Origin of the sequence: Veillonella parvula (genome assembly GCF_002005185.1) — a bacterium.
GTDB lineage: Bacteria > Bacillota > Negativicutes > Veillonellales > Veillonellaceae > Veillonella > Veillonella parvula_M.
The window spans coordinates 1,806,371-1,921,713 of sequence record NZ_CP019721.1 but is presented as its reverse complement, the minus strand read 5'-3'; the positions used below and the strand labels follow the sequence as shown (position 1 = coordinate 1,921,713).

The 115,343-nt window shown below is 38.4% G+C and carries 117 protein-coding genes, 1 tRNA gene and 1 pseudogene (1 of these 119 cut by a window edge); 114 read left to right on the top strand and 5 right to left on the bottom strand.

All coding sequences use genetic code 11. The annotated features are described in order from the left end of the window. Positions 1-34 precede the first annotated feature (34 nt). From B1A77_RS08935 to B1A77_RS08880, 12 genes are all read left to right on the top strand, one after another. Positions 35-1,630: a WG repeat-containing protein gene (locus B1A77_RS08935; RefSeq protein ID WP_077708524.1), complete on the top strand. Its 1,596-nt coding sequence runs from the start codon at positions 35-37 to the stop codon at positions 1,628-1,630. A 407-nt stretch (positions 1,631-2,037) separates the two neighbouring features. After that, positions 2,038-2,532 carry a YajQ family cyclic di-GMP-binding protein gene (locus tag B1A77_RS08930; RefSeq protein ID WP_004696277.1) on the top strand — a complete coding sequence of 165 codons (495 nt, stop codon included), beginning with the start codon at positions 2,038-2,040 and terminating at the stop codon, positions 2,530-2,532. 70 nt (positions 2,533-2,602) lie between these two features. Next, on the top strand, positions 2,603-3,721 hold the full coding sequence (cbiD, locus tag B1A77_RS08925; RefSeq protein WP_077708523.1) for a cobalt-precorrin-5B (C(1))-methyltransferase CbiD: 1,119 nt from the start codon (positions 2,603-2,605) through the stop codon (positions 3,719-3,721). Then, positions 3,697-4,323: a precorrin-6y C5,15-methyltransferase (decarboxylating) subunit CbiE gene (gene cbiE, locus B1A77_RS08920; protein ID WP_012864531.1), complete on the top strand. Its 627-nt coding sequence runs from the start codon at positions 3,697-3,699 to the stop codon at positions 4,321-4,323. The genes cbiD and cbiE overlap by 25 nt, the downstream gene beginning before the upstream one ends. Next, positions 4,320-4,907 carry a precorrin-6Y C5,15-methyltransferase (decarboxylating) subunit CbiT gene (gene cbiT / locus B1A77_RS08915; RefSeq protein ID WP_004697307.1) on the top strand — a complete coding sequence of 196 codons (588 nt, stop codon included), beginning with the start codon at positions 4,320-4,322 and terminating at the stop codon, positions 4,905-4,907. The genes cbiE and cbiT overlap by 4 nt, the downstream gene beginning before the upstream one ends. 1 nt (position 4,908) lies before the next feature. Then, complete coding sequence (gene cobM / locus B1A77_RS08910) at positions 4,909-5,670, top strand: precorrin-4 C(11)-methyltransferase (protein WP_004696269.1); 762 nt, start codon at positions 4,909-4,911, stop codon at positions 5,668-5,670. Positions 5,671-5,674: 4 nt separating this feature from the next. Further along, complete coding sequence (locus tag B1A77_RS08905) at positions 5,675-6,820, top strand: cobalt-precorrin 5A hydrolase (RefSeq protein ID WP_004696267.1); 1,146 nt, start codon at positions 5,675-5,677, stop codon at positions 6,818-6,820. A 29-nt stretch (positions 6,821-6,849) separates the two neighbouring features. Continuing rightward, positions 6,850-7,539 carry a precorrin-3B C(17)-methyltransferase gene (cobJ, locus tag B1A77_RS08900; protein WP_004696265.1) on the top strand — a complete coding sequence of 230 codons (690 nt, stop codon included), beginning with the start codon at positions 6,850-6,852 and terminating at the stop codon, positions 7,537-7,539. Next, positions 7,536-8,324: a precorrin-6A reductase gene (cobK, locus tag B1A77_RS08895; protein WP_004696263.1), complete on the top strand. Its 789-nt coding sequence runs from the start codon at positions 7,536-7,538 to the stop codon at positions 8,322-8,324. Before cobJ ends, cobK begins: the two co-directional genes overlap by 4 nt. Next, complete coding sequence (locus B1A77_RS08890; RefSeq protein ID WP_004696261.1) at positions 8,311-8,976, top strand: precorrin-8X methylmutase; 666 nt, start codon at positions 8,311-8,313, stop codon at positions 8,974-8,976. Before cobK ends, B1A77_RS08890 begins: the two co-directional genes overlap by 14 nt. A gap of 152 nt (positions 8,977-9,128) precedes the next feature. Then, positions 9,129-10,124 (top strand): FecCD family ABC transporter permease, encoded by a 996-nt coding sequence (locus B1A77_RS08885; RefSeq protein WP_004696259.1) that lies wholly within the window; start codon positions 9,129-9,131, stop codon positions 10,122-10,124. After that, complete coding sequence (locus B1A77_RS08880) at positions 10,124-10,906, top strand: ABC transporter ATP-binding protein (RefSeq protein ID WP_004696257.1); 783 nt, start codon at positions 10,124-10,126, stop codon at positions 10,904-10,906. The genes B1A77_RS08885 and B1A77_RS08880 overlap by 1 nt, the downstream gene beginning before the upstream one ends. Before the next feature lie 67 nt (positions 10,907-10,973). Here B1A77_RS08880 and B1A77_RS08875 read toward each other — a convergent pair whose 3' ends face one another. Together B1A77_RS08875 and B1A77_RS08870 are read right to left on the bottom strand one after the other, a co-directional pair. Beyond that, positions 10,974-11,915: an ABC transporter substrate-binding protein gene (locus B1A77_RS08875; RefSeq protein ID WP_004696256.1), complete on the bottom strand. Its 942-nt coding sequence runs from the start codon at positions 11,913-11,915 to the stop codon at positions 10,974-10,976. A 51-nt stretch (positions 11,916-11,966) separates the two neighbouring features. Further along, positions 11,967-12,956, bottom strand: a complete 990-nt coding sequence (locus tag B1A77_RS08870; protein WP_004696254.1) for a sirohydrochlorin cobaltochelatase — start codon at positions 12,954-12,956, stop codon at positions 11,967-11,969. Positions 12,957-14,031: 1,075 nt separating this feature from the next. Here B1A77_RS08870 and B1A77_RS10170 point away from each other — a divergent pair. From B1A77_RS10170 to B1A77_RS08710, 31 genes are all read left to right on the top strand, one after another. Then, positions 14,032-14,406, top strand: coding sequence for a hypothetical protein (locus B1A77_RS10170; protein WP_077708522.1), 375 nt, complete (start codon positions 14,032-14,034; stop codon positions 14,404-14,406). 9 nt (positions 14,407-14,415) lie between these two features. Then, positions 14,416-15,060 carry a DUF805 domain-containing protein gene (locus tag B1A77_RS08855; RefSeq protein WP_077708521.1) on the top strand — a complete coding sequence of 215 codons (645 nt, stop codon included), beginning with the start codon at positions 14,416-14,418 and terminating at the stop codon, positions 15,058-15,060. Positions 15,061-15,117: 57 nt separating this feature from the next. Then, the gene (locus tag B1A77_RS10290; protein ID WP_187658820.1) at positions 15,118-15,435 is read left to right on the top strand and encodes a DUF805 domain-containing protein; all 318 of its coding nucleotides are present in this window, start codon (positions 15,118-15,120) and stop codon (positions 15,433-15,435) included. 97 nt (positions 15,436-15,532) lie between these two features. Further along, a complete protein-coding gene (locus tag B1A77_RS08845) occupies positions 15,533-16,414 on the top strand; it encodes a sirohydrochlorin cobaltochelatase (protein WP_008714159.1) in 882 nt (293 codons plus the stop codon). A 206-nt stretch (positions 16,415-16,620) separates the two neighbouring features. Then, a complete protein-coding gene (locus B1A77_RS08840; RefSeq protein ID WP_077708519.1) occupies positions 16,621-17,475 on the top strand; it encodes a sirohydrochlorin cobaltochelatase in 855 nt (284 codons plus the stop codon). Positions 17,476-17,561: 86 nt separating this feature from the next. Continuing rightward, complete coding sequence (gene cobI / locus B1A77_RS08835; RefSeq protein ID WP_077708518.1) at positions 17,562-18,269, top strand: precorrin-2 C(20)-methyltransferase; 708 nt, start codon at positions 17,562-17,564, stop codon at positions 18,267-18,269. A 29-nt stretch (positions 18,270-18,298) separates the two neighbouring features. After that, positions 18,299-19,675, top strand: a complete 1,377-nt coding sequence (locus B1A77_RS08830; RefSeq protein ID WP_077708517.1) for a cobyrinate a,c-diamide synthase — start codon at positions 18,299-18,301, stop codon at positions 19,673-19,675. A gap of 171 nt (positions 19,676-19,846) precedes the next feature. Continuing rightward, on the top strand, positions 19,847-20,389 hold the full coding sequence (cobO, locus tag B1A77_RS08825) for a cob(I)yrinic acid a,c-diamide adenosyltransferase (RefSeq protein ID WP_077708516.1): 543 nt from the start codon (positions 19,847-19,849) through the stop codon (positions 20,387-20,389). 139 nt (positions 20,390-20,528) lie between these two features. Further along, positions 20,529-20,918, top strand: a complete 390-nt coding sequence (locus B1A77_RS08820; RefSeq protein WP_004696242.1) for a class II SORL domain-containing protein — start codon at positions 20,529-20,531, stop codon at positions 20,916-20,918. Between the two features lie 319 nt (positions 20,919-21,237). Further along, complete coding sequence (locus B1A77_RS08815) at positions 21,238-22,467, top strand: aspartate kinase (protein WP_004696945.1); 1,230 nt, start codon at positions 21,238-21,240, stop codon at positions 22,465-22,467. A 7-nt stretch (positions 22,468-22,474) separates the two neighbouring features. Then, a complete protein-coding gene (locus B1A77_RS08810) occupies positions 22,475-22,792 on the top strand; it encodes a hypothetical protein (protein WP_004696238.1) in 318 nt (105 codons plus the stop codon). A gap of 140 nt (positions 22,793-22,932) precedes the next feature. After that, the gene (locus B1A77_RS08805) at positions 22,933-25,842 is read left to right on the top strand and encodes an insulinase family protein (protein WP_077708515.1); all 2,910 of its coding nucleotides are present in this window, start codon (positions 22,933-22,935) and stop codon (positions 25,840-25,842) included. 80 nt (positions 25,843-25,922) lie between these two features. Continuing rightward, positions 25,923-26,897 carry a tRNA glutamyl-Q(34) synthetase GluQRS gene (gluQRS, locus tag B1A77_RS08800; RefSeq protein WP_077708514.1) on the top strand — a complete coding sequence of 325 codons (975 nt, stop codon included), beginning with the start codon at positions 25,923-25,925 and terminating at the stop codon, positions 26,895-26,897. A gap of 132 nt (positions 26,898-27,029) precedes the next feature. After that, positions 27,030-27,404 (top strand): CoA-binding protein, encoded by a 375-nt coding sequence (locus tag B1A77_RS08795; RefSeq protein WP_077708513.1) that lies wholly within the window; start codon positions 27,030-27,032, stop codon positions 27,402-27,404. Between the two features lie 9 nt (positions 27,405-27,413). Further along, entirely contained in the window at positions 27,414-27,734 is a 321-nt protein-coding gene (gene trxA / locus B1A77_RS08790; RefSeq protein ID WP_004696229.1) for a thioredoxin, read from the top strand. Between the two features lie 402 nt (positions 27,735-28,136). Continuing rightward, positions 28,137-28,568 carry a division/cell wall cluster transcriptional repressor MraZ gene (gene mraZ, locus B1A77_RS08785; RefSeq protein ID WP_004696227.1) on the top strand — a complete coding sequence of 144 codons (432 nt, stop codon included), beginning with the start codon at positions 28,137-28,139 and terminating at the stop codon, positions 28,566-28,568. A gap of 9 nt (positions 28,569-28,577) precedes the next feature. Continuing rightward, positions 28,578-29,510, top strand: a complete 933-nt coding sequence (gene rsmH / locus B1A77_RS08780; RefSeq protein WP_039965005.1) for a 16S rRNA (cytosine(1402)-N(4))-methyltransferase RsmH — start codon at positions 28,578-28,580, stop codon at positions 29,508-29,510. 21 nt (positions 29,511-29,531) lie between these two features. Next, on the top strand, positions 29,532-29,936 hold the full coding sequence (gene ftsL, locus B1A77_RS08775) for a cell division protein FtsL (protein ID WP_008601237.1): 405 nt from the start codon (positions 29,532-29,534) through the stop codon (positions 29,934-29,936). Positions 29,937-29,991: 55 nt separating this feature from the next. Further along, a complete protein-coding gene (locus B1A77_RS08770) occupies positions 29,992-31,476 on the top strand; it encodes a UDP-N-acetylmuramoyl-L-alanyl-D-glutamate--2,6-diaminopimelate ligase (protein WP_039965004.1) in 1,485 nt (494 codons plus the stop codon). 1 nt (position 31,477) lies between these two features. Next, positions 31,478-32,836 (top strand): UDP-N-acetylmuramoyl-tripeptide--D-alanyl-D-alanine ligase, encoded by a 1,359-nt coding sequence (locus tag B1A77_RS08765; protein WP_077708512.1) that lies wholly within the window; start codon positions 31,478-31,480, stop codon positions 32,834-32,836. A 56-nt stretch (positions 32,837-32,892) separates the two neighbouring features. Next, positions 32,893-33,879, top strand: a complete 987-nt coding sequence (mraY, locus tag B1A77_RS08760; protein ID WP_008601232.1) for a phospho-N-acetylmuramoyl-pentapeptide-transferase — start codon at positions 32,893-32,895, stop codon at positions 33,877-33,879. An 83-nt stretch (positions 33,880-33,962) separates the two neighbouring features. Continuing rightward, positions 33,963-35,333 carry a UDP-N-acetylmuramoyl-L-alanine--D-glutamate ligase gene (gene murD / locus B1A77_RS08755; protein WP_004697412.1) on the top strand — a complete coding sequence of 457 codons (1,371 nt, stop codon included), beginning with the start codon at positions 33,963-33,965 and terminating at the stop codon, positions 35,331-35,333. Continuing rightward, the gene (gene murG, locus B1A77_RS08750; RefSeq protein WP_004696212.1) at positions 35,333-36,442 is read left to right on the top strand and encodes an undecaprenyldiphospho-muramoylpentapeptide beta-N-acetylglucosaminyltransferase; all 1,110 of its coding nucleotides are present in this window, start codon (positions 35,333-35,335) and stop codon (positions 36,440-36,442) included. Before murD ends, murG begins: the two co-directional genes overlap by 1 nt. Before the next feature lie 14 nt (positions 36,443-36,456). Next, the gene (gene murC / locus B1A77_RS08745) at positions 36,457-37,839 is read left to right on the top strand and encodes a UDP-N-acetylmuramate--L-alanine ligase (RefSeq protein ID WP_008601228.1); all 1,383 of its coding nucleotides are present in this window, start codon (positions 36,457-36,459) and stop codon (positions 37,837-37,839) included. Next, entirely contained in the window at positions 37,836-38,768 is a 933-nt protein-coding gene (locus tag B1A77_RS08740; protein WP_008601226.1) for a D-alanine--D-alanine ligase family protein, read from the top strand. Before murC ends, B1A77_RS08740 begins: the two co-directional genes overlap by 4 nt. Positions 38,769-38,796: 28 nt before the next feature. Beyond that, entirely contained in the window at positions 38,797-39,678 is an 882-nt protein-coding gene (locus B1A77_RS08735) for a cell division protein FtsQ/DivIB (RefSeq protein WP_008601224.1), read from the top strand. Then, complete coding sequence (locus B1A77_RS08730) at positions 39,679-40,374, top strand: DUF881 domain-containing protein (RefSeq protein ID WP_077708511.1); 696 nt, start codon at positions 39,679-39,681, stop codon at positions 40,372-40,374. After that, positions 40,371-40,715, top strand: a complete 345-nt coding sequence (locus tag B1A77_RS08725) for a small basic family protein (RefSeq protein ID WP_077708510.1) — start codon at positions 40,371-40,373, stop codon at positions 40,713-40,715. Before B1A77_RS08730 ends, B1A77_RS08725 begins: the two co-directional genes overlap by 4 nt. Positions 40,716-40,853: 138 nt before the next feature. After that, a complete protein-coding gene (gene ftsZ, locus B1A77_RS08720; protein ID WP_004697140.1) occupies positions 40,854-41,894 on the top strand; it encodes a cell division protein FtsZ in 1,041 nt (346 codons plus the stop codon). Positions 41,895-41,974: 80 nt separating this feature from the next. Further along, complete coding sequence (locus B1A77_RS08715; protein WP_004696198.1) at positions 41,975-42,544, top strand: outer membrane beta-barrel protein; 570 nt, start codon at positions 41,975-41,977, stop codon at positions 42,542-42,544. A 247-nt stretch (positions 42,545-42,791) separates the two neighbouring features. Next, positions 42,792-44,039 carry an aminotransferase class I/II-fold pyridoxal phosphate-dependent enzyme gene (locus B1A77_RS08710; protein WP_004696196.1) on the top strand — a complete coding sequence of 416 codons (1,248 nt, stop codon included), beginning with the start codon at positions 42,792-42,794 and terminating at the stop codon, positions 44,037-44,039. Positions 44,040-44,168: 129 nt separating this feature from the next. Here the strand turns inward: B1A77_RS08710 and B1A77_RS08705 are convergent, their stop codons facing one another. After that, entirely contained in the window at positions 44,169-44,438 is a 270-nt protein-coding gene (locus B1A77_RS08705; RefSeq protein ID WP_077708509.1) for a DUF896 domain-containing protein, read from the bottom strand. Positions 44,439-44,561: 123 nt separating this feature from the next. On the opposite strand from B1A77_RS08705, the gene nth reads away from it, so the two are divergent. From nth to B1A77_RS08500, 41 genes and pseudogenes are all read left to right on the top strand, one after another. Beyond that, positions 44,562-45,197: an endonuclease III gene (nth, locus tag B1A77_RS08700; RefSeq protein WP_077708508.1), complete on the top strand. Its 636-nt coding sequence runs from the start codon at positions 44,562-44,564 to the stop codon at positions 45,195-45,197. A 1-nt stretch (position 45,198) separates the two neighbouring features. Next, the gene (locus tag B1A77_RS08695) at positions 45,199-46,644 is read left to right on the top strand and encodes a hypothetical protein (RefSeq protein ID WP_077708507.1); all 1,446 of its coding nucleotides are present in this window, start codon (positions 45,199-45,201) and stop codon (positions 46,642-46,644) included. A 104-nt stretch (positions 46,645-46,748) separates the two neighbouring features. Next, on the top strand, positions 46,749-47,018 hold the full coding sequence (locus B1A77_RS08690) for a YdbC family protein (protein WP_004696187.1): 270 nt from the start codon (positions 46,749-46,751) through the stop codon (positions 47,016-47,018). 79 nt (positions 47,019-47,097) lie between these two features. After that, positions 47,098-47,295, top strand: a complete 198-nt coding sequence (gene rpmE, locus B1A77_RS08685; RefSeq protein WP_004696185.1) for a 50S ribosomal protein L31 — start codon at positions 47,098-47,100, stop codon at positions 47,293-47,295. A gap of 57 nt (positions 47,296-47,352) precedes the next feature. Then, positions 47,353-48,258: a DUF1385 domain-containing protein gene (locus tag B1A77_RS08680; protein WP_077708506.1), complete on the top strand. Its 906-nt coding sequence runs from the start codon at positions 47,353-47,355 to the stop codon at positions 48,256-48,258. Between the two features lie 2 nt (positions 48,259-48,260). Continuing rightward, the gene (gene prfA / locus B1A77_RS08675; RefSeq protein WP_004697261.1) at positions 48,261-49,343 is read left to right on the top strand and encodes a peptide chain release factor 1; all 1,083 of its coding nucleotides are present in this window, start codon (positions 48,261-48,263) and stop codon (positions 49,341-49,343) included. Next, positions 49,336-50,205 carry a peptide chain release factor N(5)-glutamine methyltransferase gene (gene prmC / locus B1A77_RS08670; protein WP_024061898.1) on the top strand — a complete coding sequence of 290 codons (870 nt, stop codon included), beginning with the start codon at positions 49,336-49,338 and terminating at the stop codon, positions 50,203-50,205. Before prfA ends, prmC begins: the two co-directional genes overlap by 8 nt. 1 nt (position 50,206) lies before the next feature. Further along, the gene (locus B1A77_RS08665; RefSeq protein WP_024061897.1) at positions 50,207-51,238 is read left to right on the top strand and encodes an L-threonylcarbamoyladenylate synthase; all 1,032 of its coding nucleotides are present in this window, start codon (positions 50,207-50,209) and stop codon (positions 51,236-51,238) included. A gap of 112 nt (positions 51,239-51,350) precedes the next feature. Further along, positions 51,351-51,797 carry a low molecular weight protein arginine phosphatase gene (locus B1A77_RS08660; RefSeq protein WP_024061896.1) on the top strand — a complete coding sequence of 149 codons (447 nt, stop codon included), beginning with the start codon at positions 51,351-51,353 and terminating at the stop codon, positions 51,795-51,797. Positions 51,798-51,808: 11 nt separating this feature from the next. Continuing rightward, on the top strand, positions 51,809-52,246 hold the full coding sequence (gene rpiB, locus B1A77_RS08655; RefSeq protein ID WP_024061895.1) for a ribose 5-phosphate isomerase B: 438 nt from the start codon (positions 51,809-51,811) through the stop codon (positions 52,244-52,246). Positions 52,247-52,292: 46 nt separating this feature from the next. Further along, the gene (locus B1A77_RS08650; protein WP_004697326.1) at positions 52,293-53,525 is read left to right on the top strand and encodes a serine hydroxymethyltransferase; all 1,233 of its coding nucleotides are present in this window, start codon (positions 52,293-52,295) and stop codon (positions 53,523-53,525) included. Between the two features lie 184 nt (positions 53,526-53,709). Beyond that, the gene (gene upp, locus B1A77_RS08645) at positions 53,710-54,336 is read left to right on the top strand and encodes a uracil phosphoribosyltransferase (RefSeq protein WP_008601199.1); all 627 of its coding nucleotides are present in this window, start codon (positions 53,710-53,712) and stop codon (positions 54,334-54,336) included. Positions 54,337-54,365: 29 nt separating this feature from the next. After that, on the top strand, positions 54,366-54,746 hold the full coding sequence (locus B1A77_RS08640; protein ID WP_024061894.1) for a zinc ribbon domain-containing protein: 381 nt from the start codon (positions 54,366-54,368) through the stop codon (positions 54,744-54,746). 250 nt (positions 54,747-54,996) lie between these two features. Then, positions 54,997-56,022, top strand: coding sequence for a sugar-binding transcriptional regulator (locus tag B1A77_RS08635; protein WP_024061893.1), 1,026 nt, complete (start codon positions 54,997-54,999; stop codon positions 56,020-56,022). Positions 56,023-56,089: 67 nt separating this feature from the next. Next, positions 56,090-57,100: a type I glyceraldehyde-3-phosphate dehydrogenase gene (gene gap, locus B1A77_RS08630; protein WP_004697289.1), complete on the top strand. Its 1,011-nt coding sequence runs from the start codon at positions 56,090-56,092 to the stop codon at positions 57,098-57,100. 13 nt (positions 57,101-57,113) lie between these two features. Continuing rightward, positions 57,114-58,292 (top strand): phosphoglycerate kinase, encoded by a 1,179-nt coding sequence (locus tag B1A77_RS08625; RefSeq protein WP_077708505.1) that lies wholly within the window; start codon positions 57,114-57,116, stop codon positions 58,290-58,292. Position 58,293: 1 nt separating this feature from the next. Continuing rightward, the gene (gene tpiA, locus B1A77_RS08620) at positions 58,294-59,064 is read left to right on the top strand and encodes a triose-phosphate isomerase (RefSeq protein WP_024061891.1); all 771 of its coding nucleotides are present in this window, start codon (positions 58,294-58,296) and stop codon (positions 59,062-59,064) included. A 13-nt stretch (positions 59,065-59,077) separates the two neighbouring features. After that, the gene (gene gpmI / locus B1A77_RS08615) at positions 59,078-60,604 is read left to right on the top strand and encodes a 2,3-bisphosphoglycerate-independent phosphoglycerate mutase (protein ID WP_077708504.1); all 1,527 of its coding nucleotides are present in this window, start codon (positions 59,078-59,080) and stop codon (positions 60,602-60,604) included. Positions 60,605-60,723: 119 nt separating this feature from the next. Beyond that, positions 60,724-62,007: a phosphopyruvate hydratase gene (eno, locus tag B1A77_RS08610; RefSeq protein WP_008601191.1), complete on the top strand. Its 1,284-nt coding sequence runs from the start codon at positions 60,724-60,726 to the stop codon at positions 62,005-62,007. A gap of 188 nt (positions 62,008-62,195) precedes the next feature. Beyond that, on the top strand, positions 62,196-63,206 hold the full coding sequence (locus B1A77_RS08605; protein ID WP_039964992.1) for a GspE/PulE family protein: 1,011 nt from the start codon (positions 62,196-62,198) through the stop codon (positions 63,204-63,206). Next, positions 63,190-64,209: a type IV pilus twitching motility protein PilT gene (locus B1A77_RS08600; RefSeq protein WP_008601186.1), complete on the top strand. Its 1,020-nt coding sequence runs from the start codon at positions 63,190-63,192 to the stop codon at positions 64,207-64,209. The genes B1A77_RS08605 and B1A77_RS08600 overlap by 17 nt, the downstream gene beginning before the upstream one ends. 8 nt (positions 64,210-64,217) lie before the next feature. Further along, a complete protein-coding gene (locus B1A77_RS08595; RefSeq protein ID WP_077708503.1) occupies positions 64,218-65,393 on the top strand; it encodes a type II secretion system F family protein in 1,176 nt (391 codons plus the stop codon). A 36-nt stretch (positions 65,394-65,429) separates the two neighbouring features. After that, positions 65,430-65,876 (top strand): competence type IV pilus major pilin ComGC, encoded by a 447-nt coding sequence (locus tag B1A77_RS08590; RefSeq protein ID WP_024061886.1) that lies wholly within the window; start codon positions 65,430-65,432, stop codon positions 65,874-65,876. A 53-nt stretch (positions 65,877-65,929) separates the two neighbouring features. Continuing rightward, complete coding sequence (locus B1A77_RS08585; RefSeq protein ID WP_008601179.1) at positions 65,930-66,472, top strand: prepilin peptidase; 543 nt, start codon at positions 65,930-65,932, stop codon at positions 66,470-66,472. After that, on the top strand, positions 66,451-66,912 hold the full coding sequence (locus tag B1A77_RS08580; RefSeq protein ID WP_024061885.1) for a hypothetical protein: 462 nt from the start codon (positions 66,451-66,453) through the stop codon (positions 66,910-66,912). The genes B1A77_RS08585 and B1A77_RS08580 overlap by 22 nt, the downstream gene beginning before the upstream one ends. Positions 66,913-66,919: 7 nt before the next feature. Beyond that, positions 66,920-67,276, top strand: a complete 357-nt coding sequence (locus tag B1A77_RS08575) for a hypothetical protein (protein WP_024061884.1) — start codon at positions 66,920-66,922, stop codon at positions 67,274-67,276. Continuing rightward, the gene (locus B1A77_RS08570) at positions 67,273-67,929 is read left to right on the top strand and encodes a hypothetical protein (RefSeq protein WP_077708502.1); all 657 of its coding nucleotides are present in this window, start codon (positions 67,273-67,275) and stop codon (positions 67,927-67,929) included. The genes B1A77_RS08575 and B1A77_RS08570 overlap by 4 nt, the downstream gene beginning before the upstream one ends. Continuing rightward, on the top strand, positions 67,910-68,317 hold the full coding sequence (locus tag B1A77_RS08565; RefSeq protein ID WP_024061882.1) for a hypothetical protein: 408 nt from the start codon (positions 67,910-67,912) through the stop codon (positions 68,315-68,317). Before B1A77_RS08570 ends, B1A77_RS08565 begins: the two co-directional genes overlap by 20 nt. Before the next feature lie 9 nt (positions 68,318-68,326). Then, positions 68,327-69,181, top strand: a complete 855-nt coding sequence (locus B1A77_RS08560) for a hypothetical protein (RefSeq protein ID WP_077708501.1) — start codon at positions 68,327-68,329, stop codon at positions 69,179-69,181. A 169-nt stretch (positions 69,182-69,350) separates the two neighbouring features. After that, positions 69,351-69,761: a fimbrial assembly protein gene (locus tag B1A77_RS08555; RefSeq protein WP_232197500.1), complete on the top strand. Its 411-nt coding sequence runs from the start codon at positions 69,351-69,353 to the stop codon at positions 69,759-69,761. Continuing rightward, the gene (locus B1A77_RS08550; protein WP_237301763.1) at positions 69,730-70,158 is read left to right on the top strand and encodes a hypothetical protein; all 429 of its coding nucleotides are present in this window, start codon (positions 69,730-69,732) and stop codon (positions 70,156-70,158) included. Before B1A77_RS08555 ends, B1A77_RS08550 begins: the two co-directional genes overlap by 32 nt. A gap of 119 nt (positions 70,159-70,277) precedes the next feature. Next, positions 70,278-71,120, top strand: a complete 843-nt coding sequence (locus tag B1A77_RS08545) for a shikimate kinase (protein ID WP_077708500.1) — start codon at positions 70,278-70,280, stop codon at positions 71,118-71,120. Then, entirely contained in the window at positions 71,092-72,006 is a 915-nt protein-coding gene (locus tag B1A77_RS08540) for an ATP-dependent 6-phosphofructokinase (protein WP_237301837.1), read from the top strand. The genes B1A77_RS08545 and B1A77_RS08540 overlap by 29 nt, the downstream gene beginning before the upstream one ends. Before the next feature lie 159 nt (positions 72,007-72,165). After that, positions 72,166-73,248: an efflux RND transporter periplasmic adaptor subunit gene (locus B1A77_RS08535; protein ID WP_021148251.1), complete on the top strand. Its 1,083-nt coding sequence runs from the start codon at positions 72,166-72,168 to the stop codon at positions 73,246-73,248. A gap of 12 nt (positions 73,249-73,260) precedes the next feature. Further along, positions 73,261-73,983 carry an ABC transporter ATP-binding protein gene (locus B1A77_RS08530; RefSeq protein ID WP_004696122.1) on the top strand — a complete coding sequence of 241 codons (723 nt, stop codon included), beginning with the start codon at positions 73,261-73,263 and terminating at the stop codon, positions 73,981-73,983. Further along, positions 73,976-75,186 (top strand): annotated as a pseudogene (locus tag B1A77_RS08525) (ABC transporter permease). Before B1A77_RS08530 ends, B1A77_RS08525 begins: the two are co-directional and overlap by 8 nt. Before the next feature lie 225 nt (positions 75,187-75,411). Continuing rightward, on the top strand, positions 75,412-75,876 hold the full coding sequence (locus B1A77_RS08520) for a PaaI family thioesterase (protein WP_077708498.1): 465 nt from the start codon (positions 75,412-75,414) through the stop codon (positions 75,874-75,876). A gap of 36 nt (positions 75,877-75,912) precedes the next feature. Then, positions 75,913-76,935, top strand: coding sequence for a phenylalanine--tRNA ligase subunit alpha (gene pheS / locus B1A77_RS08515; protein ID WP_012864477.1), 1,023 nt, complete (start codon positions 75,913-75,915; stop codon positions 76,933-76,935). Positions 76,936-76,944: 9 nt separating this feature from the next. After that, on the top strand, positions 76,945-79,389 hold the full coding sequence (gene pheT / locus B1A77_RS08510; protein WP_077708497.1) for a phenylalanine--tRNA ligase subunit beta: 2,445 nt from the start codon (positions 76,945-76,947) through the stop codon (positions 79,387-79,389). Between the two features lie 88 nt (positions 79,390-79,477). Continuing rightward, the gene (locus B1A77_RS08505) at positions 79,478-81,901 is read left to right on the top strand and encodes a U32 family peptidase (RefSeq protein ID WP_077708496.1); all 2,424 of its coding nucleotides are present in this window, start codon (positions 79,478-79,480) and stop codon (positions 81,899-81,901) included. A gap of 13 nt (positions 81,902-81,914) precedes the next feature. Further along, complete coding sequence (locus B1A77_RS08500) at positions 81,915-84,293, top strand: endonuclease MutS2 (RefSeq protein WP_077708655.1); 2,379 nt, start codon at positions 81,915-81,917, stop codon at positions 84,291-84,293. A gap of 153 nt (positions 84,294-84,446) precedes the next feature. On the opposite strand, the gene B1A77_RS08495 is transcribed toward B1A77_RS08500, so the two are convergent. Then, the gene (locus tag B1A77_RS08495; protein ID WP_077708495.1) at positions 84,447-86,537 is read right to left on the bottom strand and encodes a transglycosylase domain-containing protein; all 2,091 of its coding nucleotides are present in this window, start codon (positions 86,535-86,537) and stop codon (positions 84,447-84,449) included. Positions 86,538-86,694: 157 nt separating this feature from the next. Here B1A77_RS08495 and tyrS point away from each other — a divergent pair, with 157 nt between their 5' ends. The 6 genes from tyrS to B1A77_RS08465 all read left to right on the top strand — a co-directional run bounded on the left by tyrS (position 86,695) and on the right by B1A77_RS08465 (position 93,771). Next, a complete protein-coding gene (gene tyrS, locus B1A77_RS08490) occupies positions 86,695-87,903 on the top strand; it encodes a tyrosine--tRNA ligase (RefSeq protein ID WP_077708494.1) in 1,209 nt (402 codons plus the stop codon). Positions 87,904-88,124: 221 nt separating this feature from the next. Next, positions 88,125-88,766, top strand: coding sequence for an NUDIX hydrolase (locus B1A77_RS08485; RefSeq protein WP_077708493.1), 642 nt, complete (start codon positions 88,125-88,127; stop codon positions 88,764-88,766). Positions 88,767-88,843: 77 nt separating this feature from the next. Next, a complete protein-coding gene (gene ppsA, locus B1A77_RS08480; RefSeq protein WP_077708492.1) occupies positions 88,844-91,225 on the top strand; it encodes a phosphoenolpyruvate synthase in 2,382 nt (793 codons plus the stop codon). Positions 91,226-91,323: 98 nt separating this feature from the next. Further along, entirely contained in the window at positions 91,324-91,953 is a 630-nt protein-coding gene (locus B1A77_RS08475; protein ID WP_237301761.1) for a helix-turn-helix transcriptional regulator, read from the top strand. A 10-nt stretch (positions 91,954-91,963) separates the two neighbouring features. Continuing rightward, positions 91,964-92,785 carry a pyruvate, water dikinase regulatory protein gene (locus B1A77_RS08470; protein WP_008601139.1) on the top strand — a complete coding sequence of 274 codons (822 nt, stop codon included), beginning with the start codon at positions 91,964-91,966 and terminating at the stop codon, positions 92,783-92,785. After that, on the top strand, positions 92,782-93,771 hold the full coding sequence (locus tag B1A77_RS08465) for a deoxyguanosinetriphosphate triphosphohydrolase (protein ID WP_077708491.1): 990 nt from the start codon (positions 92,782-92,784) through the stop codon (positions 93,769-93,771). The genes B1A77_RS08470 and B1A77_RS08465 overlap by 4 nt, the downstream gene beginning before the upstream one ends. Before the next feature lie 84 nt (positions 93,772-93,855). Here the strand turns inward: B1A77_RS08465 and rpmB are convergent, their stop codons facing one another. Next, on the bottom strand, positions 93,856-94,044 hold the full coding sequence (gene rpmB, locus B1A77_RS08460; protein ID WP_008601135.1) for a 50S ribosomal protein L28: 189 nt from the start codon (positions 94,042-94,044) through the stop codon (positions 93,856-93,858). A 223-nt stretch (positions 94,045-94,267) separates the two neighbouring features. Between rpmB and recG the strand changes: the two genes are divergently transcribed. The 24 genes from recG to groL all read left to right on the top strand — a co-directional run. After that, positions 94,268-96,310, top strand: a complete 2,043-nt coding sequence (recG, locus tag B1A77_RS08455; protein WP_077708490.1) for an ATP-dependent DNA helicase RecG — start codon at positions 94,268-94,270, stop codon at positions 96,308-96,310. Between the two features lie 130 nt (positions 96,311-96,440). Continuing rightward, positions 96,441-96,626 carry a 4-oxalocrotonate tautomerase gene (locus B1A77_RS08450; protein WP_004696087.1) on the top strand — a complete coding sequence of 62 codons (186 nt, stop codon included), beginning with the start codon at positions 96,441-96,443 and terminating at the stop codon, positions 96,624-96,626. Between the two features lie 76 nt (positions 96,627-96,702). Then, entirely contained in the window at positions 96,703-98,157 is a 1,455-nt protein-coding gene (gene guaB / locus B1A77_RS08445) for an IMP dehydrogenase (RefSeq protein WP_004696085.1), read from the top strand. 15 nt (positions 98,158-98,172) lie between these two features. Beyond that, the gene (locus tag B1A77_RS08440; protein ID WP_077708489.1) at positions 98,173-98,895 is read left to right on the top strand and encodes a WecB/TagA/CpsF family glycosyltransferase; all 723 of its coding nucleotides are present in this window, start codon (positions 98,173-98,175) and stop codon (positions 98,893-98,895) included. 14 nt (positions 98,896-98,909) lie between these two features. Then, on the top strand, positions 98,910-99,551 hold the full coding sequence (locus tag B1A77_RS08435; RefSeq protein ID WP_004696080.1) for a phosphatidylserine decarboxylase family protein: 642 nt from the start codon (positions 98,910-98,912) through the stop codon (positions 99,549-99,551). Further along, positions 99,544-100,215, top strand: a complete 672-nt coding sequence (pssA, locus tag B1A77_RS08430; RefSeq protein ID WP_077708488.1) for a CDP-diacylglycerol--serine O-phosphatidyltransferase — start codon at positions 99,544-99,546, stop codon at positions 100,213-100,215. The genes B1A77_RS08435 and pssA overlap by 8 nt, the downstream gene beginning before the upstream one ends. A 19-nt stretch (positions 100,216-100,234) precedes the next feature. Further along, positions 100,235-101,497: a glycosyltransferase family 2 protein gene (locus B1A77_RS08425; protein ID WP_077708487.1), complete on the top strand. Its 1,263-nt coding sequence runs from the start codon at positions 100,235-100,237 to the stop codon at positions 101,495-101,497. A 17-nt stretch (positions 101,498-101,514) separates the two neighbouring features. Continuing rightward, on the top strand, positions 101,515-102,276 hold the full coding sequence (surE, locus tag B1A77_RS08420; protein WP_004697320.1) for a 5'/3'-nucleotidase SurE: 762 nt from the start codon (positions 101,515-101,517) through the stop codon (positions 102,274-102,276). Between the two features lie 54 nt (positions 102,277-102,330). Further along, positions 102,331-102,414: transfer RNA gene (locus B1A77_RS08415), tRNA-Leu, on the top strand. 94 nt (positions 102,415-102,508) lie between these two features. Next, positions 102,509-103,300 (top strand): hypothetical protein, encoded by a 792-nt coding sequence (locus B1A77_RS08410; protein ID WP_008601125.1) that lies wholly within the window; start codon positions 102,509-102,511, stop codon positions 103,298-103,300. A 68-nt stretch (positions 103,301-103,368) separates the two neighbouring features. Beyond that, positions 103,369-103,740, top strand: a complete 372-nt coding sequence (acpS, locus tag B1A77_RS08405) for a holo-ACP synthase (protein WP_077708486.1) — start codon at positions 103,369-103,371, stop codon at positions 103,738-103,740. A 1-nt stretch (position 103,741) separates the two neighbouring features. Beyond that, positions 103,742-105,319: a bifunctional ADP-dependent NAD(P)H-hydrate dehydratase/NAD(P)H-hydrate epimerase gene (locus tag B1A77_RS08400; RefSeq protein ID WP_077708485.1), complete on the top strand. Its 1,578-nt coding sequence runs from the start codon at positions 103,742-103,744 to the stop codon at positions 105,317-105,319. Then, positions 105,316-106,260, top strand: a complete 945-nt coding sequence (locus B1A77_RS08395; protein WP_077708484.1) for a ComEC/Rec2 family competence protein — start codon at positions 105,316-105,318, stop codon at positions 106,258-106,260. Before B1A77_RS08400 ends, B1A77_RS08395 begins: the two co-directional genes overlap by 4 nt. A gap of 245 nt (positions 106,261-106,505) precedes the next feature. Then, entirely contained in the window at positions 106,506-107,603 is a 1,098-nt protein-coding gene (locus tag B1A77_RS08390) for an N-acetylmuramoyl-L-alanine amidase family protein (RefSeq protein WP_077708483.1), read from the top strand. 3 nt (positions 107,604-107,606) lie between these two features. After that, the gene (locus tag B1A77_RS08385; protein ID WP_077708482.1) at positions 107,607-108,167 is read left to right on the top strand and encodes a GerMN domain-containing protein; all 561 of its coding nucleotides are present in this window, start codon (positions 107,607-107,609) and stop codon (positions 108,165-108,167) included. Positions 108,168-108,279: 112 nt separating this feature from the next. Beyond that, the gene (thiL, locus tag B1A77_RS08380) at positions 108,280-109,260 is read left to right on the top strand and encodes a thiamine-phosphate kinase (RefSeq protein WP_077708481.1); all 981 of its coding nucleotides are present in this window, start codon (positions 108,280-108,282) and stop codon (positions 109,258-109,260) included. Further along, positions 109,250-109,744: a tRNA (adenosine(37)-N6)-threonylcarbamoyltransferase complex ATPase subunit type 1 TsaE gene (gene tsaE, locus B1A77_RS08375; RefSeq protein WP_077708480.1), complete on the top strand. Its 495-nt coding sequence runs from the start codon at positions 109,250-109,252 to the stop codon at positions 109,742-109,744. The genes thiL and tsaE overlap by 11 nt, the downstream gene beginning before the upstream one ends. Beyond that, positions 109,728-110,486 (top strand): tRNA (adenosine(37)-N6)-threonylcarbamoyltransferase complex dimerization subunit type 1 TsaB, encoded by a 759-nt coding sequence (tsaB, locus tag B1A77_RS08370; RefSeq protein ID WP_077708479.1) that lies wholly within the window; start codon positions 109,728-109,730, stop codon positions 110,484-110,486. Before tsaE ends, tsaB begins: the two co-directional genes overlap by 17 nt. Then, positions 110,486-110,935 carry a ribosomal protein S18-alanine N-acetyltransferase gene (rimI, locus tag B1A77_RS08365; RefSeq protein ID WP_004696055.1) on the top strand — a complete coding sequence of 150 codons (450 nt, stop codon included), beginning with the start codon at positions 110,486-110,488 and terminating at the stop codon, positions 110,933-110,935. The genes tsaB and rimI overlap by 1 nt, the downstream gene beginning before the upstream one ends. Then, entirely contained in the window at positions 110,932-111,963 is a 1,032-nt protein-coding gene (gene tsaD, locus B1A77_RS08360) for a tRNA (adenosine(37)-N6)-threonylcarbamoyltransferase complex transferase subunit TsaD (protein WP_077708478.1), read from the top strand. The genes rimI and tsaD overlap by 4 nt, the downstream gene beginning before the upstream one ends. Before the next feature lie 2 nt (positions 111,964-111,965). Next, positions 111,966-113,357: a sensor histidine kinase gene (locus B1A77_RS08355; protein ID WP_077708477.1), complete on the top strand. Its 1,392-nt coding sequence runs from the start codon at positions 111,966-111,968 to the stop codon at positions 113,355-113,357. Beyond that, positions 113,358-113,936 carry an ANTAR domain-containing response regulator gene (locus B1A77_RS08350; RefSeq protein WP_077708476.1) on the top strand — a complete coding sequence of 193 codons (579 nt, stop codon included), beginning with the start codon at positions 113,358-113,360 and terminating at the stop codon, positions 113,934-113,936. It abuts the gene before it with no gap. A 131-nt stretch (positions 113,937-114,067) separates the two neighbouring features. After that, complete coding sequence (gene groES, locus B1A77_RS08345; RefSeq protein WP_077708475.1) at positions 114,068-114,349, top strand: co-chaperone GroES; 282 nt, start codon at positions 114,068-114,070, stop codon at positions 114,347-114,349. A gap of 112 nt (positions 114,350-114,461) precedes the next feature. After that, a protein-coding gene (gene groL / locus B1A77_RS08340) for a chaperonin GroEL (protein WP_077708474.1) crosses the window boundary here: on the top strand, positions 114,462-115,343 show its 5' portion. Its footprint extends 744 nt past the window's final position; 882 of the gene's 1,626 nt are visible here — the first part of the coding sequence; its start codon is at positions 114,462-114,464; its stop codon lies beyond the right edge, outside the window.

Below are 115,343 nucleotides of genomic sequence, written 5' to 3'. Positions count from 1 at the left end.
ATGGTTATAGCTTATTCTATAAAAGGAGAGGTTTATGAATATTAACAAGAAATCTGTATTAGTCGCATGTGTGTTAGCGGCTATGTCTACAACAACTTTTGCGGCATCTACTACAACATCTACTAGTAGCACAACGGTAACAAACCACGATACACCAACATCTACTAGTACACGTGTTACTCGTGAGCAACATACAACAACTACATCAACTTCTACTGTGCGTACAGAGAGCTCTAGCTCCACTAAAAGTACAAAAGCTAGTGTAGGCGTTATGACTCCTCAAAAAATTGAAGAGCGTAGTGCACTTTCTGGTTATATCGCAGCTGATGTGGCGAGCGCATTAAACCCTTATCGCAATGCACCTAAATCTTTAAAATCTGGTAAAGGCACTACTTTCAAAAATGACGAAGTCCTTGAACATGGTGTATTGGCAGCTATGAAACAAGGTGGTAAATGGGGTGTTATCCGTCCAGACGGTACCGTTGCTATTGAGCCTAAATATAAAGAAATTAAAGATGTTGATTATAAAACGGGCAATGTGTTAGCTCAAGTAGATAAGAAAACAGACACTTGGGTTACCCCTAAGGGTGTAGAAATCTCTGAAGAGGAAGCTTTAAAAGAACGTGTAAAACAAGAAGCAACTCAAGAGTATGCAAGTGATTCTTATGTAGAGTTTAAAGAAAAAGGTAAATATGGCTTTAAAACTACTGATGATAAAGTAGTGATTGCTCCACAATTCCGTCAAATCGTGACTGGATTTAGCGAAGACCGTGCTTTTGTTAAGAATGCTAAAGGTAAAATCGTAGCTATTGATGGTACTGGTAAAGAATTATTTAATGCTCCATCTAAAGAGGTATATAGATACCGTAATGGTCTGGCTGAATACCGCCGCTCCGTGAGTGGCTTTAATTTAGGTGGTCTTGTAGGGGGCTTCATCGTGGGCGGTATCCTTGGAGGTGCGCTTTTAGGTGGTCAACATTATCACGTAGGTGGTTTTGCCTATGATGGTGCAAAACGTGGCTATATCGATCGTTCTGGTAATATCGTAATCGACAGCAAAAAAGATAAAGTATGGCCTATCACAGCTTATGGTACGGTAATCAAAGATGCTGGTAACTTATACTTTGTGAACCGTAAAGGTGAAGTTGTTATTCAACCAGGCGATTACGATGCAGGTGAAATGGATAAATTAAATGGTCTATTAGCGTTAAGAGACAATAAGACTGAGAAATGGGGCATTTTCGATGTATCAACAGGTAAGCAAGTAGTAACCTTCAAATATGATTCTATTTCCTTTGCAGGGACTGATCGTTTAGTAGTTGTGAAAGATCATGTTAAAAACCTTATCGATATGAATAGTGGTAAATCCTTGTATTCTGCTCAAACAGAAGCAACTATTGAACCGTTCAACAATGATACTGTAACATGGGTTCATACTGGTAAAGAGGGCTATACAATCATAGATAATAATGGTCATATTTTATTTAGAGATACAAACAAAATTATTGAAGACGCTAAGTCCTTTAACCATGGTTTCAGTTCTGTTAAGTCTAAAGGCAAATGGGGAATTATGAACTCCAAAGGCGAATGGCTTGTACAACCTACATATGATGCGGTAAACGTTTTATAATATAATTGGTTGTAGAATTCCTTTAAATTTGTATTGTCTTTAGTTTTGGCTTAATTAGTATTTTAGTTATAGTTCTTAGCTATAAACTAAATACAACGTAATATCGTTATACAGAAACTAGCAATGTACATATATTATGTATGTTGCTAGTTTTTTTATTATTTGTCTTGTGTATTGCATAACCGTATTAGAGAACTTTTACTATACTTATAAAAACCTTATTAATACATAGCTAACAATTATAATTAAGAAAATCGATTTACCTAGAAAATAAGCGTATTTTAAGGTATAATTATAGAGATGTATTCCGATTTGGTGTAGTTTTACACTTTCACTTGGAATATGAGGATGATGAAAGTAATGCTATGAACCTTATGCCCAACAGGTTCAGGTGTAGGAGGTATAAAATGGCTAAAGATTGTTCCTTTGATGTTGTGTCTGAAGTGGATATGCAGGAAGTGGATAATGCGGTAAACCAAGCGAAAAAAGAGATTGGTACGCGCTATGATTTCCGTGGCTCTAAAGCAGAAATTAGTCTTGAAGGCGACACTATCAAAATCATCGGTGATGATGAATATAAATTGAATGCCATTATCGATGTTTTAAAAGGCAAGATGGTTAAACGTAACGTAGCAATTAAAAATCTTGACTACGGTAAAGTTGAACCAGCAGCAGGTGCAACAGTTCGCCAAATCATTACTATTAAAAAAGGCATTACTAAAGAAAATGCTAAAGAAGTAGTAAAAGCAATTAAAAACATGAAAATTAAGGTACAAGCATCTATCCAAGAGGATCAAGTGCGCGTATCTGGTAAGGATAAAGATGATTTGCAAGCAGTAATCCAAATGCTAAAACAATTGGATATCCCTGTAGAATTGCAATTCGTTAACTTCCGTTCTTAATACTATATGTCCATAGGATAGGTTAGTTAGACTCGTTTGAGTCTCTAATACTATCAGTGTAGGAGGCCTTATGAAAGTGGAGGACATGAAGGGTGGATATACCACAGGTTCATGTGCTACGGCAGGTATGAAAGCTGGTTTATTGGCCCTCTTAGATAAGAATATTGTGGACCAAGTGGTCATTGAGAACCCTCAAGGGCAGTACATTGAGGTTCCTATTAAAGCGGTAGAGATTATATCCGATACAGAGGCGAAGGTGACCGTCATGAAAGACGGCGGTGACGATCCTGATGTAACTCATGGCAATGATGTGGAAACGACAGTGACCCTTGATAATACTGGTGAACTGCGATTCCGAGCCGGCTTTGGTGTAGGTACTGTAACGAAACCAGGCCTTGCTATGCCACCAGGAGAACCGGCTATCAATCCAGGGCCCCGGGCAATGATGAAAATAGTTTTTGAAGAACATTGTGTCCATGGTCAAGGTGTGACGGTAACCGTTAGTGTTCCTAATGGTAAGGTATTAGCTAAGAAAACATTAAATCATACACTTGGTATCGAAGGTGGCATTTCCATTATTGGTACTACCGGTATTGTTAAGCCTATGAGTGAAGAAGGGTTTAAGAACTCGTTAGTGCCACAGTTGAAAGTTATGAAGGCTAACGGATGTGAAACAGCTGTTCTCGTACCGGGGCGTATCGGTCAAGATCTTGCAGAGCAAGTATTAGGTATTCATAAGAACCAAATGGCAGAAACGAGTAACTTTATCGGATTTATGCTAGAAAAGGCTGTACAGATTGGATTTAAGCGAATCCTAATCATCGGTCATATCGGTAAGTTAATCAAACTAGCTAGTGGTAGCTTCCATACTCATAATCGCATGAGTGATGGCCGTATGGAAAGCATCGTGGCCTATGCTGCTTTAGAAGGAGCATCCCAAGAGGTGTGTGAAGAGTTATTTAATTGCCAAACCACAGAGTCTACATTCCCTATCTTGGAGCGAGAAGGATTGACTGGTGTGTACCAACGTGTTGTAGATCGTGCATCTCTACGTAGTGAGCGCTATATTGCTAACGAAGCAGAGGTGGGCATCATTATTACGACCTTAAAGGGCGAAATCTTGGCAATGGATAAGCATGCAAAAGAGATAGGAGAACTTGAACATTGGCACATACCTTGTATATCGTAGGCATTGGTCCGGGTAATCCTGATTATGTGGTGCCTAGAGGCCTTAATTTAATTAAACATGCTACAGTATTGGTAGGCAGTGAACGTTCTTTAGAGGACTTTCAAGAGCCTGGCCAAACTACATATCCTGTAACAGGTAAGCTCAGCGTATTAGCGGAGCAAATTGAGCGTGAACTCAACGACCATGACGTTGTAGTTATGGTTAGTGGCGATACAGGCTATTATAGCTTATTGCCCTATTTAAAGAAAAAATTTACTGCTAACCCTATTGAGGTGGTGCCAGGCATTAGCTCTATGACCTTTGCCTTTGCCCGTCTTAATGAGGTATGGCATGATGCGGATTTAATGAGCTTTCACGGTCGTCAACCGGCGCCCGAAAAACTCGTATATGAAGCAGGTAAAAAGATGGGATTCTTAACTGACCCAGAATATAATCCAGCGCATATTGCGCGTATTTTAATAGATGCAGGTTGGCCAAAAGAAACGAGAGCGGCAGCCCTTGAGCGCTTGAGTTATGATGATGAAAAAATCGTAGACTCTACGCTAGAGGTGTTAACTGAGCTTGAAGGCTTTGGTCATTCTGTAATGGTGGTACTAGGATGAGACATTTTTTCGGAATTCCTGATGAGGAGTTTATCCGCGGCGATGTGCCGATGACGAAATGCGAAATTCGCAAAGCCGTTATGAATGAGGCACGCATCGAGGAGGATAGCATAGTCCTTGACGTAGGTGCTGGTACGGGCTCTATTTCTATTGAAGCAGCCTTGGCAGCTCCTAAAGGGCATGTATATGCAATTGAGCGCTTTGATAAAGGCATCGACCTTATCAATGAGAATATAAAGAAATTCAATGTAAATAATATGACCGTAATCAAATCCAAAGCTCCTGAAGGCATGGAAGAATTGCCTGAGCTTGATGCGGTTATCATCGGAGGTAGCGCTGGTGGTATGACAGGCATCATGGATGAAGCGCAACGTCTTTTAAAAGTAGGCGGCCGTCTAGTAGTAACTGCTGTAACGATGGAGACAGGTTATACAATCTTGAAAGAGTTGAAAGGTCGTCCTTTCACGTATGAAGGTTACCAAATGTCCATCAGCCGTTACCGCAAGGCTGGTCCCTATCATTTGTTAGACCCATTGAGTCCAATTTTCATTGTATCTGCAACGCGTATCGCAGAAGGAGAGTAATATGGTTGACGTACATATCGTAGGTGCAGGCCCTGGGGATCCTGAGTTAATTACTCGCAAAGGATATCGTTTAGTGCAAGAGGCAGACGTTGTTATTTACGCTGGCTCCTTGGTAAACCCTGCTATTTTAGAGGCTTGTAAACCAGGCTGTGAAATCCATAACAGTGCTACTATGAACCTTGATGAGGTTTTGGCTGTTATGAAAGCTGCCGTTGAGGCTGGTAAACGTGTAGTTCGCCTTCACACAGGTGACCCTGCTATTTACGGTGCTATTCAAGAGCAAATGGATGCATTGGCTGGCATGGGTATTTCTTATGAAGTCGTGCCAGGTGTAAGCTCTTTCCTTGCTACAGCAGCGGCTTTGAAACAAGAATATACATTGCCAAATGTATCTCAAACAGTTATTATTACGCGTATGGAAGGCCGTACGCCGATGCCTCCAAAGGAAAAATTGCGCATGTTAGCATCTCATGAAGCGACAATGTGTATTTTCCTTAGTGTTCAAATGTTAGATAAGGTTGTAGCTGAACTCATCGAGGGTGGTTATGACAAAACGACTCCAGTGGCTATCGTGGTAAAAGCTTCTTGGCCAGACCAACGCATTATTCGTGGCACATTGGAAACTATTGCGGATATTGTAGCTAAAGAAGGCGTATTGCGCCAAGCTATGATTGTAGTAAGTCATGTATTAGATAGTGAATACGAATTGTCTAAACTCTATGACAAAGGCTTTGCTCACATGTACCGCAGTGCTAAGGACTAGTAATATGAAAAATCTAGAAACTGTTGTGCCTACGACGGAAGCTAAGAAGAATAGAACGGCTATTCTTTCTGTTTCTGAACGAGGAGCAAAGCTGGGTCAACGCATCAAGTCTTTGGTGGCACCTCATGCGGATTGCTTTGAAAAAGAAAACCGTCCCTCTGGTGGTGAGGCTATTTATTTTGATTCCCTTAAAAATCATATTGGACAGATTTTCAAGGATTACGATCAAGTATTATGCATTATGGCGCTTGGCATCGTAGTGCGCATGATTGCACCATATATTGAGCATAAATCCAAGGATCCTGCGGTAGTCGTAATGGACGAAGTGGGGCACCATGTAATCAGTTTATTATCTGGACACCTTGGGGGCGCCAACGAATGGACGCAGTCCATTTCGCTGGCCATCGATGCGGACCCTGTTATTACAACCGCAACGGATGTAAACGGATTGCCTGCGCCTGACGTGTTGGCGCGCCACGAGCATTTGTTGGTAGATGATTTTCAAACCTTAATCAATGTGAACTCTGCCATCGTTGGGGGAGAGTGTATTGATTATTATATCGATGAAAGCTTACCGAATGCAGCACATTTAGAGCAAGCTGCGAAAGCTCATATTGGCGAACATGGATCGGTTCATGTTGTTTCTATGGAGCAACTTGGTGAAACACCATGTAAAAATGAAAGCGCTGAAGAGGATTCTTCTCGCGTAGTCATTACGGACAAAGTAATTACCGAATATGTTCATCAATTGATTTTGCGCCCTCGTACGTATACGATGGGTATTGGTTGTCGTCGAGGCACACCAAAGGAATTGATCCTTGACGCCATTCAACAATCGCTAGCAGTACATAAGCTTTCACCAAAGAGCCTCGTAACGGCTGCATCGGTCATCGTAAAACAAGATGAAGTAGGCCTTTTAGAGGCTATGCAAATTATGGGGTGGCCTATCGTGTTCTATACGCAGGACGATATGGCACCACTCATTGAAGAAGAAAAATTAGAAGAATCAAATTTTGTAAAAGGAACTATAGGAGTAGGAAACGTATGCGAGACAACGGCATTACTAGCGGCCAAGAGCCGAACACTAATACAGCACAAAACAATTTATCCCAAAACAACGGTAGCCATTGCACAGGTAACATCAAAGTAATCGGCATTGGCCCTGGCGATGAAGAGTTCATGACACCCCAAGCACGCGAAGCTATTTTGGCAGCTGACCGTGTTGTAGGTTATTTGACTTATCTTGACTTGATTAAAGACCTAATTGAAGGTAAAGAGACTGTAGGCACTGCCATGATGCAAGAAGTGGATCGTTGCCAACAAGCTGTTGATTTAGCAGTAGAAGGTCATCAAGTCGTAGTTGTGTCTTCTGGTGACTCTGGCGTATATGGTATGGCAGGTCTTGTGTTGGAACTTGCTAATAAAGTACCAGCAGAAAAACGTCCTTCCGTAGATATCGTACCTGGCCTTAGCGCTGTAAACGTAGCAGCATCTGTTTTAGGCGCACCTTTGATGCATGACTTTGCGGTCATTTCTCTTAGTGACTTGATGACTCCATGGGATTTAATTAAAAAACGTGCTGACCTTTGTGCGCAAGGTGACATGGTTATCTCCTTGTACAACCCACGCAGTAAAAAACGTGTTACACACTTAGACGAAGTTCGTGAAATCGTTCTTAAATACCGCGATCCTAAAACACCTGTTGGGATCGTGCAAAAAGCAGGTCGCCCAGGGCAACACATGGTAATTTCTGACCTTGAGAATTTCACAAACGAAGAAGTGGATATGCAAACACTTGTTATTATCGGTAATAGCCAAACCTATGTTGAAAATGGTCGCATGATTACACCTCGAGGCTACAAATTATGATTTGGGTCATCGCTGGTACCTTAGATGGTCGTACCTTAGCGGTAGATATTCAAGAACGGACAGGTGAAGAGGTTCTCGTTACTGTTGTGAGTCAGTATGGGGCAGAACTTGCTGCCCATAAGGGAATTACCGTTCATACTGGCCGCCTTGACCAAGAGGCTATGCAAAATTTGATTAAGGAACACAACATACGCTTATTAATCGATGCGAGCCATCCGTATGCTGCTATTGTTACAGCTACGGCTCAAGATGCAGCAAAAGCTAAAGGTATTCCTTTTGTTCGCTTTGAACGTAAAGAGGTACCATTACCAGATTATGATAAATTACATATCGTAGTGGATGAGGTAGAGGCCGCAAATTTAGCTGGCAAATTGGCAAAGGAAAATAACAAACATGTGTATTTGACCACAGGTAGTAAGACAATGCACATCTTTGCTAAATCTGATGCTTTACAAGATTGTGAAGTATGGACACGTATTTTGCCGACTGCAGAGGTGTTACAAATGATGGAAGACCTCAACGTGAGTCCTAAGCGCATTGTTGCTGTTCAAGGTCCATTTTCTTATGATATGAACCGCATCATGTTCCACGATACACAGGCAAGCGTTGTAGTTATGAAAAACTCTGGCCTTGTAGGTGGTGCTGATACAAAATTACAAGCTGCTATGGATCTTGGTATCCATGTTATTGTTATCGATCGTCCGCGTGTTAAACTTGAAAGTCACGTGGTATCATCAAATGATGAATTCTTTAAATTATGGGAGGACACTAATGGATTACGTTAAAAATCCTAAAGCTATTGAAGATAAAAGCATGGAAATCATTTACGATTATGTAAAGGATTTAGGCTTAACAGATGATGAAGTGCGCGTAGTATCTCGTACAGTACATGCGTCTGGTGATGTCGAATATGCTCAACTCGTAAAAATGAGCCCTGATGCTGTTCAAAAAGGTATTGAAGCATTGGATAATGGTGCAGACATTTATACAGATGTAGAAATGGTTCGCACAGGTATTTCTAAGCCAGCTCTTAAAATTCGCGGTAATGAAGTGCACTGCTTAATTAAAGATGAAAACGTAGCTAAAATGGCTAAAGAGTTAGGTGTAACTCGCTCCATTGCAGCTATGCGTACCTTTGGCAAACAATTAGAAGGACAAATTGTTGCTATCGGTAATGCTCCAACTGCATTGTATGAAGTGTTGCGCCTTGCTCTTGAAGAAGGCATTAAACCAGCTCTTATTATTGGTATCCCTGTAGGCTTTGTAGGTGCTGCAGAATCCAAAGATTATTTGATGGAAGTATCCCCAGTTCCTTACATCACTGTAAAAGGCAACAAAGGTGGTAGCCCAATCGCTGCTTCCGTATGTAATGCATTGCTTTACACAGACGTAAAACGCAATGACATGCTTTTTGTAGAAGGTAAAGAATCTAAATAATACAAAACCCGAATCGTGTTTTAGTAGTTTTGCGATTCGGGTTTTACTGTATATATTTTTCACAATAATTAGCTAAACATAAATTAGCTAAACACGATAATTATACTATAGTAAATTTCTTATAATATAGTTAATTTTGAGAGGGGGTTCATATGGCATCAAGTAATAAACGAAAATTATTTCGTGTATCAGTGATTTGTATCTTAATCATCGCCGTTATTATGAGCATGATTATATCTCTTATTTGGGGATCAACACCCGTATCATTAGCTGAGATTTGGCATACATTATGGTCTAGTGAACTAACTGATACATCTTCACAAATTATTTGGAATATTCGATTGCCTCGCAATATTGTAGCTGCGTTAGTGGGGGCTTGTCTAGCTGTATCTGGTGCAATTTTGCAAGCAGTTATGAAAAATCCCCTAGCAGATCCACAGATTGTAGGGGTATCCTCTGGTGCCGGATTAGCTGGTGTTATCATATTTATTTTATTTCCTGGGTATGATCATATAGTTCCTTTAGTGGCCTTTTTAGGTGCTATGGCTGCAGCACTCATGGTGTATGCATTAGCATGGAAAAATGGAGTGCGACCTAGTCGTATTATCTTAGCTGGTGTTGCGGTCGCAGCCTTTTTAGGATCAGGTATTTCAGCACTACTTGTATTCTTTGGTGATCGTGTACAAGGGGCATTGCTTTGGATGGTAGGAGGACTCGCTGCACGCAGTTGGCCTCAGGTAGAAGTGCTGTTTCCATATGCTATAGTTGGACTTATTTTTGCTTGTTTAGGAGCTAAACGACTTACCATTTTAAGTTTAGGTGACGAAACTGCAAAGGGACTAGGCCTTAAGGTAGAACAAACACGGTTTATTATGACTGCAGTGGCTGCTCTTTTAGCGGCTGGTGCTGTAAGTATAGCTGGGCTTATCGGATTTGTAGGTTTGGTTATTCCCCATATGTTACGTCTTATAATCGGTAACGACTATGCATATTTGCTGCCTGGATCCGCATTATTAGGCGCCTTAGTTCTTGTTGTCAGTGATACAATAGGACGTGTTATGTGGAGCCCTATAGAGGTACCAGTGGGTATTATTATGGCATTCTTTGGAGCTCCGTTCTTCTTGTATCTGTTGAGGAGGGATAACTAATGAATACCGCTATTGATGTAAAACAGTTATCCGTAACTCTTGGTAATCGTCATATTCTACATGACATTAATGTATCGGTCCCTATCGGTAAAATTACGACATTAATAGGGCCTAATGGTTGTGGTAAAAGTACGCTTTTACGATCTATGATCGGATATATCCATAGTCCTCATGAATGTATTACCATATTTGATAAACCGTTACAATCATATTCTCAAAATCATCTGGCACGGCAAATGGCATTTTTGCCACAAGTACCGAATATGCCAAAGGATATGACTGTAGAAGAATTGGTATATTGCGGACGGTATCCATACCAAACATGGTGGAAAAACACGGCTAAAGAAGATCGTGAAATCGTTGACTATGCGTTAGATATTACGAAAACGAATCATTTGAGAGAACAATTAATTCCATCCCTATCTGGTGGCGAACGGCAACGCGTTTGGATTGCTATGGCGCTAGCACAGCAACCAAAATTATTAGTATTAGACGAACCAACAACATATTTAGATATTAATCACCAGTTAGAAATTATGGAGTTATTGAAACGATTAAATAAGGAACAAGATTTAACCGTTCTCATGGTACTTCACGAACTTACACAGGCGGTTCAATATTCACATTATATGGCTGTTATAAAAGAAGGTCATTTAATAACGTCAGGAGAGACAAGTAAAATTATATCGGATGAGTTGTTTAGAGATGTATTCTCTGTAGATGTACAACTTGATACTTTTGATAATAAAAAATATGTGCGCGTAAAAGGACTAGTTGAGTAGTTTGATACTAATTGAAAAAGAGGGCATTCCCTTTTGGGGGATGCCCTCTTTCGTATGAAGTAATATATTAGAATGTAACATTAATACCGTATGCTTCTTTAACTAATCGTGCCATAGCTTCAGGTGTTTGTAGACCTGGGTTTAATAGGAATAGTTTGGATGGTAAGTATATTACGCGGTTATTTTGTACGGCTTTTAAATTGGCCCATGCAGGATTATCTGTCATAGCTTGTTTCATAGCTTTTGTAATTTCTTCTTCTTTACCCATTGTAACAACAAAGATAATATCAGGGTTATCTGCAGTCAATGTTTCAAGAGAGTAAGGGACCGTTTTGTCCTTCGTTGTACCATCTAGGTGAGAGGAGACAACATTTGTCATACCTAGTTCTTTTACCATTGATGCAGTAACTGCTTCATCAGTTTCGGCAGTTACACCCTTTCCTGTGGCACGTAACACGGCAACACGTGCAGGTTGTTGATTCTTAACTGCATCTTTTACCTTGGTAATATTGTTTTCATAGGTAGTAATAACAGACTTAGCCTTATCTTGATGATTAGTTAATTCGCCAAGAAATGTTAACATTGGTACATTATCTTTAATACCATCGTAATCAAAAAGTACGGTTGGAATATTATTAGCTTGTAATTGAGATTCATATTTTTTATGTTGATTTACTAAACCCAATACTACATCTGGCTTCAAGCCTAATAATTGTTCCATGTTGATATTTGCAGTTTGACCAAGAGCTGGTAGAGCTTCTAACTCTGGTGCTAGTTTATCCGTTGTATTGGCACGGCTAATAGCCTTACCATCGACAGCATAAAGCATAGATAAAACAGAATTAGATAATACAGCAATTTTTTGTGGATCCTTTGGTACAGTATAGGTTTGGCCATTAAAGGTCAATTCCTTCGTAGTAGCAGAAGAGCTGGATGTGGTTTTACCACACCCAGCTAGTGCTAGTACAATCATAACCAAAGCGATACTACCGAGTAGTAGTTTTTTCATGATGTACTCCTATGAATGTTATATATGCAATAACGATCTTAGTTATATTGATTATTTTTCTAATGCATCCCAAGCTTCGTTAGCACGTTCAACGAATAAGTTACGGATGTTTTGGTTTTCACCTAAACCATGGATGTAAGTGTCAACTTTGAAGCCTTCTTTTTCAAGAATGGATTTGTGGGAATCTGGTTCGTTACCAGCCATGTCGTTGTTTGCATGGTCACCAGCAACCATCATGAAAGGCATCAATGTAACATGTTTAATACCATGTAATTTCAATTGAGGGATAACTTGTTCAAGATTTGGTGTACCTTCTACTGTGTAGATGAATACATTTTTCATGCCAAGAGTATGGATACGGTCTTGAATTACAGAATAGTATGCATTGGAAGGATCTGGAGTACCATGAGCCATGATAAGAAGACCATCTTCTTTACCTAATTTAGGGAATTGGGATTGAACAGCTTTTAATGTTTCAATAACTTGGTCAGTTTGGTTTTCTTGACCCATCCAGTACATAAGAGAAGTACCGAGTGTCATTTTTTTGAAATCATTTTTGTATAAATTATATACTGCTGCATCGTAGTTATATTCCATACCAGGAATTACATCTAGAGATGCCAATGCAACGCGAGTGTAACCATCTTTTTTAAGTTCAGCTAAAGCTTCTTCAGGTGTAGGGTATGTAATGCCTTCTTTTTGTTGGATACGATCACGAATAATATGGCTTGTGAAAGCAGTTATCACTTTAGTATTTGGGTGTGCTGCCTTAATAGCATCTACAGTAGCATCGATTGTTTTCACACGAGTATCTTTATAAGTTGTACCAAAGCTCATAACAACCATAGCATCTTTGTTTGGCAAGTTTTGTAAAGCTTCTGTATTATGTGTACGAACACCAATTGCAGCGGCTTCTTTCAATGCTGGTGTAGGATCTTTTACTTCCTCATTTAATTGATATGCAGCATTAGATACAACTGGTGCACCAAAGGATACTGCAAGACCTAGAATAGCGGATGCTAAAGCTAATTGTTTTTTCATTTCTATACTCCTATCTATAACTATAACTACACTAATATGCAATCATTTACATAGTTCTATTATATGAAAACTATGGATTCATCGCATATATATAACCTTATTTCAATCGTAACAAAGCGGAAAACAGGTGTCAATAAACCCTATACCCCTAGAAGTATAAGGAATTTGAGAGATTATTAATAAATTAATGTGATGAATAAAGTATGATAGTACATTTTATAATTATATTCTTGTTGGTTATAAGGATATGAATATGTGAATATATGAGTAATTTTATTTTAAATATATTTTGATGGGGCCCAATAATATTACTACAACTACCTTAAAAATGACGACCTATACTTGTTTGCTCCTCGTTCCTGATGTCGCTGCACAAGTACAGGTCGCCATTTTTATTACTTTAGTCATATAGGTGTCCCATCAAAATATGCTATTATAAGAAATATAAAAAATATTTTAGTAAAATAAAATTACAGAAGTTGTAGTGGCTATGGAAGGCCCTTTTATCAGATTTATTATGCTTAAAAATATTACATATATTAATAAGAATTTTAAATTTTATGGGTGAGACATAATATATGATTTATAATCTATTAATTTGGGGAATCAGCATATGGTTAATATATGATATTTTTCTTATGCATAAAGCAAAGAATAAATCACAAGTCTTAATAGAGTCTATATTGCTTGTGATATTAATTGCTGGATACTTAATAAATCAATTATATGAAGCTAACTATTTTGTATCAGATACATATTTTTATTCAGGTATGGTATTAGCGGTTATCATGTATTTTTGTATATTATGGTTACATAGATATAAATATAAAAATAGTGATGATGAAAGAAAAAAGAAAAGTATAATTAATTCAATTCTAACAATTCATGCAATCATGTTTTTATATGGATTAGTGTTAGTTTGGATAGTATTCTTTTAGATTTTAATATGATTCTTAATTAAAAAATGGTGTTGTCCTCCTTTGAGTTCAACACCATTTTGTGTATCTTGAAGTAATAGTGTAATGTATATATTAAATAGATTATAGTACTATAGTTTTAAATTAGTAGGGTAGATATGTTTGAGAATACTGTAATTGGCCTCTTTGGCTTATTAATGGTGAATTATCACGTTATTATAGCTAGACAGCAAATAGTTAAAATTGTAATTGGTATCTTAGGGAATTGTTTCTTCGGACTTACATTATTTAGTGGTTATATTGCGTTGCCTAGTTATATGATAGATTTGAAGTATATTTTAATAATTATTCTTTGTATCGCTTGTGTATATGATTTATGGCGAAGTAATCGCAGTGGTACGATCACAGCTGGTGACAAGAGAATGTATGATATCATTGTAAGTCGAATTAGGTTCATCATTATCTTTTTTCTTGTTTTATATAGTATAGCAGTAGTTGGACTAATAAAGGTAATGGGAGAGATTATATTGTAGAAGAGGAGAATGGAAAATATAAAATTTTATTTGATCAAGGGTGGAAGGATATTACAAAATATGATCTTGAAAGATATTATAAGCGCAAAAGCAATTAAGGACGAGTTATTTTTGTTAAGAACTAACGTTAAATCTTTAATGTTATCATGGCGTATTACTCGTACTCCTTACTTACTTTCTATAATATTAGTATATTTTTCTTATATTGCTATGCCAGGACTAACATTTAATTCCTTACCAGAGTATGAAGAGAGTGTAGTGTCTTTAATTGGATATACTAATTTAGTAATATCGTTAGTAATTTTTTCTTTACTAGCAATTAGACGAGTTCTAGATGTTAATCAAAAATGGATTTCAGGATTTGTAATAGTAGCCGGTATATATACGTTGTACACTAATTATTTAAATTATTTACCACCTATATTAGAGGTAACATATACAGAGGATTCCTTGATTACAAATATGTCAGTTAATTTAAACATATTGGTAGTAGGGTTATTAATATTATCTTTGTTTCCTAGTAATGAATATAATAATGACTATGGCTTATCAAATTGTATTGAAAAGGTGGGGTCTAGCTTTATAAGAATTGACTATGGCGGGTTTGAACAATTTTTAGATGAATTTTCCTTATATAAAATCTTACCGATTTAAAAAAAAAGCTTATCGCTTGAGTTATTTAACTGGAAGGGCCGTATATCAAGAGGTGAATTGATATATTATTATATAGTATATCAATTCATGGTTCTATTACTTGTAATATTAATTTATTTAATAGGGACTATTTTACCTACAATATTATTAAAGAATATATTTTTATCATCTATTGTAGCTATTTTTTTGATTTGGTGTTTTATATATTTATTAAAAGTACTAATTCTGCGGTTACATGATTCTTATAGTAGTGCTTTTTGGTTATTTGGGGTGTTCATACCTTATGTAAATGTATATGTACTATATCTAATATTATTTAAAGGTTCATGGCGGTACATTGATGCCAGTGCAATTAGTGATAATATTTCTCATTGACTTTCGTAGTTCAATCATGTATTATTGACACATAGTAGTTGATAACAATTTTCAATTGTGAAAGTTGTTTCATGTATGAGTAATATGGAGGTCACATATGAAAGGCATAATTATTGCATCCTTTGGATCAATTTACCAAGATGCTGTGGAGAAATCCATTGGCAGTATAGAGAAAAAAGTACGTTCCATGTATAGCGATATGGAGGTACGCCGTGTATTCTTATCTGATGCATTAGTAGAGAAGTGGAATGAGAAGTACGAAGATAAGATTTCTTCTTTCACAGAGGCTATGCAAGATTTCGCTCGTATGGGTATCGATGAGGTGTACATTCAACCTATTACATTGGTGGCAGATCAGTGCTACCAACAAATGCGCAAACAAGCATTAAAATTTTTACATAGCAATGAATATGGTTTTAGTCAGGTTAATATTGGTAAACCATTGCTTACCTCTTTAGGTGTAAAAAATTATGCCGATGATTATGAAGCAACATTAGAAAGCATTGTTCGTCATGTTAATACAAAAGCACTTAATAAATCTGTTGTACTCATGGCGAATGGTCAAAATCAATTAGAGTTCAGTACTTTGCAATTAAAGGCTATGTATGGAGCAGCGCCAAACGTAGTAGTATTTACTACAAATGGTTTCCCTACCTTCAAACAAGCTCTTACTTTCTTGGATCGTATGGGGCATAAAGATTTGTTAGTTGTACCATTGGCTCTTATAGGTTCTACACATTTAATGGACTATCTTGGCGGTGAACGCTCCGATTCCATTTATGCTTTACTCGCTGAGGAAGGCTACAATGTAGATATCTGGAATGAAGGGCTTGGGGAAAACCCATATGTACAAGATTTGTTCTTGAAACATTTAGGTCAAGCTATCCGTATGTCTGATCGGAAGCGGCCCATGCCTAGAGAATCCGTAAAACCTGTCATGACAAATTCTCGCTTAGAAGCGCAAGGTTTGATTTCTTAATATTTGCTATTGCATAATTAGACATACATTACTCCATCCCTTTACATTAATAAAAATCCTCCTTGTTGGATATCCAATGAGGAGGATTTTTACTTTTACCATGAAAGATAAGAATAATTTCTATTTTATACGTACCACGGTATGCCCCTAAAGGATGGTCTATGGTATGATTAAGATACATTAATAGTTAATATAAGGAGACATTCATGAAACAAGCTATCTTAGTTGTTGCCTTTGGATCCACTGTGGACAGTGCTCGTGAACATAATATCGATTCCGTAGTAGAACATATTCGTAAATCGTATCCAGATTATACGGTGGAATTAGCTTTTTCGTCTCGTATCATCGTTAAGCGATTACGTGATCGTGGTATTGAGATTCCTACTGAACAAGGGGCGTTAGAAAAACTAATTCAAGAAGGTTATACACATGTATATGTGCAGCCACTCCATTTCACCGGTGGTGAGGAGTTCGATAAATTGAAAAATAATATTCTTGCTCATGAGGGTGAAGGACAACTTGAAGTGTTGCGTGTAGGTAGACCTCTCGTATACTACATGGGACAAGAAGAGCATCCAGATGATTATCAAATCTTGATTGACCGTTTCATTAAATCTCTTAATATTTCTAAGGATGACGGTTTGTTAATGGTTGGTCATGGAGGTCTTGGCTCTGGAAACTCCTCGTATGGTAATTTACAGTTCAAATTGATTCGTGCTGGTCTTACGAATGTACGTATCGCTGTGCTAGAGAATGCTCCTTATGTGGCCGACGTAGCAACACCTTGGGAGTGGCTCGATGGTAAGCGCCCAAATACGATTTATTTACATCCATTATTATTAGTCCTTGGTGATCATGCGCAAAATGATCTCTTTGGCGATGAAGAGGATAGTATAGTGAATGAACTCGCTGAAGCAGGTTATGAGGTTAAACCAATCAATGCTGGTTTAGGTGAGTACGAAGTAATTCAAGATATTTTCCGTCAGCATTTACAAGATTGTATCGATGATTTGTATGGCAAACGTAGTGCTCATCGTCCTACAATACCAAATATTAAATAGTGCCTTTGTATATATTGCATAAATTAGTTATAATAAAAGATATTGCAATTATAAATAGAGTGTAGCTATAAGAAGAGGAGATACCCATGAAAGGTAAATTATATGGTATTGGCGTAGGCCCTGGCGATTCTGAATTGATGACTGTGAAAGCTGCTCGCATCGTAGGTGAAGCAGATATTATTATCACACCTAAAACAGAAAAGAAAGATGGTTCCGTAGCCCTTGATATTGCATCCCCATATATACAAGAACATACAGAAATCGTTCCCGTTGTATTCCCAATGGTGTTGGATGATTCTACGCAAGAGGAAGGCTGGCAAGAGGCTAAACGCATTATCTTGTCTTACTTAGATGAAGGTAAAAGTGTTGTATTCTTAACATTGGGTGACCCGATGTTCTATAGTACATATATGTATGTATATCGTTTGATTGAAAATACAGGTCATGAAATTGAAACAATTCCTGGTGTGACTGCATTCTGTGCTATCGGATCTCACCTTGGCTATCCAATTGTAGAGAAGGAAGAGGTATTGGCCATCGTTCCAGCTACAGCGCCTAAAGAAAAAATCGATGCTGTATTAGCTGTTGCAGATGATGCAGTTATCATGAAGGTATATAAAAACTTTGATGAAGTACAAGAAACCTTGATTAAACATAATATGGCAGATGATGCGGTTATGATTAGCCGTGTAGGCTTGCCTGATGAGCAAGTATTTATAGGTTTAGATAATATGCCAAAAGATACTAAACTCAACTACTTATCTACAATTCTTGCAAAACGCAAGGATCGTTAACAAACACATCGTATTACGAGGTAATATCTATGAACACAGTACAGATTCCACGTGTTGTCATTGCTGGCACTAATTCTGGTGTTGGTAAAACAACTATCGTAGCGGGCTTATTGGCCGCTTATGCAAATGGTGGACGTACGGTGCAATCCTTTAAAGTGGGCCCGGATTATATTGATCCGGGCTTTCATAAAATTGCATCCGGCCGTGACAGTTATAATTTAGATACGTGGCTTGTGCCACCTCATAAATTAAATCCTTTCTTTGCTACTATGGCGCACGATGTAGACCTTGCCATTATTGAAGGTGTTATGGGCCTTTATGATGGTGGGCGAGAAGGTGTTAGCTCTACAGCTCAAATTGCTAAACAGTTAAATGCACCAGTGGTGCTCGTTATTGATTGCAAGGCTATGGGTGAAAGTGCGGCTGCTATTGCAAAAGGTTTCCGTGATTATGACCCAGAGGTAAACTTTGGCGGTGTCATCTTGAACCGCTTAGGCTCAGCTAATCATGAGCGTATGGTTCGTGAAGGGATGGATAAAATTGGCGTACCTGTTATTGGTGCCATTTATCGTGATGATCGTATGCATTCTCCAGAACGTCATTTAGGACTTACACCGGTTACTGAAATTGATCCAACAGAGGCGATTAATACGATTCGAGAAGCTGTTGAGAAAATGGTAAATCTCGATGCACTATTGGAAATTGCTACTAATGCACCAACTATCGAACTACCAGATGCTATAGATGTTAAAACCATTGAAAAACGTGTGAAAATCGGTGTAGCTTATGATGAGGCGTTCTCTTTTTACTATCCAGCTAGTCTTGCTGCGTTAGAGGAAAAAGGGGCTGAGCTTGTTTATTTTAGTCCGCTTAATGATTCGGTAATTCCTGATGTAGACGGACTTGTATTTGGGGGTGGCTTCCCAGAAATGTTTTTATTCCAGTTATCTAGCAATGAGTCTATGAAGGAATCCATTCGCCAAGCTAATGCACAAGGTATGCCTATTTATGCCGAATGTGGTGGCCTTATGTATCTTTGTGAAAGCATTCATGATTTTGAAGGTTTTGTATATAAAACTGTAGGTATTGTACCTGCCAATTGTGTGATGCAACAAAAGCTTCAAAAGGTGGGGTATGTTACAGCAACTGCAAAGAGAGATACTTTATTAGGCGCTATGAATACAGCTATTCGTGGTCATGAGTTCCATTTCTCTACAATGGAGCCAACTATAGATGACTTCCCATGGGCTTTTCATTTAGAAGGAGGCCGTAAACCTCAATCGTATGACGGCGGCTATGCAACAAAAAATGTATTAGCTTCTTACTTACATTTGAACTTTGCTGGCTCTGATGAAGGGGCACAACACTTTGTTGATACATGTGCTACTTATAAAGCTCAAAAGTAATTGATGTATTTAATCGGTTTATATCATTAAGTATTATCGCAATTACATTTATAAGTATTATCGTAAATACATTCATAAGTATTGTTGCGATTACATAGCTAAGTACTAGTGAGATGTTATTGATTGGGAATAGTTAGTTCTAAGGGGCAGGTTCGTATTAAAGGAGCTATTATGAATGAACGAGGTTTAATTCTAGTTAATACAGGCAATGGTAAAGGTAAAACAACAGCTGCTTTAGGTGTTGTTTTGCGTGCTGTTGGACAAGGTTTCAAGGTTCTTATATTACAATTTATTAAGAGCGGCAATGGCTATGGTGAATTGGCAGGTCTTGCTAAACTAGGTGATCAAGTTGAAATTCGCTCTATGGGAAAAGGCTTTATTTACTATAAACGGGATGAAGTTGGGGAAGCTGAGCTTTCTCGTCACAAAGAAGCAGCACAAGTCGCTTGGCGTACATTAGTAGAGGAAGTAAATTCCGACAAATGGGATCTAATTGTTATGGATGAAATAAATAATGCCATTAATTATGAGCTTATCGATGTGCACTCTGTAGTGGAAATGCTTAAAAATAAGCCAAAAAGACTTCATGTTGTTTTGACGGGGCGTTATGCTAAACCTGAAATCATTGATATGGCGGATACTGTAACAGAAATGAAGGTAGTAAAGCATGCTTATGAAAAGGGCATAAAAGCTGCTAAAGGAATAGAATTTTGATTTAATTCAAAAAAATCGAAAAAAATCGAAAAAGAACTTGCTAAAACTATATCGAAAATGTATAATATAGTCATAAGCACAGAGGTGCTCAATATTCTTGACATTAAGTATGTATATAAGACTAACCAGGAGGTTAACTATGGCTGTACATGATTACATTAAATCTGGCGATTTCGCTACTGAAAAACACGTTCCTGTTATCGAAACAGTTGACACTGTAAAAGCAGGTGAAACATTCCACGTTACTTTATCCGTAGGTAAAGACATTGCACATCCAAACACTGTAGAACATCACATTGATTGGATTAAATTGTACTTCGTAGCTGAAGGCACTCAATTACCATTCGAAGTTGGCGCTATCGAGTTCAACGTTCATGGTGACGGTGCAACTGCAAACGAAGGTCCTGTAGCAGCAGTTTCTGAAGGTACTTTAGCAGTAGCTTTGAAAAAATCTGGTAAATTGATCGCTGTTTCCTACTGCAATATCCACGGTTTGTGGGAATCCGAAAAAGATATCGTAGTTGCTTAATTAACTATTACAACTAATAAAGACCAGTCCTAGGGCTGGTCTTTTTGTATATCTATGTGTTCACATAGTTTAATAATGAGGCAAAGTTAAACTTTTAATAGTAGATATTTAATGGCATTATGGCTGATACATGTTAGGATTGTTTAATGCATATTCATAATATTATAGACATATTATTTGATTTTTAATGTCCGCATAAAAAGGAGTTTTGTATCACTCCAGTGGATTAATTGCTGTACATCCCTTTACAGTGCTATTTGTTTGTGGTAAAGTATATGCATATTGATATTTAGTAAACATAGTTAAATGAGGGATTATTGTGGCCTTAATCGTTAAAAAATTTGGTGGTAGTTCCGTAGCTACACCAGAAAAAATATTTAATATTGTTGATCGCGTTCTTCGTGAGAAGCAAGCTGACGATAAAATCGTTCTTGTTGTATCTGCTATGGGTGATACAACTGATGACTTGGTGGCCTTAGCTAAACAAGTTACATCCAAGCCGTATGGTCGCGAAATGGACCGCTTGTTGTCTACCGGTGAACAAGTAACAATTGCATTGATGGCAATGGCTTTTAACGAACGTGGTCAGGAATCTGTATCCTTAACAGGTGATCAAGCAGGTATTACAAGTAGTGATACGTTTAATAAAGGTCGCATTTTGGGCGTTGATCCTAATCGTGTGTTTGAAGCTTTGGATGAAGGTAAAATTGTAGTAGTTGCTGGTTTCCAAGGTATAACTGAATATGGTGATATGGTGACATTAGGCCGTGGTGGCTCTGATACAACAGCTGTTGCATTGGCAGGTGCTATGAAAGCGGATGTATGTGAGATTTTTACGGATGTAGACGGCGTATATTCTACAGATCCTCGCGTGGCGAAGGAAGCTTTCAAATTAGAAGAAGTAACGTATGGCGAAATGCTTGAAATGGCACGCCTTGGTGCAGGTGTAATGCAGCCGCGTGCCGTAGAAATGGGTTTCCGTTATGGTGTACCTATTCATGTACGTTCTACATTTAGTGATAAACCAGGTACTATTATTCGGGAGGATTATACTGTGGAAGCAAATAAACACGTAATTACTGGCGTAGCTGATGATACAAATACAGCAAAAGTAGCCCTTGTAGGCGTTGAAAATAAACCAGGCGTTGCAGCGACTGTATTCAAAGCATTAGCTGCTAGAAACGTTGACGTAGATATGATTGTTCAATCTATCCGTTCCGTAGGAGAACCAAAAACTGATCTTATCTTTACAGTAGCTATGGATGATGTGGTATTAGCTCGAGAAGTATTAGAAGAATTACAAAAAGCAGTAGATATTGAAGCTGTTAATATTGATGAAAAAATGGCTAAAGTTTCCATTATTGGTGCAGGTATGTTAGGACAGCCTGGTGTAGCTGCGCAAATGTTTGATATTTTGAGCCAAGAAGGTATCAATATTGAAATCATTTCTACTTCTGAAATTAGTATTTCTTGTCTTGTTGCTGAAGATCGCGTAAAAGATGCTGTTCGTGTAATTCATAATGGCTTATTGTTAGATCAACGAGGTTAATCATTGCATGGATAGTCTACGTAGTTTTATGGATGAAATGCTCAATGACCAAGGTCGTAAGGAAGGTTTCATTAGCGATCTACTAGGAAATCTAAAAAATCAGCCTATTCCAACATTGGAACAAGCTCAAACTGGTTACACAACAATGAGTAATTTACATGGTATCTTCTATGATTACGATAAGTCTGAGGTTACTATTACTTACAAGGTTGTACCAGATATGTATCAACCATATACATTGAGTTTTATACAATTCGAAGCCGTGTTAGAAGGCTTATTAACCTTGCGTCGCAATCAAAAGTGGCAGATGCAACATAATAAATAATATGAACCCCATGGGAATACTTGCCTATGGGGTTTTATAATTCGATAATTATTCTTAACATCTATATATAGAGTCATCGATATGATATAATAAATTATTCAGAGAGAAATCATTATATTAGTATAGAAAGAAGGGACAGCATGGAAATAAATAAGGTTTATTCTGGCTTTCGCCTTGACCGCATTGAGCGCATTGATGAGATCAATGGTACCGCTTATGAAATGAAACATGAAAAGTCTGGTGCTCGTTTAATTTATATTGATTCACCAGATTCTAATAAAGTATTCAATATCGCTTTTAGAACAACACCACATAATAGTACTGGTGTTGCACATATTATGGAACATTCCGTTTTATGTGGTTCTCGTAAGTTTCCTTTAAAAGAGCCATTTGTTGAGCTTGTTAAGGGATCTTTGAACACGTTCTTAAACGCTATGACTTACCCTGATAAAACAATGTATCCTGTAGCCAGCAAGAATGATAAAGATTTCCACAACTTGATGGACGTATATCTTGATGCTGTATTGTATCCACGCGTTCGTGAAGATGCAGAAATCGTAATGCAAGAAGGTTGGCATTATGAATTAGATAGTGCGGACGATGAACTTACCTATAAAGGTGTTGTATTTAATGAGATGAAGGGGGTTTATTCCTCTCCGGATTCCGTTCTAGAACGCCAAATGATGCGTGAACTTTTCCCAGATACCACTTATGGTGTTGATTCTGGTGGAGATCCTGACCATATTACAGACTTAACTTATGAAGAGTTCCAAGAGTTCTATCGAGTTCATTATCATCCGTCCAATAGTTATATCTTCCTTTATGGTGATATGAATATTGAAGAGCAATTGGCATTTTTGAATGATGAGTACTTAAGTCATTTTGATGCTATTGAGGTTAATACAGAGGTTGGTATACAAACGCCATTTACGGAAGGTAAAGTGGTAAGTTATCCATATAGCGTAGGTTCTGAAGAGCCAACAGACAACCGAACTTTACATTCCTTTGCCTATGTGTTACCTGATGTAACTCCTGAGCATAGCTTGGCTTTTGAGGTATTAACACATGCATTGTTGACATCTCCTGCGGCTCCTCTTAAACAGGCTTTGGTGAAAGCCGGTATCGGCTCTGATGTGAGTGGTTATTATCTTGATAGCATTCGTCAACCTTTGTGGACCGTGCAAGCAACTGGTTCTAATCTCGATAAACAAGCTGACTTGCAGCGTATTGTGGAATCTACATTGCAAGAACTTTGTGATAACGGTTTAGATAAAGAATTATTAGAAGCTTCCTTGAATAGCATTGAGTTTGCTCTTCGTGAAAGCGACTTTGGTGGTCGCCCAATTGGTCTTGCTTATGTTATCCGTATGATGGATAATTGGCTATATGACAATGACCCACTTGAGTTATTACACTACGAAGAAGCATTAGTGAATATTCGCAAGGGCTTATCCGGTACGTACTTTGAAGATTTAATTCGTCAATCTATCTTAAATAACAATCATAAAGTGCTTGTTTCTATTTATCCTGAACGTGGTCTTCAAGAGCGCAAGGATGCAGAGGTTAAAGAATATTTAGCTTCTGTAAAAGCTAAGATGACTCCAGAAGAAATCGAAGCGATTGTAGAGCAAACAAAACGACTTAAACTTCGTCAAGAGGCTCCAGATAGCGACGAAGCATTAGCGTCGATTCCATTGCTTGAATTATCAGATTTAAATCCTAATATTGAAGAAGTAGAACGTCGTGAAAGTAAAATTGGCAATACTACAGTACATTTTGTACCTACTTTCACAAAAGGCATCAACTATGTAGGTCTTTACTTTAATTTAAGTTGTCTTACAGAAGATGAGTTGTTCTATGCCGATATTCTAAGTGATATTATCGGTCGTATCAACACATCTGAACGTGGCTACGAAGCATTGGCGAAAGATATCAATATGAATCTTGGTGGTTTAAGCTCAGATATTACGGCTATTAGCAAAGATGGTAAGCGTGATGAATTTTCGCCTCTCATGATTGTTCGAGCTAAATCCTTGCATTCTAAATTACCTGACTTATGCCGTTTGATTAACGAAGTAGTACAAAAAGCAGATTATAGTGACCATAGACGCTTGACCGAACTTGTTCAAGAAAGCAAAGCTATTTGGGATAATGAAGCGTTTCGTCGTGGCAACTCCATTGTAAGTCAACGTGTTATGGCACAAGTATCTGCAGTTGGTAAATTTAGAGATAATGGTAACTTTGGTTACTATCAAAAGATTAGCGAATTGGCTTCTAATCCTGCGGCATTACCATTATTGCCGGAAAAATTAGCTGATGTGGCTCGTAAGATTTTCCGCGCTAATAATGTGGATATCATGTTCGTTGGTGAAGAAGGAGAATTAGAAGCCTTTGAAAATCTCATGAAACCATTGGTTGAAACCTGGGATACTACTGACTTAAGTAATGATACATTAAAAATTACACGTTTGTCTGGTAATGATGGTATCGTTACAGCTGGTAAGGTTCAATACGTAGCTCAAGGTGGTAACTTTATAGACCATGGGTATAAACACGTAGGACCAATGAGTGTATTGGAAACGATTTTACGTTATGAGTATCTTTGGATTCGTATTCGTGTACAAGGCGGTGCTTACGGTGCCTTCGCAAACTTCTATGACGATGGTAATATGATTTTCTGTAGCTATCGCGATCCAAACTTGGTAGAAACATTAAATGTATATAAAGAATTACCTCAATACCTTCGTGAGTTTACGTTGACTGATCGTGAGATGCGTAAATATATTATCGGTACTATGAGCTCCTTGGACTTGCCTATGACTCCTACGTTGCGTGGTCCACGTGCGATGGGGATGTATTTTAGCGGTGCTAAACTAGAGGATAAGGTAGAGTTTCGTAAACAAGTTATCGCTTGTAAGCCAGAGGATATCGTTGCTTTAGCAGATGTGGTTGAACCAGTGTTGAAGGACAATCATATTTGTACAATGGGGAACGAACAAAAAATTAAAGACGCTGGTAAGGTATTCGATAACATTATTTCTCTAGGATAATCGTTTTATATCATGTATAGTGGCATATTCTGTGTAAGTTTACGGGATATGCCACTTGTTTTGTACTGTAGGAGGGCATCATGAAAGGTCGATTTGCTCCAAGCCCCACAGGATATATCCATCTCGGAAATGTATGGATAGCCCTCTTATCTTATATTTCTACGAAGCAACAAAAAGGGCAGTATGTTGTGCGAATGGAGGATATAGACATCCAACGCTCTAAACGTGAGTTAGGGGAAGCTCTATTAGATGATTTAGAGTGGCTAGGATTTGAATGGGATGAAGGACCTCGCGTTGGTGGACCAGAATCAACATATTGGCAAAGTGAACGACAAACATATTATGGAGACGTATTAGAACATCTTGCATCAGAAAAACTAATTTATCCTTGCTTTTGTAATCGCACAAGATTGCATTCTATTGCTTCGGCGCCCCATGTAGGAGAGGTAGTACATCGATATGATGGTCATTGCCGTCATCTAGAGGATAAATTGATAAAAGAGTTTATGATGTCTAAGGAGCCATCTTTGCGTTTAGCCGTTAATTCCTGTGATATAGATTTCGTAGATCGTTGGCAAGGCTTTCAACATATTCATTTGGAAGATGAATTAGATGATTATGTATTGCGTCGTGGTGACGGTATGTATGCTTATAATTTAGCTGTCGTACTGGATGATATTGCTATGGGGATAACGGAGGTCATTCGTGGAGATGATTTACTAGAGACTACGGGGCAGCAAATATATTTATATAAAACATTACAAACCAGTTTCAAATCTAAAAATATACAACTACCTTCTTATGGGCATGCTCCATTATTAATTGATTCTGAAGGGCATAGATTATCTAAACGACAAAAGAGTATTACTATTCGTGAATTACGTGAAAATCAATGGTCTCCTAATAGGATTTTAGGTGAGCTGGCTATTGTAGGGGGCTTAGTTGAAACTCATACATTAAGTCGTAGAGAAATCAGTTTATCTGAATTAATTGAGATTGATTTAAATGTACCTAGTCTTAGTCAGAAAACGATTGAGATACAAATTAAAGAATAGAGTAATAAAATAGTATTGATTTATGTTATAGGATGTTTGCTAAAAGAGAATAATTCTTTAACTATATAATTCGATATAATATATTGACAATATTCGATATTTATTTATAATAGTATATAAGAGGTGGTCGAAATGACAATTCAACAAGCTTTAGATCAAAAAGTATGGGCCGTTATTGGAGCTACCCATAAAACCGAGAAGTTCGGTTATAAGATTTATAAATGTCTTAAAGATCACGGATATAAAGTATATCCAGTCAATCCTAATATTGCAGAAATAGATGGAGACACTTGTTACTCTAGTCTTTCTGCACTTCCCGTTGTGCCTGCTGTGGTAGATTTTGTTGTACCAGAAGCAGCGGGGTTAGCTGCACTTGATGAATGCAAAGAACTTGGCATTCCTGTTGTGTGGTTGCAACCAGGGGCGGATAAACCATCTGTTGTTGAAAAAGCACATGCTTTAGATCTGCATGTCATTCAAGATTGTGTATTAGTTCAATTACCGTAGGAGGGTACAATGAGCGAATTAAAAGATTTAAAAACTGCTGAATATCAAGATTTAGTAAACCAAGGTGGTGTTACTGTTGTTGACTTCTGGGCTCCATGGTGCGGTTATTGCGTACGTATGATGCCAATCATTGAAGAAATTGCAGGTGAGCTTGAAGGTAAAGCTAACTTTGTAAAAGTAAACGCTGATGAAGAACCAGAATTAGCACGTAACTTACAAGTTGAAGTATTGCCTACATTCGTTATTCTAAAAGATGGTGAAGTAGTAGACCGTAAAATTGGTTTCTTGCCTAAAGGCGATCTTCAAGCGGCTATCGAATCTAAATTCTAATACTATAATTAAAATCATATAAATAGAGGAAAACCTCATCAATGTATGTGTTGTACATTGATGAGGTTTTTTGCTTTTTTAATATAGACCTAAATATATATAACGTTTATGCGTTACTAAACATAATACATTGAGTTCCTAAACATAATACATCTAAAAGTGGGGTTTATGTCCATTTAAGGATTGGTATTATGCAATTGTGGTGGAGAGTGGTTTAAATTGTTTATTTTTGAATATTTAATCGAACATATGTATTGTAGAAAAGAGGAGAAAAATAGAGATTAAACAAGAAAAATATAAAAAAGTGGGATAAAAATAGATTTTTTATTGTGAAAGGTGGGGAATTGTGGTAGAATTTACCATATAGTGGTGGATAAGAAATAGTAAAGGGCGGTGATACATATGTTCATGGGCGAATATAATCACACCATTGATACAAAAGGGCGGATGATTATACCTGCTAAAATACGTGAACAACTAGGCGATTTGTGCATCGTTACAAAAGGCCTAGATAACTGCTTGGCTATTTACACCGAAGAGGCATGGAAAAAAATTTCTACAGCTTTACAATCACAATCCTCCACTAAAGCTAGCGTGCGTGCTTTAAAACGTTTTGTTTTTGGTAGTGCTGCTGAACTTGAATATGATAAACAAGGTCGTGTCCTCATTCCTGTACCATTACGTGAATATGCAAGCCTTGATAAACAGGCTGTTATTGTAGGTGCTGGAGACCACGTTGAAATTTGGAGCCGTGAAAAATACGATTTCTATGATGAGCAAGTGGCTGAAAGTATGGAAGAATTAGTTGAAGGGCTTGAAGGGATTATGTTATAGGAGGCTATGATGGAATTTAATCATACTAGCGTACTCTTACGTGAAACGGTGGACTCCGTCGTAACTAATCCAAAAGGCATTTATGTGGACTGTACCCTTGGTGGGGCAGGACATGCTCATGCAGTGGGCGAGATACTAGATCCAGAAGGCATGATTATAGGTTTAGATCAAGATGAAGATGCTTTGAGTGTAGCTCGACAGCGTTTATCTGATTTGAAATGTCAGGTGTTAACGATACCTACAAACTTTTCTAACTTAAAAGACGCTCTCCAAAATGCGGGCATTTATGAAGTCGATGGTTTTATATTTGATCTTGGTGTATCCAGCTATCAACTAGATACTCCTGAACGAGGTTTTTCATATATGAATGATGGACCTCTTGATATGCGAATGGATAAAGATGCACCTCTCACGGCAGAGGAAATTGTCAATGAATATGACAGTGAACAATTACTGCAAATTATCCGCGATTATGGGGAAGAACGATGGGCTAAACGAATTGTCGAGTTTATTGTTGAAGCACGTCAAGAAAAAAGAATTACTACTACTGGTGAGTTGGTTAGAATTATTAAGAATGCAATACCTGCAAAGGCGCGACAAGATGGACCTCATCCGGCAAAACGGACGTTTCAGGCCATACGTATTGAAGTAAATAGAGAATTAGCAATTTTGCATGATAGTTTTGTAGATGCTGTATCGATGTTAAAACCAAAGGGAAAGATTGGAGTTATTACATTCCACTCCTTGGAAGATCGAATTACAAAGCAAACTTTTAAAGAGTTAAGTACTGCATGTATATGTCCTCCACAATTGCCTGTGTGTGTTTGTAATCACAAGGCAGTTGTAAAGGCAAAGAATAAGGCTATAGAGCCAAGTATAGGGGAGATTGAAGTTAATCCGAGAGCTAGAAGCGCTAAATTGCGCGTAGCAGTAAAGTTGTAGATTTGGAAGGGGTTAAGTGTTATGTTAGCGAGAAAGGCTGTTGTGGGCCAAGTAAAAGGTGATATATTGGTTATTGCACAAGGGAGAAGACGTAGTGCAAACGTAGCTTTAGATTTAAGCCCTATGATGTGGCAAGTTGTATATGGTATTGCTGCATTAGTTGCATGCTTACTTATTATGATGGTTATGAATGCATACAGTACAAAGTTGGGCTATGAGGTAGTTAAAACACAGCAAGCTGTAGTACAATTAACAAAAGATAACGATGCATTGGACGTTGAAGTGGCTTCCTTGAAGTCTCCTGTACGTATCCAACAAATCGCAGAAGAACAACTAGGAATGGTTTTGCCTGATTCTTTTGTTTATAGCACAAAAAGCGCTGTTACTGAACGTAATGTACAAGAGAAACAGCAAATTATAGACTAGCAGGCGAAGCAGCTCGTATTGGGCTGCTTTCCTTTGCGTGTAAAGGAGATTGTATATGAAACACTTACAAGATATAGTAAAAACCTTACATGCACCGCATGTAGAAGGTAATACAGCTGTTGAAATTTTAGATGTTACCGCTGATTCTCGTGCTGTAAAAGAAGGTAGTTTATTTATTGCTTTAGATGGTGCTACTGTCGATGGACATGATTATGTTAATAAAGCTGTTGAGGCTGGGGCAGTAGCTGTATTAGTATCTAAACCTGTTGAGATAAGTAGTGACGTTTGTGTTATCACTGTTGAAGATACACGTGCGGCTATGATGGCCTGTGTGCCATACTTTTTTGATTATCCAGCCAATTCCATGCGCATGATTGGTGTCACTGGTACTAATGGTAAAACGACTACAACTCATATGATTCGTCATATTTTGAAAGCACAAGGTCATAAAGTAGGAGTTATTGGCACCGTTCATATCATGATTGGTGATACATCATATCCGATTCATAATACGACTCCTGACGTAGTAGATTTACAACATATTTTGCATCAAATGGTAGAAGAGGGTGTTACACATTGTGTAATGGAAGTATCTTCTCATGCGTTGGCTTTAGGACGCGTATCTGGTGTTGAGTATGATACGGCTGTATTTACAAATCTTACACAAGATCATTTAGACTTTCACAAAACATTTGAAAATTACTTGGCAGCTAAATGTAAACTATTTGAACAGGTTAGCAAACCAAACCAAGTAAAATCTGGTAAGGGTGCTGTCATCAATATTGATGATGCCTATGGACATCGGGTTGTTGAAAAAACTACAGCCCCTATCATTACCTATAGTATTGATGGTAGCGGCACATTGAATGCTCATGACGTTGATATGACGCCAAAGTCTAGCCGTTACACGGTATCTTATGATGGTCATGACTATACAGTTGCAATGAATACGACTGGCTTGTTTAATGTGTATAATACATTAGCAGCTATTGGTGCCTGCCTATTAGAAGGTATTTCCATGGAAGACATCGATAAAGCGTTGAAAACATTTAGTGCTGTACCTGGTCGTTTTGAATTGATTGAAGAAGGTCAACCATTTGCTGTTGTTGTAGACTATGCACATACACCAGATGGGTTAGAAAATATTTTACAAACAGCAAAGGCTATTCAAGAAAATCGTATTATTGTAGTCTTTGGTTGTGGCGGTGACCGAGATGCAACCAAACGTCCTATTATGGGACGCATTGCGGCACAATACGGTGATGTTGTGTATGTTACATCTGATAATCCGCGTACAGAGGATCCTGTACAAATTGTTAAAGATGTGGAAGTAGGCGTTAAAGACGGTCTTCGAGAAGGAACTCACTATGAAGTTATCGTTGATCGTCGAGAAGCGATTCAACATGCAATACAACATGCAAAATCTGGGGATATTGTACTCATTGCAGGTAAGGGGCATGAGGATTACCAAATCTTAAAGGATAAAACGATCCATTTTGATGATCGTGAAGAGGCGCGAGCAGCCCTCAAGGAGATCTAATATGGCAGAATTTACATTGTCTCAAGTACTGGAGGCCACAAAGGGGACGAGTGCACATACCGATAATATTAAGTTTTTAGATGTGTCTACTGATACAAGAACTATTGAATCAGGCTTTTTATTTGTAGCCTTAAAAGGTGATACCTTTGATGGCCATGATTTTATCAATGCGGCTATCGAAAAAGGTGCTACAGGGGCTATCGTTGAAAAAGGACGTTCTGTAGAAGGTATTGCTTGCATCGAGGTAGACAATACTTTGGTAGCATATCAAAACTTAGCACGATATCATCGTCGCCGCTTTGATATTCCTGTAGTTGCTATTACTGGTTCCTCTGGTAAGACTACGACAAAGGAAATGGTGGCAGCCGTACTTGGCACAGAATTTAATGTATTAAAAACTGAGAAAAATTTTAATAATGAAATTGGCTTGCCAAAAACCTTGTTACGTTTGACCGCTGAGCATGAAGCCTGTGTTGTTGAAATGGGTATGCGTGGGCTCGGACAAATTGAAGAACTGGCCTTGATTGCAGAACCAACGATGGGGATTATTACTAATGTTGGTACTAGTCATATCGAGCTTTTAGGTTCTCGAGAAGCCATTGCCGAAGCGAAAGGTGAATTGATTCGTTGCTTGCCTGAAAACAGCGTGGCTATCCTTAATGAAGATGATCCATATGTAAAAGCTATGGATCGTTTAGCTAAGGGTAAAACAATTACCTATGGTATTGAACGGAATGCTACTTGTATTGGTAGCCATCTGCGCTATAAAAAAGACGGTATTAAGTTCACTTGTAAGTGTTATGATGAAGTTTTTGATATCTTCTTGCCTATGATTGGTGAACACAATGTATATGATGCATTGGCGGCTATTGTTGCAGGTCGAGTGCTAGGCATTAAATGTAACACAATTCGCAAAGGTTTGAGTGAATTTAGTGGAACTCCAATGCGTCAAGAAATCGTCCCATTTGAAGATATTGTTATCTTAAATGATGCTTATAATGCAAACCCTTCATCCATGGCAGAAGCTATTAAAGCACTTGGTCAATTAGAAGGTAAGCGTAAAATTGCGATGCTAGGCGATATGCTCGAGCTCGGCGACTTCTCTGAAGAAGCACATCGTGAAATCGGCCATTTGCTTGCTGAAGAGGGGTATAGTGTTGTATTCACCTTTGGTGATGCTGCTGCCTTCATTGCAAAGGAAGCAAAAAAAGCGGGTTTAACTACATTCCGTTGTAACAGCCATTTAGAAATGGCCAACGCATATAGTGATATTCGTGAAAAAGGGGATGTTATCCTTGTGAAAGGTTCTCGTGGTTTACGAATGGAGCGCGTTGTTGAAGAATTAAAGGATCGAGAATAATAGGTAACGGCTAGTTATATCTAGCCGTCCTATTTATTAATAAGTAGAGGATTCATATGATAAATCACATTCTATTAGCCTTCGTAGCGACTTTCATCATTACGGTAGTGCTAGGTAAAATTGCTATTCCTATGTTGCGTTCTTTGCACGCACAACAAAGTATTCGTGAAGAAGGCCCTGAAAGTCATCAAGCAAAAGCCGGTACGCCAACAATGGGTGGTGCTTTCATGATGGTGGCCCTTATTATTGGCGTGGCATTGTTTGCACCATGGAATGTGGGCACAGGAATGTTATTATTTTTAACACTGGGTCATTGTTTATTAGGTTTTTTTGATGATTTTGTAAAAGCTGTAAAAAAACGCAATCTTGGTTTAACAGCGAAGCAAAAATTACTTGGACAATTTATATTGGCTGCCGTATTCTGTTATTGCATTACTGAGATTATGGTTGTTCCTACCACATTATGGATTCCTGTTGTAGATACACAATTACAATTGGGATGGGGTTATTATGTATTGGCATTTTTGATTATTGTAGGAGCTACAAATGCAGTAAATTTAACCGATGGTCTTGATGGTCTTGCTGGTGGTACATCAGCAGTGGCGGCGATAGCATTCTCTGTTATTGGTCTGATGGCTGCATCGATGACAAATTCTATTGGTGCTGAAAGTGTTGCGTACTTCGGCGCTATAATAGCAGCTGTATGTCTTGGCTTTTTGGTATATAATGTGAACCCTGCAAAAGTATTCATGGGGGATACAGGCTCTTTGGCATTAGGTGGTGCCTTTGCAGCAATGGCTATTTTAACTAAAACAGAATTGCTACTTGTGGTGATTGGTGGCATTTTTGTTATGGAAGCATTATCTGTTATTATTCAAGTTATTTCTTTCAAAACACGTGGTGTGCGTGTTTTTAAGATGAGTCCTATTCATCACCATTTTGAACTTTCCGGATGGGCAGAACAAACAGTTGTTAATCGCTTCTGGTTTGGTGGAGCTGTTTTAGCCATTATTGGTGTACTTTTAGCGACTATAACTTTATAAGATAATACTTAACGGAAGTTGTAAATAATGGTATGCTTATTAGATAGGATACATTAATTTTATAAATAGTTTAGGTGATATAGATGGAATATGGAGATAAACATATACTTGTTCTTGGAGCTGGAGCCAGCGGTATAGGTGCATCTTGGGTATTAGCCCAAGTGGGTGCGCATGTTGTGTTAAATGATTATAAGCCTATGACACTGCCTACGGCTGAGGAGAAACGACTCGTTGCGGCAGGGGTAAATATTATTACAGGACGTCAAGATGAATCCTTGCTAGATGGCGTGGATCGTATCGTTATTTCTCCAGGTATTTCTTTAGACATTCCGATTGTAAAAGCAGCACATGCCCGTGGTATTGACGTGGTCAGTGAAGTAGAATTAGCTTATGAAGTATCTAAATCACCTATCGTAGCTGTTACTGGTACAAATGGTAAGACTACGACAACAACCTTATTAACTAAAGTACTAGAAGGCTCTGGAAAACCAGTTCACGTCGGTGGAAATATTGGGGATTCCCTTAGTGAAGTGGCGTATTCTATGCCTGCAGGCGGTTTTTTGGTAGCTGAATTATCTAGTTATCAATTAGAGACAATCAAGTATTTTAGGCCTATTGGGGCTATTATGCTCAATATTACTCCAGATCACTTAGCTCGTCATAAGACGATGGAAAACTATATTGCTGCGAAGGAACGCATCTTTGAAAATCAATTAAGTACAGATTATTTAGTGTTGAATATAGATGATCCCGTTGTAGCTGATATGGAACATCGTTCGCCTAGTCATATTCTAAAAATTAGTCAAAAAAAAGCCGTAGAGAATGGCGCTTATTATGCTGATGGGCAATGTTATATTGCTAAAGATGGGGTAGCAAAATTTGTTATTGGAAATGAAGATATTCATATTCCAGGCAGTCATAATATTGAAAACATATTGACCGTTATTGCTTTATCTCATGCATTGGGCGTACCTGTAGAAACAATTCATCGTATTATTAGTGAGTTCCATGGCGTTGAACATCGTTTAGAACGCGTTAAGACGATTGATGGTATTACATTTTATAATGATTCTAAAGCGACTAATGTAGATTCTGTGGTTAAAGCATTAGAATCCTTTGATCAACAAGTTATTCTATTAGCTGGTGGTCATGATAAAATGACGCCTTTAGAAGACTTCATGGAGTTAGTTAAGGAGAAGACTAAAGCTGTTATTTTCATGGGGGAAGCAGCAGATCGTTTTGAGACGGCTGCAAAAGAGGCTGGTGTGAAGCCGATTTATCGTGCTTTATCCATGAAAGAAGCCGTAGAACAAGGCTATAAATTGGCAGAGACTGGCGATATTGTGCTATTATCTCCGGCTTGCTCAAGCTTTGATTGGTACAGCTGTTTTGAAGAGCGTGGAGATGACTTTAAACGTTGTGTTCATATGTTGCAAGAGGGAGGACACCATTAATGAAACGTGTTATTATTTCAGGTGGTGGCACTGGTGGACATATATATCCAGCAATAACTATATATAAGGAAATTATGAAACAAAATCCTGATGCAAAGGTGTTATATGTTGGTACCAAGCAAGGTCTCGAGGCTACATTAGTTCCTAAAGAGGGGATAGAGTTTACTACGATTCCTGTGCAAGGCTTGCAGCGTCAATTATCGTTAGGTACATTAGTTACATTAGGTAAAACTGCTTTAGGCATTGTAAAAGCTAATGCCATAGTTTGTAAGTTTAAACCTGATGTGGTTATTGGTACTGGTGGTTATGTATGTGGGCCTGTTCTCTTGGCTGCAGCATTACATAATATTCCTACTATAATTCAAGAACAGAATGTCATAGCAGGTATTACTAATAAAATTCTGAGCCGTTTTGTTGATGTGGTAGCCCTAGGCTATAAGGATGCAGAAGCATCGTTTTCTAAAGCAAAGCGCGTAGTCTATACAGGGAATCCTGTTCGTCCAGATGTGCTAGTTGATTCGAGAACAGAGGGACGTAACTATTTCAACTTAAGTGATGATACTTTTACAGTACTCATAGCTGGAGGTTCTCGAGGGGCGAGAACTATTAACAATGCTATGATAGATGTACATAAACACTTCCAAGGTGTGAAAGGTATTAAATTAATCCATATTACGGGAAACGGAGAATATGAATCTGTTTTATCCCAATTGGGTATTACCGATGGGGATGGTTTAGGTAGTTCATCTTTGATTTTGCCGTATTTACATGATATGCCAAAAGCACTAGCAGCAGCCGATTTAGCAGTATTTAGATCTGGTGCTATAGGTCTAGCAGAATTAGCAGTTCGCGGTATTCCATCCGTATTGATACCGTATCCATACGCAGCGGAAGATCATCAAACCTATAATGCACGTATCTTTGTACAAGAAGGGGCGGCTCATATGATTGTAGATAAAATGTTGAGTGCTCACGATTTAATAGGGGAAATCGAGATGTTTATGGCCAACCGTGATTTGTTGGCACAAATGGGAGACCGAGCATTGCAATTGGGGAAACCGAATGCGGCTCATGATATTGCAAAATTAGCTTTATCTATTGCAAAGTAACAAGGAGAGGTTTTATGTTAGACGGTATTCACAAAATTCACCTTATCGGTATTGGTGGATCTGGTATGCGTGCGATAGCGAATATTTTGATTCAAAAAGGTTATGATGTATCTGGTTCAGATATTGCTGAATCTGCAGTGATTTCTAAGTTTAGAGATATGGGTGCCACGGTGCATATCGGTCATAATAAAGAATATGTAAATGGTGTTGATGCCATAGTTCGTTCTACAGCGATTCGTGAAGACAATCCTGAAATTGTTGCCGCTAAAGAGCAAGGGATTACCATTTTACATCGTTCTGATATTGTAAAGGCTGTATTAGATGTAACAGATGGTATCGCAGTAGCTGGTGCGCATGGTAAAACATCTACAACTTCAATGATTGGACAAATTTTAGTGGAGGCTAATGCGGACCCTACGGTAATTATCGGTGGCGAAGTAGATTATCTCAAGGGTAGCAGTTGCCTTGGGAAAGGCCATTTTTCAGTTGTGGAAGCGGATGAGAGCGATGGTTCATTTTTAAAATTGCATCCACATACTATCGTTATAACTAATATTGAAGATGATCATATGGATCATTATAAGACTATGGATAACTTGTTAAACGCTTTCTGTGAGTTCGTCGAAACGTTACCAGAAGCGGGCAAGGCTATCGTATGTGGTGATAATGAAAATATTCGTTATGTTATGAGCCGCGTAAAACGTACTTTTATTACATATGGCTTAGAGGATAATAATGATTATGTAGCAAAAAATATTCATTATGTGGACTCTTCCTTGGTATATGATGTATATCATAAAGGCATTAATATAAGCCGTATCAGCTTGCGCGTGCCTGGAGAACATAATGTATTAAACTCATTGGCAGCCTTTATTGTGGCTCATGAATGTTGCGGTGTAGAGAATCGGTTTATTACAAAAGCGTTAGGTAAATTTATCGGTGCAAAACGACGTTTTGAAACAAAAGGTCATGTTGCTGGCGTCTGGGTTGTCGATGATTATGCACATCATCCAACAGAAATTAAAGCGACCTTAAGAGCAGCAAAAGAACTTGAAAAACATCGCGTTATTTGTGTGTTTCAACCGCATCGGTATACACGTACAAGCTTGTTGAAAGATGAATTTGCCACTGCTTTTACAAGTGCTGATGAAATATATATGACAGATATTTACAGTTCTGGTGAAGATCCGATTGCAGGTATCGATGGACGTACTATTCCTGACGCTGTTGAAGCTGCTACAAATAAGGTTGTACATTATGTACCATCTGTTGATGATATACCGGCTGTATTGGCAAAAATTGTGCGACCTAACGATCTGGTTATCACAATGGGTGCCGGTTCTATTAATCAATATGGACCTAAATTATTAGCTATATTGGAGGAAGGCTTACAATGAAAGATAGAAAAATAATCGTATTGATGGGTGGCCCTTCCAAAGAGGCTGAAGTATCTCGCCGTACTGGCGCTGCTATTGCGGAAGCACTTGAAAGTAAAGGGTATAATGCCCAAACATTAGAACTTAATCCTCGTACTGTTTTAAAAGACATTGAATCCTTAGATGGAGAGATTGTATTTAATGCAATTCACGGTCGTTATGGTGAAGATGGTGCATTACAAGGCTTACTTGAAATGGCAGAAATTCCATATACTGGATCGGGCATCATGGCTCATGCGGTAGGAATGAATAAAAAAGTAAGCAAAGATGTTTTCAAAGGGGCTAATATTCCAACAGCTACTTCTGAATCCTTTAATGGTAATTTAGAATCTGCAGAAGCTATTATAGGACATATTCGTAAACAATTTACGATTCCTGTAGTGGTGAAATCTGCTACTCAAGGCTCTAGTATTGGCGTTACCATCGTTCGTGATGAGGCACAATTGGAGGCTGCTGTTACAGAAGCGCTAAAATATGATCCGATTCTTGTAGTAGAGCAATTTCTTGATGGTCGCGAATTTACAGTATCCGTTCTTGACGGAAAGGCATTGTCAGTAATTGAAATCCGTCCACATTCTGGGGAGTATGACTATACCAGTAAATATACTGTAGGTGCTACAGAATATTTAGTACCTGCGCCTATTAGTGAAGAAATGACTGCTGAAATGCAACGCATAGGGGAACTTGTGTATCGCGAAGTACAAGGCAGTGGGGTTATTCGTGTTGATATTATGACAGATCATGCAGATAATATGTATGTTCTAGAATACAATACTGTGCCAGGTATGACGGCAACGTCTTTAGTACCAAAGGCAGCTAAAGAAATGGGAATTGACTTTCCAACATTATGTGAAAAGATTCTATTAACAGCTAGTATAGGGAAATTTTAAGGGCTGAATAGAACATAAGGAGTTATCTATGGATGATAAGCAATACCATCCATCCAACTCTGGGGAGATGCAGTCTTCTACACCTGTTCATGATGAACGGGCTGTATTTAGAAAACGAGTGTTAAAAATCGGTGGTGCAGTTACTCTCGTGTTGGTGGGATTGTTTACACTACCTATTCCTTTTGGATCCTTAAAAATTGTAGGATCGGATAAGGTAACTGTACAAGATGTAATGGTAGCAGGGGATATTCATGAACCTGTAAATATATTGCAAATTAGTACAGAGAAATTAAAAACTAGATTGGCGAAAGACTTACGGGTTGAAGAGGCCCAAATTAGTTATCAATTGCCATTTACAATGGTTGTACGTGTCATAGAACGCAAGGCTGTTGCAGTTGTACCAGCTCAGTTTGGTTATTTAACACTTGACAGCAAAGGTCAAGTGATTGCATCAGAGCCTGCAATACAAGATACGTCGGTACCGATGATATCAGGCGTTAAGGCGGGAAATATTTTGTTAGGTGATACCGTTGTGGATAAGCCCATTTTGGCGGCTCTTGAATACTTGAACTCTCTTGATGAGAGCACCTTCAAGAATATTGCAGAAGTCAATATAGGAGATCCTGATGCAATAATGGCTTATACCGTATCGGGGGTGCAAATTAGATTAGGGGATAGTAAAGATTTACCTAAAAAAGCCGAGTTAACTCAGTCCATGTTACAAGATATTAAGACAACACATAGCAATGTGCAATATATAGATGTTAATGTTTCATCGCCATATATAAAAACTGATGTAATACCGGAAGTTAAAAAGCATCAGCCTGGAACAAAGAATACAGAAGATTCATCTACTAAGAGGGATGATAAAAAACAAGATAAGCAAGGTCATGTTGAAGATAAAAGGTAGATGATTGTCGTGAGACACGAACGGTGGGCAATAGCCTTAGTCAGTTGTATATTGGGTTTCATGGTTGTCACCCAATATAAGATGACTCAAGATAATATAGAAGAAAATATCCGTTTACAACGAGCTGGTGATTTAGCTGTACAATTGCGAGAGGCCCAAAGTGAACGTGATGCATTGTTAAAACAAATAGAAGAGCTTAAACAGTCTGGTGCTACTAGCAATGTTAAAGCAGACGAACAGTTGATGATGAAAGCTGCTTTAACTAATGTTAAAGGTACGGGTGTTAGTGTATTAATCGAGGATAGCTTAAAGCCAATTCAAAGTGGTGAAAATCCTAATTTATATGTAATTCATGATGAAGATATTTTACGTATTGTTAATGAATTGCGAGCTGGTGGGGCTGAGGCGATAGCTATCAATGATCAACGTCTCATAGGGACTTCTGAAATACGATGCTCTGGTCCAACTATTACTGTGAATGGTAAGGTTTTTGGGGCTCCTTTTACAGTTAAAGCGATTGGGGATCCAAAAACATTAAATTCTGCGCTCACCATGCGAGGCGGTGTGGTAGACTCCTTGAAACACTGGGGCATAAAGGTAACCATAAAGGAAGAAAATGAATTAGCTATTCCAGCTTTTACAGGAACCTTTAGAGAAGAGCATATAAAGCCTAATGAAACAGGAGGTAAAGAATGAATATTTATATCTTTGCCATTGTTGGTTTAATTGTAGGTACTACATTAGGGTGGCTTTCACCATTTCATATACCTATAAGTTATGCAAATTACACATCGGTCGCTGTTCTGGCTGCACTAGATGCTGTATTTGGTGGTAGCCGGGCTGCATTGGAACGAACCTTTGATCTTAGTAATTTTGTACTTGGGTTCTTTTCAAATGTTGTGTTAGCTGTTATTCTTGTATATATAGGTGACCTTATAGGAATTAACCTATATTACGTAGCTCTTATTGGCTTTGGATTGCATGTATTTATTAATGTAGGCGCTATACGAAAGATTATTATGACTAAGCGATTCTAATAAATCACATTCTATATAGTGGAAAGTTTTTAAATTTTAGTGTAAAATAAATGTAATTGTTATAAGATTGTCAGTATATAAATCGATACATTGGGACGTATATTGATACGATAGATAACGATAAGAGGAGGAAGTTCAATGTCTGATTTTGCAAATATTAAAGTTATCGGTGTTGGTGGCGGCGGTAATAACGCTGTTAATCGCATGGTAGATAGCGATCTTAAAGGTGTTCAATTTTTATCCGCTAATACTGAAAGCCAAGTGCTTGAATTATCTAAAGCGGATGTAACGATTCAAATTGGCGAGAAGGTTACAAAAGGTCTTGGTGCAGGCGCAAATCCACAAATCGGTGAAGAGGCTGCTCAAGAAAGTCGCGAAGAAATTATAAAAGCTCTTGAAGGTGCTGATATGGTATTCGTAACTGCTGGTATGGGTGGTGGTACTGGTACAGGTGCTGCTCCTATCGTTGCAGAATGTGCTAAAGAAATCGGTGCCTTGACAGTAGGCGTCGTTACTAAACCGTTCGCTTTTGAAGGTAAACGCCGTCGTGCACAAGCGGAAAAAGGCATTGAATTCTTGACTCAAAAAGTAGATACTATTATCGTTATTCCTAATGATAAATTGTTGCAAGTTGTAGATAAAAAATGTTCCTTAAGCGATGCATTCCGTACAGCTGATGATGTACTTCGCCAAGGTATCAAGGGCATTTCAGACTTGATTCAAGTTCCTGGCTTGATCAATCTTGACTTTGCAGATGTTAAAACTATCATGACTGAACAAGGCGAAGCATTGATGGGGATTGGCGTTGGCGAAGGTGAAAACCGCGCTGCTGACGCAGCTAAAATGGCTATTAATAGCCCATTGTTGGAAACATCTATCGATGGTGCAAAAGGCATCTTACTCAATATCTCCGGTAGTGCTAACTTAAGCTTGTTTGAAATTAATGAAGCTGCCGAAATTATTTCTGAAGCGGCGGATCCTGATGCAAATATTATTTTTGGTTCTGTTATCGATGAAAGCTTAGGCGATACAGTTCAAATTACTGTTGTGGCAACTGGTTTTAATTCAAATACTAAGAATGTACCTGAATTCGGTAAAACAACAACTACATCCCGTCCGGCATCCACTACAAATACTAACAGTGGTATCCCTGATATCCCTGTATTCATGAAACGCTAATTTATAGATTGTATAATTATTATACCTATCAATTAGTAACTTATTAAGACATACCATTGGTATGTGTATAGGAGGTAAAAATGAAGAAATTAGTATTATTAACTTTAGCAGCTACAGTTGTAGCCGGCAGTGCATTTGCTGCAGCTCCTGTAACAAAAATTAGTGATGGATCCACCAAGGTACAAGCTGATTATGCTTTTAAACAACACGTATCTAACGGTGGTGGCAATAGCAATGATGGTTTCGGTGTTTCTTTACAACACGACCTTTCCAATAAAGCTGCATTACAATACTCTTACGATAAATTAAATGCAAAAAATGGCGATATTAAAGATCATCAATTAGCATTGGTTTATAAGGTACATCCAAATGTAAATCTATATGGTGCAGGTACTGCGATTCGTACAAATGATACTGAACTTGGTTTCCAAGCTGGTGTTATCGGTCATGTACCTTTGACTAATAAAGTAAACGGCTTTGCTAAGGCTGGTTGGGGTAATGATATTAAGCAAACTTATCAAGTAGGTGCTCAATATGAAGTACGCCCTGATGTAGATTTGAATGTATACTATGGCTATGATAAATATAGCGTAGATAGCAATGATAAAACTGCAAAAGGTTTACACGCTGGTGTAGGCTACTCCTTCTAAGGATGATAAGGACCACTCTTTTGAGTGGTCTTTTTTTATATATTTACTGTTTTATTGTATATTTGTTAACTATTTTTCCTAAATAAGGTACTTAATTATTATATATATATTTAATAAGTGTTGAATTACTAATAGTTAGTTAAATCTTCTATGTATACAATATATTTACTGAATATACGTTGTATATTTAAATCAGTTTAGGTATGATAAATGTGTAATATTCATTTCAGATAGGATGGTGCAAGTTATGACAAGTGTTGCTGCAAAGCATGCAAAAGGAAAAAAATTAAAAGACGTAATCTTCGTAACTGCTGGTCAAGCTCAAGCTGATGCTAAAGAAAATGGCCGTGAGAATGTTGTGAATGGTACGTTGGGTGCTATTCATGATGAAGAGGGAAACTTAGTTTTTCTTAAGACCGTTAAAGAAGAATATTTGAGTCTTTCGGATTCTGAACATGTTGGTTATGCACCAATTGCGGGTATTCCAGATTTTTTGTGTGCTGCTGAAAAAGAATGTTTTGGTAATTTCCGTCCAGAAGGTCATATTCGTAGCATTGCTACCGCAGGTGGCACTGGTGGCATTCATCATTTGATTCATAACTATACAGAGCCTGGTGATGAAGTATTAACAGCGGATTGGTACTGGGGTGCATACCGTGTTATTTGTAGTGATACTGGACGTACACTAGTTACGTATTCCTTATTTGATGAACATAATAACTTTAATCATGAAGCATTCCAAAATCGTGTAAACGAATTGGCGGCTAAACAAACAAATGTGGTTGTTATCTTTAACACACCAGGTAATAACCCAACCGGCTACTCTATTGAGGATAAAGATTGGGATTCTATCCTTAATTTCTTGAAGGATTTAGTTGCTATTGGTCGAAATAATGTGATTATTGGTATTGATGTAGCATATCTTGATTACTCTGGTGAAAAAGATGAGGTACGTGCGTTCTTCAATAAATTTAGTCATTTACCAAAAGAAATTCTCACCTGTGTGTGTTATAGCTTATCTAAAGGATTTACTATGTATGGTCAGCGCGTTGGTGCGATGATTGGGATCTCTGATGATGAAGAAATAGCTGATGAGTTTTTCGAAGTTAACAAATCTACAAGTCGTGCCACATGGTCCAATATTTGTCGTCCCGCAATGCGTACAATGGCTAATATTGTGGCTGATCCAGCTAAGTTTAAGGAATATGAAGCTGAACGCAATTGCTATTATCAATTAATTCGCGATCGTGCTGATATCTTTAAACAAGAAGCAGCACAAGTAGGACTTCCTATGTTACCTTACCGCGGTGGCTTCTTTATTACAATTCCTACAGACTCTGCGAATGCTATCTGTGAAGAATTGAAAAAAGAGCACATCTATGTGATTGCATTAGCAAATGGTATTCGTATAGCAGCATGTGGTATTCCTAAATGTCAAATGACAGGTCTAGCTGAAAAAATTTATAATGCCATGAAACGTCTTGGTAAATTATAATACATAAGTAAATTATACTAAAAACCACTTGATACATGTATCAAGTGGTTTTTAGTATGTAGATATAAATTTGATTGAATAAATATAAAAGGATATTAGTAATGTAATCAATTTTGTTTATTTGTTACATTAGTGAATATCTTTATGCTCTTTAATGTCTTTAGCAGCTTCTTTTGCCAAGTTTCCAAGCGCTCGTTTAGGAGCGGTTCTTTCACCTGTTTCTGGGTCTATAAATTCAACGCGGTCCAAGGTGCTTGTAATTTGACCACGAATGAAGCTTAAGTAGATTTCGTATAATTCTTTTTTTTCTGCTAATTCCTCTGGTGTTAATTCTTGCCCAGATTTTTTCTTTGCAGCTAGTTCATTTATTCGTTTTAATGTATCGTTAATATGACTCATATGCGCCTCCTGTATTCTATATTAGAATAGCATGTTTTATTATAACATAGAACTTAATGAATACGTATGGTAAGATATAAGTTGTACGCGTCTGTACTTTCACAGGTGAGAAAGGAGAACTGTATGCGTGTAACAAAAGCGATAAAGGCAGAGCAGTTGAAACTGTTACAAGAGCATTATTTTGATGCAAAACCTGCCCTTGAGTATACAAATGAATTTGAATTATTAGTTGCTGTAGTTTTGTCTGCACAATGTACGGATGAACGAGTTAATATTGTTACTAAACGATTGTTCCCAGAACTTAATCATCCTGCAAAGATGCTTGCAATCGGAGTTGCTAAGTTAGAGACTCTCATTAAAGATTGCGGCCTTTATAAGTCCAAGGCAAAAAACTTAATTGCTACTTGTCAAATTTTAGTTGAACAATATCATGGAGAGGTGCCTCGTGAGTTTGATCAACTCGTTGAATTGCCTGGTGTGGGGCGTAAAACAGCAAATGTTGTGGTATCCGTTTTATTTGGTACACCAGCCATTGCGGTAGATACACATGTATTTCGCGTGTCTAACCGATTAAAATTAGGTATTGCTAAGACGCCAGAAGAGATGGAACAAAAGTTACAAAAGGCAATTCCAAAAAAGGACTGGGCTGCTGCACACCACTGGTTAATCTATCATGGCCGTAGATTGTGTAAGGCTCGTAAGCCTTTGTGTAATGAATGTTTTTTAAATCATCTATGTCCTTCTGCAGGAAAGGTTTAATATGAAAGTAAACAATGAAGAATTTATTACCCTTTGTGCCGCACATGGTATTGAGGGAATTGATATTGTAAATGAGTTAATGCGTTTTAAAGTGCTAGATCAATTGATTTCTAGTAATGCTAGCTCCCGTGAGTGGGGTGTAACGGCAGATGATTTATATGCGTTAGCAGAAAAATCCACAGTAGAATCCTTTGGTCCTGTACCATATGATTTGAATACATTCCAAGCTCTTTATGGACCATCCTTTAGAGTGGAATTGTTTGATTTTATTAGTGACACAGGCATTTTAGAAGGTCTAGATGTAGGCACTATTTGGGAAACTCCTGTTCGTGAAAGTATCGAAGCTCATAGTAAAACGGGAGAATTGGTTCTGTATGCTTATGTAGAAGAATATGCAGGCATGGTTGAAGAGATTCTTCAATCTTATGAAGATAAAAAAGTCGTTCTGTATACGGCATCTCCCGTGTGTTATAGCATTTTGACACGTTTATATCCGATGGCTCAAATCATTAATCAATGGCCTCATCGTAGCTATTTTGACCATATCTTTACAGGCACAGTTGGTATGTTCCAATCCTCTGAAGATATTGTAGAAGAGGTCGCTAACGGATTACATAACTTGGTTCCAGAAGGGACTGCTCAATTATTCTTACCTGCTACAATGGCACAAAATCAATTGGGCTTAAATAATATGGCGTTGCAATTTTTCTTGAACCAAAAACGAGTAGAAGCTATACGGGAATGGACTCCATTAGGGGCTTATGAAATCGTATATGGTAAATACGATGTAAAAAAAATGCGTGTTGGTCTTCGTGAACGTGTAGGGGATGAGTGGAAAACAATTAATTATATTCCATTACCTCATGGCGTATTTGCGCAATTGCCAGTATTTACGGTATTAAATTATGGCTTGTCCTTGCGTTCTATTTTGTTGCCCGGCAGTCAAACGGACGTAGCCTTAGGTCAAGATGGTATTTATTGCATTGATAGCCGTGTATCTGAATTAGGTCGCACTACTCTTATTGAAAGTGGAGCTTATTTTCTTACTTTTAAACGTCATACTGATCATATTGATGTAGATATTACGACAGAAGCGCCTGTAGATGATATGTACTGGATGTTCCCAGATGCTGAATTAGCATATATGTGGTATGCCTATTTCTGCAGCACTACGGGTCAAACATTGATTCAAGAAATCTCCATGCTCGTTCAAACAGATGGATCCTTTGGCTATATGCTTAGTAGCGTACGTCGTCGCGTATTAGATGTAAAGGATGAGACCCAACTAATTGAATCTGTACAGGCTGCTGACGAGGCATATATTAAGGCTGTTACGGAGGCTACAACGAGTTGGAAAGAGACCGTAGATTCATTAGGTGCACAAGTTATGCCACCTACAGCTTCTATTGATATTGAAGATTATAGTGACTATAAAAAAGAATTGTAAATCATATAATTTTGGTTTAAAATATATCGTATCCTAAAAAATATAAACTACTAAATATAGTAGATACGAAACATAGCATATGAATATGTAAGAAAGGAGGACCTATGGCAGTTATTAATTTTGAAATCTTCAAGGTTATTGGTACTTTATCTGAAGATAAAGATGGTTGGAAAAAACAATTAACATGTACTAGTTGGGGAAAATACAATCCTAAGTTTGATCTTCGTGCTTGGGATAGTGAATATACAAGCATGAAAAAAGGTATTACCCTTTCTTTAGAGGAGCTTATTGCATTGCGTGACATCCTCAACGAAAGCGACTTGGAAGCTATTTTAGCTGAGGCTATTGAAGAAAAGCAAGCATCCAAGGAATAGTATTGGTTACTTGCATTTGTGCAGGTGTCATGCTATAATCTATAAGAATAATATTGATTGCTGGAAAGAGGTGTATAGAATGAAACAAGGTATTCATCCAGACTATAAAGAAGCTACAGTAACTTGCGGTTGTGGCAACACATTCAAAACTGGCTCTGTAAAAGAAGACCTTCGTGTAGACGTTTGCTCCAAATGCCATCCGTTCTTCACTGGTCAACAACGTGCGGCTCAAGCTCGTGGTCGTATTGAACAATTTAACAAACGTTACGGCAAATAATTTGTATTGTAATGTAACATGTATTGGCAGGGCTGTTGGCTCTGCCTATATTTGTTTATGAGAGGAGATCTTGTGAACAGAGAACGTATAAAAAAGTTTGTCGGAGGACAGGCTGTAATTGAAGGTGTCATGATGAGAGGCCCTGGCTATACGGCAACTGCCGTACGTGAGCCTGCGGGAACTATTGTAGTTCAAAAAGAGGCTACAAAGTCTATTGCTGACATATATCCAATATTGAAAAAACCATTTCTTCGTGGCTGTGTAGCTCTCTATGAATCTCTAGTGATAGGCATGAAGGCTTTATCCTTCTCTGCTAAGGCTGCTGGCGATGAAGAGGAAGAAATGTCTAATAGTGAAATCGCCATTACCATGGTCATTTCCACACTGTTTGCGATAGCTGTGTTTTTGGCATTGCCTACATTTATCGTAAAATTTATTCCTGGTGTACAGGATAATCATATAGTATTAAATCTCATTGAAGGTGTCATTCGTTTAGTACTTTTCTTACTTTATATTTGGGGGATTGGTCTTACGAAGGATATTCAACGAGTTTTCCAATATCATGGGGCAGAGCATAAAACGATTCATACTTATGAATTAGATTTGCCTTTAACTGTAGAAAACGTTCGCCAACAAAGTCGCTTGCATGCGCGATGTGGTACAAACTTCTTACTTATTGTTATGGTAGTTAGTATCTTTGTATTTGCTTTCTTGGGTTGGCCCAATTTGTTGGAACGTATCGTGAGCCGCGTACTCCTTATGCCCATAGTAGCTGGTATTGCGTACGAGGTGATTCGTCTTGCTGGACGTAGCGATCATTCTTTTGTGAAAGCTCTTATTAAACCAGGTCTTGCGTTACAATATATGACAACGCGTGAACCAGAAGATGATCAAATTGAAGTTGCTATACGAGCTTTAGAAGAGGTCCGTCCGCCTGAGAGTGACGCATATGAAGAGGAATAAACATGTTAGTTGATAAATTACAAGTTATTGAAGATAAATTTATGGATCTTGAGCAGCGCATTAGTGACCCAGAGGTCATTGCTCGCCAAGATGAATGGCGTAAATTGACCCGTCAACATGCTCAATTATCTGAAACCGTTGAAACGTTCCGTACTTACAAAAAAGTTTTATCTGGTATTGATGAAGCTATGGAAGTTATTGAAGATAAATCCATGGACGAAGAATTCCGAGAAATGGCTCAAGAGGAATTGAAAGAGTTAAAACCTCAAAAAGAGGAATTGGAAGAAAAGTTGCAAGTTCTATTATTGCCTAAGGATCCTAATGATGATAAAAATATTATCATTGAGATTCGCGGGGGCGCTGGCGGTGATGAAGCTGCATTATTTGCAGGCGACTTGTTCCGCATGTACACAAAATATGCGGAAAGCCAAGGCTGGCGTTGTGAGATTATCGATGCTAATGAACCAGAGCTTGGTGGATTTAAAGAGGTTATTTTCTCTGTGGATGGTGAAAATGTATACTCTAAGATGAAATTTGAATCTGGTGTACATCGTGTACAACGTGTACCGGCTACAGAAACACAAGGCCGTGTACATACATCTACAGTTACAGTAGCCGTATTGCCAGAGATGGAAGATGTTGATATTGAAGTTAATGAAAAAGATTTAAAAATTGATACATATCGTGCGAGTGGTGCCGGTGGTCAGCATATCAATAAAACTGAGTCTGCTGTTCGTATTACACACTTACCATCTGGTATCGTTGTAGCGTGTCAAGATCAACGATCTCAATTACAAAACCGTGAAAAAGCTATGCGTGTATTGCGTGCTAAGTTACAGGATCAAGCTGAACAAGAGGCCATTTCTAGTATGGCTGCAGATCGTAAGAGTCAAGTTGGTACCGGTGATCGTAGTGAACGTATTCGCACCTATAACTACCCACAAGGTCGCGTCACAGATCATCGTATTAATTTAACATTATATAAATTAGACGCTATTTTAAATGGCGATCTTGATGAAATTATTCAAGCCTTAAATGCTGCAGATCAAGCGGCAAAAATGCAGGAGGCTAATACAAATGCATAAGGAGATTTGGACAATCGGTCGTATTCTCCAGTGGACAGAGCAGTACTTTCAAAGCAAGGAGATGGATACACCTCGACTTGATGGGGAAGTACTGCTTTCTCACGTTTTAGGTAAAGATCGGATTTATCTATATACCCATTATGACCAACCGCTTATTCAAGACGAGCTCGATGCCTTTAGGCCTCTCGTTCAACAACGAGCTAAGGGGCATTGTGTAGCGGCTATCATTGGGGAAAAGGACTTTATGGGGTTGACTTTTAAGGTGAATGATAAGGTATTGATTCCACGACCTGATACGGAAACCTTGATTGAGCATGTACTAGGTACTTATCCAAAAGATAGTAATGTGCGTATTCTTGATGTATGTACAGGTCCTGGGACAATATTACTAAGTCTATTACATTATTTGCCAAATGCTAGTGGTGTTGGTTTAGATATCTCCACAGATGCTTTACCGGTGGCACGCGAAAATGGTGAGTCCTTTAATTTAGCTGACCGAGTACAATTTATGGAATCAGATATGTTCTCCACTTTATATGGAAAAGAGGAGAAATTTGATCTTATTGTTTCTAATCCTCCATACATTCGAACTGGTGATTTAAAGATGTTGTCTCCAGATGTATTAAATGAGCCGCATATTGCCTTGTTTGGTGGTGAAGATGGTTTAGAATTCTATCGTATTTTAGCTAAAGAATGTAGAAATTATTTAAACGCTAATGGCCGTGTGGTGTTTGAAGTAGGCTTTGACCAAGCAGAAGAGGTAGGTGCTTTATTGCAAGAAACAGGTCAATATTCGAATATTCAATTTATAGCTGACCTCGGTGGTCATAACCGCGTAGTGACAGCTGTATATGAGGGCTAATATGGATACTAAAATCATTACAAATCCATCAGAACAAGATATAGATACTTTAGCCCGTGCTTTGCGCAATGGTGAATTGGTATCTATACCAACCGAAACTGTATACGGTTTAGGTGCTAATGGTCTAGATCCAGAGGCGATGGATAAAATCTATGCTGCCAAAGGACGGCCTTCTGATAATCCACTCATTTTGCATGTTCCTAATAGTGAAAGCATAAAACCTTTAGTAACAGAAATTTCTGCTACGGCGCAAGCCTTAATGGATACATTCTGGCCAGGGCCATTAACGATTACATTGCCTAAATCTGATTTAGTGCCAGATCGTGCAACAGGTGGTTTATCTCGTGTGGCGCTTCGGTGTCCTGATCATGAGGCATGTCGAGTATTACTAGAGCGTGCAGGCATACCTATAGCGGCACCTAGTGCCAATATTTCAGGGCGCCCAAGTCCAACTACTGCAGAAGATGTATATAATGATATGAATGGTCGCATTTCCTATATCTTAGATGCTGGTCCATGTACGATTGGTGTAGAGTCTACTGTTGTAGAAGTCCATGATGATAAGGTCATTATATTAAGACCTGGTGGAATTACAAAAGCACAGCTTGAATGTGTGGTGTCTACTGTTGAGTATGATACTGCTTTAGTTAATGCAACCACTACGCCAAAGGCTCCTGGCATGAAGTATACGCATTATGCGCCTGATGCACCTATGACGGTTGTTGTAGGTAGTCCAGAAGGTGTAGCACACACTTTCAAAGAGCTTTCAGAAGGCATAGAAGGTCCCATAGGGTGTTTGGTAAGTCATGAAACGTATAACTTGATTAAAGAGGATGGACGATTTATGTGCCATTGTTTTGGCCATCATGGAGATGCGTTAGCATTGGGGCACGACTTTTATAAAAGTCTATTACATTTTAATGAAAATCATGTTACGCTAATCCTAGCAGAAGGTGTTGATGATGATGGTTTTGGTGTTGCCATTATGAATCGAATGGAAAAAGCATCGAGTCATCATATCATTTATAAGTAAATTTACTAGCATAAAGATGTCCACTGATAATAGAAAAATGTCTTTACATATTGGATAGATTTGCTATAATGTATAAAGTAATCACAAAATGTGATTGAGTAAGGATGTTATTATGAATATTTTATTTGTATGTACCGGCAACACTTGCCGCAGCCCTATGGCTGAAGGTATTACACGGGCCCTTGCAGCGGAGAAACATAAGGATGTTACAACTGTATCGGCTGGTTTATTTGCCGCTTATGGAGCAAAACCAACTGAACAAGCCGTAGTAGCTGTCCGTTCCATTGCAGATATTTCCAACCATGAATCGAGACCATTGACGATGGAACTCGTGAATGCAGCAGATCTTATTATTGGTATGACGAAAGATCACAAATCTGTACTACTTCGCCAATTCCCCTTTGAGGAAGATAAAATTAAAACAATTTCCGAGTGGGGTGGTCAAGATGGTGATGTTACGGACCCATATGGATCTGACCAAACCGTATATAATCAATGTGCGGAACAAATTTATCACTTAGTAGAGGCTGGTCTTACATCAGTGCCTCAGAAGGCGTAGGAGATGAAATTATGAAAGTTGCAATCGGTTGTGATCATGGCGGATTAAATCTGAAGGAATCTGTTAAAGAAGTATTGAGTGCATTGGGACATGAAGTAGAGGATTTTGGTTGTTATTCAGCTGGGTCTTGCGACTATCCTGATATTGCAGTACCTGTAGCAAATGCAGTTGTATCTGGTCAAGCAGATCGCGGTATTTTGATTTGTGGTACTGGTATCGGTATCGGTATTGCAGCAAATAAGATAGCGGGAATTCGCGCTGCTCTTTGTCATGATACATTTTCTGCTCACGCATGTCGTGAACATAATGATGCGAACATCCTTACTATGGGTGAACGCGTTATTGGACCAGGCCTTGCTAACGATATTGTAACCATTTTTATGGAAACTGAGTTTGAAGGTGGACGTCATGCACGTCGTGTAGAGAAAATAAAAGCATTAGAGAAATAATACATCATTACTTTATAGATAGTTGTTCTATATGAGGAGGATACTCATGAGTTTCTTAGAAAAACAAGACCCTAATATTCAAGCTGTTATCAACCAAGAGTTAGCACGCCAACGCGATAAATTAGAAATGATTGCTTCTGAAAATTTTGTTTCTCAAGCTGTAATGGAAGCTCAAGGTAGCGTATTGACTAACAAATATGCAGAAGGGTATCCTGGCAAACGCTATTATGGCGGTTGTGAAAATGTTGATGTTATTGAAACATTGGCTATCGAACGTGCAAAACGCCTGTTCGGTGCAGAACATGCTAATGTACAACCTCACTCTGGTTCTCAAGCAAACTTTGGCGTGTATTTTGCATTATTACAACCAGGTGATACTATTGTGGGTATGAACTTGTCCCACGGCGGTCATTTGACTCATGGTTCTCCAGTTAACGTATCTGGTACATATTTCAATGTAGTACCTTATGGTGTAGATGCTGAAACACAACAAATCGACTACGATGAGTTCCGTAAAATTGTATTAGAAGCAAAACCTAAGTTGATTATCGCTGGTGGTAGTGCTTATAGCCGTCAAATCGACTTTAAGAAAATGGCTGAAGTGGCACACGAAGTAGATGCTATTTTCATGGTAGATATGGCTCACTTTGCTGGACTTGTAGCAGCTGGTTTACATCCAAACCCTGTGGAATATGCAGATATCGTTACTACAACAACTCATAAAACATTGCGTGGCCCTCGTGGTGGTATGATTCTTTGCAAAGAAAAGTATGCTAAAGCAATCGATAAAGCCATCTTCCCTGGCATCCAAGGTGGTCCTTTGATGCATGTTATCGCTGCTAAAGCTGTAGCATTTGGTGAAGCTTTACAACCTGAGTTCAAAGTATATGCACAACAAGTCATCGACAATGCAAAAGCGTTGGCTGCAGCATTACAAGAAAAGGGCTTAACAATTGTTTCTGGCGGTACAGATACTCATGTTATGCTTGTAGATGTTCGTAATACTGGTTTAACTGGTAAAGAAGCTGAACACTTACTCGATGAAGTAGGTATTACATGTAATAAAAATACAATTCCATTTGATCCAGCTAGCCCATTTGTAACAAGCGGTATTCGTCTTGGTACGCCAGCTCTTACAACACGTGGTTTGCAAGTGAAAGATATGGAAGAAATTGCCGATATTATTGCAGTGGTTCTTAAAAATCCTGAGGATAAATCGGTCCATGAAGAAGCTAGTAAACGTGTTGCTGCACTTTGTGAAGCGTATCCATTGTACTAATCGATTGTATTAATATTAAATATATATTTATAGTCCTATAAGTTTATAGGTAGTGTAAAAGGGGTGTGCCATCGGCACATCCCTTTCAATATTTTTATGGCATGATTTTCTAATCTGTGATAGAGTAAATATGATAGTTAATCGCTAGAATGGGATATGTATATTGTTTTATAGGAGGACAGTCATGAAAGTTAATGTTATGACACATCCATTGATTCAACACAAAGTTACATTGATGCGTGACGTACAAACAGGCTCTAAAGATTTCAGAGAACTACTTGATGAAATTACTATGTTGATGGGGTATGAAATTACACGCAACTTACCACTTGAGGATGTGGAGGTAGAAACACCACTAACTAAAATGACTGGCAAACGAATTGCAGGTAAAAAATTGGGTATTATTCCAATTCTTCGCGCTGGTCTAGGTATGGTAAATGGTATGCTTAGTTTAATTCCAACTGCAAAAGTTGGTCATATTGGTTTGTACCGTGATCCTGAAACTTTGAAACCAGTAGAATACTACTGTAAACTACCATCTGACGTAGGGGAACGCGACTTCATCGTAACTGATCCAATGCTTGCTACTGGTGGTAGTGCAGCCGCAGCGATTACATTGCTAAAAGAAAAAGGTGCTAAACATATTAAATTAATGTGCTTAGTAGCTGCTCCCGAAGGTGTAGAGGCTGTAAATAAAGAACATCCTGATGTTCCTATTTATGTAGCGGCCCTCGACGAAAAACTTAATGATCATGGTTACATCTTACCTGGCTTAGGGGATGCTGGTGACCGTATCTTCGGTACAAAATAAGGGGAATTTTGTAGGGGGGAAGTATTAAAATGATCATTATAAAATCTATATTTGGGTTTATTATTTCTTGTTTAGTTGTTGATGGTTATATGGATTTTGTCTATGATCCAATATGGACAAAACCTATGTCAATGATTCCAGTGATTGCTGCTTTATTTTTAATACCAGCAATTATTGCAAATAAAAAAGGACGTTCCTTCTTCTTGTGGCTGATTTATAGTAATTTATTGTGGATTGTTGCTTTAGTTCATGCTATTTCACTTAAGGATAATGATAGTGTTAAGGTTAAAGATGATAATCTTAAGAAATGCCCATATTGTGGGGAATTTATTCGTAATGAAGCTATTAAGTGTCGATACTGTCAATCTGATTTATCAGAATTTTCATCTGAACATAACACTGAAACATAACACTGATGAGATCAATGGAGAATATGAACTAACCTCAATGGAATTAAAACCTTTTGAAGATAGTACCAATCAGTCTAAATAATAATTTATCTAGAAAACGCCCTAATTGGGCGTTTTTTTGCTTGAATAAAATTCACACAGGGTATACAATACAAATATAGAGTTTATTTTTTACTTTAGGTGGGACGGATTTTGTTCACATGGGACGAAAAACGATTCATATAATCCCAACGGGTAAAGGAGGGACCCGATGAACGAATTTCTAATGATATGTGAACGTATTGTTCCTGAAATTGTTAGCGTATTGAAGGAGCGATACAAAATACTAAACCACCTTGTTTATGAAGAGCCTATAGGCCGTAGGACATTAGCTACCGCAACGGATCTTCCAGAGCGAACCGTACGAAGTCATATTGAGTTAATGCGTGCTAATGGTCTTGTAGACATTTATAAACCAGGGATTTTTCTCACTGATGAGGGTCATGCAATTGTTCCAAAGTTACGAAATTTTTTAAATGAGCTAGATCGTATTAACGAGCTAGAATATCGATTGACTGAAGCACTTCATATCGATAGAGTTGTTATTACACCTACAGAAGGAACCTTGATGGTTAAAAAGTTAGGTTTTACAGCGGCAAAGTTATTGCAAGACCTATTGAAACCTAATGCAGTAGTAGCCATCAGTGGCGGTAGTACCATGGCAGCAATAGCTGAAGAAATGCCTATCTTACCTTTCAATCCTACTGTGGTACCAGCCCGTGGTGGCGTTGGTGAAGTAGTGGAATACCAAGCTAATGTAATTGCTTCGGTGCTTGCCGAACGACTAAGTGGTTCCTATAAGATGCTCCATTTACCTGATGGACTTTCACAAGACTCATTACATATGCTCATGACTTGTGAACCACAAATTAAAGAAATTGGAGACCTCATTAGTAGGACTGACGTACTATTATTTGGTATTGGTACTGCAATGCGCATGGCGGATCAGCGCCATATTGCCGATGATGTGCGTAAGCAGTTGGTAGATAATCATGCGGTAGGTGAAGCACTTGGCCAATATTGTGACATTGAGGGTAAGTTAATTTATTCTACCAATAATATTGGTTTATCACTTCCCGATGTAGTAAAGGTTCCCAATGTTATTGCTGTAGCTGGTGGACAAGAAAAAGCGAGCGCTATTATAGGTGTGATGCGAGCTTGCCAGAAAGGGATACTTATCATTGATGAGCAAGCAGCCGAAGGTATGCGTCAATTGTTACAAATTTCTGCCTTATAGGCGAATTAGTAGTTATAAATTTTAGTTTGAATTTGGTTAGAATTTTTGTTATTAGGAGGATCTAACAATGGCAGTAAAAGTTGGTATTAACGGTTTTGGTCGTATCGGTAAATGTGTAGTTCGCGCAGCGATTAATAATCCTGATGTGGATGTAGTGGCAATTAATGCAACTGGTGATAATGAAGGTACTGCATTATTGTTAAAATACGATTCCGTACACGGTACAATTCCTAATGAAGTAACATTTGATGAAGAAAATATCTACGTTGATGGTAAAAAAATCCGTGTATTCCATGACCGCGACGCTTCTAAATTACCTTGGTCTGAAGAAGGCGTAGAAATTGTTATGGAATGTACTGGTAAATACCGTGATGCAGAGGAAGCAAAGGTTCATTTGAATCAACCTACTGTAAAAAAAGTATTAATCTCTGCACCTGGTAAAAACGAAGACTTAACTATGGTTATGGGCGTTAACCAAGATATGTATGATCCTGCAAAACATCACATTATCTCTAATGCATCTTGTACAACAAATTGCCTAGCTCCATTTGCTAAAGTATTATGTGATGAATTCGGTATCAAACGCGGTATGATGACTACAATTCATTCCTACACAAATGACCAAAAAATTCTTGATGCACGTCATAAAGACCCTCGCCGTGCTCGTGCTGCAGCAATGTCTATCATTCCTACAACAACTGGTGCAGCGAAAGCTGTTGCTAAAGTATTGCCTCAATTAAAAGGTAAATTAGATGGTTTTGCATTGCGCGTTCCTACTCCAGACGTATCTGCTACAGATCTTGTTTGCGAACTTGAAAAACCGGCTACTAAAGAAGAAATTAACGAAGCATTCCGCAAAGCAGCAGCCGGTGAATTAAAAGGTATTCTTGGTGTATCTGATGTACCATTGGTATCCTGTGATTTCAGCTCTGATCCTCGTAGCTCCATTGTTGATGCTGATTTGACAATGGTTATGGATGGCAACATGGTAAAAGTTGTTTCTTGGTATGACAACGAATGGGGTTACTCCGAACGTCTTATCGACATGGCCGCATTTGTAGCAAGCAAAGGCTTATAATCAGGAGGCTTTGATGAAACAAACAATTGAAGGTTTACAAGTAGCTAATAAAACAGTATTTGTTCGTGTTGATTTCAATGTTCCTATGAAAGACGGTGTCATCACTGATGACACTCGTATTCGTAGTGCATTACCTACTATCAATTACTTAATCGAAAAAGGGGCAAAGGTTATCCTTGCTTCTCACTTTGGTCGTCCTAAGGGAGAACGCAAACCAGAAATGTCTTTGGCACCATGTGCTAAGCATTTATCTGACCTTATCAACAAGCCTGTAGTATTCGTAGATGACTGCATTGGTCCTAAAGTTGAAGAAGCTGTAAAAGCATTACAATCTGGTGATGTATTGATGCTTGAAAATTTGCGTTACCACAATGAAGAAACTAAAAATGACCCTGAGTTTGCTAAGCAATTGGCATCTCTTGCAGATGTTGCTATCAATGATGCGTTTGGTGTATCTCACCGTAATGCGGCATCTGTAGTCGGTATTGCTGATTATATCCCTATGGCAGCAGGTTTCTTGCTCAAAAAAGAAATTGACGCATTAAGTGCAGCTATAGTACATCCCAAAACACCTATGGCAGCTATTATTGGTGGCGCGAAAGTTACAGATAAAATCTCCGTTATTTCTAACTTATTGCCTAAAGTTGATGTAATGATCATCGGCGGTGGTATGGCTAATGCGTTCATTAAAGCGCAAGGTTGCAATATTGGTAGCTCCTTATTTGAAGAAGGTCAAGAAGTTATCGCTACAGACCTTGTTATGGAAGCTCGTGTAGCAGGTGCTAAATTACTAACACCTATTGATGCTGTAGTAGCAGATGCTTTCAGCAACGATGCTAATACTAAAATCGTTGATGTTGATCAAATCGAAGATGGCTGGATGATATTAGATATTGGGCCTAAAACCCGCGAACTTTATGTAGAAGCATTGGCGCCAATGAAGACTATTATTTGGAATGGTCCTATGGGCGTATTTGAAATGGAAAACTTTGCAGCTGGTACAAATGCAGTAGCGAAAGCTGTAGCTGAATCTGATGCGATGACTATCGTTGGTGGTGGCGACTCTGTAGCAGCCATTGAAAAAAGTGGTTTAGCAGATAAAATTAGCCACATCTCCACAGGTGGCGGTGCATCTTTAGAATTCTTAGAAGGCAAAATCCTACCGGGTATTGCTGCATTGTCCGAGGCATAATATGAGAAAACCCATTATTGCAGGGAATTGGAAAATGAATGGCACCATTGCATCTGGATCAATTCTGATCGAAGCGTTTAACAGCGTGTTACAAGATATGGAATTGTCCTGTGATGTAGTTGTATGTCCGCCTTTTACAGCTATCGAACGTGCTGTAGTATTGACGAAAAATACAGCTATTGAAGTAGGTGCACAAACTATGGATTATCATGATGCTGGTGCGTTTACTGGTGAGATTTCACCACTTATGCTTACAGAAGTAGGCGTTAATTATGTAATCATCGGTCACTCTGAGCGCCGTGAATATTATGGCGAAACAGATGAGACCGTTAATGCAAAAATTAAAAGTGCATTTCATCATAATTTGAATCCTATTGTCTGTGTTGGTGAAAGTTTAGAACATCGTGAAACGGGTCATACACTTGATTGGATTACGTCTCAACTAAAAGGGGCTTTGGCTGATATTCCGAAAGAACAAGTCAGTCAATTAATCATTGCGTACGAACCAATTTGGGCTATCGGTACGGGCAAGACAGCAACGGCTGATCAAGCTGAAGAGGTATGCAAAGAAATCCGCAATTACATTCGATCTTTATATGATAATGAAACTGCCGATGCAGTACGCATCCAGTATGGTGGTAGCGTTAAATCAGAAAATGCACTAGAAATCCTTGGAGAGCCTAATATTGACGGTGCTCTCGTAGGTGGTGCATCACTTGTGGTCGATGAATTTATTGATATTATTAAAGCTGCAAACCAAGTAAGCGCTTAATATGAGGTTACAAATGGCTAAATTAGAGGCTCCCGTAATGCTAGTCATCCTAGATGGCTTTGGCTTGGGGGATAAATCAGACACAACCAATGCTGTAGTACAGGCGAAGCCGCTCTGTTTTAATCGATTATGGGATATGTATCCACATACAACATTAGAAGCATCAGGGCTTGCGGTAGGTCTTCCAGAAGGTCAAATGGGAAATTCTGAAGTTGGCCATTTAAATCTTGGCTCTGGTCGCATAGTGTATCAAGATTTGACTCGTATTACTAAAGATGTCGAGTCTGGTGAGTTTTATAATCGCCCTGTTATGAAGGAACTATACGAAGTAGCTAAGAAGCAAAGCTTACATCTTATAGGCCTAGTTTCAGATGGCAATGTGCATTGCTCCTTAGACCATATTAAGGCAGTCATCAAGGGGGCTCATGATAATGGAATCGAGCATGTGTATGTTCATGCTTTGCTCGATGGTCGTGATGTAGCTCCACAATGTGCACAAGGCTATTTAAAGGACTTAGAAACGTATATGGCTGATTTAAATTGTGGCAAAATTGCTACAGTTAGTGGTCGCTATTATGCAATGGACCGCGATAATCGTTGGGACCGCGTTGAATTGGCATATAATGCCATTGTGCATGGTCAAGGGGAAATAGCTACATCTGCATGTGAAGCGGTGCAACAGTCCTATGATAGAGATGCGACAGACGAGTTTGTACTTCCTACGGTGATTGATGCTGCAGGGACTATCAAAGAAGGAGATGCGGTTATATTCTGTAATTTCCGCCCAGACCGTGGTCGTGAACTTACAAAGGCACTAGTGTTACCTGATTTTGATGGCTTTAAACGGGAGCCACTATCTATATATATGGCAACTATGACAAAATACGAGGATGGTTTGCCCGTACATATTGTGTATGAAAAGGATACATTATCTGAAACATTAGGTGAAGTTCTAAGTGCAGGTGGTTATCGCCAATTGCGCATCGCAGAAACAGAAAAGTATGCTCATGTTACATATTTCTTCAATGGCGGTGAAGAGGAACCCTTTGAAGGTGAGGATCGCATTCTCGTAAAATCCCCTCAAGTGGCGACCTATGATTTACAACCAGAAATGAGTGCTTATGAAGTGACCGATAAGGTTGTACAAGCGATACAAGATGAAACATATGACATGATTATCTTGAATTTTGCAAATCCAGATATGGTTGGTCATACTGGTAGCTTTGAAGCTGCCGTTAAAGCGGTTCAAGCAGTAGATACTTGTTTAGGTCGTATCGTGGAGGCTATTCGTAGCAAGAAAGGTCATCTGTTAGTTACAGCAGATCATGGTAATGCAGAGCTTATGGTTAATCATGAAACAGGTAAGGTACATACGGCACATACAACGAACTTGGTTCCTTTAATTTTAATGAGCGACAGTTTAAAAACAGCTACATTAGAAGCTGGTAAATTATGTGACATTGCTCCTACATTATTAGACTTAGCTGGGATAAAACAACCAAAAGCTATGACAGGTCATAGCTTGGTACATAAAGCATAATATGGAGCTTTCACTATATTAGTAGTTAATTAGAGTTATAAGCCTATAAGGTTTAGCTCAATATATATATAATGGCTGTCAGATGGCAGTTATTCCATTAGATTATATGAGGTGAAGAAATGGCAGTAATTGAACAAGTCATTGCAAGAGAGATTTTAGATTCCCGCGGTAATCCAACAGTTGAAGTTGAAGTATGTTTAGAAGATGGCACTATTGCTACAGCAGCTGTTCCATCTGGTGCATCCACAGGTATGTTTGAAGCCGTAGAATTACGGGATGGAGATAAATCCCGTTATTCCGGTAAAGGTGTTTTAAAAGCTATCGATAATGTAAATGCTAAAATCGGTCCTGCACTTATCGGTTATGATGCGACAGAACAAGTGGCAATCGATAACTTAATGTTGCAATTGGATGGTACCGATAATAAATCTAACCTTGGTGCAAATGCAATCCTTGGTGTATCCATGGCAGTAGCTCGTGCGGCGGCTGAATCTTTGGACTTGCCATTATTTGTATACCTTGGTGGCTTTAATGCAAAAGAGTTGCCAGTTCCTATGATGAACATCTTGAACGGTGGCGCACATGCTGATAATAACGTAGACATTCAAGAATTTATGATCATGCCTGTAGGCGCTAAATCTTTTGCAGAAGCTCTTCGTAGCTGTGCAGAAGTATACCATACTTTGAAATCCGTACTTCACAATAAAGGCCTTAGTACTGCAGTAGGTGATGAAGGTGGTTTCGCACCTAACTTATCATCTAATGAAGAAGCATTAGAAGTAATCTGTGAAGCTATTAAAGCTGCTGGTTATGAACCAGGAAAAGATTTCAAATTGGCACTTGATTCTGCATCTTCTGAATTCTACGAAGGTGGTAAATATAACCTTGCTGGGGAAGGTAAAGTTAAAACAGCAGCTGAAATGGTAGATTTTTACGAATACCTAGTAGGCAAATATCCAATCATATCCATCGAAGATGGCCTTGCAGAAGAAGATTGGGAAGGCTGGAAATTGTTGACAGACCGCCTTGGTGACCGCGTACAACTTGTTGGTGATGATTTATTTGTAACTAACACAAAACGTTTGGCTCGTGGTATTGAGCTTGGTGTAGGTAATTCCATTCTTGTAAAAGTTAACCAAATCGGTACTCTCACTGAAGCTTTCGATGCTATGGAACTTGCTAAACGTGCTGGTTACACTTGCGTAGTATCTCACCGCTCTGGTGAAACTGAAGATACATTCATTGCTGATATTGCTGTAGCTGTAAATGCTGGTCAAATTAAGACTGGTGCACCGGCTCGTTCTGAACGTGTAGCAAAATATAATCAATTACTTCGCATTGAAGAAATGTTATACGAAACAGCTCAATATAAAGGTAATGACGTTTTTTATAACTTAAAATAAGATACGTTATATCTAATAGTCCAATAAGGGCGCCCTTTGGGGCGCCTTTTTTGTATGTCTAAAAAAAGAAAAGTTTTCGCTTCGTGGATTTTTAAAAATAAAAGAGGGATTTAGAGGCTGATGTCGAAACCTATAACGCCATACGCTAGTGTGAGGTAAAAACATACCGCAAGGTATTGGAGGTGACCATGTATGTAGACGTAACATTAGACGATATTATCTTGTATGCTTTAGAACACCATGTAAGTGATATCCACTTTGATCCCGTTGAAAGTGGTGCTCATGTTCGGTTGCGACAAGATGGACTGCTGCAACATTACATGACTGTATCATTTGAAGAAGCTGAACTCATTATCAACCGTATTAAGGTTTGTAGCTCTCTAGATATTAGCGAGAAGCGTTTACCACAAGATGGGCGTTGGTCTTGGAGTCATAAAAATAAGTCTGTAACGATGCGTGTATCTACATTGCCTAGCCTATACGGAGAAACCTTAGTATGTCGCCTTATGGGAAATGAAGGGAGTCATAAAGACTTAAAAGAATTAGGCATGCAGCTGGATATCTTTGAGCACATTGAACAATTATTAAAACGTCCTTATGGATTATTACTTATCTGTGGACCTACAGGCAGTGGTAAGACAGCTACTTTATATGCCATGCTTCGCATGTTAAATTTAGACGAAACTAAGCTTATCTGTCTTGAAGATCCTGTAGAAGCTGAAATCAAAGGGGCTATACAAATTGGTATTAATGAAAAGATTGGATTTACCTTTGCCAAAGGTCTTCGCTCTGTATTACGGCAAGATCCAGATACGATTATGATTGGTGAAATTAGGGATAAGGAGACCGCAGAGTTAGCCGTTAAGTCTGCTTTAACGGGGCATCGCGTATTATCTACTATACATACCAATACAGCTATAGGCGTTGTAACGCGACTCATGGATATGGGCGTAGAGCCGTACTTAATACGGGCTACTTTAATGGGGGCTATTGCACAACGGCTAGTACGAAAATTTGATGGTACATCATATCAGGGACGGACTGCTCTATTTGAATACTTAGAAATACCAGCTAATTCGGTTCATTGGGACGAATTGGAAACACATTTATTATTGTCATTAGAAGAGTCTGCTCGTAAGGCCGTATCTCAGCATGTTACATCTATAGAGGAGGTGCATCGTTGTGGACTCATGCTGTAAACGTGAAAGTTTAGAAACTATTGTAGAAAATGCAATACAACTATCATCAACAGATATTCATCTACAATGTGGTCAGCCTATCTATTTGCGACATGGTGATGGATTAAAGGCTACTTCATTTATGTGTACTACAGAATTAATCGAGGATATATTGCGCCGTTGCGGTATAGCATCCTATGAATGGCAGTCTCTTGATGAGGCTTGTTCCTGTTGTGGTGTGCGTATTCGTGTTCATCTATATCGAGCTAATCAGACCATATGTGGTACATTGCGATTGCTCTGTCATCAACAACTCAAATTAGATGATAACAGTGAAGGTCAGTTATTACAAAAGCTATGCGAAGCACATGATGGTCTATTGCTTGTTTGTGGTCCTACTGGCAGTGGTAAAAGTTTTACCTTAGCTTGTTGTATTGATTATATTAATCAGACTATGGAGCGCCACATTATTACCTTAGAGGACCCCATTGAATTTGAGTTTGCACCTAAGAAGTCTTTGATCCATCAACGACAATTAGGTGCTGATATTAATACTATGTCAGATGGTATTCGAGATGCTTTACGAGAGGATCCGGATGTCATTATGGTAGGCGAACTTCGAGATCGAGAAACCCTTGAAGCGGCACTTCATGCGGCAGAGACTGGTCACCTTGTAATGGCAACTATGCATACACAGCGTGCAGTGATGGCGGTTCACCGCATGATTTCTCTATTTCCTGGGGAGCAACAAGAAGAGATACGCAATCAAATATCTCAAGTGTTACGGGCCGTTATATGTCAGCGTTTACTTCGATGGAATAAAAAGTTCATTACTATTCGTGATATTTTGCTAAATACCCATGCAGTAGCAAATTTGATACGGACCCGTAAGGAACCACAAATCATATCTATTCAAGAAACGCAACTACCGATGAAAACATTAGAAATGGCTGTGCGAGATGTAAAGGCACAATATGGAGCCCAACAACAATTGCATACCTTGCTTGATCAACAATTATCGTAGGTGAATATATGGAGGCTTATGAATATGTCGTAAAAAATAATCAAAATGAAACAGAAAAAGGTTTGATGTGGGGGGATTCAGAACAAGAAATTGCAATACGGTTAAAACGAGATGGTTATAGAATTTATAGAATATCGTTGCAGGATGAAAGAAAGAAACATAAATGGAATCATACTATGGTGGTAGATGTGACTTATCAATTAGGTCTACTCATTGAATCTGGTGTTCCATTACGGCGAGCCTTACAGTTGCTCTGCCAGGGGAAACGAGTACTACTCTATACAGCTTTATATGAATCTATAGAGCGTGGTCAGACTTTATCACAGGCTTTACGAAGTGAAGGATGTCCTCCTATTGCTTTGGCTTTACTAGAAAGTGGTGAAGCAGCGGGCACTTTGGGTGAGAGTTTACAATATATATCCCGCCACTATGATTGGGAGAGGCAGCTGAAACAAAAGGTTATGAGTGCTATTTCTTACCCTTTATTTCTTCTTTTAATGATGAATATATTTTTTCTAGTTACCATTTTGTTTATTATTCCTTCGTTTGAAAAGGTATTTACCACTATGCATATTACATTACCTTTGATGACGCGAGCTCTTTTTGCATTAGGACAAGGGTTAAAATCGCATCCTCTAATGGTAATAGCTATTCATTGTGTTGTAATAGGTTCCTTAGCATTTGCTTATAAACAGCATAGTATAAAGTGTAAAGTACATCGTTGGCTTTGGCTGTTGGCTCACCGATACCAATGGAGTACTTGTGTGTATTATACAAGTATGTTAAAAGTTTGGGCTCTCTTACTAGATTCTGGTATTTCTATCATTCAAACCATGAATATCACTCGCCCTTTGTGGGGGAATATATATGGTGTTGAATGTAGTAAACAAGTGGAAGCAAGATTATTATCAGGACATTCACTGGAAGAAAGTTTACGTAGTGGTCAGATAGGAAACGCTTTTATATGGCAAATGGTGTCCATTGGAGAAGAGAGTGGTGAATTAGTAAAAATGTTAAACCACTGTAGCTACTACTATGAATCTATACTTTCAAAATATATTGCTCGTTTAGAACGATTATTGGAACCGATTTTACTAACCATAATGGGAATCGGTGTAGCCGTATTAGTTGTATCTGTTATGTATCCCTTATTTACGTCTATTGCCAACTTAGGAGGGCAATAGACAATGTTATTACTTAACTATTAAAAGGAGAATATTATGAAGTCTGTTATGCATATGATTCATGGAGTGAATCATCGATTAGAAATGTGCGGTCAATGGGTCGTAGATCGATTACATATTTCTCGTGTTCGAGAAGGATTTAAAAAATCGAGAAAAGGCGGATTTACTCTCGTTGAATTAATGGTTGTAGTAGCGGTTATCGCTATATTAGCGGCTATTGCGATGCCACAATTCTTATCTGCAGCGGATAAAGCTAGAAATGCTAAAGAAACAGCAGATATTCAAATTATAAAAAATGCTACTCAATTGTATATGATTGATAAGAATGTCGATACACCTCCAACAGTAGAAAATCTATATAAGGAAGGATATCTTACTGAACATGTTAAGACTGCAAAAGGAAAAGAATACACTATTACTTATGAAGCTGTCAGTGGTGGGACTTCAAAATCTGTTGTTGTTAAAGCACCTAATGAGCCTTAATTAACTTGTATAGATTATGAATTATATACATTAGTTATATGAAAGGATAAGGTATGAAAGGGACTAATTATGTAATAGGACTTTTTGTATATATAGCATCTATATTGTTACCTATTATAGTTTCATCAAAAGCAATATCTTATACTCACATTGCTTTGTATGCTGTGTTTTCACTCATCATCATAGCAGGTGCTACCATCGATATGCATTACTATATATTGCCTGATGAAGGGGCATTGGCTCTTGTAATAGGTGGCATTATATATAGCTATATAAATGATCAATCTATGTTAGTAACCTTATTAAGTGTTATCAGCGTAGGTACTATTACATATGGACTTCGTTTGATTAGCCATAAAGGCTTTGGCATAGGCGATATTAAATGGTTTTCTGCTATTGCAATATGGCTTACTCCATGGGAAATTATATGTTTCTTTTACGTAACTTTTTGTGTTGGTTCTCTCTATCTCTTACTCACCGGTTATCGTAATCGATATATCCCATTTGGTCCCTTTCTATGCTTTGGCGGATGGTGTGCCTTACATGGTGGTTCCTATATGGAGGTGCTTTATCAATGGTTAAGGTGCAACTTATAAATCGTCAAAGTGGATCTTTATTGGCGGAATGGATTATTACTATTGGTTTAATCTTATTGCTCATTTCTATTGCCTTACCTATTGTGACAACACCTAGTCGTTATACTTTAAATGGTGCTACGCAAGAGGTGGCGTATATGCTCAAGAAAGTTCAACTGTGGTCTATGTTAGGGCATAAATCTAATGGTAAAGGGAGAATGCTTTTTATTTTAAATAAGGACAGTTATACCTTAGAGGAAGATGTTAATCATCATACGGTAAACATATCATTACCGCAAAATATTGAGAATGAACGGTCTATGACAATTATTTCTTTTTCGGCCTTAGGCTTACCCTATGATGGGACAGAAATTATTTTGAAAGATCGTGAAAGTGGTGAGAAAAATCGTATATGGATATCTGTACAAACAGGGCGAATTAGGTGGGAAGAAGTGCACTGAAGGATTTATGTATGGTGACGCTTTAATATCAGCCGCTATAATCATGTTCATTTTACCGATTGTATTATCTATATTTTGGATGGCTACTCTTACGGTATATAAGGCGTATTATTGGGATCATATATTGCAAGATACCATAACGTATTTAGAAGTGGCTAAAGCTTCTTATTATAAGAATGGAACAATAGAAGCCGGTGTATATAATTCTCAATTTACAATGAGTCCTAGTGAAAAAATTATCTATAAAACACATATAAAGCCTGTAGTGATAGAAGGTGTATCTTTACAACGATTAACAGTAGATGCCATCGACAATCAATCTGTTGTCTATTCTCTATCAGTTGATTTGGAGGGGATACATTGAAGGGCGAGGATATAGAAACGGTAATTGGGAAGAATAAAGAATACAAGCAGAATCCCATAACAGATAGAAATAAAAATAAGAATAAAAATAGAAATGATCTGGGTTTTATTTTGTATTCTACGCTTATTAGTATGATGATTTCTATTATAGTTCTTACCTTATTGTTAGGCATCGTATTCTATGCAGTTATGTGGGATGCTAAATTACTTGATAGTGTAGCTATGATGGAGGATGGTCGATATACACGGCGTATGGTTGTGGCTCAAATGATATGGAATCCTGTGAAGGCTACTGTAGAAGATCATAATACAAGTTTATATATTCACGATACAAAGCGCATAACCTTAACTGTACAACGTCATGCACTCTATAGAAAATTAACAGATGGTAGCTTGCAACCTGTCAGTGGTAGTCGCATCGTGGGGATGACCGATAAACGAAATGTGGGCTATACCCAGGAATATCCTTTTAGTGTTGATACTAATGGGACCGTGTATTTACGTTGGTATATTAATAATCGTTTTGTTAATGATAGAAAATATACAAGTGGTTATGGAGGATTATCCATATATGAGGTCTCTATTGGACAGAGTGCTATTTATGATTGGTATACAAGTAAAGAGGAGACAGATTATGAACGTAGGAGCCCATAACGCGGGCTTTATTACATATATAGCGATACTTACGATGTCCTTTTTATTACTATTAGCTTTTATGGGGCTGCGTATAGGACAAATATGTGAAAGTAATGTGGTAGATGAATTGCATTTGGAAGAAGCTCATTACGCGGCACAAAGAGGTGCTCATTGGTTTGTGGGCTATTGTAAATTAGGAAATGTATGGGACTTTCAAAATAAACTTGTTGTGATAGATGATGAAAATGTAGAGATTACTATTGAAGCGGATAGCTCAACAGAAAATCCGCGTCATATTATGAGTTATGGAAAACTAAAGAATAGTGAAATCGTGAGTCGTGTACATATGTATGTGACTGTAGATAAAGAAAAACATATGCATGTTATAAAGGTAAAACCTTATTGAGGTGATTCTATGAAACGAAAAAAGAAAATACATTCTGGAGTATGTATAACTGATGAACATATTGTATGTGTTACAGCCCATATAGAAAATAAAACAATGGTCATTACTGATGCGTTAGAAATGAAGCGTACAGGACCTATTGATGAAGATGTTACAAAATTTATAGAAACTTATGATTTAGATGAAGGGGCCTATAGTATTGTTGCTAATATTGATACACAAATGCATGTGGCACCCTATGACCCTCACGATTTTGATATGAAGGAGTTTATAAAGTGGAATATAGAGGACTACTTTAGTTTTGAGGGTGATAGTTTCCAAATGGATGCTTGTCGCCGGGAATATCCACGACACAATTATCATATGTTTATGGTGGCTGTAGATCGACATTCTCTAGAACTTTTGAAGCAAGGTATACGAGATACGTATGCACCTGTTGATGTTATTGATTTTTGGCCTATTCCTATTTGTTATTGCTTGATGCGGCGCAGCGGTACTGTAACAGGTGTTGTAGAAGAAGGCGCCATGCATTTATGGCTTTGGTGGAATGATATATGCCTTCAAGAGTGTATTGTACCTATTACTGGTAGCGATGTAGCTGAAGCCATGGATAAGTTAGAAGTGAGATTACAAGACTTTGGTATAGATGAGATACAGGGGATTCGGATGTATGGGTTAGAATCTATAACAAATGAAGAACGGACAGATATGGAAGGTATAATTTCCATATATGGAGAAACTGAATATATTCCATTATTATTCTTAGGTCGTGGTCGTAATCGTTGCAAGCAAGGACAATTAGATTGGGACATGGCTATTGGCATGGCAGCAAGGGGGCTGAAATGGATTGGATTGGGCTGGTAAGAATAGATGTATTAATTTAATGACACGATCCTTACGATGGCATAGTTTATGGCATACCTATCGATACTTTCTTTACGGGATAAGTTTTATATACGTTATAGTAGGGTTTGTTACCCTATATAGTTGTTGGTCAAGTTATCGTAGCTATGAAAATCGAAAGATAGACTTTGTGCGATTGCAAGCAAATGCTCAGTATCAAGAAATACATCAACAATATGGTGAATTAATGGAAATAAGAAATAAAATAATAAAGAATAAAATCCTTAAGAATCAAACAGATATATTACCCAATACAATGGTCGTATATATTCTTGATGCCGCTATGGCAGAACATATTAGTTTACAGCATCTTAGCGTTAAGGAAGGCCGTATCAGTATGGATGGTATAGGCATGAGTGACGAAGTATGTCGTAAATTTATTGCTATTCTCCAACAAAAATTACTAGGGATTGAGTGTCATGGAACAGTTAAAGCAGATAAAGGTGTTTATACATTCCATATGGACGGATCTAAAAGAGAGCACAACGTATCAGGTCAAGAGAATATTAGTGAGCCTAGTGTTGTGGGCGATGCTCATTAGCCTTTCTATGTATGGGCATATCTATTTTGAAGAAAAAAATAATAGCTTAAAAAATCAACAAGAAAATTATATTATACAAATGAATGCTGAGTCAGATTATATAGAGTCTAATGAAGCAAAACTATTAGAATCTTTTACACGGAACAAGACATCTAATACGAGTTCTAATACAAATATTTTTGATTCCTTGCAAGGAGAACCATTAATGATTGTCAGTACTGATGAGCATGAAGGTATACTAGAATTAACAGTATTAGGTAGTACAGAGCGTATGATTAACTGGATAAATACTGTTGAAGAAAAGGATCCTTCACGCCGTATAGAAATAGAAGATATAGAACGTAAAGGTAATGTAGTTTATGTGCATTGTGCAATTAAATCGATTATAAAACCTTAATGAAAATCGGATGTACTGTATAGAGACAGATTATAGATTTTATGTCTATAGTCTGTCTTTGTTTTTGGACCATTTTATAGTACAATGAAGGATATGTAATGATAAGGGGCACATAATAGATGATAATAAAACGGAATATTATGCTCATCGGTTCTATGGGAAGTGGCAAAAGTCACTTTGGACGGAACCTTGCAGAACGCAAGGGTTGGCAATTTGTAGATACCGATCGTGTATTAGAAAGTCGTTTTGGGTTGCCCATTGCTGAGATTTTTAAAAAGATAGGAGAAAAAGCATTCCGCCGCGCCGAAATGGATGTACTAAAAAAGGTTTGCTTATACCATGAAGCAGTGATTTCTGTGGGTGGGAATTTTCCTATTGAACATCGCACCTTAAAGGTATTAAAAAAATATTCCTATATTATTGGTATCCGAGCTGCACAATTCCGTATTGTCAGTCGCGTGAATCGCCGTGTTGGGAAACGGCCTACCATGGACTATAGTAATGTGAATGCCTTTGTACATGCTATGATACAATCGTGGAAGCCCGTGTATAAGCAGTGCGATTTTGTACTAGATACAACAAATGGCCGGACCTATGATTTTATACAGCGTATTGAGGATGAATTAGATGCCTCAGATGTGCAATTTAAAGCAAGACGTCAACCCAATGATACAAACGATGTAGATGATAAAGAAGCATCTGAAGATATACAATTGAATAATCACCAAAGTAGGAAAAAAGAGATTTTTGAAACAGTATCAAAAAGAGCAATGTCTAATAAAATTCGTTATGATAAAAGGTATAAACAAAAGACTTCTAATCAAACGAATAAAGAACGTAAGGCACATAGTATATCCAAACAACGTACACCACAAGGGGGTAATGGATATGAGAAGAATCGCAATACTAACAAGCGGCGGAGACGCACCTGGAATGAACGCCGCCATAAGAGCGCTAACTAGAAAAGCTATACATGAAGGTTTTGAAGTATTTGGTATTGAACGTGGCTATTTAGGTATCATTGAGGAAAAGATATTTCCATTATCGAATCGAGACGTTGGTGGCATCATAACACAAGGTGGTACGATGCTGAAAACAGCACGTTTTCCAGAATTTCAAAATGAAGAGATTCAACGCAAAGCTTATAATATTTTGAAAGCTTATGACATTGACCATCTGGTTGTTATCGGTGGTGATGGCTCCATGCGTGGTGCTACAAGTTTATCTAAACTTGGTATGTCTACTATGACCATTCCATGTACGATAGATAATGACATGGGTGGTACACAATATACGATAGGCTATGATACGGCTCTTAATACGGTAGTTGATGCGGTTGGACGTATTCGTGATACATCAAATTCCCATGAACGTGTAGCTATTGTGGAGGTCATGGGGCGCAAAGCTGGACATATTGCATTAAAGGCAGGACTAGCTTGTGGGGCAGAAATAGTTTTGGTTCCGGAAAATCCAATGTCATTACATGCGGTTTGTCGTCATTTAAAGGAAACACAAATTCGTGGCAAAGAATATAGTGTCATCCTCGTTGCAGAAGGTGCCTATAACAGCGGTGAGGTGAAAGCTTTCATCAAGGAGCATACGGAATTTGATCCTAGCTTAACCGTGTTAGGATACTTACAACGTGGTGGTGGTCCATCGGCATTTGATGCTATTTTAGCGGCTCGTATGAGCGAAGCCTGCCTTAATCTATTAATGAGTGGTGTCGATAACCGATTAGTAGGTTATATAGATGGTCATATCCGCGCCCTATCTTATGAAGAGGCAGAACGTCTTGAATTTCCAATTGATGAAAAGGATTATAGACTATTATCAATATTGAGTAGTTAATGGCCCGTAAGGGCCATTTTTTATATATCATAATTTATTCATTAATGAAATTATATTGCGTAAAAGCAATTGGTGCTGTATAATTTAAAAATACTATATGTGTTGATATAGAATAAATGTCTTTTTAATATATCTTCATCTTAAAAAAAGGAGATCATAATGAAAGAGTTCTTACAAAAGCATCGTAAACGTATAGTAACAGGTGCTGTTGTTCTTTGTGTTCTTGGTGGCGGCACATATTACTACATGGATAGTCTAAATGCAAATCAAGCACAAACGTTATACACTACTGGCAAGGTTGAAAAGGGTGATGTAAAAACTAGTATCAGTGCCACAGGTACTATTAACCCTGTAAATTATGTAGATGTTTCTACAAATGTTGCTGGTAAACTTGAAAAAGTTTTAGTTAAAGAGAATGATCAAGTTACGGCCGGTCAAGTTATTGCTTATATTGATACACGTCAATTACAAGCATCTGTTGATGATGCTCGTGCAGCGTTAGCCAAAGCAGAACTTGATATGAATCGTTATAAATCCTTGGCGGCTCAAGATGCTATTGCACAACAAACATATGATGATTCTGTAACAACTTATGAACGTGCTAAATCTACTTATGAACGTGCGGCCGCAGATTTAAGTGATGCTACTATTACAGCTCCAATGTCTGGTACTGTTGTTGGTACACCGCTAAAAGCCGGTCAAACTATTAGTACTGGAATTTCCACACAAATGATCATTGCTACCATTGCAGATTTAAAAAATTTAGAGATTTATCTTACTGTAGACGAAACCGATATTGGCAATATTAAACAAGGTGCTAAGGTAGAGTTTACTGTAGATTCTAAGCCAGGTGAAACTTTCACAGGTTACGTTTCTGAAATTGCAAAAGGTACAAAGGGTAATATGGGCACTACAAGTACAAGTGTAGTGTACTATACGGTTAAAGTTCAAATTCCTGAAAATATTTCAGGTAATTTCTTACCATCTATGACAGCTCGTGCCACAATCTTTGGTGAAGATATTAAAAATACATTGGTAGTTCCTCTTACTGCTGTACGTACGGATAAACAAGGTGAGTATGTATATGTAATAAAAGATGGTCAACCAGTACGTACCGCTGTTTCTACGGGTGTAACTGGGGATACTAATGTTCAAATCTTAAAAGGTTTATCTGAAGGTGATGAAATTATCGTAAGCGGTGATGTGAATGCACCAAAGAATAATGTAGCTGGACCATTCTAAGGGTAGGTGCTTATGAACCAAACAGTAATTGACATACAAGGGATTACAAAAACCTATGTGAATGGCAAATTATCAGTACCTGTTCTGCATGGCATTGATTTAGTTGTCAATAAGGGTGAATTTGTATCCATTATGGGGCCATCTGGATCTGGTAAATCAACCTTTATGAATATTCTCGGATGTTTGGACCGACCTACAACTGGTTCTTATCGACTCAATGGAGACGAGGTTGCTACCTTATCTGATGATGAACTTGCGTATGTACGTAACAAACAGATCGGTTTTGTATTTCAAAGCTTTAATTTGTTGACAAAATTGACAGCCCTAGAAAATGTAGCGCTTCCTATGATTTATGCCGGTGTAAATAAAAAGATGCGCATTGAACGGGCCACTCAATTATTACAGTCTGTCGGCTTGGGCGAGCGTATGGACCATTTGCCATCCGAGTTGTCTGGTGGGCAACGTCAACGCGTGGCGATTGCTCGTGCATTGGCAAATAATCCTGCTATTATCATGGCTGATGAACCGACAGGGAATCTTGACTCCAAGTCAACCATTGACGTTATGAACATCTTTCGAGGCCTTCATGATGAAGGCCGTACGATTCTTCTAGTTACACATGAACCGGATATTGCTACGTACGCGAGTCGTAATGTAGTCTTGAAAGATGGGATAATCGTAGAGGATTCGATCAATTCTAATATGACTCCTATAAAGGAGGTGCCTAATGTATAAAGAAAGTTTTCTAATGGCATGGGCTTCCTTGATTGCTAATAAATTGCGCTCCCTTTTGACCATGTTAGGTATCATTATCGGTGTAGCAGCTGTTATTGCCTTGGTATCTATCGGTAATGGGGTGAAGCAAGATATTGAGGATTCTATTTCTAGCTTAGGCTCTAACTTGTTGGTAGTTCTGCCAGGGGCACCGCGGACGCCAGGTGCTAGATCTTCGCAGGGGTCCATGAAATCGTTGAAAATATCTGACTATGAAGCTATTGCTAAGTTAGAAGGTGTAAAAGCCGCCAGTCCTATGACAAATGGCTCTTATGTGGTGATTTATCAAAATAAAAACTGGACTACATCTGTTGCGGGGGTTAATTCTAACTTTCAGGACGTAAATAATTGGACTATGACATCTGGTCGATTTTTCTCCGATAAAAATGTTCAGAACCGAGAACGTGTAGCGGTTGTGGGACAAACGGTAGTAAAAAATTTGTTTGCTGATGAAGATCCTGTAGGCAAGGAAATCCGTGTTAAAAATATTCCATTCCGTGTCATTGGTGTTCTCAAAAGTAAAGGGAACGGAACCATGGGTAATGACCAAGACGATACGGTGTTAATTCCATATACAACATCAATGGAGCGCGTAGAGGGCATTGACTATCTTCGCAGGGTGTATGTTGTGGCTAAGGATGATGGGGGCATTGATCGTTTGCAGGCAGATATAGAGAATTTGTTGCGTGTTCGTCATAATATAAAAGATACAAATTTGGATGATTTTAATATTCAAAATATGAAATCTATTATGGAAACAGTGGCTCAGACGACGGGAACATTTACGTTATTCCTAGGGGCTGTAGCTGCGATTTCACTCGTTGTAGGTGGTATTGGTATTATGAACATCATGCTTGTATCTGTAACGGAACGGACTCGAGAAATTGGCGTGCGTAAAGCTTTGGGGGCTACGTATAGCGTAATTGTTACACAATTCTTAATAGAAGCTGTTGTAATCAGTTTGATGGGGGCTTTATTGGTATTGCTTTCGGTATAGGAGCCTCAAAAGTAATCGGAATGGTATCTGGAATGAGTACAATTGTATCTGTTCCAACAATCATAATGTCCTTTGCCTTTTCTATGGCTATTGGTTTGATTTTTGGTATATACCCAGCCCGTAAAGCGGCTAAGCTCAATCCAATCGATGCATTGCATTATGAATAGTTTTGAATTTATAAATGTGTTTTCTTAAGAACATACCATATAATTAGATAGAGTTATTCGCATATGGTGCGTTGCATGATACAATATGTATGATGTAACGCACCATTTTTATATGTTTGTATTGAATTTTTACATTTAACTATAAAGATTTTCATACAGGTAATGTAATAGACTTAGTATTCAGATTAGTTAATCTATGAGTATGTATATAGAATGGAGAACCTTATGGCTACAACATTGTTAGAATATTTCAACGAATTACGAGATCAAAACCCATTTTCTTGGGTAAAAGATTCTGCGATTACAGCAGTGGAACCAGGTCATGCGGAAATGACATTGCAAACAAATGAAACAGATTACTGCAATTTTAGAGGGGATTTGCATGGTGCCGTATGTATTGGCTTAGCAGATAGTGTGATGGGGACTGCTTGTTTTACATTGGGAAAATCTGTTAGCACCATTGATCTTAATGGTAACTATGTGAAAGCTGTTAAGGGCGGTGCTGTATTGCGTGGTGTAGCCAATGTAGAGCACAATGGTAAAACTACTATGGTTGCTACCGCTCGTATTTATAATGAATTAGGTGAACTTGTTCACTTGGCACGGGGTACATTTTTTGTACTAGAAGAGAAGCCATTACCTGATTTACCATGGCGTTTTATTGAAGAAGATAACCCTGATTTGGTATAATATAAGTTAGACTTTTACAAATAGGAGGATGCTTGAATGGAACAAGAATTACAACGTATTAAGGCAGAAGCCCTTGATGCCATCAAAGGCGCTGCTGATCAACAAGCGTTGCAAGATATACGTGTTAAATATTTAGGTAAAAAAGGCGAGGTAACGGCTTTATTAAAAGGTCTTGGTAAATTATCTCCAGAAGAACGTCCTAAAGCGGGGGCCCTTGTTAATGCTGTTCGTGAAGCGTTAGAGGCTGAAATTGATACGGTTAAAGCTCGTATGGAAACTGCAGAGTTAAATGCTCGTTTAGAAAAAGAGCGCATCGATATTACATTACCTGGCCGTGCACAAAAAGCTGGTCATATCCATCCATTAACAAAGGTTAATGAAATGATTGAGGACTTCTTCATGAAAATGGGGTATACCGTTGAAGAAGGTCCAGAAGTAGAGCAAGATTACTACAACTTTGAATGCTTAAACTTGCCTAAAGATCATCCTGCACGTGATATGCAAGATTCCTTCTATATTACAGAAAACTTCTTATTACGCACGCATACATCTCCAGTACAAGCTCGTACAATGCAACGTCATGAACCTAATAGCCCAATCCGTATGATTGCGCCTGGTAAGGTTTACCGTTGGGACTATGATGCGACTCATTCCCCTGTATTCCATCAAGTGGAAGGTCTCATCATCGATGAGCATATTACATTTGCTGACTTAAAAGGCACATTAGAGTCCTTCTTACGTCACATGTATGGTGATGACACAAAGGTACGTTTCCGTACAAGCTTCTTCCCATTCACAGAGCCATCTGCAGAGGTAGATATTTCTTGTGTAATGTGTGGTGGTGAAGGTTGCCGTGTATGTTCTCATACAGGCTGGCTTGAAATTTTGGGCTGCGGTATGGTTCATCCCGATGTATTACGTATTAATGGGTACGATCCTGAAAAGGTTAAAGGCTTCGCCTTTGGCATGGGCGTAGAACGTATTGCTATGCTTTTATATGGCATTAACGATTTACGTCTATTCTTTGAAGATGATGTACGATTCTTGGAACAATTTTAGGAGGAACTCATGAAAGCAAGTTTACAGTGGATGAACGAATACGTGCCTGTGGATATGAATCGTCCTGCTCAAGAATTGGCCGATGAATTAACACAAGCTGGTATTCCTGTAGAAGATGTCATTGCTATGGATAATGGCATTAAGAAAATTTATACTGGTAAAATCGTGGAGATTACAAAACATCCAGATGCAGATAAATTACAAGTATGCCAAGTTGAATGCCTTACAGAAGAAGGCGAACCTGTTACAAAACAAATCGTAACGGCTGCTACTAATGTTGCAGTAGGTCAAATCGTGCCTGTAGCGTATCATAAATCTCGCTTAGCAGATGGTACAGAAATTAAAAAAGGTAAATTGCGTGGCGTTGTTTCTGAAGGCATGTTCTGTTCCGTTGCAGAATTTGGTATCTCTAGCGACTTAGTATTGCCAGAAGAAGCTCAAGGAATTTACATTTTCCCTGAAGGAACACCAATTGGTCTTGATGTAAAAGATGTTTTAGGCTTAAATGATACAGTATATGAATTTGAACTCACCGCTAACAGAGCTGATTGCTTCTCAATGGTTGGTTTGTCCCGTGAATTTGGAGTCATGACAAATCAAAAAGCTTTATTCCCTGTTATTATGGTTAACGAGAATGGCGAATCCATTGAAGGCAAAGCATCTGTATCTATCGAAGCTGATGACCTTTGTACGCGTTTTACAGCTCGTGTAGTAACTGATGTTAAGGTTGAGCCATCCCCATTGTGGATGCAAAACCGTTTACGTAATAGCGGCATTCGTCCTATTAATAATGTAGTAGACGTAACAAATTATGTTATGTTAGAACTTGGTCAACCTATGCATGCCTATGATTATGATCATGTAAAAGGTCATAAATTAGTGGCGAGACGTGCTAAAAATGGTGAAGTGCTTGTTACACTTGATGGTTCTGAACGCGAATTGAATGACTCCATGCTTATCATTGCTGATGCTGAACGTCCAGTAGGTGTAGCAGGTATCATGGGTGGCTTTGATAGTGAAGTGACAAACGAAACGACCACAGTTATGTTTGAAGCTGCTGTATTTAATGGTCCATCTATTCGACGCACTGCTAAAGCTCTTGGCATGCGCTCTGAAGCATCTGGCCGTTTTGAACGTGGTGTAAATCATAAATACACCGCCTATGCTATCGACAGAGCGGCGCAATTATTGCAACAAATTTGCCCTACTTGTAAAGTTGATGTAGGCGTTATCGATGTATATAAAAATCCTGTAGAACAACATACAGTTACTTTCACAGCAGCACAAATCAATGATTACTTGGGTACAAACATTGAAAAAGACGAAATGGTTCGTATTTTGACAGCCCTTGAGTTCGTTGTAACCGAAGAGGGCGACAAGTTGTCTGCCCTTGTTCCAACATGGCGCGGTGATGTAACCGTGATGCCTGATATCGCTGAAGAAATAGCTCGTATTTACAACTACGATAATATTGCGCCTACAATTCCGGTAGCCGTATTGTCCTCTGGTGGTATGACACCTAAAAAAGCGCTTACTAAAGAGGTAACTCATGCATTAGCTAAATTGGGTATGACTCAAATCATTACCTTTAGCTTCATGCATAAAGATGGCCTTACTAATATGATGCTTTCTGAAGGGGATAGTCGTTATATAGCCATTCCAATCTTAAACCCTATTTCTGAAGAATTCCCTTATATGCGTACAACATTGGTGCCGGCTGTTATCGAAGCAGCAAAACGCAATATTGCACAACAAAATAAGGATCTTTGGTTATTTGAAACAGCTAATGTGTATGAACCAAAAGATTTACCTTTAACAGAAGTACCTCATGAACGCCCTATGGCTTGTGGTATATTGATGGGCAAGGCAAACCAAGCTGGTTGGAATCAAGCAGAACGCACTACAGATTTCTATGATGTAAAAGGTATTGTAGATGCGTTGTTAGCTGAGCTAGGCATTACAAGCTATGAAATTAATCGTGGCACTGAGCCATACTTCCACCCAGGTGTAAGCGCACAATACGTAGTCGATGGTAAAATGATTGCTCAATATGGTGAATTACATCCACAAGTGAGCAAAAACTTTGATTTACCTGGCAAAGTATATATGTTTGAAATCGATTTAGAAGCCGTATTATCCTTAACGATTCCACCGTTCCGTTATACATCCTTCAGTAAATTCCCAGGCACTAGCCGTGACCTTGCCATCGTTGCACCTGTGTCCGTATCTAGTGGTGAAATTTTATCCATCATTAAAGAACATGGTGGAGAATATTTAGAAAGTGCGTCTATCTTTGATGTTTATGAAGGTGAACATATCGAAGCAGGTTACCGCAGTCTCGCATACAACTTACAATTCCGCTCTATGGAAGGTACGTTGAATGATGAGGATATTGACGGTAATATTCAAGCTATTATTGATGCATTAGCAGAAATTAACTGCAAATTACGTTAATTTTAAGCAGTATATTGAAAGGGTTTACCATATGGTAAACCCTTTTAGTACTATAGTTATGCCTTTAGTTAGGTAGAAAGGACTGTCCATGGAATTATTGGCTCCTGCCGGTACGATGGAAAACTTTATAGCCGCTTTAGAATCTGGAGCAGATGCCATTTATCTTGGTGGCAAAGGTTTTAATGCCCGAGCTCATGCAGCAAACTTTGGAATTGAGGAATTAACCGAGGCTATTCGCTTGGCCCATATTCTAGATGTGTCTGTATATGTAACGGTAAATATCCTCATAGGTGACTCCGAATTATCTGCTCTTGAGGCATATTTAAAGGACTTAGAGCGCATCGGCGTGGATGCTATCATCGTTCAAGATTTAGCAGTGGCTAAATTGGCGCAGCGAGTGGCTCCTAAATTACACTTACATGGCAGTACACAAATGACTGCAGCTACGCTCGATGCGGTTCGTTTTTATGAAAGTCTCGGTTTTACACGTGTCGTTTTAGCTCGTGAATTGAGCCTCGCTGAAATTGAACATATTTGCAAGAACTGTACAGCTGAAATCGAAGTCTTTGTACACGGTGCGTTGTGTGTATGTTATTCTGGTCAATGCTTAATGAGTTCTTTCATCGGTGGTCGCAGTGGTAACCGTGGTGCTTGTGCACAGCCTTGTCGGTTGCCTTATGAGCTATTGGATTCTTTAGGTACTAGCTTGTTGCCAAAACACGAAGCCTATCTATTAAGTCCAAAGGATCTTAACTATAGTGAATATATGAATGAACTTGTGGCGGCCGGTGTTACGTCCTTTAAGGTAGAAGGGCGTATGAAAAAGGTTTCCTACGTGCGTCAAGTTATTGGAACCTATCGTCATATTTTAGATACGGCTCATATAGATTCTACTGATGCCGATGCATTAGCTTCTGGATTTAATCGTGGATTTTCTACGGATTATTTAACAGACCATGTAGGAAAATCAATGATGACCGTGGTGGCCCCAAATAATCAAGGGAAATTGATTGGCAAAGCAGAGGTCAAAAAGGGTCAAGTTCATTTATTCCTAACAGAACCAATTGAAAAAGGATCACTCTTAAAGGTCATGCAACGTTCTGGTAGTATTACGTACTATCAAATCGATCAGAACTGGTCTCTAGTGGATGAAAAGCATATTGTAGGTAAACCGGATGAAGGCTTTGCTGCGGGGCAAGTATTCCTTACATCAGGCCCTAAAGCTCAAAAGCAACGGGGACTACAAGATTTTACTGCTAAATTAGAGGTACATGGTTATCTATCTATTAATAATGAACGAGAAATACCTTGTACAGAACTAACCTTTGTATTGAATGATGGTCGTACTGTGACAGTATCTAACGAGTTTGAACCTGTTTATGCTAACAATAAACCGACTACATTAGAGAAGGTTAGAGATCAAGTAGGTAGATTAGGGAATACATTCTTCACACTAGGCTCTATGGCTATTCCTGATGGACCGTATATGTGGCCTGCTAGTGTTTTAAATGCATTGCGTCGCGATGCTGTGGAGGCGCTAGAAAACTTGTTGATTAAAGACCATGAAACAGCTTGGGCAGAACGTGCTGTAGAACCCCGAAATATGTCATCGTTAGTAGCTAAAAGTAAGGTTCAATACACAGAGCCTATGGTGAGTGCTCGCGTTGATGAACTTGATGGTGTAAAAGCAGCGATCGAAGGGGGCGCTAAGAAGATTATCTTCGGTGGTGACCGTTTGCAACGTAAGCCTTATAAAATTAGCATCTACGAGCAGGTAGCCAAACTTTGTAAAGAGCATAATGTGCTTTGTGTATTTGCTACGCCTCGCGTCGTTAAAGATGATGAGGTAGACGCGTACATGAATACGCTTAAGGCCATAGTTGAGTCTAAACCAGATAGCATTTCTATTCATATGCCACAAGCTCTATTATGGCTTCGTGAGTTAGGGTATTCAGGTGCTATTGAAGCTGATACAGGTCTTAACATATTCAATGGCTCTGCACTACAAGTATGGCAAGCTTTTAATATGAGTAGTATAGCTCCATCCTTAGAGTTGACCTTGGCACAATTAGTAAACTTACAAAAATCTGCTCATTTGCCATTAGAGGTAATGGTACACGGTTATACAGAAATGATGATTTCTGAGTATTGTGCCATCGCTAGTTTTGTGGGCACTGGCAAAAAGGAAAACTGTCCTATGCCATGTGTAACAGAGGACTATGCATTGAAGGACCGTAAAGGGGAAGTGTTCCCATTGCGTACCGATCCTTATTGCCGCATGCATATCATGAATAGTCATGAAATGGATATGCGTGCTTACGTGCCCGAGTTACATCGTAAAGGTCTACATATCTTGCGCATCGATGGGCGTCATATGGATCCACATCGATTGCGTAACATTGTAGTAGATTATGTATCTATTCAAAATGGAACAAAAGAGGCTCCTCCTAAGAGCGTAGGCAAGGATGATACGCCTATTACAAGGGGCCACTATTTTAGAGGTATTTTATAAAAGAGGTAGTACATTGTTTAACGAAGATGTATTAGACTTTCACCATATAAAAGAACAATTACAACAACATTGTAGTTCTACCATCGCTAAAGAATTAGCGATGCACATTGAACCGATGACAGATGCCAAGACCATTCAAGAAAACCTTAATGAGACGGCAGAAGCCATGCGTTCTTTGCAAACAGAGGTAGAACAGCCGTTAGGCGGTACACGCGATATTCGTGAATCTTGCAAGAAGAGTCGCAAAGACTTTGTTCTTACACGTGAAGCCTTGTGGGACATTTATTTGACCATTGGTGCTTATAAGCGCATGACAAAGTTCTTTAGAACGAAATATATGGATTATCCATTGCTATCCCTATGGGTACAGGATATGCCGAATACAGATCGCATTGAAAACCGTTTTAAACGCGTCTTTGATGAAAAGGGGGAATTGCTTGATACAGCGTCTCCTAAATTGGCGAGCCTTAGAAATACGATTATCAAGACTCGTGAAAAGATTAAAAATGATATTCAAGCTATCCTGCATGATAAAGATAATCAAAAGTATTTCCAAGAAACCATCATTACGCAGCGTAATAATCGTTACGTAATTCCTGTAAAACAAGAGTATCGCCAATACTTTGATGGCCTTATTCACGACCGTTCTGCAACGGGTCAAACACTTTACATTGAACCGATGCGTTTGGTGAATCTAAATAATGAATTACAAGAGGCTTTGATTGGTGAAGAGCAAGAGGTCTTGCGTATTTACCGCGAGTTATCGGCTCTTGTCAAACAACATAGCAATGATTTGATGGATGCTTGTGAAAAGGTATCCCATATCGAATTTGTATATGGTAAGGCAAGTCTTGCTATTTCTTATAAAGGTGTACCAGCTATCTTGAGTACTGACAGAACTGTTAGTCTCATGAGAGCTCGTCATCCATTAATTCCAACAAATATGGTAGTGCCTACGAATATTCAATTAGGTACATCATATCGTATCCTATTAATCACAGGCTCTAACACAGGTGGTAAAACAGTATCCCTTAAAACATTAGGCCTGTTGAGCTTGATGAATCAATGTGGTCTATTTATCCCTGCCGATCACGGATCTATGTTACCAGTATTCCATAATATCTTTGCCGACATTGGAGACGAGCAAAGTATTGAGGCCAGCCTTAGTACGTTCTCTGCTCATATGACACAAGTTATTTCCATCATCAAACATTGTGGTCCTAACGACTTAGTTTTACTGGATGAACTTGGGTCTGGTACTGATCCAGAAGAAGGTAGTGCCTTAGCTGTATCTATTCTTGAATTCTTCCGTAAAAAAGGTGCCCTTATGATGGTGAGTACCCATTATAATGAGCTTAAAAATTATGCATACCATACAGAAGGTATTGAAAATGGCCACGTAGAGTTTGATGAGCGTACCTTAAAACCTACATATCGACTCCATATCGGCGTAGCCGGCAGTAGCCATGCTTTAAGCATAGCTGCACGTTTAGGCTTACCAAAAGACATTGTAGAACGCGCAACAGAGTATAAATCTCAATTTGGTAGTCATGAAATGGAAGAAGTTCTTTCCGACTTAAACGAACAACTCCGTAAAGCCTCTGAACGTGAAAGAGCGTTAAAGAAAGAACTTGATGAAACACGTCGTATGCGTGGCCAACTAGAGAAGGAAAAGAAACAGTTTAATGAAAAACGTAAACAAATCTTAGCCAAAGCTCAGGCCGATGCAGAATCCATGAAACGTAGTTTACGCGTTGAAGGGGAAGCGATTATCAAGCAATTGAAAGCGCAATTCTCTGAAACAAATAAGGATAAGCGTCAATCGGCTATTAATGCAGCACGTAAGAGGATTTCTAGTGTTCATGTACCAGAAGCTCCAGTGGATGATGATCGTAAGTCGTTAACCGCAGATGCTATTAAGGTTGGCCAAGCTGTTTATGTTACGTCCTTGCGTTCGTTGGGTACTGTGTTATCTATCAATGGTAACCGTGTAAATGTTGATATTAATGGACTAACAGCTACCGTTAAGGTTAGTGAATTACAATCAACTACACGTGAAGAAGGCAATAAACTAGCACGTGAACAAAAAGAAGCCATGCCTAAAACAAGAAAACGTATGGGTGGCTCCGCCGTACAACGTCAAAAAGAGGTTCGTACTGAAATCAACATTCTTGGCCAAACAGTAGATGAAGCGACCGTTTCTGTAGGTAGATTTATTGACCAAGCTTTGCTTGGTGGTGTTAATCAAGTGCGTATTATTCATGGTAAGGGTACAGGTGTATTACGTGAAGGCGTTCACCAATATTTACGTACCTTGCCTCATGTAGCGCACTTTGAAACAGCCGGTTATGATGAAGGTGGTGCAGGGGCTACGAATGTAGTTCTTAAATAAAAATATAATTTTCAAAATATTGTATATGGAAATAAAAAGGTAGTAAGCTCCTAGGGCTTGCTACCTTTTTGTATAGATAATATTTGGATAGTAAATATGTATAAAAGAAAGGGCGGAACACTGAGTTCCGCCCTTTTAGAAACTACTGTTGAATTAGCGTTCCTTTTTGGACTTTTTATTTTTCGATGAATTTGATTTTTGTTCTGTAACCTCTTCTTTTTGAGGCTTGTCATTACTTTTTATCTTTTCATCTGTTGTTTTGCCTGTATCGTCTTTCTTATCTGCTTTTTCGTCCTTTTTATCTTCTTTTTTAGGTTGTGCCTTTGCAGGATTGACGTAACCTTCAGAGATTGCTGATTGTGCGCTAGCTGGGACAGGGAAGTCAGAGGCTGGAGTATTGGCAAGAGCATTGGACATGAATTGCCCCCACATAACAGCAGGTGTGCTACCACCTGTAATACCGTGTAATGTTTCGGTGCCGTAGTCATCACCAATCCAAACGGCAGCTACTAAATCTGGAGTGTAACCTATGAACCAAGCATCTTTGGAATCATCAGTAGTACCTGTTTTACCTGCTGCAGGACGACCGATGGCTGCATTACCGCCAGTACCGCCATTTATAACAGATTCTAGCATATTAGTCATGATGGCCGCATCTTTTTCATCAATAACACGTTTTTCTTGGATAGAGTTTTCTTCTACAACTTGGCCGTTGCGATCTACAATTTTAAGGATAGCTGTAGGTTGAACCTTGATACCGCCATTAGCAAGTACACCGTAAGCCTGTACCATATCAAGAGGTGTAACACCATGAGTTAAACCGCCAAGTGCTGTCGATAAGTTGTAATCTTGATCAGTTAGAGTAGAGATACCCATTTCTTTAGCAAGATTAATAACTTTAGTCATACCTACTTCATCGGCAACTTTTACAGCTGCTACGTTGCGAGAATGTTGTAATGCGTAGCGGTATGTAATATTACCTTCGTAGTCGTTTTCATAGTTTTTAGGACTCCAATTACCGAAAGTAACAGGACTATCATCAACTATAGAACCAGGAGTTTTACCTGATTGAATAGCCGCTAAGTAAACGAAAGGTTTCATAGTGGAACCAGGTTGACGTTCTGCTTGTGTAGCGCGGTTGAAAGCGTCATCACCGCGTCCACCGACCATGGCTACAATGTAACCATTGTGAGGGTTCATAGCTACTATAGCACCTTGTGGTTGAGATAATCCATTTTTATCAGTGTAGTAATTAGGCAAGTTTTGCATTGCTGCAACTGCAGCATTTTGTGCATCCATATCGAGAGTAGTATAGATTTTTAATCCATCTTTATAGATGGCATCATCGCCGTACTTTTCAGAAATTTGAGAAATAACATAGTTAATGAAGTAAGATGCATTAGATTTCTCATGAGCTTGTTCTTGTTTAGCTATCAAACCTAAATCTGCTTGGCGAGCTTCGTCAGCTTGCTCTTGTGTAATATAACCATATTTTACCATTTGGCCCAATACGACGGCTTGACGTTTTTTACTAGCCTCCAAATCATTAAATGGGGAGTAATAGTTAGGGCTTTGTGGTAAACCAGCAATAAGTGCCGCTTGTGCAAGTGTTAACTCACTAGCATCCTTACCAAAATATACATGAGATGCAGATTGTACACCGTAAGCACCTTGACCAAAGTAGATTTGGTTCATATACATTTCAAGGATTTCATCCTTGGTGTAATGTTGTTCAATTTTAAGGGCTAATAAAGCTTCGGAAATTTTACGTTTTAATGTTCTATCTTGAGATAAGAATGCATTACGAGCTAACTGTTGAGTAATTGTGGAACCACCTTCAGATACGCCGCTATGGACAATGTTTACCCATACGGCACGTAAAATACCAATTGGGTCAATACCATGATGCGTATAGAACCGAGAATCTTCGGTAGCTACAAAGGCATTCTGTAAATCTTTTGGTACATCCTTTAGAGGTACTGGTAATCTATTTTCTGTGGAGTGAACCGTAGTAATGAGATTGCCGTGCACGTCATAAATCTGAGACGATGCAGAAGGACGTACATTGGATACATCCGGTAGATTTGATAATGTGGCACTTATGAAACCACAGCCACCACCGGCTACGATGAGTATAAAGAGAAGTGTACAAATCCAAAATAGACGCTTAGGATTTGTTTTCTTCGGTGTAGAACCATTACCATTTGAGCGGCGATTGGCTCTCGTATTTGAGTTACTACTCATAGAGTCACCTCTTTTTTCTTTTAGTAAATATAACGTAAATTCTATTACGCAGTTATAAATATTATATCATAAATGGTTTAAATCCAATACTATATATAATTGTGAAAGTTTTTAGATAATGGTATACTTAAACAATAGTATTTCTAGGAGGATTATCATGATTAGTGCTCAAGAACAAGTGCGCCAAATTAAACATGGTGTAGCGGATTTAATTAACGAACAAGATCTTGTAAAAAAAATAGAGAAATCCATTAAGGAAAATAAACCACTAGTTGTAAAACTAGGTTTGGATCCAACGGCTCCAGATATTCATTTGGGACATACTGTTCCTCTTCGCAAGCTGCGTTTATTCCAAGAATTTGGTCATCAAGTAGTGATCGTCATCGGTGGCTTCACTGCTCGTATTGGTGATCCTACTGGTAAAAGTGTTACTCGTCCACCATTAACAAAAGAAGAAGTATTGAAAAATGCTGAAACTTATAAGACACAAATCTTCAAGGTATTAGACCCAGAAAAAACAATCGTTCGTGACAATAGCGAATGGTTAGAATCTATGAACTTTGCTGACGTACTTCGTTTGGCTAGCTCCTATACAGTTGCACGTATGATGGAACGCGATGATTTCAGCAAACGCTTTAAAGAAGGTCGTCCTATTGGCGTGCATGAGTTCATGTACCCATTGATGCAAGGTCACGATTCTGTTGCATTACATGCAGACGTTGAATTTGGTGGCACAGACCAAACATTCAACCTGTTGATGGGGCGTCATTTACAAGAGTTAGAAGGTCAAGAGCCACAAGTTGTTATTACAATGCCATTGCTTGAAGGACTTGACGGCATTCAAAAAATGAGTAAATCTTTGGGCAATTACATCGGTATTGATGAAGAACCTAAAGAAATGTATGGTAAAGCAATGTCCATTCCTGATGAATTGATGATGCGTTATTTCATGCTCGTTACAGATATGTCTATTGAAGAGCAAGAGGACATGACAAAACGTCTAGAATCCGGAGAGTTACATCCACGTGATGCCAAAATGCAATTGGCTCGTACCATTGTTCGCTTGTACCATGGTGAAGAAGCTGCTCTCGAAGCAGAAGAAGAATTTAAACGCGTGTTCCAACAACGCGCCATGCCTACAGATGTTCCTGAATACGCTATGGATGCACCAACAGAACCAATCTTTGTACCACAATTCTGTACAGATGCTGGTTTAACCGCATCCAATGGTGAAGCACGTCGATCCATTAAAGCAGGTGCTTTCAAAGTAAACGGTGAAAAATATACGGAAGAAAACCTTAAGCTAGAAGATGGCATGATTGTTCAAGTTGGGAAACGTAAATTTGTAAAAATTAAATTTAACTAATATAAAACTGTGATGAGGTTTAGATTTCCCATCACAGTTTTTTCTGTCTATTTTGTCTATAAGATTATCTATCTACTGAATCTGTTGTTTGTGAAGTAAGAAATTGACTTATAAGTTAATGTATAATGAATATAAACAATAAATATAAAATACAAATTTGATACATAAAAGACTTGAATAGATATTATATAAATTTACTATAACTTGTAAGAGGATTATATATGGACAAAGAACTAAGCAACTTTTTAGAACAACGAGAACATACTGTTCTTACAGATATTGATGTTATCACGGCGGCAGTAGCCGTGCCTCTATTAGAAATCGATGGAGAAGATCATGTGGTGTTTACTGTGCGTAGTAATACATTGCGACGTCAACCCGGTGAAATCAGTTTCCCTGGTGGGCACTGTGAACCTAATGATAAAAGTGGTGCTCATACAGCCATGCGTGAATGCTTTGAGGAACTTGGTATAGACTTAGATCAAATTGAACTACTAGGAAATTTAGACTGTTTAGTATCTGCTATTGGTGTAAAACTATATGCGGTCGTCGTGCGCCTACATACAAGTGATTTAAAACCAAATTCCGATGAAGTAGGCGAGGTATTTACAGTTCCCTTACAATATCTATTAGATATGGAACCGACCGTAGGTCACCTAGACATTGGAACTAAGCCGTTAAAAGATTTTCCATTCCATCTATTAGAAGGATATAATATCGACTGGAAAATTAGACAAAACTATTCCGTCTATTTCTATCCTTATAAACAATACACCATATGGGGATTAACAGGACGAGTGTTGAAGAATTTTTTAGATATATATAGGGAAGTTCATTTACATAATAATGCCTATAAAAATTGACAGATTGTAAATTAAGGTATACTATTTATGTGTAAAAGGTTTAATGTGTTGCACTAATTAATCTAGGAGGTTCTCACATGAATCGCGAAACAGCATACGTACTTTGGTTTGATGAATTACAACGTGAAGATGTTAATTTAGTAGGTGGCAAGTCTTCTTCATTAGGGGAATTGACATCCTCCACTAATGTACCTGTACCTTATGGCTTTGCAACAACTGCTCATGGTTATCGTGAGTTTATGAAAGCTACAGGTTTGGAAGATAAAATCCGGGCTGAACTTGATGCTTTAGATGATGTAGAAAATTCTGCATTATTGCGCGAAGTGTGTGCTAAGATTCGCCGCATGATTTGTCAGGAAGAAATGCCAAAAGACTTGGCAGATGCTATCCGTCATGCTTATGAAGAACTTGGTAAAAAAGTGAACGAAGAAAATCCATTTGTGGCTGTTCGTTCTAGTGCAACAGCAGAAGATTTGCCAGATGCAAGTTTCGCAGGTCAACAAGATACGTATTTAAATGTACGCGGTGCGGACGTAATTATCGAAAAAGTAAAAGAATGCTACGCATCTACATTCACAGATCGTGCCACATATTACCGTGTAAAACAAGGCTTTGATCATATGACAGTAGCATTGAGTGCTGCGGTTCAAATGATGGTGTTTTCTAAAGCAGCTGGCGTAATGTTTACTGTTGATCTTGTAACAGGCAATGATAACAATATTCTTATTGAAGGCTCTTGGGGTCTTGGTGAATATGTTGTACAAGGTACGGTTACACCAGATAATTTCCGTGTGGATAAAGAAAAGATGGAAATTACGGACCGTATGATTAATGATAAACATGTCCGCCTTGTTCGTAAAGCCGATGGTGACTGTGTTGAAGAAGTGGTTCCAGCTGACGAAGCAAAACAACAAGTTATTACAGATGCTCAAGTTTTGGAACTTGCAGAATATGCAAAAGCAATTGAAAAACATTATGGTTGCTACATGGATATGGAATGGGGCGTAGATGAACGCAATGACAAGATTTGGATCTTGCAAGCTCGTCCAGAAACAGTTTGGTCCCGCAAAGAAAAATCAGAAACATCCGAAAAAACTAGCACATTAGATGCAGGTAATCGCGATATTATTGTAAAAGGTTTGCCAGCATCCCCTGGTAATGCAGCAGGTAAAGCTCACGTTATCATCAATCCTGAGGATATCGATGAGTTCAAAGAAGGCGAAATTCTTGTTACAGCTATGACAGCTCCTGACTGGGTGCCAGCCATGAAAAAGGCAAAAGCAATTGTTACTGACGCTGGTGGTATGACTTGTCATGCGTCTATCGTTAGCCGTGAGCTTGGTATTCCTTGTATCGTAGGTACTAAGAGCCGTAGTCATGAAGCGACTACCTTTATTAAAGATGGTCAAATGATTACCGTTGATGCTACAAATGGTATCGTATATGATGGCGTATTAGAAGATATCGTTAAAAAGCCTGAAGCTCAAGTTTCTACAGGGGCAGCAGCTGAATATGTACCTGTAACAGGCACTAAGATTTATATGAACTTAGGTGATCCTGATTTGGCCCAAAAATATGGTGTACTACCATGTGATGGCATCGGTCTCATGCGTGAAGAGTTCATTTGGACAACCTTTATTCATGAACATCCATTGCACCTTATCGAAACAGGGCGCAGTGACTTTGCTGTAAATACATTGGCGGAAGGTATGCGTAAAGTATGCCAAGCATTAGCTCCTCGACAAGTAGTAGTTCGTTTGAGCGACTTCAAATCTAGTGAATACCGTGACCTTAAAGGTGGCGATAAATATGAACCACATGAATCCAGTGCATTACTTGGCTGGCGTGGCGCATCTCGCTACTATGATCCTAAGTACACACCTGCTTTCAAATTAGAATTAGAAGCAATCAAAAAAGTACGTAACGAATTTGGTTTCAAAAATCTACAAGTTATGATTCCATTCTGCCGTACTGTGGAAGAAGCTGAATTAGTAACTAACTTAATGGCTCAAGAAGGTCTTGCACGCAGCAAAGACTTTAAAGTATGGCTCATGGCTGAGATCCCATCCAATATTATCTTAGCTGATCAATTTAATAAATACGTAGATGGTTATTCTATCGGTTCTAACGATTTGACTATGCTTGTACTCGGTTGTGACCGCGATAACGAAACAGTTCAACATATCTATGATGAACGTAATTTAGCAGTTCGCAGAGCAATTCGTCACCTTATTGAGGTGGCCCATAAAGATGGTAAAACTGTATCTATCTGTGGCCAAGCGCCAAGCGTATACCCTGAACTTTGCGAATTCCTTGTGAAGAGCGGTATCGACTCCATTTCTGTTAACCCAGATGCAGTGGTTAATACTAAGAAAATGGTGGCTCAAATCGAACAACGAATTATGCTCGATGCTATGACTGGTCGTGGTCGTCAAGAATCTGACGAACTAATTTGGTAATAATATAGTTATAGTGAAAGAGGAGGCCTGTGGGTCTCCTCTTTTTCTGAATGGTAACTTAGGATATAATACAAACAGAGATGAAAGGGGGTTACCGTGTGAAACTGTCGAAACGACAAGAACAAATTGCTCAAATCGTTCGTGAAGAAGGTCCTGTAACAGGTAGTGCTATTGCTGAACATTTAGAAGTCACAAGATCTGCGTTGCGCTCAGATTTATCTGTATTGACCATGTTAGGTGTGTTAGATGCACGTCCAAACGTAGGCTATTACTATGTAGGACTTTCAAAAGAAACACAAACGGCTGAGCGATTAAAGTCATTTCTGGTAAGTGATGTATTATCTCAAGCAGTTGTGGTCAATGGGGATACGAGTTTGTATGATACAATTGTCACATTATTTACAGAGGATGTAGGTACCATATTAGTGTGTGATGGTTCATACCTAGTAGGTGTGGTATCTAGAAAAGATTTACTACGCGCCTCTATGGGACAAACAGATTCGCATACCATGCCTATATCTATGATTATGACCCCTGTAAGCAAGGTTATAGCGGTGGAGCCTACCGATACTTTGGTAGAGGCTGCACAGAAAATGATAGATTATGAAGTAGATTGTTTACCTGTCGTCGTTCGTGAGGATATAGGTAACAAGAAACGTTTAAAGGTTGTGGGCCGTGTATCAAAAACGACGGTAGCAAAAGTATTTTTAGAATGTAGCATACACTGAGGTTGATAGAATGGCAGAAAAAATTATTTATGCAATATCGGATTCCCTGGGGGAAACTGCTGAGGCTGTAGCGAGAGCTACGGCGAGTCAATATGATAAGGAGCAAATTGAAATTGTCCGTGTTCCTTATATTGATAGTGAAAGCCAAATTGATGAGGTCATAGACGACGCAAAACGTGGGAATCATGTTATTTGCCATACCATTGTGTCTGCGTCTTTACGTAAGTATTTGCATGAGAAGGTGGCTGAATATAATATTCCGGCTGTGGATATCATGGGGCCTGTTCTCGATGCAGTTGGTACTATCGCGACTACTAAACCGCGTATGACAGCAGGTATGGTTCATAAGCTCGACCAAGAGTATTTTAAAAAGGTTGAAGCTATTGAGTTTGCCGTGAAATATGACGATGGTAAAAATCCATCTGGTTTTGAAAAGGCCGACATAGTTATTATTGGTGTATCTAGAACTAGTAAGACACCATTGTCCATGTTCTTGGCGTACAAAAAGATTAAAGCCGCAAATTTGCCACTAGTGCCAGAGGTACCGTTGCCAGAGGAATTATTCAAAATTCCGGCAAAAAAAATCGTGGGCCTTATTATAGATCCATACAAATTAAATAATATTCGTAGTGAACGTTTACGCGCTATTGGTCTTGAAGACGAAGCAAATTATGCATCTATTGAGCGTATTCAATCTGAATTGGATTATGCAAAGGCTATTATGCGTCGTTTGCACTGCCAAGTGTTAGATGTTTCTAATAAATCCATTGAAGAAACAGCTTCTCTTGTCATGCAATTGATTGATAAAAATCGCGCGTCGGAGGGTAAATGAATATACGTGAACAAATAGAGGAGAGGGAGGTTTTGTTTCTGTCTCCCTATGCTGCTAAAAGCCGCGATGCAATCCGTGATATAGAAGAAAAGCCTGATCCACTTAGAACCGCGTTTCAACGCGATCGGGATCGCATCATTCATAGTAAATGTTTTAGACGGTTAAAGCATAAGACACAGGTATATATTGCGCCAGGTGACCATTATCGGACACGCATGACTCATACCCTTGAGGTAGGTCAAATCGGTCGTACTGTGGCTCGTGCATTACGTTTAAATGAAGACCTTGTGGAAGCTATTGCCATGGGTCATGATGTGGGACATACACCATTTGGTCATGTAGGTGAATATGCATTGCGAGATATGGTGGGGCACTTTAATCATAATGAGCAAAGTTTACGCATGGTTGAGGTATTAGAAAGACATGGTGATCATCAAGGACTCAATTTAACCACCGCTGTTCGAGATGGCATCGTAGGTCACACAGGAGCTACAATTCCTGTGACCTTGGAAGGTCAAATTATTCGTATTGTAGACCGTATTGCGTATTTGTGCCATGATTTTGATGATGCACAGCGAGCAGGTATGTTGACGGCAGAGGCGTTGCCTTTTGAAGTGCGCGAACATTTTGGTATGACTCCATCCAGTATGATTACTGCAATGGTAGAGGATATGGTACGGGAATCCTTGGATAAGCCAGCTATATCTATGTCTGCTGATGTGGAAATGACGATGAATCTATTCCGTCAATTTATGTTTAAACATGTATATTTGGCACCAGCTTTAATTCCGGATCGCAAAAAGGCATCCCATGTGGTGAAAAATCTATTTACTCACTTCATGGAACACCCTGATGATATGGAAGGCTGTGAAACAGGTAAAGCGTTTTACTCTACACGTGATGTAGTTGATTATGTAGCAGGCTTAACAGATCAATATGCTATTAAGTTATTTAAGCAATATTATATTCCAAATATTACATTATAAATAACAAAAAAAGCAGTTAGTTCAAAATGAACTAACTGCTTTTTTGGGGCTCTAGAACCCCAAAGAGTACATGTACTTTTTATTTTACGCGCGTGTAACTTTATTAGAACGAAGGCAGCGAGTGCATACGTTTACTTTTTTTGTAGCACCGTCTACAACCGCCCGTACTCTTTGAATGTTCGGTTTCCAAGTTTTTCTTGTGCGAATGTGAGAATGACTCACGTTCATACCGCTAGATGTGGATTTACCACATACTTCGCAAAGGTTTGCCATAGTTTCCACCTCCAAGCTTAATCTATAACATAACAAAAGTATATTATCATAAAGAATAGCTTAAAGCAAGTATTTTTGTCGTACATATTGCTCTTTTTATGAAATATACTACAATATAAGGTATACTATATATCATATTCTAAGATATAAATGGACTTTTACACAAGGATATACAAAAATTGGATATATCTCATGTGTTTATCGTATATTTAAAGGAGTTCTTATGGATGAACGATTGACGACTATAAAGGGAATTGGTCCTGGTCGTGAGAAACAATTGCATAAATTGGGAATTACCAATGTTACATCCTTATTGACTTACTTTCCCAGAACCTATGAAGACCGGCGTACGATTTATAGAATTGGTGATTTAAAATCAGGTATGACAGGTGGTATCGTAGGTACTGTTATTGCTGTACAAGAGAAACGCCCTCGCCCTCGATTGTCTATTTTAGAGGTGGTCATTGCAGATGGCACAGGTCCTTTGAAGATTGTTTTGTTTAATCAAGGGTATAAAAAAAACTTTTACAAAAAAGGACAACGTATATATGCATATGGTAAGGCTGAGTTTCAATATGGTTCCATGCAAATGAATACACCGCAAATGGAAAACTTAGGAGACGGTGGTGAACCAGATCGAGGTATCGTTCCTATTTACGCGCTTGCTGATGGGGTATCTCAGTTTGTGGTTCGTTCAACTGTACGTAATTGGTTCGCAGCTAACCATGAATTACCAGAGATTTTACCTGTGGAGGTTCGTGATGATCATCATTATATGAGTCGCTATGATGCTTTTAAGATGATGCATTTCCCAGACTCCTCAGAGCTCTATGAAAAGGCTCGTTATCAATTGGCCTATGAAGAGTTGTTCGTCATGCAAGCTGGTTTAGCTTTGTTGCGAAATAAAGAACAATGCCACAGAGGGCCTAAAATGGGACCAAATGGGGAACTAATGGCTCAGTGTATAGAGAATTTACCGTTTTCCTTAACAGGTGATCAACAACGAGCATTAGAGGATATTCGTATCGATATGGAAGACGAACGACCTATGCAAAGGTTGTTGCAAGGTGATGTAGGCTCTGGTAAAACCGTTGTGGCTACCCTGAGTTTATTAAAAGCCATCGAAAATGGGTATCAGGGGGCAATTATGGCTCCTACGGAGATTTTAGCGGCTCAACATTATGAAGGGATACAAACTGTATGTGCTAATTTAGGTATTACTATAGAACTATTAACTGGATCCTCCACGAAAAAGGAAAAAGAACGCATCTATGAAGGCTTAGCTGATGGAACAATTCATATGATTATTGGAACCCATGCTCTTATTCAAGAGGGGGTTAATTTTCATAATCTAGGCCTTGTTATCGTCGATGAGCAACATCGCTTTGGCGTAGATCAACGGGCGAGATTGCAACAGAAGGGAACATATCCTCATGTACTTATCATGACGGCTACACCAATCCCTCGTACCATGACATTATCCGTATATGGAGATTTAGCAGTATCTTTAATTAAAGAAATGCCACCAGGGCGAAAACCTGTTAAAACATATGCTGTAGATAGTTCTTATAAAGAGAGATTACGCACTTTCTTTTGTAAGGAAATGGCAGAGGGGCGTCAGGTCTACGTGGTGTGCCCTCTTGTAGAAGAATCCGAAAAATTAGACTTGCAAGCCGCTGAGGAATTGTATCTAGAATTAAAAGAGTACTTTTATAAGGCCTATGAAGTGGGCCTCGTTCACGGTCGTATGAAGCCGAGTGAAAAAGATGAAGTGATGAATGCCTTCTATAGGGGTGAAATTTCATTACTTGTTTCTACAACAGTTATCGAAGTGGGGGTTAATGTGCCAAATGCGACCATTATGTGCGTTGAAGGGGCAGAGCGATTTGGTCTATCTCAGCTACATCAGCTGCGGGGCCGTGTAGGTCGTGGCGCTCATCAGTCCTATTGCATTCTTGTTAGTGATTCTAAAAATGATGTAAGTCAAGAGCGCTTAAAGTTGATGGAACAAATCCAGGATGGATTTGAGCTTGCAGAGCAAGATTTATTGCTTCGCGGATCTGGTCAATTATTTGGATTAGCTCAATCGGGGCTGCCAGATTTACGCGTTGCTAATATTATCAAAGATATTGAAATTTTAGTAGAGGCTCGCAAGGATGTACTAGATTTTGCAAATCAATTCGGAATAGAAAAATTAGAATCTATCATGAAAGAAGAATTAGAAAAAAGATTTGGTGAAAAATTTCTAAGAATATTGTATAATTAAGAGGTAGGATTAATAAGTATATAAGCATCGATAATATTAGATTTTATCTGGCTTTTTCCTTGTCTATATGTCCTTCATACCGTATAATAGAACAAACAATTTATTTCATTTTTCATCTATGGAGGTTAATATGCCAATTATTCATGTAGAGCTCGTCGAAGGGCGTACAAAAGAACAAAAGAAACAATTAGGTGAAGCAATTACAAAGGCTGCGGTTGATATCGTAAATGTTCCTGCTGATGCAGTAAAAGTTATCTTCGTAGATATGAAAAAAGACGATTATATGGAAGGCGGCATTTTGCGGTCTGAACGCTAAGGCTACGACTGACCGCCTAGTCCATAGGGACTAGGCGGGTCGTAGTTTTGTTTTATTATACGGAAAGGAAAGAAATATGAGAGACGATAAATTCGGTATGCGTGGACTAACTTTTGATGATGTATTATTAATACCAGCAGCTTCTGATATACTGCCTAATCAAGTAGAGTTAAAAACTCAATTAACTCGTGACATTACATTAAATATTCCTATGATTAGTTCTGGGATGGATACGGTTACTGAATCACGGATGGCGATTGCTATGGCTCGTGAAGGAGGTCTTGGCGTTATCCACAAAAATATGTCTATTGAAGAGCAAGCTCATGAAGTTGACAAGGTAAAACGCTCTGAACACGGTGTTATCGTTGATCCTATTTTCTTAAGCCCTCAAAATTTACTATCCGATGCAGCAGAACTTATGGAAAAATATAAAATTTCTGGTGTACCTATCACAGAACATGGTAAACTAGTAGGGATCATTACAAATCGCGATATGCGTTTTGAAACTGATTTAAGCCGACAAATTGGGGAATGTATGACAAAAGATTCCCTAGTTACTGCACCGGAAGGTACATCTCTTGAAGCGGCGAAAGCTATCTTAAGCGAACATCGTATTGAAAAATTACCTCTTGTAGATGGCGACGGTAACTTAAAAGGCTTAATTACGATTAAAGATATTGAAAAAGCGACTAAATATCCAAATGCAGCAAAGGATGGTAGTGGCCGATTATTAGTTGGTGCTGCAGTAGGTGTTTCTCAAGATTTGTATGATAGACTTGATGCGCTTGTATCTGCTAAAGCTGACGTAATTATTGTTGATACTGCCCATGGGCATTCTGCAGGTGTTCTTCGTACGTTGAAGGACATTAAACAAGCGTATCCTCACATTCCTGTAATTGCAGGTAATGTGGCAACTGCAGCAGGCACTGAGGCTCTTATCGAAGCTGGAGCTGATGCAGTTAAGGTTGGTATAGGACCTGGGTCTATTTGTACAACTCGTGTCATTGCTGGCATTGGGGTACCTCAAATCACAGCAGTCTATGAGTCTGCTCAAGTGGGGCGTCGCTATGGAGTTCCTATCATTGCTGATGGGGGGATTAAATATTCTGGAGATATTGCTAAAGCTATTGCGGCTGGTGCTAATGTAGTTATGATGGGTAATATTTTAGCGGGTACTGATGAAAGCCCTGGAGAAACAGTGATTTATCAAGGCCGTTCTTATAAAGTATATCGAGGCATGGGTAGTCTAGGGGCTATGAAACTCGGTAGTAAAGATCGATATTTCCAAACAGAAGCTAAGAAATTAGTTCCTGAAGGTATAGAAGGTCGTGTACCATATAAAGGTATGTTGGCCGATACAATTTTCCAAATGGTTGGTGGTTTGCGTGCAAGTATGGGGTATTGTGGATGTCATAACATCCAAGAAATGATTGAAAACACTCAATTCATTCAAATTACAGCGGCTGGTTTGAAAGAAAGTCATCCGCATGATGTAAGCATTACCGTTGAAGCACCAAATTATAGTGGTTGATAATGGAGTATTACATTGAATAAACGTATTTCTGTTTTATCTGTGCCTATCGATTGCGTCACAATGGATGAGGCAGTCCAACGTATTTTGCAATTAACTGAACAGCCGGGGCTACATTTAGTAGCAACGGCTAATGCAGAAATGGTTATGTTGGCTAATGAAAATCCTACATTGCACTCCATATTGAATAATGCTAGTCTCGTCGTTCCCGATGGGGCTGGCATTTTGTGGGCTGCAGAGCGTCAAGGAGAACATGTGCCTGAACGCGTAACAGGTGTAGACGTAACTATGGAATTGTTTAAAGTTGCGGCGACTCATCAAATTCCTGTATACTGCTTGGGGGCGGCACCTGGTGTTGCTCAACGAGCGATTGATAATGTATCTGCTCAGGTAGGTGTATTAAATATAGCAGGAATTCATGACGGATTCTTTGATAGTGCAGAGGAACAAGAAATCATTAAATCTATAGCTGAATCTAAGGCAAAATTAGTATTTGTTGCCTTAGGTGTGCCAAAGCAAGAACAATGGATTGCAGAAAAGTTGAGTCACCTCAATGGCGTAGTTGCCATCGGAATTGGTGGTTCCTTTGATGTCTTGGCAGGTAATATTCCTCGGGCCCCAGAATGGATGCAACAAAATCGACTTGAATGGTTGTATCGATTATATTTAGAACCTCAACGGATTGGCCGCATGTTGGCTATTCCAAAGTTTATGTGGACCGTTATTAGAAATAAATAGAGGAGTGTTGAATCGTGCCTACAGGACCAATAATTAAGGAAGGGTTTCCTCTGATAGGAGCTATGCTCATTATCACTGTGGTGTTAGGATATTTAGGACATTATGTAATTGCGATTATTTCATTTATTCTGGCATTATTTTTCGTCAATTTCTTTAGAAATCCTAAACGTGTAATCCCTCAAGATCCAGATTTGATTTTATCCCCAGCGGACGGTAAAATCATGGATATTTCTGATGTATACGAAGATATTTACTTACATAAAGAGTGTAAAAAAGTAACTATTTTCTTATCTGTTTTTGACGTACATGCTAATCGTGCGCCTATTGATGGTAAAATTACGTACCGTCACTATACGATGGGTAGTTTCCTACCAGCATTCAAAGATGATGTAGGTTTTGAAAATGAACGTCATACTATTTGTATTGAAAATGATCGTACTTCCGTATTAGTAACGCAAATTGCGGGCCTTTTAGCAAGACGTATCGTATCTTGGACAGACCTAGATAGTGTACTTGAACGTGGTCAGTTGTACGGGATGATTAAGTTCGGTTCCTGTACTGAGCTCTATATGGATAAGGATGTAGAGTTGTTCGTGGAAAAAGGTCAACATATTACAGGTGGTGATACTGTTATCGGGAGGTTACGACATGAATAAATCTATTATTCCAAATTTATTTACTAGTGCAAACTTAGCATTTGGTGTTCTTGGTATTACATTGTCTGCTACTAATAATACATTCTGCGCAGCCATATGTATATTATTGTCTTTAGTAGCAGATGGGTTAGATGGGCGTGTAGCAAGAGCTTTAGGAGTTGCAGGACCAATGGGCCGGGAACTTGATTCTCTGTCTGATGTAGTGGGATTTGGTGTAGCGCCTGCCTATATGCTTTATATGAAAGAATTATATGGTTTAGGATGGATTGCATATGTGCCACTATTAGCTTTTGCAGTGCTTGGTGCATTTCGTTTAGCGCGATTTAATATTAAAACTGACGAAGTTCATGGCTATTTTGAAGGTTTACCAATTCCAGCCGCTGGATGTTTAGCAGCGACCTACGTATTGTGTGGCGTATCGGTACCTCAATTTGTGTTGGTAGTTTGTATGATTGGTATAGGTCTCCTTATGGTTAGTGAAGTTAAATATCCCGATTTTAAAGGTAAAAGTGAGATTTATATCAATAAGCTTTCTATTGTACTCACAGCCATATTTGTTGTAGCTTGTCTCGTGTATGATTGGCATACATGGGCCGTTATGATTTTTGCTGGCTATGTAATGTTTGGGCTTATTAACGGGGCTTTAAATATAGTGCGTAAATAGATGTGTGGAGGAGAATAGTATGAATTACCTACTGGATCTATTACTGATTCCTATGCAGGTAATAATCGTAATTTATACGGTTTATTATTTTATACTCGCTGTCGTAGGTATGTGGCGATCGCGAGTACATAAAAATTATACCCCTAAAAATTCCTTTGCCATCGTTGTATGCGCTCATAATGAGGAAGCTGTTGTTGGTGAGTTAGTTAAAAACTTACGTGGCCTAGATTATCCAGATGATCTGTACGATATTTTTGTAGTTGCCGATAACTGTACAGATAAGACTGCGGAAGTAGCAAGTGCTGCTGGCGGTAATGTACATGTACGTGAAAATAAACAAGAAATAGGTAAAGGTTATGCCATGGGGTGGATGTTTGATCGGGTAGAACAAATGGATCGGAAATATGATGCATTTCTGATTTTTGATGCCGATAATTTAGTACATCCTCAATTTATGTTAGAAATGAATGATCATCTTGAAAAAGGTGAGTCTGTAATTCAAGGTTACTTGAACTCTAAAAATCCAACTGACTCTTGGGTAGCCGGTACGTTCTCTATCGCCTTTTGGATGGTTAACCATATGTGGCATTTAGCAAAATATCGTCTTGGATTATCTACGGCCTTAGGTGGTACAGGCATGTGTATTCGTACATCTATTATTCGCGAATACGGTTGGGATTGCAATAGCTTAACCGAAGATATGGAATTTTCCATGAAACTATTGACTCATGGTATCCGTACTTGTTGGGGGCATGATGCTATCGTATATGATGAAAAGGTTACGACTATGATGGCTTCTTGCAGACAGCGTTTACGATGGGCTCAGGGGCAATTTGACTGTGCGGGTCGATATATTCCTAAATTATTTGCTATTGGTATCAAAACAGGGAATATTATGATTTTGGATGGTATATTCCAAGTGAGTCAACCTTATTTCTTATTGTTGACAACCGTATACTTGGTGTTATCCTACATCAATGCGTATACTCCAATTTATACAAATATTTTGTATCAAATTATGCCTATGTCTGTATGGACAATTATAGGTGTTGGTCAATATCTATTCCCATTAATTGTATTGTTGAAAATCAAGGTACCACCAAAGATTTGGTTCTACTATTTACTATATCCATTATTTGTTTACTCTTGGATTCCAGTAAATATTTTAGGGTGGTTCCGCCGTCATAATAAGGTATGGTCTCATACAGTCCATACGAGAGCTGTGGGCTTAGATGATGTTAAATTAACACGTATGGGCAATATGAATAAGAATGAAAAATAGAATCTGTAGGAGTGACTATGCATATTTTAATGTGTAATGACGATGGCATTTTAGCAGATGGTTTACGTCATCTTGCATCGTATTTAAGTCAATATTATAGAATTACCGTTGTAGCACCTGCTAATGAGCAAAGTGCTAAATCTCATGCATTGACGACCGAGGTTCCATTGAAATTAGATGCTTGCAATGGCGAGGATGAAAATCCTCGCCTTTATGCTCTAACGGGAACGCCGTCCGATTGCATGAAGTTCGGTCTCAGTTATTTATTGACTGATGATATGCCAGATCTTGTAATTTCTGGAATTAATCATGGATTTAATTTAGGCTCTGATGTATTGTATTCCGGCACTGTTTCGGCAGCTATGGAAAGTGGTTTTTACGGTATTCCCGGTTTAGCATTATCTGTTGAGAGATATTCTGTTGAACGGGGAGACGAGATGCATCCATTTATACATGAATTGATTGAGAAAATTTATGTGGCGGGCCAGTTTAGCGGTTTACTAAATGTGAACTTCCCATTACGTGGCACATGTGATTGGGATCATTTTAAAATGGTGAGCCAAGGCTTACAAACCTACAGTAATATTATCGAAGCTCGTATTAATTCAAGAGGACAGGATTATTATTGGTTAGCTGGCGAGCTAGACTATGGTGCTGAAAGTGTTCCTACGGATGTAGAATTTGCCCGTAAAGGCTATATTACAGGTGTCGCACTCACATGGAAACAACAATGTGATACGGATATGAAAAGGGTTCAAAATATTTTAGATGAAATATAAAAAATATGTTGACATTGCTTAGGGATGTCTGTATAATAACAAATGTTCCGATACGCCGGAGTGGCGGAATGGCAGACGCACTTGACTCAAAATCAAGCGGGTAACACCGTGTGGGTTCAAGTCCCACCTCCGGCACCAACATTAGGCGGTAAGACTTTTGTCTTACCGCCTATTTTTATATTTATGAATTTATATACTATAATATACATTATTAATTTCATGAGGTGACAGTATGGATCAAGGTGTAATTGATTATATTACAAATATCTTTGATATTCCTAAACTTACTCAACAGGTTAGCGCTGTACAGATGCCATTGCCATTATCTCGCTTGGCAGAAATACCATTAGATGGATCTGTAAATCAGTGCCAAGGATTTTGTTATAATTCCAAAAAAGACGTTTTTGCTTTAGCTTGTATTAATTCAGATAATACGAAGCAAATTATTTATGAAATTAATCCAAAAACTTTTACTGTTGTTGCAAAATATGAGTATAGTTATAAAAGTTTATTAGGTCATATGAATACCTTAACTTATAATTCTGTTAATAATCGTTACTATACAACAAATGCTGTTGTAAATGGATATAACCTTACTCCTATTGAAGCGGATAGCATGATTGTTGAAGCACCGATTAAACTAAAAGAGAAAGTTTTTAATTTTGCATATGATAAAGTACGCAATGAATATGTATCAATTGTGCCTTTAACAAACTCTGAACGGACAATTAATTATTACGACTCCAATTTTAATCGTATTCGTTCTTATAAAATTGATGCTAATCATACAAACTTAAATAATAACGGTGCTTACGCAACTAATGGAAATACTTTATTTACGACGTTGACAACCTTTGTATACGTCGATGAAGAGGGAGTTGTTAAAAATATTAGCCCTTATGCTTCTGGAATGGAAGTAGAAGACATGGATTGTCGAAATGGTCAAATGTATATGGCGGTTAATCGCAAAGGTAAAGTTGAAATATATAGTTTGTCTAGCCTACCATTTTCGGTAAATGTCTAGATACTACCTATGTTTTAATCCCCTTTATGAGTGTATAATAATAGTATTAGAGTATTTTAGGAGCTATTATGAAATTAGGGAATGATATTATAGAGATTGACCGTATACGTCAAGCTATAGAGAAATCAAGTTCATTTAAAGCGCGCGTTTATACGATTCATGAGATTGAATATTGTAAAAGTCGGAATAAAGGATGCTACGAATCCTTTGCAGGTATATATGCTGCAAAAGAGGCTTTTATTAAAGCTTTAGGTACAGGGATGAGGTATGGATCATGGCAAGATATAGAGATTTATCATGATGAATGGGGCGCACCCTTAATTCGTTTACAAGATACTTTCAAAGATATTTACGAAACATCAGGTTATACTGATATTCATGTATCGATTAGTCATTGCAAGGATTATGCAATGAGTACAGTTATACTTGAAGGAGCATAAGATGAATATTTTAACTACAGAAGATGCTCGATTTATAGATCGAGAGGTTCCTAAGCAATTAGGAATTTCTTTAGAAATCCTCATGGAAAATGCTGGACGTGGTATCGTAGATGCCTTATGGGGAGAGTACGATTTATTTTCCCTGAATAATGGTCGTTCCATAAATAGTTTTGTTTTATTCATATGTGGTACGGGTAATAATGGGGCAGATGGCCTTGTAGCGGCTCGCCATTTTATGGAGCAAGGCGTACCAGCACAAATTGTACTAGTAGGAGATATAAACAAGTGTAGTGATCTTTTTGCAGTGCAAATTGAGCGCTGCAAAGCTATGGGCTGTAGCATCGATATGTATGATGAATTCAATGATTGGTCCAACGTAGCCATCGCTGTGGAAGGCATCATGGGAACGGGCTTTACTGGAAGGTTAAGAGAGGTGACCATCGATATATTAAATGATATTGATACTATGCGTAGTCAGTATAATTTTGATTTGTGGGCTATTGATGTACCTGCAGGTTTGGATGCTACTACTGGTCATGTAACTGAAGGCACACTGACCTATGATTATACTGTTACTTTTGGAGCTATCAAACAAGGTTTGTTATTATATCCCGGAAAGGCTATAGGAGGAACCGCTGTGGTTGCTCCATTGGGTGCTCCTTGGCAGCAGGTACTGGGTGAACGTGTTAGAACTATAACCATTGATTCTGATTTAGCAGAAAAAATTATCAACTATCGTACTCCAATGGCGCATAAAGGTGTCAATGGAAACACTTTAATTATTGGTGGTTCAAATGATATGATAGGAGCCCCTATTTTGGCTGCTGAAGCGGCAGTTCATAGTGGTGCTGGTAAAGTAACATTAGCTGTACCCCAAATAATTAAACAGATTGTACAAAGCCGTGTCATACCTGAGGTGATGGTTACTTCCACAGAGACTAATAAAGAACTTTTTGATTGTCGCCAAGTTGTTGCTATGGGACCTGGTTTAGGTCGCACCCGTGAAATCTGTAATTTAGTGGAGCATATCTTAGATGCTTACGAAGGAGCATTAGTACTAGATGCTGATGCTTTGTATGCATTGGGACATGTTGGTTGTGTTAATAAAGATGCTTTGCGAGATGGTGATATTGAGTTTGCATATACAGTGGAAAAAGAACTTCCATATTGTGTCATGACACCGCATTTAGGTGAATTTAGTAGACTTATTGATTTACCTATTAAATGGATTGAGCGTCATTATATCATGTTGGCTAGAGAATTTGCTAAGGCTCATCAAGTTACTCTTGTACTAAAAGGAATTCCTTCAATTGTGGCATTACCTGATGGAACAGTGTATGTAAATACTATTGGTAATGCGGGCATGGGTACTGGCGGTATGGGAGATGTACTGACTGGTGTAATTGCTGGTTTTATAAGTCAGGGTTATTCACTACAAGATAGTGCTGTTCTCGGTGTATATGTACATAGTCGTAGTGCAGATATTCTGAATGAAACAAAGAGTTGGGGTTATACTCCGAGTGATGTCAGTGCTTCTTTAGGCTTCGTGGTTAGTGAATTATTGGGAGATTATGAATGACAAATAGAATACAACGCTTTATAGCTTTCTTGTTGGTATTATGTATTCCTATCTTTGCCATTGCAGGATGCACAAATAATGATGTAGCAAACGCAGCAAATCAAGCAACTACTAACGCTAATGGGGCTTACTCGATCGATACTAAAACGACTACCCCTGAAGGTAATCTAGATGTATATATGCTAGATATTGGTCAGGGGGATGCTATATTACTTAAGGTAGGCGATGAGTATAGCATGATCGATACTGGTGACATAGAACATCGTGAAAATATTGTAGCTCAACTTAAAACTATGGGGGTAACAAAGCTGAAAAATATTATTATCACGCATCCTCATGCTGATCATATGGGTGGTTTCTATGCTATTGCAAAGGCTATGCCTATTGAACATGTATATGATGATGGTATTGCCGTTGATAATAATATGTACAAAACTTATGAAAAGTGGATTGAGAAAAATAAAATTCAACGAACTACTTTGAGAAGTGGAGATGTAGTTGATTTTGGACATGGTGCTGTCTTTGTAGTATATGCTCCTTGGATTGAACCTTTAACTGATAAAAAAGGGGAGACAGATCTTAATAATAATTCTATTGTAGGTAAATTAATCTTCGGTAAATTCTCTATGCTCTTCACGGGTGATGCTGAATGGCAAGAAGAGAAAAAACTTATAAAAGAGCAGAATTCCAGATTGTTTGCTCGTATTCTTAAGGTAGGTCATCACGGTTCTCGTACAAGTAGCTCTGAAGATTTTTTGAAATCTATTAAGCCTGAAAGTGCATTAATTTCAAATGGCATGTATAATAAGTATGGTCATCCTCACGATGTGACATTACGTCGCTTGCAGGAAAATAATATTGCTATTTACCGTACAGATACGATGGGACGTATTCATATTAGTACGGATGGGAATGAATGGCAAATTACAACTGAACGTTAGTTTTGATTACTTATACAAAAAATTATTTTTATGAAACTGTTTTTTGTGTATTCTGTATAAGGTCTTTATATAGTAATATGTGTAATCGGCATACTAATCTTCATGTTTGTATGAAATAATCTATTTATAATCTAACATTAGTTTATGGATAGATTGGAACGATGAGATTTTGATAGATAAAAATATCATCGACTCATCTCTATGGTTTGGACACTATGTATGTCAGTTAGATTGGAGTGAATGTATTGCGTAAACTATTTTTAATGTGCCTTGCAGTCTTGATGGCGATACCTTTATTATTGACTCAAGCAAAGGCAGCTAATTTGGAAGATGCTCGATGGGTGACTAGAACAGATGCACCTGTACCATATGTTCGTATTGTTATGGACTTATCGGCACCTATAAAGGCATCTGCATCAATTAGCAAAGATGGGAAAACTACGACTGTTACTTTAAAGAATACAAAGCTAAAGACGGCTAAAGAGAACATTTCTATGGACTCAGCTATTGCTAGCTCTGCTAAACTTTCACAAGATGGCAGAGACGTTAAAGTAACAATCAAGACACCTTCATCTATTGATACTAGTGATGTAAAGGTTTTTTCCTTGAAAAAAGATACGGTTAATAAGAAACCGTATCGTATCGTTGTTGATGTTCAGAAAAAAGGTGCTGTAGCTAAGCCTGCTTACTATGGTAAAAAGCCATCTCAATCTGCACATCCAGCAAAAAATGTACCTACAGGATCTGGTAAATACTCTACTAGTGGCGGTTTATCTGGCAAAACAATTACTATTGACCCAGGACATGGTGGTAGTGATTCTGGTGCTATTGGACCTCACGGTGTACAAGAGAAAAACATTACACTACCAATTTCTATGTATTTGAAAAAATCTTTAGAAAATCGTGGTGCTAAAGTACTTTTGACTCGTACTACCGATGTAGATGTATATGGTCCTAATGCAAGTGGTGTTGATGAATTGGGGGCTCGTGTTAACGTGGCTAACCGTAGTAATTCTGATGTTCTTGTGAGCGTTCATATCAACGCATTTAATAATCCTAGCGTTGGTGGTATTGCAACATATTACTATAGCAAAACTGGTAACGATGCTCGATTAGCACAAAAGGTACAATCTCAAATTGCTGACACACCTGGTTTCAATGGTGATCGTGGCATTCAAGAAGGTAACTTATACGTGTTGAGACATTCTAATATGCCTGCAATTCTTGTAGAGCTTGGTTTTATTTCTAACCCTAATGAGGAACGTGTGCTACAATCTCCTCAAACTCAAGAAGACTTTGCTAACCGCATTGCAAATGGTATTGCTAATTACTTTGGAGGTTAATCGATGAAATTACGTAAACAAGTTCTATCGATTCTCTGTGTAGGTATGCTGGCATTTGTAGTGGGTTGTACACATGAACAAGCTCCTACAACAGGTAAAAGTGAACCTACGCAAGAGACGAAAGTCAATAAGGATGCAGAAACAAGTAAAGTATCTCAAGAAAAGGTTAAGATGGCCTTCTTTGTTCCTACAGAGGATGGTTCTGGGGTAAAACAAACTACCGTTGAGATGGAGGCGAATAAAGTTACGCCTAAAGCAGCTCTTTTAGCAATGTTAAATGCCGATAGAGCACAAAAATATCCAGTCTTCTCTAAGGATATTGAAATTACATCTGTTACTGTAAAAGATGGTATTGCTTCTGTTGAAGTAAATGATGCATTCGTAAAGGGTAATGGCGGAGACTTAACTGTTAAATTACAAATGGCTGCTATTGTAAATACATTGACATCCTTTGATAATATTAATGGTGTTCTATTTGTCAATAATGGTAAAAAAGTGCCAACTGTAGGTTCCTTTGATACTAAAGAACCTGTTAAGAGAATGACGAATCTAATTAAAAAATAATTCTTTTAAAGACATTTATAGCAGATAGTTGTTATATCAACTATCTGCTATTTTTGTTGTCTTTTATATATGTTACAATACAATAAGTAATAAACGGAAACTAGGTGATCAGATGCAATTAAAAGATGTAGGGGAATTTAATTTCATTCGCCAAATTCAAGATAACACAATATATAATCCTAATACTGTAGTGTATGGTATTGGTGATGATTGTGCTATTTATAAAGCAGAACAAAATACAGAGCAATTGATAAGCACTGACACAATGGTGGAAGGTGTTCATTTTAGCTTTCACTATATGATGCCCTATGATGTAGGGTATCGCCTTATGACGGCTAATTTAAGTGATGTTGCGGCTATGGGTGGCATTCCTAGACAAATTGTATTATCTGTAGCCGCACCAGACCATGTTGATACAGTCATTCTTGATGAAATTTATAGGGGAATTAAAGATCAATGTATGCGATATCAACTCAATATATTGGGTGGAGATACGGTACGTACAGAAGGGCCCATGGTTTGGACTGTAACAATTATCGGAGAGGTTCCTAAAGGCACTGCGGTTATGCGAAGTGGTGCGAAAGTAGGAGATGTTGTAGGTGTTACAAACTATGTAGGTTATGCAGCTACAGGCTTAGGAGCGTTATCATATAATTTAGTAGGCTATGATATGACCAAAGTGGGGCATCAACGTCCCGAACCACAGATTGAATTGGGGCAAAAATTGCGACAGCTTGGTATCCATAGTATGAATGACATTAGCGATGGACTAGGTAGTGAATTGAATGAAATTGCTACAGCTAGTAATGTTTCCATTGTATTTGAAGAACAAGCAATCCCTCTACACGAGGAGACTTACGAATTAGCTAAGCATTTACAAACTAATCCAGTAGATTATGCTTTGTATGGTGGAGAAGACTTTCAGTTAGTCTTTACGGCGCCAAAATCACTACTTTCGGAATTGGAAAAGCTAGCAGGCATTACGTTGATAGGAGAAGTTTTATCTGGCCCCCCACGGGTTCAAATGGTAACATCTGATAAAACGATTAAGACTGTAGAAGCGAAAGGATATAATCATTTTCATGAAGGATAAGGTACAGGTTCATTTAAAGACTCATACAGTAAAAGACACACAACAATTTGGTCAATTATTAGGCGAATGGGTTAAACATAATGGGGACCCTCTTTGTATAGCACTCATTGGTGACTTGGGGACAGGAAAAACACATTTGTCGCAAGGAATTGCAAAGGGCTTTGGGGTTACTGAAGAAATTACAAGTCCTACCTTTGCCATCATGAATACCTATGATGTGAATCGAACTCATTTATATCATTTTGACGTATATCGCTTGGAAGATATTAGTGAACTGGAAAATATTGGCTTTTATGAGTATACAGAAGATTGCGTATCCATTGTAGAATGGGCTGATAAATTTCCTCATGAATTGCCTGATGAAACACTATGGATTTATTTAACGCGCATTGATGATACAAGCCGATCCATTACATTAGTTAGTGATTACCTTACAGCGGATGATTTAGTAGAAATAGGAGGCCCATATGTGGTTGGGAATTGAGACGAGCTCACTTGTGTCGAGTGTGGCTTTAATGGATGAAAGTTGCCTAATTGGGGAATTGACCATTCAAGCTGGATTGACTCATTCTGAGCAGTTGGTACCTCATATTGATATGTTATTACGGACCTGTCAAGTTGAAAAAAGTGAATTAAAAGGGATTATGGTTAGCATTGGACCCGGTTCTTTTACAGGGTTACGGATTGGTATGGGGACCGCTAAAGCTATGGCTTATGCCTTACAAATTCCTTTATATGGTGTAATGACCATGGACAGTTTAGCTCGTAATGTGGCTTATACGGACCGTACGATTTGTACTGTTATCGATGCTCAGAAAAAACATGTTTATGCAGGTATCTACAAATATGATGATAATGAATTGGTTTGTAAAGAGGAACCTTTTGTCATTGCTGCTAATGATTTATTAGATCGACTCCGAGCATCTGAAGAACATGTAGTGTTCCTTGGGGATGGCGTTAAGCGAATAGAAAAGCTATTAGATGAAAGTGATACAAATTTAACAATTTTAGATATCTCGCAACGTATTCCAAAAGCTAGTTCTCTATTACTGGCTGGCCGTAGATTGGTAGACTCTGAAGAGAGTTCTGATCCTATGGATATGGTTCCTTATTATATTCGACGCTCAGAAGCAGAAGTGTTATGGGAAGAACGCCATAAGGATAATCCTGAAATGTTGAACCAAAATCCTGCAGTTATAGTTACTGAGGCAGCGGGAGTCGAATAATGGAGATTCGTTTGGCTACAATAGATGATGCTCAAGCTATCTATGCTATTGAACAACAGTCTTTTTCTGTTCCTTGGAGTTTAGAATCTGTTCTCGTTGAGTTAGAAGGGGCATCAAATAAATTATATATGGTAATTTGTGAGGAGAACAAAATTGTTGGATATGCAGGTGCTTGGCTTGTATACGATGAAGGTCAAATCACGAATATCGCTATTATTCCTTCCGCACGAGGTAAGGGATATGGATCAAAACTTACCAAGCAATTAATAGATGAATGTCTTACGAGAGGTATGAAAGAAATTTTCTTAGAGGTGCGCATATCTAATTTAGCAGCATTGGCTATGTATAGAAATTTAGGATTTTCTGTAAAAGGAATTCGTAAAGATTATTATTCAGAGCCTACGGAAGATGCTTATATTATGTCTCTCGTTTCAGAGGAAATAGAATGAGTATATACACATTAGCCTTGGAAAGTAGCTGTGATGAAACCTCTGCTTCTGTCCTTAAGGACGGGCGCACCGTTTTGTCTAATGTTATTTCAAGCCAAGTACCAATACATAGAAAATTTGGTGGCGTTGTACCTGAAATTGCATCACGTCATCATATAGAACAAGTTATACCTGTTATAGACCAAGCATTACGTGATGCGAATGTGACTCTACAAGATATCAATCATATTGGTGTTACGTATGGGCCAGGTCTTGTAGGGGCTTTATTAGTTGGTATAGCTGCTGCAAAAGGGTTATCCTTTGCTACAGGGATTCCCTTGGTGCCAGTGCACCATATGGAAGGTCATATTTTTGCTAACTTTTTAGCTAATCCAGAACTGGAGCCTCCGTTTTTAAGTCTTGTTGTATCTGGTGGTCATACCATGTTAGTACATGTAAAAGGATATGAAGATTTTGATGTTCTTGGTCAAACACGAGATGACGCAGCTGGTGAGGCTTTTGATAAGATTGCACGGGTTATGGGATTTCCTTATCCAGGGGGTCCTCATATCGATGCCCTTGCCACTGAAGGGAATTCAGAGGCTATTGAATTTCCAAAGGCTTTAAGTGAACCAGGTAATTTTGAATTTAGCTTTAGTGGTTTGAAATCCGCAGTTTTAAACTATTTAAATAGTAAGCAACAAAAGAATGAGCCTATCAATCAAGCTGATGTGGCTGCATCGTTTCAAAAGGCCATCGTAGATGTGTTAGTAGAAAAGATGAAAGATGCCGCACATACTTTAGGTGAAAGTCGTATTACTATTGCTGGCGGTGTATCAGCTAATAAAGGATTACAAAAGGCTTTAGAAGCTATGTGTGTAGAAGAAGGTTTTACTTATTACAAACCACATAAAATATTGTCTACTGACAATGCTGCCATGATTGGATGTCGAGCTTATTATATGGCGCAGGCTGGAAAATTTGGCGATTTAACATTGAATGCAAAGCCTAGTGTTGAAATTGGATACGTATCTTGGAAAGAGGATTAATCGTGGATATTGGTCAAGATATTTTAAATAGAACACCATTAGGACCATTACAAACCTCATTACTTGAGCATATTAGTAAACTCATATCCTTTGGCGAGTCTTTAACTCGTCAAAGGATACAGATTTTTACACCCCTACTAGAGACAGGACAAGGTGAGAGATTACAACAATGTGCAGATATGCTATGCATAGAACGCAGTGATCAAGGGATTACTACACGTCATTTAAAAGGCAGTCATACGTGGCATGCTATGATGAAAGATGGTCAACCACTTATCGGGTTAGATGACAAGCAGCGTCAATATGTCTTTCCTATCGTAGACAACGGAGGTCGTATTATTGGGGGGATATCTTTTACATTATCACCATCTATTAAGGCAGAACAATATGAGCAAGAATACCTTTTGTCTGATACGATGCAACGTCTTATGCTGACGGCTACTGATGAACAAATATTGTCTTACGAACCCATGTCCTATTTTGATGGTTTAATTATTTTCGACGACACTTATAAAATACTGTATGCTAACGATGCAGCTATGAAGTTAGTAGATGTATTAGGCTTTGATCGTCGCTTGGTAGGTTCATCAATTTTTAGCAGTACCTTAAAGATGTCCGCTATACAGCAGGTATTATTAGATAGAAGTATACGTATAAATGAAGAAATCTATCAAGATATGGTAATTCGTCAGCACATGATTCCTATTGCTATGGGGCGCAATGAAACGAGGTGCTTTTTAGTTCTTCATGATTGTACTCGTGAAAGTAAACAGCAACAAGAATTATTGGTTAAAAATTCCATTATCAAAGAGGTTCATCATCGTGTAAAAAATAACTTACAAACTGTAGCAGGGTTATTGCGTATGGAGGCGAGACGCTCTAGCTTGCCAGATGTAAAGCAAGCACTCCAAGAGGGGATTAATCGCATCGAGAGCATGGCTCTAGTTCACGATATAGTGTCTCATTACGATGAGGATTATATTGGTATACGATCAATTTACGATGAATTATGTCGTTTGTTGCGTATGAGTATGGTGCGACAAGACCAAGAGGTTACTTTTACTTATAGTGGCGAAGATATGCTAATTTCTTCTCATATGGCAAGTTATGTATCTCTTATTATTAATGAATTGATTACGAATAGCTTAGAACATGGGTTAGACGGGAATCGTGGAAATGTTCATCTAGCAGTTACTAATGCAGGTAGTACAATTAAACTGGCTTTTACAGATAACGGAAAAGGATTGCCTAGTGATTTTTCTGTTTCGTCTAATAAACGGTTAGGTTTAACAATTATTAATAATTTAGTTACTCATGAATTAAAAGGAAGTTTATCCATAGAAAATACTGGAACAGGTGTATTGGTGACGATATATATGAAAAAGGAGGCATAAATGCGCGTTTTAATCGTGGATGATGAATCCCTAATACGTATGGATTTACGAGATATTATTGAGTCTTGTGGTCATGAAGTCGTTGCAGAAGGTACAAATGGTGTTGAAGCTTTAGCACTTTGTAAAAAACATAAGCCAGATATTATATTGATGGATGTTAAGATGCCAGAATTAGATGGTATTGAGGCGGCACGTCAAATTGGCTTTCACCATGAAGCACCTGTAGTATTATTAACAAGTTATAGCCAGCAAGATTTAATCGATAAGGCTCGAGATTCTGGTGTATATGGCTATTTAATTAAACCAGTACGGGAGGAACAGTTAGTTCCTACCTTAGAGATGGCTTTAGGTCGCTATAAAAGTGATGCTCAGTTGCGCGAAAAGATGGCTGAGTTAGAACAGTCATTAGAAGATCGTAAAATCATTCAAAAGGGAACTGGTATATTAATGGAACTATATTCTATATCTGAAGCGGAAGCGTATAATCGCATTCGCACCTTAAGTATGAATAAACAAATATCTATTATAGAAACATGTAATCTCATTATTAAACAGTCTAATAAGTCAAATAATATCTAAAAAGTCAAAAAATCAAAATTAGTACTTGCAATTATTTTAACTTCGGTTATAATAATACTTGTAATTAGCACTCGATGAGTTAGAGTGCTAATAAATTATGGAGATTAACTAGTAAAAAGGAGTGACATTATATGTTAAAACCATTAGCTGACCGCGTTCTTATCCGTCTAGAAGCAAAAGAAGAAAAAACTAAAAGTGGTATCTTCCTTCCTGATACAGCAAAAGAAAAACCTCAAGAAGGTGTAGTTGTAGCTGTAGGTGCTGGTAAAGTATATGACAATGGTCAACGTGTAGCTCCAGAAGTTAAAGTTGGCGACACTGTTATGTTCGCAAAATATGCTGGTAGCGAATTAGAAATTGATGGTGCTACTCATTTGATTGTTAGCGAACGCGATATTTTAGCAGTATTATAATCGCTAATTTATAGTCTATATGACTATAAAAACTGATGATGCATTCTATATTGCCTAAGGGCACATATATTTCGTTACATTGGATAGTGTTACTATTTAGGAGGTAATACATATGGCAAAAGAAATCTTGTTTAATGAAGAAGCTCGTCGTGCTTTAGGTCGTGGCGTAGATCAATTAGCAAATGCTGTAAAAGTTACATTAGGTCCAAAAGGTCGTAATGTTGTGTTGGATAAAAAATTCGGTTCCCCAACAATTACAAATGATGGTGTAACTATTGCTCGCGATATCGAACTTCCAGATCCATTTGAAAATATGGGTGCTCAGTTGGTAAAAGAAGTTGCTACTAAAACTAACGACGTAGCAGGTGATGGTACTACTACTGCCACAGTATTGGCACAAGCTATGATTCAAGAAGGTATGCGCAATGTAGCAGCTGGTGCTAACCCAATGATTTTGAAAAAAGGTATTGAAACAGCAGTAAAAACTTTAGTTGAAGAAATCAAAAAACGCTCTATTAAAGTTTCTGGTAAAGCTGAAATTGCTCAAGTTGCAAGTGTATCTGCTGCTGACGAAGAAATCGGTGGTTTGATTGCTGAAGCTATGGAAAAGGTTGGTAATGACGGTGTTATTACTGTTGAAGAATCCAAAGGTTTGCAAACTGCATTAAATGTAGTAGAAGGTATGCAATTTGATCGTGGTTACATTTCCCCTTACATGGTAACTGACCCTGATCGTATGGAAGCTGTTATGGATAACCCATATATCTTGATCACTGATCGTAAAATCAGTGCCATCGCAGATATGTTGCCAACACTTGAAAAAGTAGTAAAAGTAGGCAAAGAACTTCTTATTATCGCTGAAGATGTAGAAGGGGAAGCGTTGGCTACATTAGTAGTAAACCGTTTGCGTGGTACATTCAAAGCTGTAGCCGTTAAGGCTCCTGGCTTTGGTGATCGTCGTAAAGCTATGCTTGAAGATATCGCTATCTTAACT

Bases quoted from the DNA above. Each gene is read 5' to 3' on its own strand.
- B1A77_RS08935 (WP_077708524.1), top strand. From the start codon at position 35: ATGAATATTAACAAGAAATCTGTATTAGTCGCATGTGTGTTAGCGGCT.
- B1A77_RS08930 (WP_004696277.1), top strand. From the start codon at position 2,038: ATGGCTAAAGATTGTTCCTTTGATGTTGTGTCTGAAGTGGATATGCAG.
- cbiD (WP_077708523.1), top strand. From the start codon at position 2,603: ATGAAAGTGGAGGACATGAAGGGTGGATATACCACAGGTTCATGTGCT.
- cbiT (WP_004697307.1), top strand. From the start codon at position 4,320: ATGAGACATTTTTTCGGAATTCCTGATGAGGAGTTTATCCGCGGCGAT.
- cobM (WP_004696269.1), top strand. From the start codon at position 4,909: ATGGTTGACGTACATATCGTAGGTGCAGGCCCTGGGGATCCTGAGTTA.
- B1A77_RS08905 (WP_004696267.1), top strand. From the start codon at position 5,675: ATGAAAAATCTAGAAACTGTTGTGCCTACGACGGAAGCTAAGAAGAAT.
- cobJ (WP_004696265.1), top strand. From the start codon at position 6,850: ATGACACCCCAAGCACGCGAAGCTATTTTGGCAGCTGACCGTGTTGTA.
- cobK (WP_004696263.1), top strand. From the start codon at position 7,536: ATGATTTGGGTCATCGCTGGTACCTTAGATGGTCGTACCTTAGCGGTA.
- B1A77_RS08890 (WP_004696261.1), top strand. From the start codon at position 8,311: ATGGATTACGTTAAAAATCCTAAAGCTATTGAAGATAAAAGCATGGAA.
- B1A77_RS08885 (WP_004696259.1), top strand. From the start codon at position 9,129: ATGGCATCAAGTAATAAACGAAAATTATTTCGTGTATCAGTGATTTGT.
- B1A77_RS08880 (WP_004696257.1), top strand. From the start codon at position 10,124: ATGAATACCGCTATTGATGTAAAACAGTTATCCGTAACTCTTGGTAAT.
- B1A77_RS08875 (WP_004696256.1), bottom strand. From the start codon at position 11,915: ATGAAAAAACTACTACTCGGTAGTATCGCTTTGGTTATGATTGTACTA.
- B1A77_RS08870 (WP_004696254.1), bottom strand. From the start codon at position 12,956: ATGAAAAAACAATTAGCTTTAGCATCCGCTATTCTAGGTCTTGCAGTA.
- B1A77_RS10170 (WP_077708522.1), top strand. From the start codon at position 14,032: ATGTTTGAGAATACTGTAATTGGCCTCTTTGGCTTATTAATGGTGAAT.
- B1A77_RS08855 (WP_077708521.1), top strand. From the start codon at position 14,416: ATGGAAAATATAAAATTTTATTTGATCAAGGGTGGAAGGATATTACAA.
- B1A77_RS08845 (WP_008714159.1), top strand. From the start codon at position 15,533: ATGAAAGGCATAATTATTGCATCCTTTGGATCAATTTACCAAGATGCT.
- B1A77_RS08840 (WP_077708519.1), top strand. From the start codon at position 16,621: ATGAAACAAGCTATCTTAGTTGTTGCCTTTGGATCCACTGTGGACAGT.
- cobI (WP_077708518.1), top strand. From the start codon at position 17,562: ATGAAAGGTAAATTATATGGTATTGGCGTAGGCCCTGGCGATTCTGAA.
- B1A77_RS08830 (WP_077708517.1), top strand. From the start codon at position 18,299: ATGAACACAGTACAGATTCCACGTGTTGTCATTGCTGGCACTAATTCT.
- cobO (WP_077708516.1), top strand. From the start codon at position 19,847: ATGAATGAACGAGGTTTAATTCTAGTTAATACAGGCAATGGTAAAGGT.
- B1A77_RS08820 (WP_004696242.1), top strand. From the start codon at position 20,529: ATGGCTGTACATGATTACATTAAATCTGGCGATTTCGCTACTGAAAAA.
- B1A77_RS08810 (WP_004696238.1), top strand. From the start codon at position 22,475: ATGGATAGTCTACGTAGTTTTATGGATGAAATGCTCAATGACCAAGGT.
- B1A77_RS08805 (WP_077708515.1), top strand. From the start codon at position 22,933: ATGGAAATAAATAAGGTTTATTCTGGCTTTCGCCTTGACCGCATTGAG.
- gluQRS (WP_077708514.1), top strand. From the start codon at position 25,923: ATGAAAGGTCGATTTGCTCCAAGCCCCACAGGATATATCCATCTCGGA.
- B1A77_RS08795 (WP_077708513.1), top strand. From the start codon at position 27,030: ATGACAATTCAACAAGCTTTAGATCAAAAAGTATGGGCCGTTATTGGA.
- trxA (WP_004696229.1), top strand. From the start codon at position 27,414: ATGAGCGAATTAAAAGATTTAAAAACTGCTGAATATCAAGATTTAGTA.
- mraZ (WP_004696227.1), top strand. From the start codon at position 28,137: ATGTTCATGGGCGAATATAATCACACCATTGATACAAAAGGGCGGATG.
- rsmH (WP_039965005.1), top strand. From the start codon at position 28,578: ATGGAATTTAATCATACTAGCGTACTCTTACGTGAAACGGTGGACTCC.
- ftsL (WP_008601237.1), top strand. From the start codon at position 29,532: ATGTTAGCGAGAAAGGCTGTTGTGGGCCAAGTAAAAGGTGATATATTG.
- B1A77_RS08770 (WP_039965004.1), top strand. From the start codon at position 29,992: ATGAAACACTTACAAGATATAGTAAAAACCTTACATGCACCGCATGTA.
- B1A77_RS08765 (WP_077708512.1), top strand. From the start codon at position 31,478: ATGGCAGAATTTACATTGTCTCAAGTACTGGAGGCCACAAAGGGGACG.
- mraY (WP_008601232.1), top strand. From the start codon at position 32,893: ATGATAAATCACATTCTATTAGCCTTCGTAGCGACTTTCATCATTACG.
- murD (WP_004697412.1), top strand. From the start codon at position 33,963: ATGGAATATGGAGATAAACATATACTTGTTCTTGGAGCTGGAGCCAGC.
- murG (WP_004696212.1), top strand. From the start codon at position 35,333: ATGAAACGTGTTATTATTTCAGGTGGTGGCACTGGTGGACATATATAT.
- murC (WP_008601228.1), top strand. From the start codon at position 36,457: ATGTTAGACGGTATTCACAAAATTCACCTTATCGGTATTGGTGGATCT.
- B1A77_RS08740 (WP_008601226.1), top strand. From the start codon at position 37,836: ATGAAAGATAGAAAAATAATCGTATTGATGGGTGGCCCTTCCAAAGAG.
- B1A77_RS08735 (WP_008601224.1), top strand. From the start codon at position 38,797: ATGGATGATAAGCAATACCATCCATCCAACTCTGGGGAGATGCAGTCT.
- B1A77_RS08730 (WP_077708511.1), top strand. From the start codon at position 39,679: ATGATTGTCGTGAGACACGAACGGTGGGCAATAGCCTTAGTCAGTTGT.
- B1A77_RS08725 (WP_077708510.1), top strand. From the start codon at position 40,371: ATGAATATTTATATCTTTGCCATTGTTGGTTTAATTGTAGGTACTACA.
- ftsZ (WP_004697140.1), top strand. From the start codon at position 40,854: ATGTCTGATTTTGCAAATATTAAAGTTATCGGTGTTGGTGGCGGCGGT.
- B1A77_RS08715 (WP_004696198.1), top strand. From the start codon at position 41,975: ATGAAGAAATTAGTATTATTAACTTTAGCAGCTACAGTTGTAGCCGGC.
- B1A77_RS08710 (WP_004696196.1), top strand. From the start codon at position 42,792: ATGACAAGTGTTGCTGCAAAGCATGCAAAAGGAAAAAAATTAAAAGAC.
- B1A77_RS08705 (WP_077708509.1), bottom strand. From the start codon at position 44,438: ATGAGTCATATTAACGATACATTAAAACGAATAAATGAACTAGCTGCA.
- nth (WP_077708508.1), top strand. From the start codon at position 44,562: ATGCGTGTAACAAAAGCGATAAAGGCAGAGCAGTTGAAACTGTTACAA.
- B1A77_RS08695 (WP_077708507.1), top strand. From the start codon at position 45,199: ATGAAAGTAAACAATGAAGAATTTATTACCCTTTGTGCCGCACATGGT.
- B1A77_RS08690 (WP_004696187.1), top strand. From the start codon at position 46,749: ATGGCAGTTATTAATTTTGAAATCTTCAAGGTTATTGGTACTTTATCT.
- rpmE (WP_004696185.1), top strand. From the start codon at position 47,098: ATGAAACAAGGTATTCATCCAGACTATAAAGAAGCTACAGTAACTTGC.
- B1A77_RS08680 (WP_077708506.1), top strand. From the start codon at position 47,353: ATGAGAGGAGATCTTGTGAACAGAGAACGTATAAAAAAGTTTGTCGGA.
- prfA (WP_004697261.1), top strand. From the start codon at position 48,261: ATGTTAGTTGATAAATTACAAGTTATTGAAGATAAATTTATGGATCTT.
- prmC (WP_024061898.1), top strand. From the start codon at position 49,336: ATGCATAAGGAGATTTGGACAATCGGTCGTATTCTCCAGTGGACAGAG.
- B1A77_RS08665 (WP_024061897.1), top strand. From the start codon at position 50,207: ATGGATACTAAAATCATTACAAATCCATCAGAACAAGATATAGATACT.
- B1A77_RS08660 (WP_024061896.1), top strand. From the start codon at position 51,351: ATGAATATTTTATTTGTATGTACCGGCAACACTTGCCGCAGCCCTATG.
- rpiB (WP_024061895.1), top strand. From the start codon at position 51,809: ATGAAAGTTGCAATCGGTTGTGATCATGGCGGATTAAATCTGAAGGAA.
- B1A77_RS08650 (WP_004697326.1), top strand. From the start codon at position 52,293: ATGAGTTTCTTAGAAAAACAAGACCCTAATATTCAAGCTGTTATCAAC.
- upp (WP_008601199.1), top strand. From the start codon at position 53,710: ATGAAAGTTAATGTTATGACACATCCATTGATTCAACACAAAGTTACA.
- B1A77_RS08640 (WP_024061894.1), top strand. From the start codon at position 54,366: ATGATCATTATAAAATCTATATTTGGGTTTATTATTTCTTGTTTAGTT.
- B1A77_RS08635 (WP_024061893.1), top strand. From the start codon at position 54,997: ATGAACGAATTTCTAATGATATGTGAACGTATTGTTCCTGAAATTGTT.
- gap (WP_004697289.1), top strand. From the start codon at position 56,090: ATGGCAGTAAAAGTTGGTATTAACGGTTTTGGTCGTATCGGTAAATGT.
- B1A77_RS08625 (WP_077708505.1), top strand. From the start codon at position 57,114: ATGAAACAAACAATTGAAGGTTTACAAGTAGCTAATAAAACAGTATTT.
- tpiA (WP_024061891.1), top strand. From the start codon at position 58,294: ATGAGAAAACCCATTATTGCAGGGAATTGGAAAATGAATGGCACCATT.
- gpmI (WP_077708504.1), top strand. From the start codon at position 59,078: ATGGCTAAATTAGAGGCTCCCGTAATGCTAGTCATCCTAGATGGCTTT.
- eno (WP_008601191.1), top strand. From the start codon at position 60,724: ATGGCAGTAATTGAACAAGTCATTGCAAGAGAGATTTTAGATTCCCGC.
- B1A77_RS08605 (WP_039964992.1), top strand. From the start codon at position 62,196: ATGTATGTAGACGTAACATTAGACGATATTATCTTGTATGCTTTAGAA.
- B1A77_RS08595 (WP_077708503.1), top strand. From the start codon at position 64,218: ATGGAGGCTTATGAATATGTCGTAAAAAATAATCAAAATGAAACAGAA.
- B1A77_RS08590 (WP_024061886.1), top strand. From the start codon at position 65,430: ATGAAGTCTGTTATGCATATGATTCATGGAGTGAATCATCGATTAGAA.
- B1A77_RS08585 (WP_008601179.1), top strand. From the start codon at position 65,930: ATGAAAGGGACTAATTATGTAATAGGACTTTTTGTATATATAGCATCT.
- B1A77_RS08580 (WP_024061885.1), top strand. From the start codon at position 66,451: ATGGTTAAGGTGCAACTTATAAATCGTCAAAGTGGATCTTTATTGGCG.
- B1A77_RS08575 (WP_024061884.1), top strand. From the start codon at position 66,920: ATGTATGGTGACGCTTTAATATCAGCCGCTATAATCATGTTCATTTTA.
- B1A77_RS08565 (WP_024061882.1), top strand. From the start codon at position 67,910: ATGAACGTAGGAGCCCATAACGCGGGCTTTATTACATATATAGCGATA.
- B1A77_RS08560 (WP_077708501.1), top strand. From the start codon at position 68,327: ATGAAACGAAAAAAGAAAATACATTCTGGAGTATGTATAACTGATGAA.
- B1A77_RS08545 (WP_077708500.1), top strand. From the start codon at position 70,278: ATGATAATAAAACGGAATATTATGCTCATCGGTTCTATGGGAAGTGGC.
- B1A77_RS08540 (WP_237301837.1), top strand. From the start codon at position 71,092: ATGAACGCCGCCATAAGAGCGCTAACTAGAAAAGCTATACATGAAGGT.
- B1A77_RS08535 (WP_021148251.1), top strand. From the start codon at position 72,166: ATGAAAGAGTTCTTACAAAAGCATCGTAAACGTATAGTAACAGGTGCT.
- B1A77_RS08530 (WP_004696122.1), top strand. From the start codon at position 73,261: ATGAACCAAACAGTAATTGACATACAAGGGATTACAAAAACCTATGTG.
- B1A77_RS08520 (WP_077708498.1), top strand. From the start codon at position 75,412: ATGGCTACAACATTGTTAGAATATTTCAACGAATTACGAGATCAAAAC.
- pheS (WP_012864477.1), top strand. From the start codon at position 75,913: ATGGAACAAGAATTACAACGTATTAAGGCAGAAGCCCTTGATGCCATC.
- pheT (WP_077708497.1), top strand. From the start codon at position 76,945: ATGAAAGCAAGTTTACAGTGGATGAACGAATACGTGCCTGTGGATATG.
- B1A77_RS08505 (WP_077708496.1), top strand. From the start codon at position 79,478: ATGGAATTATTGGCTCCTGCCGGTACGATGGAAAACTTTATAGCCGCT.
- B1A77_RS08495 (WP_077708495.1), bottom strand. From the start codon at position 86,537: ATGAGTAGTAACTCAAATACGAGAGCCAATCGCCGCTCAAATGGTAAT.
- tyrS (WP_077708494.1), top strand. From the start codon at position 86,695: ATGATTAGTGCTCAAGAACAAGTGCGCCAAATTAAACATGGTGTAGCG.
- B1A77_RS08485 (WP_077708493.1), top strand. From the start codon at position 88,125: ATGGACAAAGAACTAAGCAACTTTTTAGAACAACGAGAACATACTGTT.
- ppsA (WP_077708492.1), top strand. From the start codon at position 88,844: ATGAATCGCGAAACAGCATACGTACTTTGGTTTGATGAATTACAACGT.
- B1A77_RS08470 (WP_008601139.1), top strand. From the start codon at position 91,964: ATGGCAGAAAAAATTATTTATGCAATATCGGATTCCCTGGGGGAAACT.
- B1A77_RS08465 (WP_077708491.1), top strand. From the start codon at position 92,782: ATGAATATACGTGAACAAATAGAGGAGAGGGAGGTTTTGTTTCTGTCT.
- rpmB (WP_008601135.1), bottom strand. From the start codon at position 94,044: ATGGCAAACCTTTGCGAAGTATGTGGTAAATCCACATCTAGCGGTATG.
- recG (WP_077708490.1), top strand. From the start codon at position 94,268: ATGGATGAACGATTGACGACTATAAAGGGAATTGGTCCTGGTCGTGAG.
- B1A77_RS08450 (WP_004696087.1), top strand. From the start codon at position 96,441: ATGCCAATTATTCATGTAGAGCTCGTCGAAGGGCGTACAAAAGAACAA.
- guaB (WP_004696085.1), top strand. From the start codon at position 96,703: ATGAGAGACGATAAATTCGGTATGCGTGGACTAACTTTTGATGATGTA.
- pssA (WP_077708488.1), top strand. From the start codon at position 99,544: ATGAATAAATCTATTATTCCAAATTTATTTACTAGTGCAAACTTAGCA.
- B1A77_RS08425 (WP_077708487.1), top strand. From the start codon at position 100,235: ATGAATTACCTACTGGATCTATTACTGATTCCTATGCAGGTAATAATC.
- surE (WP_004697320.1), top strand. From the start codon at position 101,515: ATGCATATTTTAATGTGTAATGACGATGGCATTTTAGCAGATGGTTTA.
- B1A77_RS08410 (WP_008601125.1), top strand. From the start codon at position 102,509: ATGGATCAAGGTGTAATTGATTATATTACAAATATCTTTGATATTCCT.
- acpS (WP_077708486.1), top strand. From the start codon at position 103,369: ATGAAATTAGGGAATGATATTATAGAGATTGACCGTATACGTCAAGCT.
- B1A77_RS08400 (WP_077708485.1), top strand. From the start codon at position 103,742: ATGAATATTTTAACTACAGAAGATGCTCGATTTATAGATCGAGAGGTT.
- B1A77_RS08395 (WP_077708484.1), top strand. From the start codon at position 105,316: ATGACAAATAGAATACAACGCTTTATAGCTTTCTTGTTGGTATTATGT.
- B1A77_RS08385 (WP_077708482.1), top strand. From the start codon at position 107,607: ATGAAATTACGTAAACAAGTTCTATCGATTCTCTGTGTAGGTATGCTG.
- thiL (WP_077708481.1), top strand. From the start codon at position 108,280: ATGCAATTAAAAGATGTAGGGGAATTTAATTTCATTCGCCAAATTCAA.
- tsaE (WP_077708480.1), top strand. From the start codon at position 109,250: ATGAAGGATAAGGTACAGGTTCATTTAAAGACTCATACAGTAAAAGAC.
- tsaB (WP_077708479.1), top strand. From the start codon at position 109,728: ATGTGGTTGGGAATTGAGACGAGCTCACTTGTGTCGAGTGTGGCTTTA.
- rimI (WP_004696055.1), top strand. From the start codon at position 110,486: ATGGAGATTCGTTTGGCTACAATAGATGATGCTCAAGCTATCTATGCT.
- tsaD (WP_077708478.1), top strand. From the start codon at position 110,932: ATGAGTATATACACATTAGCCTTGGAAAGTAGCTGTGATGAAACCTCT.
- B1A77_RS08350 (WP_077708476.1), top strand. From the start codon at position 113,358: ATGCGCGTTTTAATCGTGGATGATGAATCCCTAATACGTATGGATTTA.
- groES (WP_077708475.1), top strand. From the start codon at position 114,068: ATGTTAAAACCATTAGCTGACCGCGTTCTTATCCGTCTAGAAGCAAAA.